Origin of the sequence: Streptomyces sp. DT224 (assembly GCF_049844595.1) — a bacterium.
Lineage (GTDB): Bacteria > Actinomycetota > Actinomycetes > Streptomycetales > Streptomycetaceae > Streptomyces.
Map to the genome: position 1 here is coordinate 163,607 of NZ_JBNCLI010000009.1, position 110,390 is coordinate 273,996.

Sequence of the window (110,390 nt, forward strand, 5' to 3'; positions counted from 1 at the left end):
CGTCGGTCAGGGGCGGATCGGGCTGCGGCGTCTGGTGCGGTGCATCGCAAGGCGCCGGGGCGTCCTCATCGCGGAGCGATTAGGGCGTTTCGGCAACGCGGCGAGGTGCCGTGCCAGGCGTCGCGGCCCCGGCCCTGACCGACGAGACACCCCCGAGAGCAGGGGTGGGCGTGAAGGTGACGGGCAGGTCGGTCAGGCCGCGCAGCCAGGGGGAGGGGCGCCGGGTCAGCTGCTCGGCGGGGACGGCGAGGTCGACGTCGGGCAGCCGGTCGAGGATGACCTCGATGGCCGTACGGGCGATGACCTCGGCGGTCTCCTGCGCCGGGAACGGGCAGCGGTGCTCGCCGTGGCTGAAGGAGAAGAACGCGTTGTTGCCGCCGGTGAGCGTGGAGCCGTCCGTACGGACCTGGGGGTCGGCGTTGGCCCCGGCGAGGGAGAGGACGAGCAGGTCGCCGGCCTTGATGTGGCGGCCGCCGAGGTGCGTGTCGCGGGCGGCCCAGCGGCCGGCGATGTTCTGGCTGGGGGTGTCCTCCCACAGCACCTCGTTCATGGCCTCGCCGACGCTGTGCCGGCCGCCGGAGAGCGAGGCGGCGAAGCGGTCGTCGGTGAGCATCAGCCGCAGCGAGTTGCCGATCCAGTCGGCGGTCGGCTGGTGCCCGGCCGCCATCATCACCATGAGGTCCCGGGCCACGTCCTCGTCCGTGAACCCGGCGGTGTTGGCGAGCATCCGGGACGCGACGTCGTCCCCGGGCTCGGCGCGCCGGTCGGCGAGCAGCGCGTACACGGAGCCGGCGATGTGCTTCTGGCCGGCGAGCGCGGTGGGCCCACCGTTGATCATGTCGTTCATCGCGGTGACGAGGGCGGGGCCCTCGTCGTCGGAGAAGCCGTACAGCTTCGCCAGTACGCGTACGGGGAGGAGCGTCGCGTACTCGGCGATGAGGTCCGCCGTGCCGGCCGCGCAGAACGCGTCGATCAGTTCGTCCGCGAACTCCTCGGTGCCCTTCTTGAGCTCGAAGGGGTTCGTGGCCTCCAGCGCCTCGCAGATCACGGCGGAGCGGCGGCTGTGGCGTTCGCCGACCGTGTAGAGGATCGACGGCTGGGTCCGGCTGATCATCGGCATCAGCGGCCAGTCCTCGGGGATCGCGTCCCACTGGTTCCACAGCTGCGAGTCGCGGGTGAAGAGGGCCGGGTCTCCGGTGACCTGGTGCAGCTCGCGGTAGCCGAGGACGAGCCAGGCAGGGACGTCGCCGGGCAGCACGATCGGGGCGACCGGGCCGTGGTCGCGCCGGATCTCCCGGTACAACCGCGCCGGATCGCCCTGGAAGCGGGGGCCGGACAGCGGCACGGCACCGGCCGTGTGGGGGCACTCGGTCACGGGGTGGGCTCCGGGGTCAGGGCGGGGGTGCCTCCGGCGGGCGCGGGGGTGTCCCCCGTACGGGCCGCCGAGAGCCGGTGCAGGTGCTCGACCAGGGTGATCAGCACGTACTTGCTGGAGGACCGGTCGCGCGCGTCGCACTCCACGAGCGGGACGTCCGGGGAGATGTCGAGCGCCTCCCGGATCTGCTGCTCGGTGTGGAGCGGGCCGCCGAAGTCGTTGCAGGCCACGATGAACGGCGTGCCGTGGTGCTCCAGCCGGTCGATCGCGTACCAGGAGTCGGCCAGGCGCCGGGTGTCGACCAGGACGACGGCGCCCAGGGTGCCGGAGAACAGCCGGTCCCACAGGAACCAGAAGCGCTCCTGGCCGGGCGCGCCGAACAGGTAGAGCACCGAGCGTTCGTCCAGGCTGATCCGGCCGAAGTCGAAGGCGACCGTGGTGGACGTCTTGGACCCGACGCCGTCGAGGTGGTCGACCGCCTCGCCCGCGCGGGTCATCGTCTCCTCCGTGTTGAGCGGACGGATCTCGCTGACGGATCGGACCATGGTGGTCTTGCCGACCCCGAAGCCGCCGACCACGACTATCTTCAGTCCGTTGTCGGCCGTCGCTCTCAGGGCGGCGCGGTCAGAGGTTGCGGAGTCCAACGAGCACCTGTTCCAGGATGTCGGGGGCGGGAAGCCGGTCCGATACGCGTGCGGTACGCGGGTGGCGGGCGCTGATCCGGCCGGTGTCGAGCAGATCGCAGAGCAGGATGCGCACGATGCTGACGGGTAGGTCGAGATCGGCGGCGATCTCCACGACCGCGGTGGGCCGTTCGCACATCCGCAGGATCGCCACGTGCTCCGACTGCATGCCGGGGGCCGGCTCGCACTCGGCGACCACCAGCGTGACCAGGTCGAAGGCGGCGGAGTCGGACCGGGTGCGGCCACCCGTGAGGGTGTACAGCCGGTCCGGCGCGTCGTCCCTGCCGGGCCGTGGGCGGGGTGTCATACGGCCGTGCCCCGGGCGGCGGCGACCGCGTCGGCGGGTTCGCGCGGCGGGGCGACCAGGTGCTCGCCCAGCTGCTCGACCAGCTCGCTCATGTTGTGGCCGACGAGGCCCACGTCCGCGCTCTCGGCGGCGACGACCGCGAGGTGGGCGCCGGCGCCCGCCTCCACGATGAACAGGATGCCGCCGTAGAACTCGGCCATGGCGGAGCGGACCCCGCCGCTGCCGTTGCCGAACTCCACGGACGCGCCGTGGGACAGGCTCTGGATGCCGGCCGAGATCGCGGCGAGCTGGTCGGCCTGGTCGACGGAGAGCTCGGGGGTACGGCACAGCTTGAGGCCGTCCCTCGACAGCACGAGGGCGTGCCGGGCGCCGGGGGTCCGTTCGAGGAGCCCCTCCAGCAGCCAGTTGAGCTTCTCGTCGGTGGTCGCGGTCATCGGGAGCTGTCCTCCGGGGGTGGGGAGTCGGGCCGTACGGCGTTGCGGAAGCTGCTGAAGCGGGCCGCCCGGGCTTTGGGGTCGGGGGTGGCGTCCGCCGTGCCGGCGTCCCGCGCGGGCTCGGCGGCGGCGGTGGCCCGGACCCTGGCCTCGGCGGCGGCCAGGGTGCGCCCGCGCGCACGCTTGGGCAGGCCGCTCTCGCCGAACTTCGGAAGATTGCCGGTGGTGTCCGAGGCGGAGTCGGAGCGCATGGGCTCCGGGGCGGTGGGCCTGGCGGCGGGGTCCGTCCCCAGGGTGTGGACGGGCTCGGGCTCGGCGGTCGCGGGTTCCGGGGCGGTCCGGGGCGTGGTGGCGCGGGTGACGATCTCCTGCGGGAGCATCATCAGCGCGCCCGTGCCGCCGCGCGCGGAGGGGCGGAACGAGACGGTCAGCCCGTGCTTGCGGGCCAGCCGGCCGACGACGGCGAGCCCGAGGCGGGTGCCGGTGAGGCCGGTGAGGCCGGTGTCGTCGGCGGCGACCGCGCGCTCCGCCCGGCGCAGCTGCACGTCGCTCATGACGAGGCCGCTGTCCTCCACGGTGACGACGATCCCGGCCGGGACCTCCTCCACGTACACGTGGACCTCGGCGGTGGGCGGCGAGAAGTTCGCCGCGTTGTCGAGGAGCTCGGCCAGGGCGTGCATGACGCCCTCGGCGGCGTGGCCGGTGACGGCGACGTCGCTGGTGGAGTGGAGCCGGACGCGCTGGTAGCCGCTGATCCGGCCCATCGCGCCGCGCAGCACGGACTCCATGACGATGGGCTTGGCCCAGCGCCGTCCGGAGCGGGCGCCGGTGAGCACGGCGATGGAGTCGGCGAGGCGGCCGGCCTGGGCGGTGCGGTGGTCCAGGTGGAGCAGGTCGGTGAGGACGTCCTCGGCGGTGTGCCGGTGCTCCATCTCGCGGAGGTCGGCGAGCATGCTCGTGGCCAGGGCCTGCATCCGGCCGGCCGCGTTGGCGCAGGCGGTGAGGGCCGCGGAGCGCTCGGTCTCGGCGCGGGAGGCGCGGGCCTTGAGCCGGGCGGTCTCGGCGGTGAGGCGGGCGGCGGCGGCCTCGGCCTCCTCCCTGGCCTTCGCCGTCTCGGCGGCGGCGGCCGCCGTGACGCGGGCGTTCTCCGCGGTGAACCTCTGGGCCTCGGCGGCGGAGGCCGAGACCAGACGGGAGACCTCCGCCGTGAACCGGCCGCTTTCGGCGGCGTGCGTCTCGCGGAGCCGGCGCACCGTGGCCCGGGCGTGGACGGCGGTGGTGACGGCGGCCACGAGCAGCACGGCGGCCCCGCCGGAGCCCCAGGCCACCGCGGTCCTGGCCGATTCGGGAGCGGCGAAGGTCGCCCACGCGCTCAGGGCTGCGGTGAGGGCCGCCGTGACCGTGAAGGCCAGTGCGGTCGGCCGGGTAGAGGGGCGCAAAGCGGAGTCCTTGGGGCGGACGGCGGCGGACGGGGCAGTTCGGACGAGCGTGGCACCGGAGACAAGCGGGACAACTGGAACAGCTGATTCATGAGTAAGTCCCCGTCACTATATGAGAATTGAGGAACCAGTTGGGAAGAACTTGTGGTGACCTCTGTTCTGTTTTTGTTTTCAACTTGTCAATTTCTGACCGTCTGCCGATAACCGCCCTTGCGGGGGACGTGCGCGGGGTTCGTACGGTGGGTGGGGGGCTGTGCCGGGAAAGTGCAGTACCGTACATGAGGCAGTGCAATGCAATGTACTGCCGATCTTCAGGACTCAGAAGGACAGGCCCCGAAAGTGAACGACCGGACCACCGCCGCAGAACCGGCCGCTGCCGCCGCCGTCGCCGTGCCGGAAGCGGTCGCCTCGCCGGGCCTCGGCGAGGGGAAGCCGGGCGGGGGGCGGCGGGCCGCGCTGGCCCCGGTCGCGCTGGTCGTCGCGGGCGGGCTGTCCGTGCAGTTCGGCGCCGCGGTCGCGGTGCTGCTGATGCCCCGGGCCGGGGCGCTCGGCGTCGTCACGCTGCGGCTGGCCGCCGCCGCGCTCGTCCTGCTCGTGGTCTGCCGGCCGAAGCTGCGCGGCCACTCACGGGCCGACTGGGGCACCGTGGTCGCCTTCGGCATCGCCATGGGCGCCATGAACGCGCTGTTCTACCAGGCCGTCGACCGCATCCCGCTCGGCGCCGCCGTCACCCTCGAAGTGCTCGGCCCGCTCGCCCTGTCCGTGATTGCCTCGCGCCGCCTGGTCAACGTCGTCTGGGCGGCCCTGGCCCTCGCCGGCGTCGCCCTGCTCAGCGGCGGCTTCGACCGGCTCGACCCGGCGGGCGCCGCCTACGCGCTGGGGGCCGGGGCGATGTGGGCGGCGTACATCGTCTTCAGCGCCCGCACCGGCCGCCGCTTCCCGCAGGCCGACGGCCTCGCCCTGGCCATGGTGGTCGCCGCCCTCCTCTCGCTCCCCCTCGGCATCATGGACGCGGGCTCCAAGCTCGTCGTCCCCACGACGCTCGGGCTCGGCGCGGCCGTCGCGGTGCTCAGCTCCGTACTCCCGTACACCCTGGAACTCATCGCCCTGCGCCGCCTGCCCGCGGCCACCTTCGCCATCCTGATGAGCCTGGAACCCGCGATCGCCGCCCTGGCCGGATTCCTCATCCTCCACCAGGCCCTGTCCGCCACGGACGCCCTCGCCATCGCGCTCGTCATCGGGGCGAGCATGGGGGCGGTACGGAGTCAGGTGCGGGGCGTCTCGAAGCGGTAGCGGTCGGGCCGGACCGGCCGGCCGCACGCGCGTGAAAAAATCATGCAAGCATGCTTGATTGTTTTGCGTCGCGCTGGCAGGCTCCCGGGCACGCCGTCACGCCCCGAGGGGAGCGCACCGTGTCCGATGCCTCAGCCGTGCTGGACGATCTGCGCAGCGAGAGCCAGGAGCTCGACCTGCTCGTCGCCGGGGCCACCGCGAGACAGTGGGCGGGGGCGACCCCGGCCGAGGGATGGACCCTCGCCCACCAGATCGCCCACCTGAGCTGGACCGACGACGTCGCGCTGATCTCCGTCACCGACCCCGGCCGCTTCGGGGACGAGGTGGCGAAGGCCATGGAGGACCCCGAGGGCTTCGTGGACCGGGCCGCCGACGAGGTCGTCGCCGCGTACCCGCCGGACGCGCTGCTCGTGCGCTGGAGGGAGGGCCGCGAGCGCTTGCAGGAGGCCCTGCGCGCGGCGCCCGCCGGAGCGAAGTTCCCCTGGTACGGGCCGCCGATGAGCGTCGCCTCCATGGCGACCGGGCGGCTCATGGAGACCTGGGCCCACGGCCAGGACGTCGCCGACGCCCTCGGGGCCACCCGCACCCCGACCGCCCGGCTGCGGCACGTGGCCCGCATCGGGGTCCGGGCCCGCGACTACGCCTTCTTCGTACGCGGGAAGCAGCCGCCCGCCGAGGAGTTCCGGGTGGAACTCGCCGCGCCCGGCGGTGAGCTGATCACGTACGGCCCCGAGGACGCCGGCCAGCGGGTCACCGGGCCGCTGCACGACTTCTGCCTGCTCGTCACGCAACGCGCCCACCGCGACGACCTGGCGGTGCGCGCGGACGGGGCGGACGCGGACGCCTGGCTGTCGATCGCGCAGGCGTTCGCGGGCCCCGCGGGGGCGGGGCGGGCGCCGAAGGGCGAGCGATGACCGAGCCCCGGCCCGCGCCCCTCGCACCCGCGCCCCTGCGCATCGGCAACGCCTCCGGGTTCTACGGCGACCGCTTCGACGCCCTGCGCGAAATGCTCACCGGCGGCCCGCTCGACGTCCTCACCGGGGACTACCTCGCCGAGCTGACCATGCTCATCCTCGGCCGCAGCCGCCTCAAGGACCCGGCGCGCGGCTACGCCTCCACGTTCCTGCGGCAGTTGGAGGACGGGCTCGGGCTCGCCCGCGAGCGCGGGGTGCGGATCGTCGCCAACGCGGGCGGCCTCAACCCGGCCGGGCTCGCCGACGCGGTCCGGGAGCTGGCCGGGAAGGTGGGCGTGCCGGTGCGGGTGGCGCATGTGGAGGGCGACGACCTTCCCGTACCGGACGGTTTCCTGACCGCCAACGCGTACCTTGGGGGAGCAGGCATCGCGGCGTGCCTGCGGGCCGGTGCCGAGGTCGTCGTCACCGGCCGGGTGACGGACGCCGCCCTCGTCACCGGCCCAGCCGCCGCCCACTTCGGCTGGGGGCCCGAGGACCACGACGCGCTCGCCGGGGCGGTCGTCGCCGGGCACGTCCTGGAGTGCGGGACGCAGGCCACGGGCGGCAACTACGCCTTCTTCCGCGACCACGACGTCCGCCGCCCCGGCTTCCCGGTCGCGGAGATCCACGCCGACGGCAGCTCCGTGATCACCAAGCACGACGGCACCGGGGGCGTCGTCGACCTCGGCACCGTCACCGCCCAGCTCCTGTACGAGACCGGCGGCGCCCGGTACGCCGGGCCCGACGTCACCGCCCGGCTCGACACCGTACGGCTGACGCAGGACGGGCCGGACCGGGTCAGGATCTCCGGCGTGCGCGGGGAGGCCCCGCCGCCCACGCTCAAGGCCGGGCTGACCCGGCTCGGCGGCTGGCGGGGCGAGGTCGTCTTCGTGCTCACCGGGCTCGACGTCGAGGCCAAGGCGGCGCTCGTCCGGGACCAGTTCGCGGACGCCTTCGCGCGCGCCGGGCGCCGGCCGCAGGAGGTCCGCTGGGAGCTGGCCCGCACGGACCGGGCCGACGCCGACACCGAGGAGACCGCGAGCGCCCTGCTCCGTCTGGTGGTCCGGGACCGCGAACAGGAGCCCGTGGGGCGCGCGTTGTCCGGTGCGGCGATCGAGCTGGCCCTCGGCAGCTATCCCGGTTTCCATGTCACCGCCCCGCCCGGGAAGGGCGCGCCGTACGGGGTGTTCGAGGCGCGGTACGTACCGGCCGGGGACGTGGAGCACATCGCCGTTCTGCCCGACGGGACGCGGCAGCCCGTCGCGCACCCGGCGCGGACGCAGGTGCTGCGGGACGTCGAACAGCCGCCCCTGCCCCCGCCGTTGGAGCCCGGGCCCACCCGCCGCGCCCCTCTCGGCCGCGTCGCCGGGGCCCGGAGCGGGGACAAGGGCGGGGACGCCAATGTCGGGGTGTGGGTCCGGGGCGAGGACGCGTGGCGGTGGCTGGTGCACGAGCTGACCGCCGACCGCTTCCGCGCGCTCCTCCCGGAGACCGCCGGGCTCACCGTCGTACGCCATGTCCTGCCCAACCTGCGGGCGTTGAACTTCACCGTGCACGGGCTGCTCGGCGAAGGCGTCGCCGCGCAGCACCGGTTCGACCCGCAGGCCAAGGCGCTGGGGGAGTGGCTGCGCGCCCGCCACCTGGAGATACCCGTGCCCCTTCTGGAGGTGCCCGCATGACCGTCCTGCCCACCGGGCTCGACACCGCGAGCCCCGACTACGCGGCCAACCGGGCCGCCATGCTCGCCAAGCTGGCCGAGCTGGAGGCCGCGCACGCCAAGGCGCTGGAGGGCGGTGGCGAGAAGTACGTCGAGCGGCACCGGGGGCGCGGCAAGCTGCTCGCCCGCGAGCGCGTCGAACTCCTCGTGGACCCGGACACGCCGTTCCTGGAGCTGTCTCCGCTGGCGGCCTGGGGCAGCGAGGCCACCGGGTACACAGTCGGCGCCTCGCTCGTCACCGGGATCGGGGTGGTGGCGGGCGTGGAGTGCCTGATCACCGCCAACGACCCGACCGTACGCGGTGGAGCGTCGAACCCGTGGACGCTGAAGAAGGCCCTGCGCGCGAACGAGATCGCGTTCGCCAACCGGCTCCCGGTCATCAGCCTGGTCGAGTCCGGCGGTGCGGACCTGCCGTCGCAGAAGGAGATATTCATCCCCGGAGGCGCGCTCTTCCGCGACCTCACGCGGCTCTCCGCCGCTGGAATCCCCACCGTGGCCGTCGTCTTCGGCAACTCGACCGCCGGAGGCGCGTACGTCCCCGGCATGTCCGACCACACGGTCATGATCCAGGAACGCTCGAAGGTCTTCCTCGGCGGACCGCCCCTCGTGAAGATGGCGACCGGCGAGGAGAGCGACGACGAATCGCTCGGCGGCGCCTCGATGCACGCCCGTACGTCGGGGCTGGCCGACCACTTCGCCGTGGACGAGCACGACGCCCTGCGCCGGGCCCGCCGCATCGTCGCCCGCCTCAACTGGCGCAAGGCACACGCCGATCCGGGCCCCGCAGAGCCGCCCGCGTACGACGAGGACGAGCTGATCGGCATCGTGCCCGGCGATCTGAAGGTGCCGTTCGACCCGCGCGAGGTGATCGCCCGGCTGGTCGACGGCTCGGACTTCGACGCGTTCAAACCGCTGTACGGGACGAGCCTGGTCACCGGCTGGGCCGCTCTGCACGGCTACCCGGTCGGCATCCTCGCCAACGCGCAGGGCGTGCTGTTCAGCGAGGAGTCGCAGAAGGCCGCGCAGTTCATCCAGCTCGCCAACCAGCGCGACATCCCGCTCCTCTTCCTCCACAACACCACCGGTTACATGGTCGGCAAGGAGTACGAGCAGGGCGGCATCATCAAGCACGGCGCGATGATGATCAACGCCGTCTCGAACTCGAAGGTCCCGCACCTGTCGGTCCTGATGGGCGCCTCGTACGGCGCCGGGCACTACGGGATGTGCGGCAGGGCGTACGACCCGCGCTTCCTCTTCGCCTGGCCGAGCAGCAAGTCCGCCGTCATGGGTCCGCAGCAGCTGGCCGGGGTGCTCTCCCTCGTCGCGCGCGCCTCGGCCGCCGCGAAGGGCCGCCCGTACGACGACGAGGCGGACGCCGCCCTGCGCGCGATGGTCGAGCAGCAGATCGAGTCCGAGTCGCTGCCGATGTTCCTGTCCGGGCGGCTGTACGACGACGGGGTCATCGACCCGCGCGACACCCGGACCGTGCTCGGCCTGTGCCTGTCCGCCATCCACACCGCACCGGTCGAGGGCGCCCGGGGCGGCTTCGGCGTCTTCCGGATGTGAGGGAGATCCCCATGATCACCAGCCTGCTCGTCGCCAACCGGGGCGAGATCGCGTGCCGGATCTTCCGCACCTGCCGGGCCCTCGGCATCGCCACCGTCGCCGTGTATGCGGACGCGGACGCCGGCGCCCTGCACGTCCGGGAGGCCGACACCGCCGTACGGCTGCCGGGTGCGGCCCCCGCCGATACGTATCTGCGCGGCGACCTCGTCGTGGCCGCCGCGCTCGCGGCCGGGGCGGACGCCGTGCACCCCGGCTACGGGTTCCTCTCCGAGAACGCCGGATTCGCCGCAGCCGTGCAGGAGGCCGGGCTGCGGTGGATCGGGCCGCCCGTCCAGGCGATCGAGCTGATGGCGTCGAAGACCCGGGCCAAGGAGCTGATGGCCGCCGCCGGGGTGCCGCTCCTCGCGCCGGTGGACCCGGCCGCCGCGACCGCCGAGGACCTGCCGCTGCTGCTGAAGGCGGCGGCCGGCGGCGGGGGGCGCGGGATGCGGGTCGTGCGGGAACTGGCGGACCTGCCTGGCGAGTTGACCGCCGCCGGGGCCGAGGCGCTGTCCGCGTTCGGGGACGGCGAGGTGTTCGCCGAGCCGTACGTGGAGCGCGGCCGGCACGTCGAGGTGCAGGTGATGGCCGACGAGCACGACGGGGTGTGGGCGCTGGGGACCCGCGACTGCTCGCTCCAGCGCCGGCACCAGAAGGTCATCGAGGAGGCGCCGGCGCCGGGCCTGCCGGACGGGCTGCGCGAGCGGCTGCACGAGGCGGCGGTGGCCGCCGCCCGGGCCGTGGGGTACCGGGGCGCGGGGACCGTGGAGTTCCTGGTCGCTCCCGGCGGGCGGCCGTACTTCCTGGAGATGAACACGCGCCTTCAGGTGGAGCACCCGGTGACCGAGGAGGTGTTCGGGCTCGACCTCGTCGCGCTCCAGCTCCGGATCGCGGAGGGCGAGCCGCTGCCCGCCTCCGGGCCGCCGTCGCCGGCCGGGCACGCCGTGGAGGCCCGGCTGTACGCGGAGGACCCGGCGCGGGACTGGCAGCCGCAGACCGGAGCACTGCTCTCGCTGGACGTGCCGGAGGAGCCGGGGGTGCGGCTGGACACGGGGTACACCGGCGGCGACACGATCGGCGTGCACTACGACCCGATGATCGCCAAGGTGATCGCCCGGGCTCCGACCAGGGCCGAGGCGGTGCGGCTCCTCGCCCGTGCGCTGGAGCGGGCGCGCGTCCACGGGCCGGTGACCAACCGGGACCTGCTCGTCCGGTCCTTGCGGCACCCGGATTTCGTGGGCGGGCGGCTGGACACGGGGTTCTACGACCGGCACCTTCCGGCGCTGACGGCCGCGCGGGACGAGGCTTCCGCCCGGCTCGCGGCCACCGCCGCCGCCGTGGCCGAGGCGGCGCGGAACGCCACCTCCACCACCAGGGGCGGCTTCACCCGCTTCGGCGCCTGGCGCAACCTCCCCTCGCAACCCCAGCTCCGGCGCTACCGCAGCGAACCGGACGGGGCCGACCACGACATCACGTACCGCCCGACCCGGGGCGGCGGCCTGACCGTCGGCGACATCGGCACCGACGGCGTCCGCGTCGTGTCGGCGGGCCGGGCCCGCGTCACGCTCGAACACGCCGGCGTGACCCGGCACTTCGACGTCCTCCCGGCTGACGGCAAGGTGTACGTGGACACCGCCTCCGGCGCGTACACCTTCACCGCCCTGCCCCGCTTCACCGACCCCGCCGACCGCACCGAGCCCGGCTCGCTGCTCGCCCCCATGCCCGGCACGGTGGTCCGCCTCGCGGACGGCCTCGCGGAGGGGGCCGCCGTCGAGGCCGGGCAGCCGCTGATCTGGCTGGAGGCGATGAAGATGGAGCACCGCATCCTCGCCCCCGCCTCCGGCACGCTCACCGCCCTGCACGCCGCGCCTGGCCTCCAGGTGGAGGTCGGCGCCCTGCTCGCCGTAGTCACCGACCCCGCTGAGGAGCAGCCCGCATGAGCACGAGCACCGTCCTCGAAACCGAAGAGCACCAGGCCCTGCGCGCCGCCGTCGCCGCCCTCGGGAAGCGCTACGGGCGCGCGTACACGCAGTCCCTCGTCAGCGAGGGCGGCCATCCCCGCGAGCTGTGGGCGGAGGCCGCGAAGGCGGGCTTCCTCGGCGTGAACCTCCCCGAGGAGTACGGGGGCGGCGGTGCCGGCATGGCGGAACTCTCCATCGTGCTGGAGGAGCTGGGCGCCTCCGGTTCCCCGCTCCTGATGATGATCGTGTCGCCCGCGATCTGCGGCACGGTGATATCCCGCTTCGGCACGGAGGAGCAGAAGCGGCAGTGGCTCCCGGGCCTCGCCGACGGCTCCCTCACCATGGCGTTCGGCATCACCGAGCCGGACGCCGGCTCCAACTCGCACCGCATCACGACCACGGCGCGCCGGGACGGCGGGGACTGGCTGCTCACCGGTCGCAAGGTCTTCGTCTCGGGCGTCGACATCGCGGACGCCACGCTGATCGTCGGCCGCACGGAGGACGCGAGGACCGGCAGGCTCAAGGCGTGCCTGTTCATCGTCCCGCGCGAGACGCCCGGCTTCCAGCGGAACCGGATCGACATGGAGGTCCACGCGCCGGAGAAGCAGTTCGAACTCGTCCTGGACGACGTGCGGCTGCCGGCGGAGGCGCTGGTCGGGGACGAGGACGCGGGGCTGCTCCAGCTCTTCGCCGGGCTCAACCCGGAGCGCATCATGACGGCGGCCTTCGGTATCGGGATGGGTCGTTACGCGCTCGGCCGGGCGGTCGAGTACGCGAAGACGCGCCAGGTGTGGAAGGAGCCCATCGGCGCCCACCAGGCCATCGCCCACCCGCTGGCCCAGGCCCACATCGAACTCGAACTGGCCCGCCTGATGATGCAGAAGGCCGCCCGGCTGTACGACGCGGGCGACGACGTCGGCGCGGGCGAGGCGGCGAACATGGCGAAGTACGCGGCGGGCGAGGCGTGCGTGAAGGCGGTGGACCAGGCGGTGCACACGCTGGGCGGCAACGGGCTGACGCGCGAGTACGGCCTGGCCTCGCTGATCACGGGGGCACGGGTGGCCCGGATCGCGCCGGTCAGCAGGGAAATGATCCTGAACTACATATCCCACCAGACCCTGGGTCTCCCCAAGTCGTACTGAGGGGCGCCACAGTCGTACGTACGCGAGAGGCCACCTCCCCGTATCGAAGGGACCGACCCACCATGGCGCACGTGTTCCGCAGCGATTACCCGGACGTCCAGCCGCTCGACACCGCCATCCACGACGCGGTGCTCGGGCACGCCACCGAGCGGTTCGGGGAGACCGTCGCCCTGATCGACGGGACGAACGAGAGCAGCCGCCTCACCTACGCGCAGCTCGACGCCTTCCACCGCAGGATCGCCGCCGGTCTCGCCGCCGCCGGCCTGGTCAAGGGCGACGTACTCGCCCTGCACAGCCCGAACACCATCGCGTACCCGGCCGTCTTCTACGCCGCGACCCGGGCGGGCGCCACGGTGACGACGGTGCACCCGCTGGCGACGGCGGAGGAGTTCGCGAAGCAGCTCCGCGACTCCTCCGCGCGCTGGATCGTCACGGTGTCCCCGCTGCTCGCGATCGCCCGCCGGGCCGCCGAACTCGTGGGCGGCATCCAGGAGGTGTTCGTCTGCGACCACGCGGAGGGCCACACCTCGCTCCTGGACATGCTCACCACGACCGCCCCGGAACCGATGGTGGCCGTGGACCCGGCGCAGGACGTCGCGGCGCTCCCGTACTCCTCGGGCACGACGGGCGCGCCCAAAGGCGTGATGCTGACGCACCGCTCGATGGCGACGAACCTGGAACAGCTGAGCCCCTTCGTCCCGCTGGGAGAGGGGCACCGGATTCTGGCGGTGCTGCCGTTCTTCCACATCTACGGCCTGACGGCGCTGATGAACGCCCCCCTGCGCCTGGGCGCCACGGTCGTCGTCCTCCCGCGCTTCGACCTGGCCCAGTTCCTGGCGGCGATCGAGACGCACCGCATCAACGGCCTGTACGTGGCTCCGCCGATCGTCCTGGCCCTCGCGAAGCACCCGGTGGTCGACCGCTACGACCTGTCCTCGCTGGAGTACATCGTCAGCGCCGCCGCCCCCCTCGACGCGGACCTGGCCGCCGCGTGCTCCCGCCGCCTGGGGCTGCCGCCGGTCCGCCAGGCGTACGGCATGACGGAACTCTCCCCCGGCACGCACGTCGTCCCGCTCGCCGCGGAGAACCCGCCGCCGGGGGCGGTCGGCACGCTGCTCCCGAGCACCGAGATGCGGATCGTGTCCTTGGACGACCCGTCCGCCGACGCCCCGCCCGGCGAACCCGGCGAGATCCTGATCAGGGGCCCCCAGGTCATGAAGGGCTACCTGGGCCGCCCCGACGCCACCGCCGCGATGATCGACCCCGACGGCTGGGTGCACACCGGCGACGTCGGCCGGGTGGACGAGGCGGGCTGGCTCTTCGTGGTCGACCGCGTGAAGGAGCTCATCAAGTACAAGGGCTACCAGGTCGCCCCCGCGGAGCTGGAAGCGCTGCTGCTCGGCCACGAGGGGGTGGCGGACGCGGCGGTGATCGGCGTCCGGGACCCCGACGGCAACGAGATCCCGAAGGCCTACGTGGTGCGGGGGCCCGGGGCGGTGGTGACGGCGGAGGCGCTGATGGAGTGGGTGGCGGAGCGGGTGGCCCCGTACAAGAAGGTGCGGGCGGTCGAATTCATCGGGACGGTGCCCCGGGCGGCCTCGGGGAAGATCCTGCGGCGGGAGCTGCGGGGGCGGGCGGTGACGGGGAGCCCTTGAGCGGGATACGTTCCCTGCGGTGAGCGCGCCGTCCGTGGTGCGACGAGGGCCGGGAGGGCGAGCATGCCGGATGTGACGGCGAGCGGCACGGGGACGCGCAGGCGCGCCCGCCTGCTGTGGGCGGTCGCGGCCCTCGCGTACGCCGTCGACCTGGGGACCAAGCTGGCGGTGGTCGCGAAGCTCGAAGGCCGTACGACCGTGTCGGTGCTCGGGGACTGGCTCGTGCTGCGGGTCCAGCGCAACCCGGGCGCCGCCTTCGGCATGGGCGAGGCGACGACGATCGTCTTCACCCTGATCGCCACGGCCGTCGCCGTCGTCGTCATCCGCTACTCGCGCCGCCTGGCGAGCGCCCCGTGGGCCGTCGCCCTGGGCCTGCTCCTCGGCGGCGCCCTCGGCAACCTGACCGACCGCGTCTTCCGCGCCCCGGGCGACTTCCAGGGCGCGGTGGTCGACTTCATCTCCGTCCGGGACTTCAGCGTGATGAACCTCGCCGACTGGGCGATCACCTGCGGCTGCGCGTTGGCCCTGGTGCTGTCGTTCCGGGGCTCCCCGACGGACGAGACCGCCGCCGCCGCTCCCGACGATTCGGTTGCGTCGGGGGCCCGGGGGGCGTAGGGCTGCCCGGTCCGGCCCGCGTCGGCCTCGTGGCCCGGGTCCGGCCGAGTCGCTACGGTTTCGCCATGACCGCACTGCCCGACTGGATGCGCCCGCCCCGCGCGGAAGGCTGGTACGCGGAAGATCTGGACCGCCTCCCGGAAGCGCCGCGTCACACCGAGCTGATCGACGGAGCCCTGGTCTTCTCCGGATCCCCGCAGCGGTGGTGGCACGGCCATCTCGTCACGATGCTCACCGTGGCTCTCATGGAGCAGGCACCAGCCGGTGTGCGGGTCGGACGGGAGATGACCATCAGACTCGATCAGCGCAATCGGCCCGAGCCGGATCTCCTGGTGACGACGGCCGACTTCGACGGTGACCGCACCTGGTTCGCACCGGATGAAGTGCGGCTCGCGGTGGAAGTGGTCTCCCCCGAGTCCGCACACCGGGACCGCACGGTGAAGCTGCGGAAGTACGCGGCGGCCGGCATCCCGCACTACTGGTGCATCGAGGACGAGGACGGGGCACCCGTCGTCCACGTCTACGAGCTGGACGGGCCGACCGCCACCTACGTACCCGTCGGCATCTTCAGGGGCTCCCTCACCCGTCCGGTGCCCTTCGAGATCGACCTCGACCTGGCGAAGCTCGCCCCGCCCCGCCGCGGCTGAGCCGATACGGCCGTCGGGCGGCGCTCCAGGACGCGTCCGACGGGAAGCCCGCGTCGTTCCGCCGGCGGTGAACCCGGGTCCGGCCGTGCTCGACGCGGACTACGGTCCGTTTCATGACGACGGTTATCACGCGCACGGTCACGTACCCGGCCGACGGTCTGACGATGGTCGGCCATCTCGCGCTCCCGGCCGGTGACGGCCGCAGGCCCGCCGTGCTGCTCGGCCCGGAAGGCATGGGGCTCAGCGACATCGAGCGGCGCCGGGCCGACGTCCTCGCCGAACTGGGGTACGTCACGCTGGCCTTCGACCTCCACGGTGGGCGGTATCTGGGCGAACCCGGGGAGATGCTGGCCCGTTGCCTGCCGCTGCTCGACGACTCCGAGCGGATGCGGGGCATCGGGCACGCGGCGCTCGACGTGCTGCGCGCCGAGCCGAGGACCGACCCCGACCGGATCGCCGCCATCGGCTACGGCACCGGCGGCATGATCGCGCTGGAACTCGGGCGCGACGGTGTCGACCTGCGCGCGATCGGGACCATCAACGGACTGAGCGCCGGCCGGCCGGGCGAGTCCGCGCGCATCCGCTGCCCGGTGTGGGCCGGGGTCGGGTCGGAGGACCCGATCATGGGCCCCGCGCAACGGGACGCGTTCACGGCCGATATGCGGTCCGCGGGCGTCGACTGGCGCTTCGTGGTCTACGGCGGCGCCCTGCACGCCTTCCACCACCCCCCGGTCGACCACACGACCCTCCCCGGCGTCGGCCACCACCCCCGGCACGCGGAGCGCGCCTGGCGCGACGTCCTCGACCTGCTGGCCGAGTGCCTGCCCGCGCCGGGTTCAGGGGGTGGGCGGGTGGTCCGGGAAGGGGACCGCGTACCGGGGATCGCGGTGTGACGTGATGCGGGCGTGGCGCAGGAGCTCGCGGATGATGCCGGCGTTGCCCATGGACCAGCCAGTGGTGGGAGCGAGGTCGCTCGGCGTCTCACGGTGCTCGAAGTTGGACCAGGAGATGCCGTTGTCATCGGTCCTTGCGCGGACCGCGAGGTCGGCGACGAGGACATCGGCGAAGTCGCCGCCGTCGCCTCGTTCGACTTCGCGGTCGCAGGCGAGGGCGAGGACACCGGCGGTGCCGCAGCAGCGGCCGTTGTTGTCCCAGAAGCCGGGACGGATGCGCCGGGGAACGCCGGAGTCGACCAGGGTGCGCCAGCAGCGGTCGACGAGGGCGGGCCAAGCGGAGTCGTCGGCCCGGATGTGGCTCAGCAGGCGGAACACCTGTGCGTCGCCGGCCGTGCCGTGGCACCAGCCGTAGCTGTGACGTTCGATCTTCTCGTGTTCCTGCTGCGGATCGGAGTGCGCGACGAGGAACCCGTCCGGGCCCGCCTCATCGCGCGCGACCACGTCGGCGGCGCCGGCCAGGGCGAGGTCGAGCAGATCGGGGCGGTCGGCGGCGCGTCCCACGGCGGCCAGCGCGTAGACGATGCCCAGGGTCCCGTGCGATATGTGGTGCAGACGCGGGACTGCGCCGGCCCGGATCTCCCACTGGACGCCGGCGGCGGTGGTTTCGGCGGTGCGCGCGTAGCGGGCGACGGCTCGTTCGGCCAGATCGAGATCACCGCACTCCAGCGCGGCGAGCGCGATACCGGCGTTGCCGACGATGAGTTCGTAGTAGTCGTTCCATCCTTCGCCGTCGAAGCGGGACCGGAGGACGTCCAGAGCACGGTCGGCGGCCGCCCCCGCCGCGGTGTCGCCGAGTGTCCGGTGCACGCCCCGCAACGCGACAGCCATCCCGGCGACCCCCGTGTACAGTCCGCTGTTCTCCCAGCCGCCGACCTCGGCAGCGACGCTGCGGGCACCACGCGAGGCCGCGTCCGCGTAGCGGTCGTCGGCGAAGTACCGCCATGCGTCGAGGAGGGCGGGCAGCACCCCCGAAGTCCCGCTGTACAGGGTCGGTGTGACCTGCTCGGCGGCGAGGTTGTAGGGCCAGGCCAGACCGTGGCCGACGTCTCGGGCGGCCTTCATCAGCCACTCAAGGGCCCCGACGGCAAGTGACTCGGCGTCATGTGGTGTACCAGTAGTCATCGTTCAACATTTCCAGAAACATCCTGGGGCCTGCCCGTCGGGTCCCAGAGGCCGTCCGCCTCTCCGCGGGCCAGGTGGTCCGCGTAGACGCCGACCTTCCAGGTGATGACCGAGCGGCACTCCTCCAGGGCCTCGATCCGGGCGTCGACGCGTTGGCGGTGGGTGTCCAGGAGGTGGAAGCGCTCGGCCTCGTTGCCCGGGCCCTGGCGTACGAGGTCGGCGAACCGTTTCAGGTCGGCCAGGGGCATTTCGGATTCGCGCAGCTTCACGCAGATCAGGAGCCAGTCGACGTCGAGCGCGCTGTAGCGGCGCCTGCCGCCGGAGGTGCGGTGCACCGGGCCCACGAGCAGGCCCTCGCGTTCGTAGTAGCGGAGGGCGTGGACGCTGAGGCCGGTGCGGTCGGACACCTCGCCGATGCTCAGCGTGCCGGTGGTGGTTGCCATGCGGTGGAGCGTAGGACTTGATCTAGAGCGCGGTCCAGGTCGTAGCTTCGCCGCATGGACACCATTGGACAGCAGCCTCTCGGCTCCCCCTTCTCCGCCGCCAGCACCGCCCAGGACGTCATCGCGGGCGCCGACCTCTCCGGCCGGAACGCCGTGGTGACCGGCGGCTACTCCGGGCTCGGGCTCGAAACCACCCGGGCCCTCGTCGCCGCCGGGGCGCGGGTGATCGTGCCCGCGCGCCGGCCCGACGTCGCCCGTGCCGCGCTCGACGGGGTGGGCGGTGACGTGGAGGTCGTCCCCATGGACCTGTCCGACCTCGGAACCGTACGGGCGGCTGCCGCGCACCTCCGCGAGACGCTGACCGGGCTCGACCTGCTCTTCGCCACGGCAGGGATCATGGCCACGCCGGAGCGACGCGTCGGGCCCGGATGGGAGAGCCAGCTCGCGGTCAACCACTTCGGGCACTTCACCCTCGCGTGCGAGCTGTACCCGCTCCTGGCCGCCGGTGACGGGGCGCGCGTCGTGGTCTACAGCTCCGGCGGCCACGGCATCACGGACTTCCGCTGGCACGATCCCCACTTCCGTTCCGGATACGACAAGTGGCACGCGTACGGCCAGGCCAAGACGGCCAACGTGCTCTTCGCCGTACACCTCGACGCCCTCGGGCGGGGCGACGGCGTGCGGGCCTTCGCGCTCCACCCGGGGTCGATCATCACCGGGCTGCAGCGGGAGATGACGCTCCGGGAGCAGATCGACAACGGGTGGGTGGACGAGCACGGCAACGTGATCGGCGAGGGCTTCAAGACCGCCTCGCAGGGCGCCGCCACCGGCCTGTGGGCGGCCACGTCGCCGCTGTTGGCGGACCGGGGCGGCGTGTATCTGGAGGACTGCGAGATCGCCTCCGTCACCGGGCCCACGGGCGAGGGCGGCGTCCGCGCCTACGCGGTGGACGCCGACGCGGCGGCCCGGCTGTGGGAGCTGTCCGTCGCGGCTACGGGGGTGGGGCCGGTCGGGGGCGGTGCGGGGGCGTCCTGACCGGCTCTACGTCACGGCGCTCCGGACGCCGAGGGCGATCAGGACCGCCGAAGTGGCCCGGGCGGCCCTTCGTTTGCAGCGGGGGGCCCGGAGGACGCGGGTCGCGTGGAGGATGAGGAAGGTCCATGCCGTCAGCCAGAGGGTGATCAGCAGGGCATGGGCCGTGGCCAGGGTGAGGATCTGGCCGGGCAGGGGGTGCTGGGGCGTGACGAACTGGGGGACCAGGGTCAGGTAGATCGCGGCCGCCTTCGGGTTGAGGACGTTGGCGAGGAGCGCCTGGGCGTAGACGGAGTCCGTACGCCTCGGGCGGGAGCGGCGCGGGGTCGGCGCGGCGGTCCGCCAGGTCCACAGGCCCAGGCCGATGAGGTAGACCGCGCCGATGAGCTTGACGACCGTGAAGGCCAGGCTGGAGTGCATGACCAGGGCCGACAGGCCCGCTGCGGCGAGCGCGGCGTGCACGTAGAGGCCGGTGACCGTGCCGAGGACGACGGGAAGCGCCCGGCGGCGGCCGCCCTCGGTGACGTACTGGACCAGCAGGGCCAGGCTGGCGCCGGGGGTGGCGATCAGGGGGAGGATCGCCACCAGGAACCCGGCGACGGCGACGGGGTGGACCACGGCGATCAGAGCACGGCCCGGTAGTGCGTGGTCAGGCGGCGGTCGTCGGACAGGACGTGGAACGCGAGACCGGGCGGCTGGTCGAGGTCCGCGAACTCGGTGCCCTCCCAGGGCAGGCGCAGGGTCCAGGTGACCGCCGGTCCGACGATCAACGGCCGCCCGGCGAAGGCGGACGCCGCCGCCGTGTGGGCGTGGCCCGTGAGGACGGCGACGACCTGGGGGTGCGCGGCGAGCAGACCGGCCAGGTCCTCCGGGTTTTCGAGCATGCAGGAGTCGGGCAGCGGGTGGTGGAGCTCGACGGGCGGCTGGTGGAAGGCGATCAGCGCGGGGGCGTCCTGCGGCAGCGCGGTCAGCGTGGCGTCGATCCAGGCCAGCGTCTCGGCGTCGAGGCGCCCCTCGTCGCGGCCGGGGATGGTGGCGTCGCACATCAGAACGGCGGTGCCGGCGACGTGGTGCGCCCGGTTGACGGGGCCGTGGCCGGGCGCCTCTTTGAGGAGGGCCTTGCGGTACGCCGGTCGCGCGTCGTGATTGCCGGGGCACATGAGTACGGGGAAGGGGGCGGCCAGGATCCGGGCCGCCTCCTCGTACTCCGCCTCCGTGCCGTGGTCGGCGATGTCCCCGGTGACCAGGAGCGCGTCGACGGGGCGGGGGAGGGCGCGCAGGTAATCCATGACGCGGGTGGTGCGCCGGGTCGCCCGCGTACTGCCGTCCAGGTGCAGGTCGCTGATCTGTGCGAGCAGGGTCATGCCGCGATCACCTCTAACGGTTGTGTTCAGTTTTTCCGTTAGGGACTTTAGGGTGTGCGCAGGCGTGTGTTCAAGTGGTCGGAACCGGAAGAGGAAGGGGCGCCCTGTGGAGCGTTGGCCGGCACTGGAACTGGCGAGCACGATCCGTCACGACGGGGACGGCGGTGTCGCGGACGACCTGGCCACGGTCGCCGGTACGACGCGCTGGATCCGGGAGCACGGGGAGCCGGCCGCCGGGGAGCTCGCGGCGGACGAACAGTTCCGCCTCGACCTCGTCGGGCTCCGGCAGGCGGTCCGCGCCCTGTTCGCCCGAGCGGTCAGCCCCGGTCCGCCCAGCCCGGCGGACGCGCACCGCCTGATGCCCGCCGACGAGGCGACGGCCCGCCTCAACGCGGCCGCCGCGCGGGAGCCGGTCGCCCCGCAACTCGCCTGGCCGCCCGACGGCACCCCCACCGCGAACCTGCTGACCGCCGAGAACGACGCGCACGTCCGCCTCGTCGCGGCCCTGGCCCGCGACGCGATCACCTTCCTGAGCGGCCCGCAGCGCGACCAGCTCCGCGCCTGCACCGCGCCGCGCTGCGTCCGCTACTTCATCAAGGCCCACGGCCGCCAGGAGTGGTGCAAACCGTCCTGCGGCAACCGCGCCCGGGCGGCTCGCCACTATCGGCGTCAGCGTGGGGCGGGGGAGGGCGGGGCCGTACCGTCCTGATGGATCGGAACGGCTGCAGGGCTCGCGCTGTCGCCGTCCGTCGAGGACCTGAGCGCAGGACCTGATGACGCCCCACCCGGCGTCGACCGTCACGAAAATCGGGGAGCTGGGCCGCTGTCAGGCGAGCGGGACTTCCGGGAAGTCCAGTTCGTCCATCAGCGACGTGAACAGGTCCTCCGCGAAGGTGGCCCGGGTCCGCAGCAGTTCCTCGATGTGGTGCTGCTCTGCCGTGGTGCGGACGCCGGCCGCTGTCGCCCAGGCGAGAGCGTGCCTGGCCGCAGCGGGGATCTCGGCGTCGAGCTCTGCTCGCTTGCGGGCCAAAGCCTCTTCGAACTCCGGGGTGTTGAACCACAGGCTTTCGTCGTCCACGTCCTCGGGCGTCCTGAGGAGTACGGCCGCGGCGTTGTCCAGGTTGAGCCACGCCTGCCAACGGTTGCCCTCGGTGTCCAGGCCCGTGACGAGGGCGACGTCGCTGTCGTGGACGTCGGCGAAGCAGGCCGGGGCGCCGGTCCATTCGACCAGGCCGGACAGCATCTCGTACGTCCAGTCGCCGTAGGGCAGTTGAAGTGTCTGCCAGCCGCCGGGTCGGGGCAGGCACTCGTGCGCGTCGTCCTCCCACCCCCGGAACGGGGGCGCCTCCAGGAGGGGGCGGTGGCTGCGTGCGAAGACCAGGTGACCTGAGAATCCCATGGGCGCACGGTAGGGGGTGCCACTGACACCCAAGGGCGCCCCGGCCGCTTCCGACGTTGTGGCTCCGAGTGGCTGACGGCGCGAACGCCTTGCGCGAGACTGGATCTCCTTGTCCGAGCAGGGAGGCGCGGCGGTGCGGGACCAAGTGCTGGCGGGGCGTTACCGGTTGGTGCGGCGGCTTGCCGAGGGCGGGATGGGGGAGGTGTGGGAGGCGTCCGACGAGACGCTGGGGCGGAGCGTTGCCGTCAAACTGGTCCATCAGCTCGCCGGGGGCGGCAGCCGCGGGGAACAGGAGCGGGCGAGGTTCCTGCGGGAGGCCAGGATCGCCGGCCAGCTGCAGCATCCCAACCTCGTGACCGTGCACGATCTCGGGGAGGCAGGAGAAGGGGCGGACCGGGTTCCGTTCCTGGTGATGGAGCTGGTCCGGGGGGAGGGCCTGGACGCCGTCGTGAGGCGGGGCCCGGTCGCGCTGTCGGACGCGGCCCGGTGGGTGGCGCAGATGTGCGACGCGCTGGACGAGGCGCACAAGGCCGGCATCATGCACCGGGACATCAAGCCGTCCAACCTCTTCGTCTCCCCGTCCGGCACCGCGAAGATCCTCGACTTCGGCATCGCCAAGGCGGCCGATCCGCTCGCGACCCGGGTCACCCGGACCGGGTTCATTGTCGGTACTCCCGCGTACATGGCCCCCGAGCAGGCGCGCGGCCACCCGGAGCCCAGCAGTGACCTGTACGCCCTGGGGTGTGTCCTCTTCGAGCTGATCACGGGCCGGACACCGTTCGAGGCCCCCGACGCCATGGGCCATCTGACCGCGCACGCCACCGAGGACCCGCCCGCGCCCAGCTCGGTCGCCGAGGGCGTCCCGTACGACTGGGACGAACTCGTGCTGACCCTGCTCGACAAGGACCCCGCCAAGCGGGCCCCCGACGCGGCCGCTCTCGCGCGGGCGCTGCGGCGGCTGGACCGGGCGCCGCTGGGGCCGTTCCACATCTGGACCTTCGCCGGGCGGTGCCTGGACGTGTGGGGAATCAGCGGCGACGACCACGCGCGGATCGTCCAGCACAGCTGCCACGGGGGGCCGAACCAGCAGTTCACCTTTCACCCGCACGACGACGGGCTCTACGAGATCCGGACGTTCGCCGGGAAGTGCCTCGACGTGCAGTGGGGCTCCCCCGACGACTTCGCCCACATCATCCAGCACACCCGGCACGGCGGGCCGAACCAGCGGTTCTCCCTCCACCCTGTCGGTCAGGGGCTTTTCGAGATCGGCACGTTCGCCGGGAAGCATCTGGACGTCCTGGAGAGCAACACGTGGGACCACACGCCGCTCGTGCAGTACACCCGCCACGGCGGGCCGAACCAGCAGTTCCGGTTGGTGCTGGTCGGCCCGGAGAACCTGCCCGCGTAGCGAGGTCCCGCGCGAGTACGTCTGTCAGGCCGGGGCTCAACGAGGGCTGCGGTGGACCAGGTCCGCCAGGACGAGGTCGCCGCGCTGGGCGGAAGCCGGGAGAGGCTCTCCGCCCTCGTTGTCGGTGCCGTGCGCTTCACTGGCCGTCATGGAGCTCACGCAGACGGCCCTCAACGACTTGCTCGCCACGCTGGAACCGGCAGGCGGCCACGTGTATCTGCCCGACGACCTGGATCCGCAGGAGCTCACCGGCCTGCTCGCCGGCAGGTACGGCGCACCGCGCACCCTCGTCCTCGACGGCTTCCGCGATCCGACGGCCGACGCGTCCTCGGGCGCCGCGCTCCTCGCCCCGTTCGCGGACCGGGTCGTGAAGATGCGGGCGTGGGCGTACGGGGACCAGTGGGTCGGAACGGGATCGGCGCGCGATCACGAGGGCGTCGAGCGGACCGTGCTGGTGGTCGCCCCGAGGCGCGTACCGGAGCCGCTGGCGGTCGGGCCGGAGGGCGGAGACATCGACTGGGTGGACCGGCTGATACGGATCACCGGCTGGGGCGGGCCGGCCCGGCGGCCGGACGTGGACTGGGCGGAGGTGGAGGCGCGCCTGGGCACCGCTCTTCCGGGCGACTACAAGCGCATGGTCGGCGTGTTCGGCGACGGCGCGTTCGACGCGTACCTGAGCCTGAACCAGGAGCCGTGGGACCTTCGCGGGGACGGGCTCCTCATGTGGGCCGGCACGGAGCACGAGGACCTGTACTGCTGGCGGCCCGACGGCGACGACCCCGACCGGTGGCCCGTGGTCGTCCGGTCCTTCGACAACGAGGACATGCTCTTCGACTGCGGGACCGCGCGGTTCGTGTGCCGCATCCTCGTCGACCCGCACCATCCGTACACGATGGCCCGCTACTTCGACACGCACTGGTTCATGACCTACGGCGAGGGGGAGTGAGGGGACGGGGTGTTCCGCGGCCCCGACCGGGGGCGCCCACCGACTCCAGGCGCAGCCGCACGCTGGGCCACGGCGGTGGCGCGGACGGGCCGAACCAGATGCGTACGTCCTCCCCGGTGCGGACGGGCAGGCGGGGGAAGTCGTTCTCGGCGTGCTCGGTGCGGTGGAGCGCGTGGGACGGGGTCAGGTGGCGGGCAGCGTAAGCGTCGAAGACCGCCGGGCCGGGCGGGTGGCAGACCGTCACCCGTACCTCGGTGGCGTCCGGGGGCGGTGTGCAGCCGGGGCCGCGCAGAAGGAGGACGTCGTCGCTGTCCGCCATCGTGGCGTTGGCGGCGTCGCGGTGCCGCCGCCAGACCGGGCCGTCGTAGAACGCCTCCAGCGCGCGGCGGCGGTGCGCCATGTCGGGGAAGGCGTGCAGCCAGACGAAGCGGTCCGGGTCGTCCAGATCGCGGAAGCGGCCGCCGACGGTGATGCCGGCCGCCTCCTGGCCGGTCACGAACTCGCCCTCGAACAGCTCGATCAGGGTGTCCCGGGCTCCCGGGTGGAGGGTGTACTGCCGGAGTTCCACGATGCTCATGCGGTGGCCGCCCGGCTCGTACGCGTGAAGTCCATGGTCCAGTTGAGCTCCCAGGAGGCACCGCCGTCGGCGGAGAATTCCTGCTCCCAGCGAGCGGCGTCCGGGCCGAGCAGGTGCCAAACGAAGTGCACGCGGACCGGCCGGCCCTCATGGACGTCGTCCCCGTAGAAGTCGCCCCGGTCGCCGGTGAAGCGGCCGGTCACCGGCGGGAGCAGCCGACCGGTGCGGCAGTCGGACCAGTGGAGCGACCACTGCCCGGTCTCCCGGTCGAAGAGCCGCAGGGTCGCGCCCCGGCGGCCGAGGGTGGGGAAGCTGATCTCGTCGAAGTTGCCGGCACCGTCGAAGAGCGAATGGCCCGTCGGGGTGGCGGGGAACACCTAGAGCTCGTAGTCCCCGGCCAGTTCCTGCCAGTTCAGGTCGCGCAGCCCGGGGTCTGCGGACTCGTCCGTGGGGACGGACAGGGGGGTCTGGAACCAGCCCACGGCGAGGGAGGAGCGGTGCAGGACCGGGTCGAGGTCCGGGGCGATCACCGTCGAGCGGAAGAGGCCGACGCAGGCCACGGGAGGCAGCTCCACGACGGGCCCGAACGCTGTGGGGGGCTCGTCCCGGCCCCCGTCCCGGTACGTGAGGCGGGGTGGCACGAGATGGGCGGGGGTGTCAGGAAACGCCTGCTCCGCCTGCCACGTGAGCCTTCGGATCACCATCTCGTTGGCCGCCCTGCACGGGTAGCCCTCCAGGAATCCGGCGTACGTCGAGGACATACGGATCTCGGTGAGCTCGACGGAACGGCCCGAGGACAGCACTATGCGGCTGAGCGACATGCGCACACCCTAGGCAGTGGGTTCCCGCCGGGCACTCGGGTTTCGGTCAGGAGCGCGGCGCCTCCGGGAAGTCCCGTTCGTCCAGGAGCGAGGCGAACAGGTCCTCCGCGGCGGTGTGGCTGTGGGACCTGTCCGTGGCCGCCACGGGGGCCGCGCCGATCATCCGGTGACACGGGCCGCCCGAGGGGTGACGGGCGGCCCCCGCGGCGAACGGCGGCGCGGCGGTCCGGGTGGCGGCCGGTGCGGTCAGGCGTCCGTCGGCGCCGCCTCGCCGAGCATGGCGAGGGTCAGCACGTTGCCGGAGATGCCCCAGCCGCCGTCGGCGACCTCTTCGACCAGGACCATCGTGTTGGCGCGGGCGCGCTCGCCGTAGATCTCGACGAACAGTTCGGTGGTGCGGGTGACGATCTCCTCCTTCTGCTTCGGGGTGAGGGTCTTCTTGGGGACCTTGAAGTTCGCGAAGGGCATGGTGGGTCGTTCCTTCTTCCAGTGGGTGATGCGGACGGTCAGGGGGTGGTTCAGGCGATTCCGCCGTTGGCGCGGACCACTTGTCCGTTGACCCAGTGGCCGGCGGGGGAGGCCAGGAACGCGACGACTTCGGCGATGTCGGCCGGGGTGGCGAGGCGTTCCAGCGGGGGCTGGGCGGCCAGGCGGGCGATGGTCTCCTCGTCCTTGCCGTCCAGGAACAGATCGGTGGCCGTGGGCCCGGGCGCGACGGTGTTGGCGGTGACGTCGCGGCCCCGCAGCTCGCGGGCCAGGATCAGCGTCAGCGCCTCGACCGCGCCCTTGCTGGCGGCGTAGGCGCCGTAGCGGGGGAAGGCCAGCCCCAGCACCGACGTGGAGAACGTCACGATCGCGCCGCCGGGGCGCACCCGGCGGGCGGCCTGCTGGACGACGACGAACGTGCCGCGGATGTTGGTGCGGTGCAGGTCGTCCAGGACGGCCAGGTCCATGTCGGCGATCGGCGCCAGGTGCATCCGCCCCGCCGCGTGCACGACGACGTCGACGCCGCCGAACTCGGCTTCCGCCGCGTCGAACAGGGCGGCGACCGCGTGTTCGTCGGCGACGTCCGCGCGGACCGCGAGGGCCCGGCCGCCGGCGGTGACGACCTCCTTCACGGCGGCCTCGGCCTCGTCCCGGCCGCCCGCGTAGCCGACCACGACGGCGTACCCGTCGGCGGCCAGCCGGCCGACGGCCCCGCGGCCGATGCCGCGCGAGCCACCGGTGACGATCGCGACCCGGGGTGAGGCGGAGGGCCGCTCCGGGGCAGCGGGCCCGTCGGGGGAAGTGGGGAGGGGCATGACTGACTCCTGTGGTGGATGAGGGCCGAGACCCGGCGGTGTCCTCAACGATCGGCCGGTTCCCCGTCCGCAGCCAGGGCTGCGTCGACCCAGGGGACGCCACCCCCTGGCTCCGCTCCGCCGTACGAGCGAGCATGGAGCGGTGAACCTTCCAGAGCTCGGTGCCTTCCTCAGGACCCGCCGTGACCGCATCCGCCCCGCCGAGGTCGGCCTCCCCCACGGTCCGCGCCGACGCGTCCCCGGGCTGCGGCGCGAGGAGGTCGCGCAGCTGGCGGGGCTGTCGGCCGACTACTACACCGAGCTGGAGCGCGGGAGCGCGAAGAACGGTGTCCAGCCCTCGGCGCAGACGCTGGCCGCCCTCGCCCGGGCCCTGCGCCTGAACGGCGACGAGCGCGACCACCTGTTCCACCTGGCCGAACGACCGGTCCCGCCGCCCGCGGGCGGCGCGTCGGCACATGTGCAGCCCGCGCTCATCGGGCTCCTGGACAGGCTCTCCAACACCCCTGCGCGCGTCATCACCGACCTGCACGAGACGCTGATGGAGAACAGCCTCGCCCTGGCCCTGCTCGGCAGGTCGCCGGCCCGCCGCGGTCCGGCGGCGAGCCTCGTGTACCGCTGGTTCACCGACCCGCGGGCCCGTGAGATGCACCCGCCCGAGGACCACCCCCACCACTCCCGGGTGTTCGTGGCCGACCTCCAGGCCGCGGCGGCCCGGCGCGGCCGGGACGCGGAGGTCGCGAGGATGGTCGCCGCGCTGCGCCGCCGCAGCCAGGAGTTCGCGGACCTCTGGGACACCCACGACGTCGCGGTGCGCCGCATGGACCACAAGAGGATCGTCCACCCCCTGCTCGGCGTCATCGAACTCGACTGCCACAACCTCCTCAGCGAGGACGGGCGGCAACGGCTGCTGTGGTTCACCGCCCCGCCCGGAAGCCCGGCGGCCGAGCAGCTGGAACTGCTGTCCGTCGTGGGGACCCAGGAGCTGACCGCCGCGGAGGACGGGGCACCGGAGAGGCTGTCCGCGGCGGACTCCTGAGCGCGACCGGCCGTACGCGGCCCGCCGCACCCCGTAAAATCATGCAAGCGCGCTTGATTGTTCCGGGCCCTGCTGCCACGCTCGACGCGACGGCCGGCAGAGAAGGAGTTACGCGGATGAGCCCGCTCGCACCGCCCGCCCACGTGCGCGGCGTCACCACCCTCACGCTCGACTCGCCCGCCAACCGCAACGCCCTCGGCGCCGGCCTCGTCGCCGAGCTGGCGGAGGCGCTGGACGGGTGCGCGGCCGACGACTCCGTGCGGGCCGTCGTGCTCACCCACACCGGGACCACCTTCTGCGCGGGCGCCGATCTGCGCGCCCCGGCCGATCCGCACGACTTCGTCGCCCTGATGCGGCGGATCGTCGCGCTGCCGAAGCCCGTGGTCGCCCGGGTCACCGGCCACGTCCGGGCCGGCGGGCTCGGGCTGCTCGCGGCGTGCGACATCTCCGTCGCCGGGTTCGGGGCGACCTTCGCGCTCACCGAGGCGCGGCTCGGGCTCGCGCCCGCCGTGATCTCGATGCCGCTGCTCCCGCGCCTCGACCCGCGCGCCGCCGCCCGCTACTACCTGACCGGCGAGAAGTTCTACGCGGACGAGGCCGAGCGCATCGGCCTCGTCACGATGGCCGCCGACGACGTGGACGGCTCGGTCGACGGCGTGCTCGACGATCTGCGCCGGGCCTCGCCGCAGGGGCTGGCGGCGTCCAAGGCGCTGGTCACGGCTACTGTGCTCCAGAGTTTCGACCAGCACGCCGAAGACCTCATCGCCCGCTCGGCCCGGCTCTTCGCCTCCGACGAGGCCCGGGAGGGGATGACGGCCTTCCTTGAACGACGGGACCCCGCATGGGCGTTGTGACACCGGGCGGCAGCAGCCCGGGCCCCAAACAGGACCGCAGCCGCGCCACCCGCCGCCGCCTCCTGGAGGCCGCCGTGGCCTCCCTCGCCGAGCACGGCTGGGCCGGGTCCACCGTCGCCGTCGTCGCGGAACGGGCCGGGGTCTCGCGGGGTGCGGCCCAGCACCACTTCCCCACCCGCGAGGACCTGTTCACCGCCGCCGTCGAATACGTCGCCGAGGAACGTTCCGCCGCCCTGCGCGCCGTCCCCGACCAGGACCGCGCCGCCGTCGTCGCCGCCCTGGTCGACCTCTACACCGGCCCCCTCTTCCGCGCCGCCCTCCAGCTCTGGGTCGCCGCGTCCAACGAGGAGCAACTGCGCCCCCGCGTGACGGAGCTGGAGGCCCGGGTGGGCCGCGAGACCCACCGCATCGCCGTCCACCTCCTGCGCGCCGACGAGACGAGGCCCGGGGTGCGGGAGACCGTGCAGGGACTGCTGGACATGGCCCGGGGGCTCGGCCTCGCCAACGTCCTCACCGACGACACCGCCCGCCGCCGCAAGGTGGTCGCCCAGTGGGCGGCGCTGCTGGACACGGCGCTGGGGTGAGCGGACCGGGGCGACACCAACGCCTTGGTGTCCGGGGAACGCCCGGATAGGGTCCGCACCATGACCAGCAGCGCCACGCCCCCGTTCCCCGAGCACGTCGAACTCACGGGTGAGGGGCTCGTCCTGCGCGACTGGTCCGAGGACGACCTCGACGCCATGCCGGACCTGTTCGACCACCCGGACATCGCGTACTGGACCCCGATCGTCTCGCCCTTCGACGCGGAGGCCGCCCGCGCGCGGCTGGCGAAGGCCCGGCAGCTGCGCGCGGACGGCACGGCGGTCCTGCTCGCCATCACGCTCGACGGCGGCGCCCCGCTCGGCGAGGTCATGCTGCGGCGCGCCCCCGAGGGCACGGAGCTGGGTTACGCGGTCGGCCCCGCCCACCGCGGGCAGGGGCTCGCCGGGCGGGCGGTGCGGGTGATGGCCGGGTACGCGTTCGAGGAGCTGGGCGTCGACCGGGTCATCCTGGAACTGGAGGCGGAGAACGCGGCCAGCGTCGCCGTCGCCGCCGCGAACGGCTTCCGGCTGCTCGGCGTACCGCTCATCGAGGGCGAGGAGAAGGGGCGGCCGTACGCCCTCCAGACCTGGGCGCTCGACCGGGACTGACGCCCGCCGCCCGGATCAGCGCGTGGCCAGCTCCGCGTACCCCGCGACCTCGCGCGGGCTTCGCGCGCCCGGGCCCACGTAACGCGCCGAGGGGCGCACCAGGCGGCCCGTGCGCTTCTGCTCCAGGATGTGCGCCGACCAGCCCGCCGTACGGGCGCAGGTGAACATCGACGTGAACATGGGCGCCGGGACCTCGGCGAAGTCCAGCATGATCGCCGCCCAGAACTCCACGTTCGTCGCGAGCACCCGGTCCGGGCGGCGCGCGTGCAGTTCCTCCAGGGCGGCCTTCTCCAGCGCCCGCGCCGCCTCGTAGCGGGGCGCGCCCAGCTCCTCGGCGGTGCGCCGCAGCACCCGGGCCCGCGGGTCCTCGGCCCGGTAGACGCGGTGGCCGAAGCCCATCAGCCGCTCGCCCTTGTCCAGCGCCTTCTTCACGTACGCCGTGGCGTCGCCGGTCCGCTCGACCTCCTCGATCATGCCGAGGACCCGGGACGGGGCGCCGCCGTGCAGCGGGCCCGACATGGCGCCCACCGCGCCGGACAGCGCGGCCGCCACGTCGGCCCCGGTGGAGGCGATGACCCGGGCGGTGAACGTCGAGGCGTTCATGCCGTGCTCGGCGGCCGACGTCCAGTACGCGTCGACGGCCTTCACATGCCGGGGGTCCGGCTCTCCGCGCCAGCGGATCATGAACCGCTCCACGACGGACTCCGCCTTGTCGATCTCCCGCTGGGGGACCATCGGCACACCCTGTCCGCGCGCCGACTGCGCCACGTACGACAGCGCCATCACGGCGGCCCGCGCCAGGTTCTCGCGGGCGGTCTCCGCGTCGATGTCCAGCAGCGGTTTCAGCCCCCAGACCGGGGCGAGCATCGCCAGCGCGGCCTGCACGTCGACCCGGATATCACCGGAGTGCACGGGGAGCGGAAACGGTTCGGCGGGCGGCAGACCGGGCTCGAACGCCCCGTCCACCAGCAGCCCCCACACATGTCCGAAGGAGACGTGACCGACCAGCTCCTCGATGTCGACGCCCCGGTACCGGAGCGAACCGCCCTCCTTGTCGGGTTCGGCGATTTCCGTCTCGAACGCGACGACTCCTTCGAGTCCGGGTACGAAGTCGGACATCAGGCGGCTCCCTCGGATCGACGGCTGCGCCGGGGGTCTCCTGCCCGTCCGGCCGCTGCGGCAGGATGGCACCGTGCCCACCCCAGACTCCTCCTTCGATTCCACCACCGATCCGGCCGCGATGCGCGAGCAATACCGATCCGAGACCTTCACCGAGGACTCGCTCGCGCCCGATCCGATGGACCAGTTCGCGCGCTGGTTCCGCCAAGTCGCCGCCGGCGGCATGCTCCACGAGCCGAACGCCATGGTGGTCGCCACGGCGACCCCCGAGGGCCGCCCCTCCTCCCGCACGGTGCTGCTGAAGATGTACGACGCGCGCGGCTTCGTCTTCTTCACCAACTACGGCTCGCGCAAGGGCCGCGAGCTGACGGCCAATCCGTACGTTTCGCTGCTCTTCCCCTGGCACCCGCTGGCCCGCCAGGTCATCGTCACCGGCACCGCGGCCCGCGTCGCCCGCGAGGAGACCGTCGCCTACTTCCGCACCCGCCCGCACGGTTCCCAGCTCGGCGCCTGGGCGAGCGACCAGTCGGCGGTGATCGGCAGCCGCGAGGAGCTGCTCACCCGCTACGAGGAGTTGTCGTCCCGTTACCCGGAGGGCGAGAAGGTCCCGGCGCCCCCGCACTGGGGCGGTTTCCGGGTCGTTCCCGAGACGATCGAGTTCTGGCAGGGCCACGAGAACCGGCTGCACGACCGGCTGCGTTACGTCCGCGAGGGCGGCGAGGACGGCACGTGGCGCGTCGAGCGGCTGTGCCCGTAAGGGGCGTATCCGCCCGGGAACGCGGAAACCCGCAGGCTCTGGTTCCCTCCTCGCGGAGGGAGCCGGCCGGATCTACCGGCGAGCCTGCGGGTCGGTGACTGCTTGGGTTTCGGCGGTCAGCCCGCCGAGGTGCACGAAGTGCGACGACGGGCTGTCAGCCCGCAGCCACCTCACGAATCCGATAAGACTGCACTTTTCGGATCACCTCCTTTCGCGTGTACAGCCACCTTAGGAACCGCCTCCGGGCCGGGCAAGCGAATTAGGGCCTGTCCGATTTCCGGGAAAGTCCCCGTGCCCCGGGTCACGTTCGAGTTCAATGGTCTGACGTGCGGTTATGGCGGACACCTCGCGCAGGGGGACCGGGATGAGTGCTTCCACGAGCAGGGGGACGGCCGGCGCGGAGCTGCTGGCGGCCCTCCTCGACGGCATGGACGCGGCGCTCTGCGCCTTCGACGCGGACGGCACCGTCACCCACTGGAACCGCGAGGCCGAGCGCGTCCTCGGCTGGTCCGCCGAGGAGGCCGTGGGGCGCCCGGGCTTCGCCGGATGGGCCGTGCGCCGGGCCGACGCGGACGAGGTGCAGCGGCGGCTGATGGCGGTCATGGACGCGCCGGGGCGCCGGGTCCACGAGTTCGCGCTGCTTCGGAAGGACGGCGGCCGGGTCCTCGTGCGCACCCAGTCCGCCGGGGTCCGGGGCACGGACGGGAAGCCGGCCGGGGTGTACTGCGCGTTCAGCGAGGTCCACGCCCAGATCGACCTGGAACGGGCCATCGCGCTCAGCGAGGCCCTGTTCGAGGACGCCTCCTGGGGTGTCGTCCTGGTCGACGTGGACCTGCGCCCCACCGTCGTCAACGCCCACGCGGCCCGCGCTCTGGGCGGCGGCCGTACGGCCCTGCTCGGGCGGCCCCTCGGCGAGGTGATCGCCCAGGGGGTCGAGGAGCTGGAGGGCGCCCTTCAGCACGTCCTGGCCGAGGGGGCGCCCGGCCCGCCCGCCGAGCTGTGGGTGACCCTGCGCGGCGGTGAGGGCACCCGCCGTCGCTGCTGGCGCAGCGGCTTCCTGCGGCTGGCCTCCCCGCTCACCGAGGAGCCCGTGCCGCTGGGCGCCGGCTGGGTCTTCCAGGACGTCACGGAGGCCCGGCTCGCCGCTCAGGAGGCGGACCGGCTGCGGTTCCGCTCCAACCAGCTGCACCGCGCGGCGCGGTCCGCCGCGGAGTGCGAGGACCCGATGGAGGCCGCGATGTCGTCGCTCGACTTCGCGCTGGCCGGGTTCGCCGACCACGCGCTGGTCGACCTGGTGGCGGGGGAGCGCCTGGTGCGGGCGGCGGCCACCCCGGCCGACGCGCCGGGCCCCTGCCTCCCGGTGGCCGGCGGCGGCGTCCCCCTGCGGTACGCGCCGGGCCACCCGGCGCTCCAGGCGGTGGACCGCACGGGCTCGGTGCGCACGTCGGCGGGGGCGGGGCGTACGGACGGCGAGTGGGCGCGCCGGCGGCAGTGGCCGCCGGACGCGGTCCACGCCCTCGCCACGGTCCTGCGCAGCCGCGGCCGCACCCTGGGCGTGGTGACGTTCCTCCGCTCCGCGCACCGCAGCGCGTTCGAACGCCCGGACGCGGCGTACGCGGAAACGGTGGCCGCCCGGGTGGCGGCATCGGTGGACCTGCACCGGACGGCGAGCGGGCGGCCGGACGCCGGTCGGCCCTGATCCGCCGATCCGCCGGGCAGGGTGTCCCGCGCGGCCGACGCCGCTCTCGGGGGGTGTCCGGCGGGGCTCGGTGCGAGGATGGGGTGCATGGATGTGCGCGCCAGGAACCATGTGACGGTGACCGGCCGGGCGGATGGACCGGTCCTGCTGCTCGCACACGGGTTCGGGTGCGATCAGAACCTCTGGCGGCTGGTGGTGCCGATCCTGGAGCGGGACTTCCGGCTGGTCCTCTTCGACCACGTGGGGGCGGGTCTCTCGGACCTGGATGCGTGGAGCGAGGACCGCTACGCCGGGCTCGACGGCTACGCCCAGGACGTGCTGGAGATCTGCCGCGAGCTGGATGCGGGCCCGGTGGTCTTCGTGGGCCACTCGGTGAGCGCCATGATGGGCGTGCTGGCCGTCGCACGGGAGCCGGAGCGGTTCGCCGGGCTCTTCCTGCTCACCCCTTCGCCGCGCTACATCGACGACGTGGCCACGGGGTACCGGGGCGGGTTCAGCTCGGAGGACATCGAGGAGCTGCTGCAATCCCTGGACTCCAACTACCTGGGCTGGTCGGCGGCCATGGCGCCGGTGATCATGGGCAACCCGGAGCGGCCGGAGCTGGGACAGGAACTGACCAACAGCTTCTGCCGCACCGACCCGGAGATCGCCCGCACCTTCGCCCGGGTGACCTTCCTGTCCGACAACCGCTCCGACCTCGAAGCGGTCCCGGTCCCCACCCTGATCGCCCAGTGCTCCAGCGACGCGATCGCTCCGCCGGAGGTGGGCGCCTTCGTCCACGCGCACATCAAGGGCAGCGAACTGGTCACCCTGGACGCGACCGGGCACTGCCCGCAGTTGAGCGCGCCCGAGGCCACGGCCGCGGCGATCGCCTCGTTCGCCACCCGACTCACCCAGTGATGTGCATGGCCGACGACGGTCACGACCGCGGGACGGGTGGCGCCGATGGTGAAGCGACGTTCTCCGCGCTGCCCGAGGACAGCATGGAGGACCTCTACGAGAACGCTCCCTGCGGATATCTGTCCACCCTGCTGGACGGGCAGATCGCCAAGGTCAACAAGACGTTGCTGGACTGGCTCGGTTACCGCCGGGAGGACCTGGTCGGGCGAAGGCGCTTCGCGGACCTGCTCACCGTCGGCGGCAGGCTCTACCACGAGACGCATTTCGCGCCGCTGCTGTCCATGCAGGGCGAGGTGCACGGCATCGCGCTGGAGCTGAAGACGGCCGACGGTTCCCGTCTGCCGGTCCTCGTCACCTCCACCGTCAAGCGCGATGACGACGGCCGGCCGCTGCTGATCCGTACGACCGTCGTCGACGCCCGCGACCGGCGCGCCTACGAGACGGAGCTGCTCCGCGCCCGGCAGGAGGCCGACCGGGAACGCGACCGCCTCCAGACCCTGGCCACCACGCTCCAGCGCACCCTGTTGCCCCCGGTCCTGGACGACGTGCCCGGTCTTGAGGTCGCGGCCCGGTATTACATCGCTTCCGTCGACGAGGTCGGCGGAGACTTCTACGACCTCTTCCCCCTCGACCGCGGCACCTGGGGCCTCTTTCTCGGCGACGTGCGCGGCAAGGGTGCGGACGCGGCGGCGATCACCTCACTGGCCCGGTACACCCTGCGCGCCGCCGCCGTGTACAACTCAGATCCGGCTTCCGTTCTCGACCACCTGAACACCGTCCTGACCCATGAGGACAACGAAGTCGAACCCCGGTTCTGCACCGTGATCTTCGGCCTGCTGGCACCCACCGACCACGGGGCGTTCCGGATCACCCTGGCCAGTGGCGGCCATCCGCCGGCCATCCGGATGCGCGCCGACGGAACCGCCCACTACGTGCCCACCCCGGGTGGCCAGCTCATCGGTGCCTTGCCGGACGCGGACATCGCCACCACCACGGTCCGCCTCGAACCGGGCGACACCCTGTTGTTCTACACCGACGGCCTCACCGAGGCCCACATCGACCAGTCCGGTGGCAGATACGGCGAGGAAGCACTGCTGGATTTCGCGCGTTCGCTGGCGCCCACCACCGCCGCGGCCACGGTCCGGGCCATCAGCGGCGTGCTCGATTGCCTGGGCGCCGGTGTGGACGACGACACCGCCGTCCTGGCCGTCAGTGCGCCCGGACCAGGTGAACGACGGCGGCGGGCGCCCGTGCCGGAGACGGGCGCCCCGTGACGTTCAGTGCCGGTAGAAGATCCGGTCCGCGTACTGGCTCATCACGCGCCCGTTCCACTCGTGCCCGCCGTCCACGTTCCCCGACCGCAGCAACGGCGGCTCGATGCCCCGCTCCAGCAGCCGTTCCGCCGCCGCGGCCATCATGCCCTGCATGATCGCGCTGGTGACCACCGTGGACGCCGGCGCGAACGGCGCCTCGATGCCGTCCACTTCCAGCTCCGCGTCGCCGACCGCGATCTTGCTGTCGAGGACGATGTCGCAGTGGTCGCGCAGGAATCCGCCCGAGCTGTGTCGGGACCGGGTCTCCTGCGCGTACGCGACCGAGGTGACGCCGATGACCTTCAGGCCCAGCGCGCGGGCGTTGAGCGCCATCTCGACGGGCAGGGCGTTGCGCCCGGAGAGCGAGATGATCACGAGCACGTCGCCGGACTTCGCGGGGCTGGAGTCGAGCACCGCGCCCGCGAGGCCGTCCACGCGTTCCAGGGCGGAGCCCAGGGTGGCGGGCATGACGTCCACGCCGAGCGCCCCGGGCACGGCCATGAGGTTCATCAGGGCGAGCCCGCCCGCCCGGTAGACGACGTCCTGCGCGGCGAGCGAGGAGTGCCCGGCGCCGAAGGCGAAGAGCCGGCCGCCCGCCTCGACGGTGTCGGCGATGGCGGCTCCGGCGGCCGCGATGTTCCCGGCCTCCTCGTCCCGCACCCTCCCCAGCAGGCCGATCGCCGCATCGAAGAACTGACCGGCCAGCTTGCTTTCGCTCATCGGGGGAGGACCTTTCCGGCGGGGTGAGGTGTCCATGGGGCGTCCGTAACGCCGATCACGTTGCGGTCTGGACCAGTGACCTGTCAATACCGCACGACCCCGGTGACGACGGCGCGGCACGGTTCCGTGCGCGATGCGTCAGAATTGATGCCAGGGCCAGCGCACGATTGCATCGAGGGGCACGAATGTCCGGACTGATCGACACCACGGAGATGTATCTCCGCACCATCCTCGAACTCGAAGAGGAAGGCGTGGTCCCCATGCGCGCCCGGATCGCTGAACGGCTGGACCAGAGCGGTCCGACCGTCAGCCAGACCGTGGCGCGGATGGAGCGCGACGGCCTGGTCCAGGTCGCAGGCGACCGGCATCTGGAGCTGACCGAGGAGGGCCGCCGCCTCGCGACGCGCGTCATGCGCAAGCACCGGCTGGCCGAGTGCCTGCTGGTCGACGTGATCGGCCTGGAGTGGGAGCAGGTCCACGCCGAGGCGTGCCGGTGGGAGCACGTGATGAGCGAGGCGGTCGAACGCCGGGTGCTGGAGCTGCTGCGCCACCCGACGGAGTCCCCGTACGGGAACCCGATCCCGGGCCTGGAGGAGCTGGGCGAGAAGGCCGAGGCCGACCCGTTCCTCGACGAGGGCATGGTCAGCCTCTCCGACCTCGACCCGGGCAGCGACGGCAAGACGGTGGTGGTCCGCCGGATCGGGGAGCCGATCCAGACGGACGCCCAGCTGATGTACACGCTGCGGCGGGCGGGCGTGCAGCCCGGTTCCGTGGTCAGCGTGACGCAGTCGCCCGGCGGGGTGCTGGTGGGCAGCAGCGGCGAGGCGGCGGAGCTGGACTCCGAGGTCGCCTCGCACGTCTTCGTCGCCAAGCGGTAGGAGCCGTTCCGGTAAGACCGTTCGGGACCGTTCCGGGAGACCGGGCACCGGCAGCCGCCGGTGCCCGGTTTCTCTTTTTTCCGTACGGAACCGCAGCGCTCCGGCGCGGACCGTGCCACGCTGTGGCGGAAGGGTGGCTGAGTGTGTCGGCCGCCGCCCGTGCCGCCGGGGAGGGGAGCCGCGATGCGCCCGTCGTACGCAGACATGCGGAGGGCCCCGGCGCCGCAAGGCGCCGGGGCCCGTCCCTCCCTGTGCCCGACCTGGAGCCCCGAGCTCTCGAGGTCGGTCCCGCGAGCCCTCATCCCCGAGCGGCCCGCCTCCTGCAGAACATCTCCCCGCGGCTGCCGTCGTCAATCCTGGGAAGCAGTCACTCGAACGAGCGGTCTTGGCTGGCAGATCCCAGTTTTCGAATAGAGGTTCGATACTCTGGCCGACACGACCACCCGGTGACGCGGGGAGAGAAGGGGGTGCCAGAAGCTATGGCGCGGCGCATCGAAGTGACCGGATCGGACGGCGTACGCCTCGCGGCATGGGAGTTCGCCGACCCGCCCGGGGCGGGCGCGGACGGCGCCCCGGCCCCCGCCGTCTTACTGCTGCACGGCCTGATGGGCCGGGCCTCGCACTGGGCGTCCACCGCCCGCTGGCTCGCCGAGCGGCACCGCCCGGTCGGTCTCGACCAGCGCGGCCACGGCGACAGCGGGAAGCCGGCCGACGGCCCCTACACCCGCGACGCCTACGTGGCGGACGCCGAGGCGGTGATCGAACAGCTGGGGCTCGCCCCCGTCACCCTCGTCGGCCACTCCATGGGAGCCCTCACCGCCTGGCAGCTCGCCGCCAAGCGCCCCGACCTGGTCCGCGCGCTCGTCGTCTGCGACATGCGCGCCTCCGCGCTCGGCGCGGCCTCCCAGCGCGAGTGGGAGGACTGGTTCGGGAGCTGGCCGCTCCCCTTCGCCTCGCCCGACGCCGTGCGCCGGTGGTTCGGCGAGGAGGACCCGTGGGTGGAGCGCCCCAGCCCGTCCCGGGGCGCGTTCTACGCCGAGGTGATGGCCGAGCGGGACGGCGGCTGGTGGCCCGTCTTCTCGCGCCGCCAGATGCTGGAATCCCGCGCCACCTGGGTGTTCGACGCGCACTGGGAGGAGCTGGCCCAGGTCAGATGCCCGACGCTGGTGCTGCGCGGCCTGGACGGTGAGCTCGGCCGGGCGGAGGCGCAGGAGATGGTCCGGGTCCTGCCGCGCGGTCAGTACGCGGAGGTGGCCGACGCCGGCCACCTCGTGCACTTCGACCAGCCGGAGGGCTGGCGGGCCGCGGTCGAACCCTTCCTCGAACAGCTGTCCGAGGATGTGCGGGACGACCGCGAGCCCGTGTCCCCGTGAGCCCGCGGGGTCTCAGCCCTTGCTGACCGCCGTCAGGATCTCCGGCAGCCGCAGCGCCATGCGCGGGGCCGCCAGCCGCATTCCGCCCCAGGCGATCAGTGCCCCGTACACCGCCCCGGCCGGCAGCAGCAGCCACAGCCGGTCCGTCCGGTCGGTGGCGTGCAGGGTGATCGTCAGCGCGATCACCGGGGCGCTCAGCACAGCCGCCGAGACCATGCCGCCGAGGATGGAGATCGAGGCGAGACCGGCCTGCCCCGGCGCCACGTTCTTGAACGCCCCCTCCTGCGGCACCGAGTACGGGAAGCTCACCGACGCCACCGCGCCGGTCGCCAGCATCGCGCCCAGCAGCGCGAACGACAGGCCGATCACCCCCGGCAGCAGCTTCCAGTCGCCGAGCAGCGCCGCCGTCACCACCGCCACGAGCACCGTGTACGGAAGCGTGACCAGCAGCAGCGCCAGGGCCCGGGCGCGCAGTTCGGCGTACGCGTCCCGCGCCGAGGAGATCGTCTGGGCGACGATCCAGAACGCGGAGGTGTCCTGCCCGAACTGGTTGTACATCTGCATGCCGAGCATCCCGGAGGCGAAGCAGGCGAAGTACACCGTGCCCTGGCCCTGGAGGGCGTTGATCAGCGGGACGATAAGCCCGATCGCCAGCGCGGTCACCCAGGCCGCCTTCGTCTTCGGGTCCCGTGCCACGTACCGCAGGGACCGCTGCATCACCGTGCCGGTGCGGCCCTCGGGGAGCAGCGCCCACAGACCCGCGCCGACCCGGCCGGACTTCTCGCGGTCCGGCCCGGCGGCGGCGGTCGTGGAACCGTCCGGCGCGGTCATCAGCTTCGTCAGACTGCGCCGCCACAGCCACAGCAGCACCACCAGCGCGGCCGCCGCGCTCAGCAACTGGACGACGGCCCGCCCGTACGCCCCCTCGGCGGCGGAGCCTACGGACCCGACGGCCGAGGCGGGCGGCAGCCAGCGCACCACGTCCGCCGCCGGGTCGAGCGAGGAGAGCCCGCCGGCCCGGCCGAGGCGCTGCGCGCCGAAGTTGACGACCTGGATGCCCACCGCGATCAGCAGGCCGCTGAGGACCGCCAGGTCCCGCCCCTTGCGGGAGGTGAGCAGCCGGGTGTTGGCGGCGGCGACCGCGCGGGCCAGGGCCACACAGACCAGCAGGGTCAGCGGCACGGCGAGCACCGCGAAGACCACCGAGCCCGCCCCCTCGGCCAGCGCGGCCACCGATCCGGCCGCCAGGCACAGCGTGAACAGCGGGCCCAGCCCGATCAGCGAGGAGACCAGCAGCGCGACGATCAGCGGCCGGGGCCGCAGCGGCAGCATCACCAGCCGGGTCGGGTCCAGGGTCTCGTCGCCGGCCGAGAAGAACAGCGGCATCACCGCCCAGCCGAGGGCCAGGACGGCGGTGAGCAGCACCACCAGGGAGTCCGCGTGGGCGTGGCCGCGCAGCAGGATCAACCCGACCAGCTGCCCGGCGGCGATGAGCAGAGCGCCGGCGACCGAGGCGATGTAGGCGGCCCGGCGCCCGGAGGACTGGCGCAGCCCGTTGCGGAGCAGGGCCAGCTTGAGCCGGGCGAAGACGGGGATCAGCGCCCTCGCACCGGTCGTGGCCCCGGGCCGGGGGGTGGTGCCGGCGGGGGCGTCGAGCACGCTCATCGGTCGCCGCCCAGCCAGTCCAGGGTCGCGCCGGTGTCGCGGTCGCCCGCACCGACCAGCTCCAGGAAGGCGTTCTGGAGCGAGGGAGCCTCGCCGCGCACCTCGGCCAGGGGGCCCTGGGCGCGGATGGCGCCGGCCGCCATGACGGCCACCCAGTCGCACAGCGACTCGACCAGCTCCATCACATGGCTGGAGAAGACGACGGTCGCCCCGGACCGCGTGTAACGCTCCAGGACCTTGCGGATGGTCTGCGCCGAGACCGGGTCGACTCCCTCGAACGGCTCGTCCAGGAAGAGGACTTCGGGGTTGTGCAGCAGGGCGGCGGCGAGCCCTATCTTCTTGCGCATCCCGGTCGAGTAGTCGATGACCAGCTTGTGCTGGGAGCCCGCCAGGTCCAGCACGTCGAGCAGCTGGGTCGCCCGGCTGTCCACCTCCTGGCCGGGCAGTCCGCGCAACCGGCCGGTGTACGCGAGGAGTTCGCGGCCGGACAGCCGCTCGAAGAGACGCAGCCCCTCGGGCAGGACCCCGATCCGGGACTTCACCCCGACCGGGTCGCCCCATACGTCGCGCCCACCGATCTCGATCCGCCCCTGGTCGGGCCGGAGCAGCCCGGTGACCATGGAGAGCGTGGTGGTCTTCCCCGCCCCGTTGGGCCCCACCAGGCCGATAAACTTGCCCGCGGGCAGGTCCAGATCGATGCCGGCGACCGCGGTCTGCTCGCCGAACCGTTTCCACAGCCCCTGGACGCGCACCGCGGGCGGTGCCGCCCGCGGTGCCTCGGTTCCGTCCGTTCCCTCGCGTTCTGTCCGGTCCGGCATGTGCACGCCTTTCGAAGTCCCCGTACGTACGTGTGTCGTACCCGGGGACCACCCTACGAAAGGCTCTTGCGGCGCGTGTCGGCCGCCACCCGCCCGCAGGCGTACGCGAGCGGGCCGATCAGCTCCTCGACCTCGGGCAGCCAGCGGTTGGCGGTCGTGGGGGAGCGGGCCCACTGCACCGCGCCGGCCCCGCCGACCCGGGTCGGGGGCGCGACGACGTAACCGCCCTCGCCGACGCCGCGCAGGCCGATTGACGCGGCGTTCCACCCGGCCCGGCGGGCCAGGTCCTCCGCCTTCGCGGCGGCGCCGGGCAGCACGAAGAACTGCATGCGGCGGTCGGGGGTGCGGGTGACCGGGCCGAGCGGCAGGCTCATCCGCTCCATCCGGGCGAGCGCCAGGAAGCCCGCCGACTCCGGCACGTCGACGGCGTCGAACGCGCGCCCGGTGGGCAGCAGCACCGCGGCGCCCGGCCGCCGGGTCCACATCCGGCGGGCCGCCGCGCCGCTGCCGGTGGCCCCGTCCGCCCAGCCGTCCCCGGCGGGGTGGGCGCCGGGCGCGGCGCACGCCTCCTCGCCGCACGAGCACCGGCCACCGCCGGACCGCTCCAGCCAGGTGCCCGGGCACACGTCCCAGTGCCTCTCCTCCGTGTACCGCACGGCGGCGTCGAGCAGCTGCTCCAGGCGCTGCCGGGGGACCTGCGCGGCTTCCATGACTCCGATGGGCTCTTCCACGTCCAGCTCAACTACAGGCTTCACGAAGAGTTACGGCCGCCCGGTGCGTGGTTCCGCATGCGGGGCGCACGGGTGCACGGGCGGGGGCGCGTGGGAGAGGCACGGGCCCTGGGCGGGTAGCTGGTTACGGGGCGTCCGGCAGGGGCGGTCCGGCGCGGCATTTTAGTGACTGGCCGTGACGAATGCGGTAAGTCGCGCGGAAAGTGACCAACACGATGAATCAGCGCATTTCTCAGTCATATGTCGGGCAGTGATCCCGCCACCTATCACTGCGGCCTCAGGGGGACACACACATGGCAGCCAGGCCACTCGTCGCACGCCAGCCGAACGAACGGCTCCAGGCGCTCATCCAGGAAGCCGGATGCTCCAACGCGGGCCTCGCCCGCCGGGTCAACATGGTCGGCGCCGAACGCGGCCTCGACCTCCGCTACGACAAGACGTCCGTGGCCCGCTGGCTGCGCGGCCAGCAGCCACGCGGCCGGGCGCCGGGCACCATCGCCGAGGCGCTGGGCCGCAAGCTCGGCCGTACGGTCACGATCGACGAGATCGGGATGGCCAACGGCAAGAACCTCGCCTCGGGCGTCGGCCTCCAGTTCGCGCCGACGGTGACCGGGGCGATCGAGCAGGTCTGCGAGCTGTGGCGCAGCGACGTCGGCCGCCGCGACTTCCTCACCGGCTCGGCGGTCGCCTCGTCCGCGCTCGTGGAGCCCAGCCGGGACTGGCTGATCACCGGCGCGGACCCGCAGGTCGCCCGGGCCGCCGGGTCCCGGGTCGGGATGCCGGACGTGGAGGCGGTGCGGGCGACGACGGCCGCGCTGGTCGACCTCGACCACCGCTTCGGCAGCGGCCATGTGCGCCCGGTCCTCGTGCACTACCTCAACAGCGTGGTCTCCGGGCTGCTTTCGGGGGCGTACCGCGAATCGACCGGCCGTCAGCTGTTCGCGGCGGTCTCCCGGCTCACCGAACTCGCCGGCTACATGGCCATCGACACGGGCCAGCCGGGCCTGGCCCAGCGCTACTACATCCAGGCCCTGCGCCTCGCGCAGGCGGCGGGCGACCGCGCGTACGGCGGCTATGTGCTGGCCGCCTCGATGAGCCACCTCGCCGCCCAGCTCGGCAACCCGCGCGAGATCGCCCAACTGGCGCGTGCCGCGCAGGAGGGCGCGCGCGGCCGGGTCACCCCGCGTGCGGAGGCGATGTTCCACGCGGCGGAGGCGCGCGGCCACGCGCTGCTCGGCGACGCCCGCACCTGCCTGGAGACCGCGGGCCGGGCCGAGGCCGCCCTGGAGCGGGCCGACCCGGACAGCGGGGACGACCCGGACTGGATCGCCCACTTCGACCACGCCTACCTCGCGGACGAACTCGCGCACTGCCACCGGGACCTGGGGCAGGCGGAGGCCGCCGCGCGCCGGGCGAAGGAGTCCCTGGACGGCCACCCGGAGTCCCGGGCCCGGCGCCGGGGCATCGGCCTCGCGCTGCTGGCCACGGCCCAGGTGCAGTTGCGGGAGGTCGAGCAGGCGTGCCACACGGGGACCCGGGCGATGGAGCTGCTCGGCACGGTGCGCTCGACCCGCGGCGCGGAGTATCTGGAGGACCTCCAGCAACGGCTGCTGCCGTACGGGGACGAGCCCGCGGTACGGGAGTTCGGGGCGCGCCTCGAACTGCAGGCGGCGTGAGGCGGGGGCGTTCCCTCAGCTGCGTCTCAAGGGGGCGCGGCGTTACACCCCGTGTCACAGGTCGGCTGCGGACGGCGGGCACTTGGCGCATCGCGGCTGCCACCCGATAGCGTGAGTCGACGATTACCTAGTTGACACGCACGTAGGAGTCCCGGTGACACAGAGCGGACAGGGCGACGAGCAGCAGCCCCCTGCTGTACGACCCGCGCACGAGGGTGTCGTGCTGCCCTCGGACGGCGGCGAGCCCTGGACGCCGGGAAGATCGGCGGACCAGGCGCCTCCGGCCGGCGGCCGGCCGTGGGGGCAGACGTGGGGCCCGCAGGACGGCGGGCAGGACGCGTACGGGCAGCAGCCGCAGCAGCCGTACCAGGCGGACCCGCAGCAGCAGGGGCCGTACGGACAGCAGCCCGGCGGGTACGGGCAGGACGCGTACGGCCGGAACCAGAGCGGCCCGTACGGCCCGGACCAGGGCACCGCGCCCCTTCCGCCCGCACAGCAGCCGCCCGCCCGGCCCCAGCCGTACGCGCAGCCGCTGCCGCCCGAGGCCGGGCCCGGGGCGGCTCCGGGCGGGGACGCCGACGCCACGCAGTACATCGCGCCGGTCCCTGGCGGCCCCGCGCCCGGCGGGCTGCCGCCGGAGAACCCCGCGGAGTCCACGCAGATCCTGGGCCGCGCCGCGCGGGCCCCGCAGGGCGGCGGGGACGCCGAGGCGACCCAGTACATCCCGCCGGTGCCCGGCGGCGCCCCGTACGGCATCCGGCCCGGGGCGCCCGGCGAGCGGCAGCCGCCCGCCGAGTTCGACAACCTCTTCCGCAGCGACGAGCCCGAGGGCGCGACGCAGCAGATGCCCCGGTTCGACCCGGCCCAGCAGCAGCCCCCGTACCGGCAGGGTCCGCCGCAGCAGCCGTACCAGGCGGGCCCGCCGCCGCAGCAGGGCTTCCAGCAGCCGCCTCCGTACAGCGGCCCCCAGGACGGGCCGGGGCAGGGCGAGGGCGACGGCGGGCGGCGCAAGAAGTCCGGCGCGGTGCCGCTGATCGCGGCCGTCGTCGTCGGCTGCGCGGTGATCGGTCTCGGCGCCGGCGCGCTGATGAGCGGCGGCGACGACGACAAGGACGCCAAGCAGCCTGTGGCGTCCGCGAGTTCACCGGCCGCCGGTGAGCCGTCCGGCGAGAAGGAGCAGCCCGCCGCCGACCCGGCGAAGCCGCAGGCCGAGGCGTTGGACAAGCTCCTCGCGGACAGCAACAACAGCCGCGCCGCGGTGATCGGGGCGGTCGAGAAGACCAAGACCTGCACCGACCTGGACACGGCCGTCTCCGACCTCAAGGGCGCCGCGAAGGAACGCCGCGACCTGGTCACGCGGCTCCAGGCGCTGTCCGTGGACAAGCTGCCGGACCACGACCGGCTGACGTCCGCGCTCACCACGGCGTGGCAGGCGTCCGCGTCCGCCGACGACCACTACGCCGCCTGGGCGGCGCAGGCCAAGAGCAAGAAGGTCTGCAAGCACGGGCACGCGAAGACGACCTCGCACACCAAGCAGGCCACCGTGAAGAGCGGCGAGGCCAGCAGGGCGAAGCAGGAGGCGTCCGGGCTGTGGAACAAGATCGCGGAGAAGTACGGCCTGACCAAGCGCCAGGCGACCGCGCTCTGACCTCCCGGGCCCGCTGGACCGGCCCGGCGCGCCCGCGCCGGTTCAGCGGGTCGCGCTGGCCTCGGCCATGGTCTCCGTGACGTCCACGAAGTCCTTCCGCGCCGCGACGAGCCGCCCGTCGCGCACCACCTGGAACGTCACCTTGCTGTTGACGACGCGCGGGTACGACCGCGAGCCGATCATGTCCTCGTAGCGCCAGCGCAGCGCGGGTGTGAGGCCCCCGGTGTCGGCGCGGACGCCCCGGCCGAGGGCCCTGGTGAGCTTCGACGCGGTGATCCCGGACTCGTGCATCGACGCGATGACCGACGCCAGCGCGGTGTACGCGATCCACGTGGTCTGCACGCCGGTGTCGTCCGGGTCGATCCGGTTGTCGCCGAAGGCGTACTCGCGGATCACCTTCCGCATCGGGTCCCACCGGGCGTCTCCGGGGGGCGGGTACCAGCCGGTGACGTACGCCCCTTCGAACGGGCTGTTCCGGCCGCCGGTGCGGTCGATGAGCGGCTGCCCCACACTGCCGAGCACGGAGGCCACGCGCACGGCGGCGCCCTCCGGTTCCAGCCGCCGGAACGAGTCGAAGAAGGTCTCCGTGCGGTCGCCCAGCACGGACGTCACACACCCGCCCGCCGCGCCCGCCCCGGAGAGCGCGCGTTTCGCCTCCGCGTCGTACGAGGTGGCGCCCTCGGCGGCCGGTATGTCGAGCGGCAGGGGCCGACCGGCGCCCTTGAGGCCGGTGCGCAGCAGCCACGCCTGGCTGTCGCCGGCCAGGGTGTCCGGGCGGACCAGCGAGACCCGGTCGCAGTCGCGCGACAGCTGCTGGGCGGTGCCGGCGAGCAGCGCGGACTGGCCCCCGGTCACCGGGTAGGACGCATAGCTGCGGAACTCCTCCTCGGAGGCGCCGTAACCGCCGATGTACGGGATGCCGGCGACCTCCAGCGGGGCCATGTAGGCCCGCCCGTGCCGGCTGTACGAGCCGACGACCGCGACCGCCTTCTCCTCGACGGCCTTGCGGGCGCAGTCCCCCGCTCCGGTCCAGGCGTCCTGTTCGTCGCAGGTGACGACGCGCAGCTCGTGCCCGTCGATCCCGCCCCGCGCGTTGATCCAGCGCCCGTACGCCTGCGCCATGGCGGTCATCCCCGCCATGTTCTCGGCGTCCGGTCCCGAGACGCCGCTCGGCGCCCAGGTCACGACGGTGACGGGCTCCCTGGAGTCCCCCGAACCCCCAGGGAGCGCGCCGCAGCCGGACAGCAACAGGGCCCCTGCCGTCACCGCACCGGTGAGCAGTCGCAAGGAGCGGGAGGGATGGGGGCGTCGCCGTCCGGTCATGGACCGAGACCTTTCCCCGCCCCGGGTAACGCCGTGGTGTGGAGGCGTCAACGGCCGGTGACGTCACCGTGAACGCCAGGGGCCGGTCATCGGCGCCGAAAAGGGAACGTACGATCGACAACCGTGCAGCAAGGTTCCGAGAACTCTTCCCGTCGCGGCCGTCGCTCCTCCACCATGGGCGGCATGCCGCTCAACGACCTTCCGTGGTGGCGCTGGCGCAGCAACGTGCGCTCGGCGCTGCACATGCTCTCCGACCCCGTCTTCCACCGCGACTGCTGGCTGGCCGGCCGGGAGGGGTACGGCGACGTCACCGACGCCGTCTACCGCCTGGTCGAGGACACCTGGCTCGACAACTGGTCCGCCGAGAAGTACGTCGGCACGATCTTCCGGGACGCCACCGAGGCCGCCCTCGTGGACGCCGCCGTACTCCGGGTCCTGCGCATCCTGCACCAGGTCGGAGCGGACGCCCACGTCTCCGTCTACCTGGAGCACCCGGGCTGGCCGGAGGCCGTCACGGCCGCCCGCGAGGCGCATGTGCTGCTCTCCGCCAACGACGGCGAGGACCCCGACGCCCCGCCGCGCTCCCTGGACGTCCTCCGCATTCTGACCAGGTCCGCCTGAAGCCGCGCCGTTGTGGCACGCTACGGGGATGACCGAGCCGCAGCCCGCACCCGATCAGTACGTCCTCACGCTGTCCTGCCCCGACAAACAGGGCATCGTGCACGCCGTGTCGAGCTACCTCTTCATGACCGGCTGCAACATCGAGGACAGCCAGCAGTTCGGGGACCACGACACCGGCCTGTTCTTCATGCGCGTCCACTTCTCGGCGGGCACCCCGGTCACCGTCGACAAGCTGCGGGCCAGTTTCGCCGCGATCGGTGACTCCTTCGCCATGGAGTGGCAGATCCACCGCGCCTCGGAGCGGATGCGGATCGTGCTCATGGTCAGCAAGTTCGGCCACTGCCTCAACGACCTGCTCTTCCGGTCCCGGACCGGCGCCCTGCCGGTCGAGATCGCCGCCGTCGTCTCCAACCACCCGGACTTCGCCGAGCTCGTCGCCTCGTACGACGTGCCCTTCCGGCACATCCCGGTGACCCGCGACAACAAGCCGCAGGCCGAGGCGGAGCTGCTGGACCTGGTCCGCGAGGAGGACGTGGAGCTGGTCGTCCTGGCCCGCTACATGCAGGTCCTCTCGGACGACCTGTGCAAGCGGCTCAGCGGCCGGATCATCAACATCCACCACTCCTTCCTGCCGAGCTTCAAGGGCGCCAAGCCCTACCACCAGGCGCACGCGCGCGGCGTGAAGCTCATCGGGGCCACCGCCCACTACGTCACCGCCGACCTGGACGAGGGCCCGATCATCGAGCAGGAGGTCGAGCGCGTCGGCCACGGCGTCACCCCCGACCAGCTCGTCGCCATCGGCCGGGACGTGGAGTGCCAGGCCTTGGCCCGCGCGGTGAAGTGGCACGCGGAACACCGCATCCTGCTCAACGGCCGCCGCACGGTCGTCTTCGACTGAGCGGGGCTTCTACAGCCGGCTGAGCGAGGCGGCGGCGGACAGTACGTCGCCGATCGCCTCGCGGTCCCCGCGCTGCCCGGCCGCCGCCTCCACGGGCGGCACGTGCCCCGCCACCAGCCGGCAGAACTCCACCCCGTCCAGCGCGACCTGCGCCACCGTGTGCTCGGCGGACCCGAGGGCGGCGGGGGAGTCCAGCGCGACGTACCAGTCGCCGCCGCCCGAGCCCTCGATCTCCAGGTGCAGCGAGCGCCCCGGGGCCCCGGCCGGCACCAGGCCCCTGGCCGGGCCGGCCAGCCCCGCCCGGCGCCGTGCGGCCAGCGCCCCCGGCAGCATCCGGACCGCGAGGTCGATCATCCGGTGCAGATGTCCGGCGGACGGCGGCTCGTACGGGTAGTCCACCGCCTTCGCGATGTCCCACGCGTGCACCCAGCACTCGAAGGCCCGGTCGAGCATCGCGTCCTGCAACGGCAGCGTGAAGTCCCCGTACGGCACGGACAGCTCCGAGGCCCCGGGCCGCGCGAACGACACGGTCCTGATCAGCGTGTGGCTCTGCTCGCGCCACGGCTCACGGACCGCGCGGGTGGGCGGGCGCCGGTCGGACGACCAGTACGCCTCGGTGCGCGCGGTCGGGGTGAGCGGGGCGCCGGGAAGCGGGTCGTCGAGCCCGAGGGAGGCGCCCACCAGGCCGTCCACGCTCATCAGGTGCCCGATCACCCCGGCGACGGTGGTGCGGCGGCCCGCCTGCCGCTCGTCCTCGAACCACTGCAGCCGCACCGGGGCGTGCCACTCGGCGGCGTCGATGTCCCGCAGCAGCGCGTCGAGCCGCGCCGTCTCGGCGTCGTACGGGGCGGCCCAGCCGGGCACCGGGATCTTCGCGGGCCGCCGGCTCAGGCAGCCCTCCAGCACCCGGGCCCGCAGCAGCGGATCGAGATCCAGGCTCCGGTCGGTGTGCAGCAGCCCGACCGCGTCCCGCAACCGCTGCGCCTCGCCGGCACAGGGCGCGCACGCGGTGAGGTGCGCCTCGACGGCCGCGGTCTCCTCGGCGGAGCACGCGGCCAGCGCCCAGGCGCCCAGGAGGGCCTGAAGCACGCGGTGGGGGAGGACCGGGGCGGGCACCGGCGGCGCCGCGGGCACCGGAGGCACCGGCGGCGCCGCGCGGCCCAGGTCGCCGAAGTCGTCCGCAGCGGCCCTGGGACCCGGTATGCGCCGGGCGCCGCGCACCTCGTCGCGGCCCTCCTCGTCCCGGTCGCCGCCCGCGCCGCCGCTCACAGCGCCCTCCCGTATCCGGGCGGCGGGGCGCCCTCCGCCGGCCGGGTCCGCGCGGTGGCCAGCAGCTGGAGCCCGAGGCGCAGCCGCCGCCGCGCCTCGTCCTCGGTGACGCCGAGGTCCGCCGCGGTCTGCCGGTAGTCGCGGCGCTGGACGTACGCCAGCTCCAGGGCGGCCCGCAGCGGTGCGGGCATGGAGGAGACGATGTAGTCGGCCCGGGCCGCCGCGGTGGCCCGGCGCACCCGCTCGTCCAGGGCGTCCGGACCGCCGGGATCCCCGTGGTCCTCGCCGTCCGCCGCGTCGCGCAGCCGCCGCACGGACTCGCGGTGCGTGAGGAAGGCCAGCCAGGCCCGCATGGAGCCCTGCTTCGGGTCGTACATGTCCGGGTTCTCCCAGACGTAGCCGAAGACCTCGCGCGTGACCGCGTCGGCGGCGTCCTCGTCGTCCAGCATCCGGTTGGCCTGGCTGTGGACGAGGGCGGCGAACCGGTCGTACATCTCGCCGAGGGCGGCGGCCTCGCCGCGCGACAGCCGCTGCTGCATCCTGCGGTCCCAGCGGGGTGGTGCGTTTTCGGCCATCTGCCCCCCAGCCCTCCGCCGTCGGACCTGTGCGTCCCTGTCCCACTCGTCCTGTCCGAATGTAGTCGGCCGTCCCGGGGGAGCACGCCCCTTTACAACAAGTACGTCCCCGGGGGTGTCCTGCCCATCATGACCGCGTCAGCGACGTCCGGTGCGGCCTGATCCGGCCCTGATCGGCAAGACACCCACAGAACACGCCGTCTTTGCGAGACGCGTGTTTCGCGAGGGACGTGCGGGGGCAGCCGCCAGGGGAGGAACCAAAACTTCCGGATCGCCGGGCTGCCCCGGAATCCCCGGAACGAGAGGCCCAGTCGCGTGACCCTGAAAGTCTCGGAGACCGAGCGGGGCGGATGGACCGTGCTGCACATAGGCGGCGAACTGGACCTGCTCACTTCGGCCACCGTCCGCCAGTCCGTCCACGAGGTGGTGGCCGTGGGCCGCCACGACGTGGTGCTGGACCTGTCCGGTGTCCAGTTCTGCGATTCCAGCGGCGTCGGGGTGCTCATCGCCCTGCGCCGCCTGATGCGGTCCTGCGGCGGCCGCCTGCGCCTGATCCTGCCCGCCCGGGGCGCGGTGGAGGGCTCCCACGTCAACCGCGTGCTCGCCGCCCTCGGCGTGCGCCGCTTGTTCGAGGTGTACCCGGACTGGGACGCGGCCGTGGACGAGGAGGCCGAGCCGCTGACGGCCTGAACGCGTCGCCGCCGCACCGGCTCGCGCGGAGCTGTCACACGGTTGAGCCGGGTACGTGACACGTGACGCCTGCGGGCGTCGTACGCTCCCCGCATGGACAGCGCAGAGTATGAGCGCAAGATCGCCTTCCGCTTCGCCGCCTTCGACCAGGACGGCAACGGATACATCGATCGCGCGGATTTCAACGCCGCCGCGGCCCGTCTGCTCACCGAGTTCGGTACGACGGCCCGCTGCGACAAGGGCCAGGCGCTCTACAACGGCGCCGAGGCGTTCTGGCAGGGCATGGCGGGCATCGCCGATGTGGACGGGGACCAGCGCGTCACCCGTGAGGAGTTCGTGGGCGGCGCGGTGAAGCGGCTGCGCGACAACCCGGAGCGGTTCGCGGAGATCGCCCGCCCGTTCCTGCGCGCGGCGCTCGCGGTGGCGGCGGGGCCGACCGGCGACGGCAGAGCGCCGGTACCGGCCGTGGAGCGGGCCCTGAAGGTCCTCGGCGCGAGCCCGGAAGCGGCGGCGTTCGCCGCGCAGAGCCTGGACACGGACCGGGACGGCGGCGTCGTCGAGGAGGACGCGGTGGCCGCGCTGGCGGTGTACGTCACGGTGATCGAACCCGACTAGCGCCTGTCCGGTGGCCCAGGGGCGCTCCGCCCCTGGGCGTGACGCAGCGCGACCTTCTGCCACCCGGGCCGGCTTGTGTCCTTTGCGTGATTCGTCACGGCGTGGAGTCGGCGCCCGGCTCGGGTACCCTCCGTGGGATGCGAGTGGTTCTGGAACCTGTCGGTCCGGACGCGGCCTGTGCGGCGCGTCGGGTCTGCACGAGGTGCTGTTCGACTCCCCGCAATGTGCGTCGCACAGTATGCACCACGGGTACTCCTTCGCGCTGGAATATGCCCGAAGCGCTTGTTGCGGTGACTGTACGTCAACCATGCTGTCGTGCAAGGGAATCACGTTCCGTGACCCTGTGGAGGCGCGAGGCGATGTGTCCGCCGGTTCGGATGGTGTGAGCGGTGCAGGTGCTTCAGGTTCAGTTGGAGGTCGGGCCCGACCCCGCGGAGGTCGGACGGGCCCGCAGATGGGCGCGCTCACGGCTCGCCGGTTCCGGCGTGAGAGACGACGAGCCGCTGGCCGAGACCCTCATCCTGCTCATCTCGGAGCTGGTCACCAACGCGGTCGTGCACACCGGCTGTCCGGCCGTGCTGCGCATGCTCTTCGGCCCGGCGGGCACCCCGGGCGGCGCCGGGACCGTGCGCGTCGAGGTGGCCGACGCCAGCTGTCGCCCCCCGCAGCAGCGCCACGCGCGGGGTGAGGACACCGGCGGCCGGGGCCTGGAGCTGGTCGACGGCCTCGCCGACCGCTGGGGCTGGCAGCCGGAGGGCGCGGGCAAGCGGATCTGGTGCGAGGTGGACCGCAGCGTCCCGCTGATCCAGGTCCAGCTCCAGCCCGGCGCGCACGGTGCCGTCCCGGGCGCCGAGCCCGCGGTCTCCTAGCCTCAGGCGCTCCTCCCCGCCGTCGAGCGGAACGTGCGGCGGTACGCCGTCGGCGAGACGCCCAGCGCCGCCTGGAGGTGCTGCCGCAGTGACGTGGAGGTGCCGAAGCCGGCGTCCCGGGCGACCTGGTCGATGGACAGGTCCGTGGACTCCAGGAGCCGGCGCGCCAGCTCCACGCGCTGCCGGGTGAGCCACTGCACGGGGCTGACACCGACCTCCTCGCGGAACCGCCGGGTGAACGTCCGTACGCTCATCGACTCCTGCCGGGCCATGTCCCGCAGCAGGATCGGCCGCTCCAGCCGGGCCAGCGCCCAGGCCCGCGCGGTCGTCGTCGTGGCGAACCGGTTGTCCGGCACGGGCCGCTGGATGTACTGCGCCTGACCGCCGTCCCGGTGCGGCGGCACGACCGTGCGCCGGGCGACGTCGTTGGCGACCGCGGTCCCGTGGTCGCGCCGCACCATGTGCAGGCAGAGGTCGATCCCGGCGGCGACCCCGGCGGAGGTCAGCACGTCCCCGTCGTCGATGAACAGGACGTCCGGGTCGACCCGGACGCCGGGGAAGAGCCGCTGGAAGTGGTCGGCGGAGGCCCAGTGCGTGGTGGCGGGGCGCCCGTCGAGATACCCGGCCGCGGCCAGGACGTAGCTTCCGGTGCAGATGGACACCATCCGGGTGCCCGGCCGGATGTGCGCGAACGCGGCGGCCAGCTCGTCGGTCAGCCGGCCCTCGGTGTAGACGGGGCCCAGCTCGTAACTGGCCGGGATGACGACCGTGTCCGCCGTGGCGAGGGCCTCGGGGCCGTGCTCCACGATGATCGTGAAGTCCGCGTCGGTGCGGACGGGGCCGGGCGGCCGGGCCGAGCAGGTCACGACGTCGTACAGTTTCCGGCCCCGGTTCAGCGGCTCGGAACCGAGCGAGCGCCCGAAGATCCTCTGGGGGATGCCCAGTTCGAAGGGGAGCAGCCCGTCGAGGGCGAGGACGACGACCCGGTGCGGCACAGCGGACTCCCTTCGGCCGGCCGGGGCCGGCGAAAAGCCCCTAGCTGGTATAGACCATAAGCTGATACTTGTCTCCGGTGTGAAGGAAAAGTCAGCAGACTCCGTGCGCATTCCCGCCGCGGACCCCCAGGCCGCCCCCGGCGGTCCGTCCCCCCTCCCGCCCCTCCCGCCCCTCCCGCCCCTGCCGTCCCTGTGCGAGGAGCCCGGCAGGCAGCTCTGGAACCGTCACTTCAGGCTGTTCTTCGTCGCCCGCACCGCGGCCGTCTTCGGTGACGGCATGATCCCCGTCGCCCTCACCGCGGGGCTGCTCGGCGCCGGCCGCCCCGCCTCCTCGGTCGGCTACGCGCTGGCCTGCTGGATGGGCCCGCTCGCCGTGTTCGTCCTCTTCGGCGGCGTCCTCGCGGACCGGTTCACGCCGCGCCGCATGATGATCATCGCCGACGCGCTGCGCCTGGCCGGTGCCTCCGTGCTCGCGGTGTCCTTCGCGACCGGCAACCCGCCGCTGTGGGCGGTGTACGCGCTCAGCTCGGTGGCCGGCGTCGGCGCGGCCCTGTTCCAGCCGGGCGTCGCCTCCACCGTGCCGCGCGTCGCCCCGGACGTGCAGCGGGCCAACGCCGTGCTGCGTGTCTCCGAGGCGCTGATGACCATGGCGGGCCCCGCCTTCGCGGGCGTCCTCGTCGGCCTGGCGAGCGCCGGCGCGGTCTACGCCGCCAACGCCTCCACCTTCCTGGTCTCCGGGGCGTGCCTCTTCCTGCTCCGGCTGGCCCCGGCCCCCTCGGACGAGGCGCCGCGCGGCTCGTTCCTCGCCGAACTGGTGGACGGCTGGCGTGAGTTCACGGCCCGCAGCTGGCTCTGGGGAGTGATCGCCGTCTGGACGGTGTACGGCTTCGCCGTGCTCGGCCCGATGCTCCCGCTCACCGCCGTCCGCGTCACCGAGGCGCACGGCTCGGGGACGTACGGCGCGCTGATGGCGGTGAACGGCGCGGGCAGTGTCGTCGGCGGCCTGCTCGCCCTGCGCCTGCGCCCCCGCCGCCCGCTCGCGGCGGGCGCCGTCGCACTGACCGGCGTCTGCGTGAACCTCGTCGTGCTGGGTCTCGGCCTCTCCGTGGCGGCCCTGGGCGCGGGGCAGTTCGTGGCGGGCGCGGCCTCCGCGTTCTGGCTGGTGATGTGGTCGACCACGGTCCAGACCCACGTACCGCCCGAGTCCCTGAACCGGCTGCACGCGTACGACGTCGCCGGCTCGCTCCTGATGGTGGCGGCGGGCCGCGCCCTGGCCGGCCCGCTTGCCGGTCGACTGGGCGCCCCGGAGGTGCTGTTCGCCGGGGCGGTGGTCAACATCCTGGCGGTGGCCGTGCTGCTGGCGGCCCGCCCGGTCCGCCGCCTGGAACGGATCGGCTGAACCGGCGGTGAGCGGGGGCTACTTGTTGCGCGCCCGTTCCTCGGACTGCTGCATCTCGATGACGCGGAGGACGTGTGCGCTGGTCTGCCGGCGCACGCTTCCGGCGACGAGCAGCCCCGTACCGGCCACCGAGAGCGGCGCAGAAATCCCGAGCAGGGTCAGCTGCTCGGGCATGGTGGTGTCCATCTCGCAGATCGACGAGGCGCGGAAGCAGTACAGCGTGTCCTCCGTGTCCCAGATCAGGAAGCCGACCCGGACCCACAGCGCGCAGGCGACGAGCAGCAGCAGGGCGCCCCACCCCTGCATCAGCGACGACCCGTGGTTGAAGCGCTGGCGTTCGGCCCACTGCATGAAGTTCCCCCGGGGACTTGGACGGAGCGGCGTGCGCCAGATCGTACGCGTGTGCGCAGGGTGCGTGCCGGGGTGGTGGCCCGATCCTTGCGAACCGTGTCCCCCGGGCCACTCGTGAGGGGCGGGCCCGCGACCGGATGCTGGGCGGGTGAATCCGACAACCGAGAGCGCCGCTCCCGTCGTCCCCGTGCCGAACGCCCCCGGGAGGCCCGGGCGGTGGCGTATCCACCGCGCCTGGATCGTCGCCGCCGTCACCTTCGTGACGATCATCGGCGGGGCCGCCTTCAACTCCCTGCCCGGTCTCCTCTTCGACCCCCTCCAGGACGACTTCGGCTGGTCGCGCGGGCAGATCGGGCTCGCCGTCTCGATCGACATGGCGCTGTACGGGCTGACCGCGCCGTTCGCCGCCGCGCTGATGGACCGGTTCGGCATCCGCCGGGTGGTGGCCGTGGCGCTGAGCATGGTCGCGGCCGGGGCGCTGGCGAGCGTGTGGATGACGGCCGCCTGGCAGCTGATGCTCTACTGGGGCCTCCTCGTGGGGCTCGGCACGGGCTCGATGGCGCTGGCGTTCTCCGCGACGGTCACCAACCGCTGGTTCGTGGCCCGGCGCGGCCTGGTGACCGGTGTCCTCACCGCCGCAGGCGCCTCCGGTCAGTTGGTCTTCCTGCCGCTCTGCGCGTGGATCGTGGACCGGCACGGCTGGCGCCCCGCGTCGGTCACCGTCGCGCTGGCCGCCCTGGTCGTCGTCCCGTTCGTGTGGCTCCTGATGCGCGACCACCCGGCCGACGTGGGGCTCGCCCCGTACGGCGGGGAGTACGCCGAGAAGCCGGCGCCCGCGCGGGGGGCGGCGGGCCGGGCGGTCAGGGTGCTGTTCGACGCGGCGCGCACGGGCCCGTTCTGGCTGCTGGCCGGGTCCTTCGCGATCTGCGGCGCCTCCACCAACGGCCTGATCCGGACGCACTTCGTGCCCTCGGCGCACGACCACCACATGCCGATCACCGCCGCCGCCTCGCTCCTCGCGGTCATCGGGATCTTCGACATCATCGGCACGGTCTTCTCCGGCTGGCTCACCGACCGCTTCGACGCGCGCCGGCTGCTGGCGGTGTACTACGCGCTGCGCGGCGTCTCGCTGCTGTTCCTGCCGCTCCTGATGCAGGCCACCGTGGAGCCGCCGATGGTCTTCTTCATCGTCTTCTACGGCCTGGACTGGGTCGCCACGGTCCCGCCGACCCTGGCCCTGTGCCGGGAGCAGTACGGGGAGGACAGCGCGATCGTCTTCGGCTGGGTCCTCGCCTCGCACCAGGTGGGCGCCGCGCTGGTGGCCTTCCTCGGCGGGGTGGCGCGCGACCACTTCGGCACGTACGACGTCGTCTGGTACGCGGCGGGGGCGCTGTGCGCGGTGGCGGCGCTGATGGTCCTGGTGATCCGGCGCGTGCGGGGCCCCGAGGGGGCGGCGCTGGTGGCGTAGGGCCAGAATGCGCGGGGGAGGGGGTTCTATGCCGGGGAACACCGCGTGGGACACGAGTAAGCCGTGGGGGACATGGCGGCCGGACCACGCGCCGGACGGGTCGCCGTCCGTGTGGACGGGGCGGTCCATCGTGGCGGGGGCGGCGGCGCTGTACGTGGGCTCGATGCTCGCCTTCGAGGTGTACGCCTTCGCGGAACTCACCGTTGAGGCGTACAGGCCGCCGGACGGGCCCGGAGGCGGCCTGCTCATGCTGCCGTTCTCCCTGTGCTTCGGGGTCCCGGCCGCCCTGTGGGGGAGCCTGGCGATCGTGCTGCCCCTGGTGTGGGCGGCTCGCCGGGCCGGTGCCCGGCTGACCGGAAGGGACGCCTGGTGGTGGGTGCCGACGGTGGCCGCGGTCCCGGCGGTCCTGATCACGGCCGTCGTCGCGGTCGCTCTGCACCCCCGGCCCGGACCTCTGGTCCTGACCTGCCTGTCCGGCGAAGTGCTGCTCGCCGGGCCCGCCCTTCTGGCGCGGTACGCCGTCCTGCACGGGCGCCGGCTGCTGCTGCCCGTGCTCGGCGGCGGGGCGCTGGCGGCGGCGGTCGTGTTCGGTATCGGCGCCACGGCGTTCGGGACAGGGCTGCTCACCGAGTATCGACCTCCGAAGGCCGACGCGGCCGGGCTGGCGGGCGCCTGGGACGACGGCCACGGGGGCACGCTGCGGCTGGACGCCGACGGCACGGCCCGCGCCGAGGGCCTGACCGACCATGAATCCGCATACGAGGACCACGCGGACGCCCGCCGCGCGCAGTACCGCTGCACGGGCACGGGCACCTGGGGTTACGAACCCGGCGCATCCACTACCTGGAACCAGCGTGTGAAGGTGAGCATCGAGCGCTGCGGCTTCGACGACTTCGACGAGTACGGCGACTCCGGCTGGCGGATCAGCGGTACGCCGGAGCGCCCGGAACTGGTCCGCGAGTACGGCGACCTCGACACCCCGGGCTTCTACGTCCTCACCCGCTGAACCGATCGCATCCGGCCCCTACCTTCGTCAGGGGTCCCGCCTGCCGTTGGCCCCGGGCGTCCGCCCGGCCCCGCTCGTAGGTTCGGCTCCCATGAGACGTAACGGACGAGACACCGCACGCGGCACCCCGAGCGCACGGCCCTGGCTCGCCTGCGCCGTCCTGACGGCCGGAGGGGCCGCCGTCGTGGGCCTCGCGCCCGGCGGGCTGGGGACGGAACGGGCCGTGGAGGTGACGGACGGGGCCTCGGCGGACGCCTACCGGTCCGTGGCCGACGCGCTGGACGGCGCGCCCTCCTGGGCCGGGTCGTTGCTGGAGGCGGTCTGCGACGGGACGCTCGTGGCGCTCGGGCTGCTGCTGGCCTGGGTCTGCTGGAGCGCCGTGCGCAAGGGGGACCACCGCACCGTCGCCGGAGCGGTGCTCACCGGCGCGGGCACCGTTCTCGCGTACGCGGCCAGCGAGGCCCTGAAACTCGTCGTGGACGAGGAGCGCCCCTGCCGGGTCCTGCTCCGCGGCGCGGCGGGGATCGCCGAGTGCCCGGCGCCCGGCGACTGGTCCTTCCCCAGCAACCACGCCACCCTCGCCGCCGGCCTCGCGGTGGGCGTGGCGCTGCTCCGGCCGCCCCTGGCCGCCCTCGCACTCCCCGTGGCCGCCACGGCGGCGGCGTCACGGGTGCTGGTCGGCGCGCACTACCCGCACGACGTGCTGGCCGGGGCGGTCCTCGGCGGCGCGTTCGTCGCGGCCCTGCTGCTCGCCCTCCTGCCCCTGGCCGGAGCGGCGGTCTCAGCGCCGGCGGCGCGGTTCCGGAGGCGGGACGACGCCGGCCTCGTGGGCGACCACCGCCGCCGCGGCCCGGTTCTCCACGCCGAGCCGGGCCAGGATCGAGCTGACGTGCGCCTTGACCGTGCCCTCGACCAGGTGGAGCCGGCGGGCGATCCGGGCGTTGGACAGCCCGGCGCCCAGGAGGACCAGCACATCGCGTTCCCGGGGGGTGAGCGCGCCGACCCGTTCCCGGGCGGCGGTGCGGCGGCCGGACAGCGCGCCGGCACCGGTCGCCGCGAGGTGGGCGACGACCCGGGCCGCGACCTTCGGTGAGAGGTAGGCGGCGCCGTCCGCGACCGCGCGGACCCCGGCGATCAGCTCCTCCGGTTCGCCGGACTTGATCAGGAAGCCGGCGGCGCCGCCCCCGAGCGCCCGCAGGATGTAGTCGTCCTCGCCGAACGTCGTCAGCATCACGACGCCCGTCCCCGGCACGGCGCGCCGGATCCCGGCGGCCGCCTCGATGCCGTCCGTCCCGGGCATCCGGATGTCGAGCACGGCCACGTCCGGGCGGTGGAGCCGCACCTGCTCCACCGCCTCGCGCCCGTCGGGCGCCTCCGCGACGACCTCGATGCCCGGGTCGGTGGTGAGGACGGCCCGCACACCCGCCCGGATCATCGGTTCGTCGTCGGCGACCAGGACGCGGATCATGGGTGGTCCCTCCGTCATGCTCATCCCGCGCCCGGGGTGAGCGCTTCCTTGGACATCAGCCTGCCGTCCCGGAAGCACAGCCGGTAGGCGTCCCCGGAGCGGTCGTCGAAGCGGTCCGCCGTCATCGCGTAGTACGCGCAGTCGACGCCCGGACCGCGCGGCTCACCGGCCACCGGCCGCTGGGTGGTCTCGCGGGCGGGCAGCACGCGCTCGACCGACGCCCGGTCCTGGCCCACCCGGAGCCGGGCGAAGTCACCGGGGTCCAGGACGGACTGCCGGGCCGAGTGGATGTCCCAGCCCAGGAGCGCCGCGCTCAGCCCGGCCCACGCCGCCAGCGGCAGGACGACGGCGAGGGCCAGGGCCCGCCGGGCGCGCCCGCGCGCGTGCCGGTGCTCCGGGGACAGCGCCCCGGGCGCGGTCCGGGGCACGGCGGCCGGCAGGCGGGCGGGCGAGGTGTGCGGGAGGTGCGCGGTCACCGCGAAGCCGTCCTCGTACGGGCCGTGGGTGAAGGTGCCGCCCGCCAGGCGCACCCGCTCGTCCAGGCCGGGCAGGCCCCGCCCGGTGCCGGGTCCGCCCTGCCGCCCGGCCGGGGCGGGGCCGTTCTCGACCCGGACCGTCGTCGTTCCGGCCGCGTGGGTCAGCCGGACGTCCACCCGGGCGCCCGGGGCGTGTTTGGCGGCGTTGGTCAGGGCCTCCTGGACGACGCGGTGGGTGGCCCGCGCGGTCTGCGGCGGCATCGCGGCCGGGTCGCCCTCGGTGTGCAGGGTGACCGGGAGGCCGGTGGCGGCGGCCTCCGCGACCAGCCGGCGGACGGCGGTGCCGGGCGGGCCCGGCGGCTCCTCGTCCGCCCGGCCGCCGCCGTCCTCGCGGAGCAGGCCGATGACCTCGCCGAGCCGTTCGACCGAGGCCGCCGCCCGGGCCCGGATCTCCCCGGCCGCCTCCCGGTGCGCCCCGTCCAGGCCGGGGGCCAGCTTGAGCGCGCCCGCCGACAGGGCGATGAGGCTCAGGTCGTGGCCGATGAGGTCGTGCATGTCCTGGGCGATCCGGGCCCGTTCACGCGCCCGGGCCTGTTCCGCGACGAGCAGCTGCTCCCGCTCCAGCCGCTGCGCCCGCTCCCAGCCCGCCCGTACGAGCTCCTGGTACTGCCACCAGAACCGCCCCGCACACCACGGCAGCATCCCGGCCACCGCGACGACCGCGACGAACCGCCCCGCCATCAGCACCCAGGACGGCACGAGGGCGACGGCCACGACCCCGCCCGCGACGACCGCGACGAGCAGGAGCAGGGTCGGCCCGGTCCTGCCCGGCACCCGCCCGGCGAGGAACGCCGTCACGGCGGCGGGCAGCGCCCACCACGGGCTGACCGCGCTCAGCGCGACGCAGGCCGCCGCCGCCACGGCCAGCAGGTTTCCCGGCGCGGCGGCCCGCCGGACCGTGCCGCTGACGATCGCTCTCTCCACCCCGCGACCGTACGCATGCCGGGGCGGCGGCGGCACTGCCGAAAGTCATGGTGCGGCGTGACGTGCGGGGCCGGTCAGCGCCGCCCCCTCCGGGCGACCCGCTTCGCGATCCTCTCCGCGTCGCGGGCCAGTTCGCGGAGCATGCCGCTGATGGGGTTGGTGAAGCCGGTGAAGTAGAGGCCGGGGGCCTGCTTGGGGGTGCGGGGGCCGTGGACCACCGGGCGGCCCCGGGCGTCCAGCACGCCGAGGTGGCCGACCAGCGGTTCGAGGGCGCGGCGGTAGCCGGTCGCGGCGATCACGGCCTCCGGGGTGACCCGGGTGCCGTCCGCGAGGACCACCGCGTCCTGGTCGAAGGACTCGACGGCCGCCACGGGTTCGACCCGGCCGCGCTTCACCGCGTCGATCAATCCGACGTCCTGGACCGGGATCGCGCCCTCCTTGACGCGGGAGTACAGGCCCGTGTCGGGGCGGGGCAGCCCGTGCTCAGACAGGTCCGGCACGGCCGCGCGCGCCATCAGGCGGCCGGCCCGGTCCACCAGGGCGACGGGCAGCCGGCGGACCAGGATGCCGGTCGCCTGCGCGGGCCAGCCCGCCGTGGAGCGGCGCACGAGGTGCGGGACGGTGCGCACCGCGAGCCGCACGCGTGAGGCGCCGCCCTCCACGAGGTCCACGGCGATCTCCGCGCCCGTGTTGCCGACGCCGACGACCAGGACGTCCTTGCCCGTGTACGGGGCCGGGGAGCGGTAGTCCGAGGCGTGCAGGAGGTCCCCGGTGAACGTCTCGCGGCCGGGCCAGTCCGGCAGGCGCGGGGTGTGGTTGAAGCCGGTGGCGACGACGACGGCGCGGCCGGTCAGCTCGCGGCCCCCGCTCGCGCTCAGCCGCCAGCCGGTGCCGTCCGCCGCCCGGTCGATCCGGGAGACCTCGACGCCGGTGATCACTTCCAGCCCGTGGTGCTCGGCGTACTTCTCCAGGTACCGCACCACGTCGTCCCGGGCGACCCAGCGGCCGAACCTCCTCGGTATCGGCAGCCCGGGCAGCGCGGACCAGCGCCGGGTGGTGTGCAGGTGCAGCCGGTCGTAGTGGCCGCGCCAGGACGCTCCGACGCTCCCGGACTTCTCCAGCACGACCGCCCGGACACCCCGCGCGCGCAGGGCGGCCGCCGCGGCCAGTCCGCCCGGGCCGCCGCCGATGACGTAGACGGGGCGGTCCTCGGTGAGGTCGGTGGGGGCCGGGGAGGTGCTACCGGTGGGAGGCGCGCTGTCGGACATGCTTCGGAGCGTAATCGCGCGACTCCTTGATGGGTCTCGGTCAAGACCGGAATCGATTGCGAATTGATCACGCTCGAACGCGGGTGCGGAGGTGCGGTACCCGCGCGCGGTCCGGAACGCCCCCGGTGGCAGGCTGTCGGTGCCCGATCCGTACGGCCCTGAGGGAAGCATCCGTTGAACACCGGCAGCTACTACGAGCGCATCGACGCCGACCGCTACAAGCCGACCGCGCACGCGAGCGGTGCGTGGAGCACGGACGAGGTGCACTTCAGCCCGTTCGGCGGGCTCCTCGTCCACGCCGTCGAGCGGCACCTCGCCAAGCGGCCCGGCGAGCGGCTGCTGCTGTCCCGGATCAGCTTCGACATCCTCGGCCGGCTCGCCCTGGACGAGTGCGAGATCCGGGTGGAGACGGTCCGCCCCGGCCGCACCATCGAGCTGGTGGAGGCCGTCGCCCTCATCGCGGGCCGCCCGGTCGTACGGGCCAGGGCCTGGTCGCTCGCCCCCGTCGACACCACCGCCGTCGCCGACGGCGAGGAGGACCGGCTCACCCCGCCCGAGGCGCTCGCCCCCTGGCCGATGGGCGACCTCTGGCCCGGCGGCTACGTCGCGTCCCTCGACGTCCGCCCGCTCGCCGCGCCGCTGCCGGGCCGCGCGGCCGCCTGGCTCTCCACGCCGCTCGACCTGGTCGCGGGCGAGACGGCGGGGCCGCTGGCCTCGTACGTGGCGCTCGTCGACACCGCCAACGGCATCGCCGTGCGCGAGAAGCCCACGGAGTGGATGTTCCCCAACGTGGACCTGACGATCCACCTGCACCGCCAGCCCGAGGGCCGCTGGACCGGCCTCGACACCACGGTCGTCTTCGGCCCCACCGGCCAGGGCCTCACCAGCACGGTCCTGCACGACGTCAACGGGCCGGTCGGCCGGGCGGAACAGATCCTCACCGTCCGTCCGCTCTGAGGGAGTTCAGCGCTGCTTGCGGCGTTCGCGCAGGCCCGGGCGGCGGATGCGGACGCCGCCCACGCCGCAGGAGCCGGTGATCCGCAACAGCGGCGCCCCCGGCGTCCGTTCGCCCGTGACCTTCGACTTCAGGCCCCCGAGCGCCGGCTCCAGCGCGTCCGTGTCCACGCCCCAGCCGTCCGGCACCACGATCCGGACCCCGCCCATCTGACCCTCCACCTCCACCTCGACCTCGCGCAGCCGGCACTCGGCCCCGCTGAAGTCGAGCAGGGCGCCCCCGATGCCCCCGTGCACGAGGACGCGCGGCGGGACCTGCCAGGAGCCCTTGCGCTGCACCCCGTGGATGCCGCCGCGCAGGACCAGCGGCTCGCCCGTGCCCCGCACGGCCGTGCCGCCCAAGTCATCGGTGATCGGGGCGAGTTCGCCGTAGGTCTTGGCGGTGAGGGCCAGGTGGAGCCGTTCGTCCAGCTCATCCATGTCGATCCGGCCCTCCGCCGCGGCCTCCCGCAACTGCTCCACCACCGCCTCGCGGTCGGCGTCGGATGCGCGCATACGGGCGGCGGAACGGGCGGGCTCGGCAGTCATGCACCTGATGATACGGAGGCGGGCAAGCGCTAACCGCGCCGCCTCGTACGCTCCAGCCACGGGCCGAACTCGCTCTCCAGGACCAGCCGTCCGAGCTTCCGGTACTCCGCGAGCACGGCCCCGGCCAACTGCTCCGTGTCCAGCGGGCGGCCCGACTCCGCCGCCTGGTACGCGGCGGTCACCGCACACGCCCGGATCGAGCCGCCCGTCAGCTCGAACCGCTCCGCGCACGTCGGCAGGTCCAGGTCCGGGGCGCGCGGGATCTCCGTACCCAGGCAGCGTTCCCACAGGGCGAGGCGTTGCTGCGCGTCGGGTACGGGGAAGTCGGCGACCACGTCCAGGCGGCGGGTGAACGCCTCGTCCAGGTTGGCCCGCAGATTGGTCGTGAGTACGGCGATGCCGTCGAAGGACTCGACGCGCTGGAGGAGGTACGCCGACTCCACGTTCGCGTGCCGGTCCTGGGCGTCCTTGACCTGCGAGCGCTTCCCGAAGACGGCGTCCGCCTCGTCGAACAGGAGCACCGCGTTGACCTCGGACGCTTCCACGAAGATCCGTTCCAGGTTCTTCTCGGTCTCACCGACGTACTTGTCGACCACGGACGACAGGTCGACCACGTACAGCTCCATGCCCAGGTCCGCCGCGACGACCTCGGCCGACATGGTCTTGCCCGTCCCGGACTCCCCGGCGAACAGCGCCACGATGCCCCGCCCCCGGCCCCCGCCCGGCCGCATCCGCCACCGCCCCAGCACCTGGTCGCGGTGGCGGGCGCGCAGGGCCAGGTCGGAGAGCTGGCGGCGGGTCGCCGGGGGGAGGACGAGGTCGTCCCAGCCGACGGCCGGCTCGATGCGCCGGGCCAGCCGGGCGAGCCCCGCGCCGTTCTGCGCCCGGACGGCGGTCCGCAGGTCGGCGGCCTCCACCGGGCGGTTCTGCTGCGCGGCCAGCCGGGCGGCCACATCGGCGGCCCGGCGGATCTGGCCGGAGTCCAGCCGGTACGCCCGGGTGGCGTCCGCGAGGAGGGCGTCGGCCTCCTCCGTTCCGGCGGCGAGCCCGGCGGCGGCACCGGCCCGGGTGAGCGCGCCCCGCCACCGGCGTACCGCGTCCGCCGGGTCCGGCGGCGCGATGGGGACCGTCACCGGGCTCTCCCCGGCCCACAACGGGTCCCAGTGCTTCCGCCCGTACACGAGCAGCGGTGAGCCGCCGCCGACCGCCGCGCACAGCGCACCGACGAGCGCGGCGCCCTTGGGCTGTTCCGGCGCCAGCGTCTCCAGCGGGCCGAGGACGAGACCGCCGCCGCTCAGCCGGGCCTCGGTGGCCAGCGTCCGGACGGCCCGCTCCGGTTCGGGCGCCGCCGCCAGGGCCGCCGCGTCCACGACGAGCGGGCGCAGCCCGGATGCGGCGAGCGCCCCGACGGCGAGCCGGGCCGGGTCGCCGCCCCGGTCCAGCAGATGCACGAACCCGCTCCCGGTGGAGGCCGCCGACGCGACGCGCCCGGTGACCGGGTCGCCGTCCGGCTCCCCGTCCGGGCCCGCCACCCGGACCAGGCCGTGCACCCGGGCGTCCACCTCGTCGTCGCCGAGCAGATGCGCGGTGATCCGGTCCGGGACGCGCAGCACCCGTGAGAGCAGGGGGCGTTCGGGTTCCAGCACCTCCACCAGGCCGGCCGCGACGAGCGGCGCGGATGGCGCGAACCGGAACCGGCCGGGGCCCGCGCCGGGCAGCCCGCACAGTTCGAGCGCCAGGCCGATCGTGGCGCGGCGCCGGGTCAGGTCGTCGTGGAGATACCCGTACAGCCGCTCGAACCGTGCGTCGACGTCCGGCGCCATGGCGACGAGCAGGAGGTCGACGTCCGGCCCGGTCAGCCCGAACCGCTCGGCCAGCTCCGCGATCCGCCCGCGCTCGGGGGGTGCGTCGGGCCCGAGGTCCGGCACGGGCAGGAACGCGTCGCGCGAGTCCAGGACGCGTTCGGCGGCGGCGGGCGTCAGGTACTGCCCCCGGAACGGGTCGTCCGGCGTGGGATCGCCCTCGTGCCGCAGCGCGACGGCGACCCGGACGCGCCGCTCGACGTGCCCGAGCCGTTCCCAGAGCTCGGCGAAAGCGGTGTCGGCGGCGGGGAGCCGCTGTGCGGTGGTCACCGGGCCGCCCCGCCCCCGCGCCTCCGCCGTCCGGGCGGCAACTGCCGTTCGCGCTCGGCCGCGAAGCCCTCGCCCGCCGGGTCCGTCGCGCCGCCCCCGTACCGCAGCCGGCGGCCCGGTTCCGTCGCCCCGCCGTCCACAGCGGCGGCCGTGCGGACGAGCAGCCCCTCCGTGACGGGCGGGCCGGCCGGCTCCACATCGCCGGACAGCGGGGCCCAGACGCGTACGTCGATCGCGGCCTTCAGCTCGCCGCCCAGCGCGGACCAGACGTCCACCGTGGACGGCCGGTCGCCCGAGCCGGCCGAGGCGGCCTCCATCTCGACCGTCAGACCCAGCTCGGCGAGGCTGCCCGTGAGCATCCGGGCGGGCAGCGCGCGGGTGCGGATCAGGCTGCGCAACACCTCGGAGAGCAGCCGGTGTTCGTCCTGGGGCCGGTTGGTCCACGCCGTCACCAGGTACGTCAGCTCGAACCAGCGCGCGGGTGTGCGGCGGCCGGTGACCACGCCCTCGGCGTCGTACTCCTCGGACGTGCCGCTGCTGCGGCGCGTCGCGTCCTCGCGGATGCCGTACAGGAAGACGCTCACCGTGGGCGCGTTGCGGCGGGCGGACCAGTCCTTCGTCGGGGCGTCGAAGACCAGGTCCACGCCGCTGTCCTCCAGGCCCGCGTCCACCAGCAGCAGCCGCAGCGCCTCGTCCACCTCGTGGATCACCGGCGCCCCATCTCGTCCGGCGGGACCAGGTTGCCCGTCACCACGAGGAAGTCCGTCTTCACCGGCGAGAAGCCGGGGCCGGACGCGGTGATCGTGCGCGGCCCGGTCCGGTCCTTGACCAGGATCAGCAGCTGGGCGGTGAACGTGCCGTCCCGGCCGGGCAGGGTGGGCGCGGCGGCGGCCGTGATCCCGGGCTTCCAGGCCAGCTTCACGGGCACGCCGGGCGGGAAGTCCTTGCCGCGCACCGAGGTGACGAACCCGGGCTTGCCGATCTCCGGCACCGAGACGATCCGGGGCTGGAGGATGCGCAGCGGGATGCGCGAGACGTTGTCGCCCCGGTCCGCGTCGGTGCCGGTGGTCGTCAGCGTGCCGGTGATCCGGGTCCGCAGGGCGTGGTCCGGGGCGAGCACCACCCGCAGGACCGAGGAGGCGCCCGGCGCCAGGTCGGGCAGGGCGCACACCCCGCCGGTGCAGCCCGCCGGGAGCGTGGCCACGGGGACGCGGGAGGGCAGCCCGAGCCGCAGCCGCAGACCGGTGGCCAGGGCGTTGTCGCCGTTGCGGACGGTGTACGTCACCACGACCCGGCCGCCGACGTAGCCGGGGCTGGGCTGCGCGCGGACGACGACGCCGGGACCGGCCTCCGGGGCGGGCGGCAGCGCCGGCGGCTGCGCGGGCGGCTGCGCGGCCGGGGTCGGCAGCTTGGGCGGTGTGGCCGGACCGGACGGCGGCGGGCCGGGCACGGCGGGCGTGGTGCGCACTCGTACGGCGGTGCCGGTGGCGTTGTCCGTGGTGTTCGGGTCCACGACCGCGCCGGAGACCGACCACCCCAGCTGCCAGGGCCCGTTCGTCACGCCGACGAGCCGCACGGTGACCAGCACCTCGGCGCCGGGCGCGAGCAGGCCGAGGGCACAGCTCGGCGAAGCGCCGGCGCACGGGCCCTTGGGGGTGGACATGCCTTCCAGGCGGACGCCCGGCGGGAGGTCGGCGACCAGCGTGGTGGCGGGGGAGGGGGCCGGGCCGTTGTTGGTGACGGTGACCTCGACGGACACCGGGGAGCCGGTCTCCATGGTGGGCGCGGTGGGCGGCGCGGTGACGGCCAGGTCCACCTTCTGCTGGAAGGCGGGCTCCTTCTGGCGGCCGGGCAGCTTCGCGGTGAGCGGGGTCAGGGTGCCGGTGGCCAGGTCGAGCTGGGACAGCTGCTCGGGGGAGTTGGGCGCCCGGCCGCGGCGGTGGCTGACCACCAGCCGGGAGGCGTCCGGCGACCAGGCCACGTCACGCGGCTGGTACGGGCCGGTCGCCTCGACGTCCGGGATCTTCGAGGTGCACGTGGGGGCGTCGGCGCGGCCGGACGGCAGGACGACGCGGCAGTCCTTCCCGTCCGGCGAGACGACGACGACGCTGGCGCGCTGGTTGATCTGGTCCGCGCGGTCCTTGCGGTTGAAGGCGAGGGACCTGCCGTCGGGCGAGAACGCGGGGCTGTCGTCGATGACCTTGCACTCGCCGGGGCAGCCGCCGGTGCGGCTGAGGTCCTGCTGCCGCTTCAGCGCCTTCACCGGAGCGGTCCAGACGTGCTTGATGCCCCCGAGGCCCCGGACGACCTCGGCGCGGGTGAACGCCAGCACGGTGCCGTCCGGCGACCAGGCGGGCTGCGCGTCGGCGCCGCTGACCTCGCCCTCGGGTGCGACGACCCTGCCGGTGATGCGCCCCGATTTCACGTCCGCGACGAGCACCTGACTCTTCCAGGTGCCGTTGTCGCCGGGCGTGGACCGGGTGAAGGCGAGCAGCTTGCCGTCCGGCGAGTACGAGGGATCGGTGTCCCGGTCCCGGGGGCCCCGCCCGGCCAGCTCGACCACCTCCGGGTGCTTCCCCTCGGTGTCGGTGCGCCAGATCCGCTGGACCCGCTGTCCGTCGATCGTCTGGAAGCGGGTCACGGTGATGTACCGGCCGTCGGGCGTGTACGTCTGCCGCTCGGTCCAGGGGTCGTAGCCGTCGGCCGGGTGGAACAGCGGGTCGACGGCCGGGTCGTCGCTGGTGTTGGTCCGGGCCGCGGGGTCCTCGCGCAGCACGTCGAGCCGGAGGTCGCGGGGGTCGGAGCCGTCCTGCCGCATGTCCTGGAGCGTGACGAGGGCGGGGTCCTCGGTGGTCCTGCGGGGGACCACCGGGGTCGGTGTGCCGGCGATCACGAGCGCCGCCGGGGGCCCGACCTCGCGGTCGTCGTCGAGCAGCTTCGTCGGGGTGGGGCCGTCGAGGGAGGTGATCCCGTAGACGTGGTCGTAGACGGAGCACCCGCAGTCCGTGTTCGGGCTGAGGAAGTACAGCCCTTCTCCGTCGGGGAGCCAGGCCGCCGACCGGGTGCCCCAGTCGGAGCCGAGGCCGGTGGCGAACACGGGGCGGCTCGTCCCCGGCCCGTCGGTGACCCGCAGCCGGTGCCCGGTGTCCTCCTTGGAGGCGGGCGTGACGTGGACGGTGTAGACGACGCGCGACCGGTGGGCCTCGTCGTCGCCGTCCGGGTTCCACTCGGGTTCGTCCGCGTCGCCCTCAGCGCTGTTGCTGAGGCACTTCACCGGGCCGCCGTCCAGGTCGCGTGCGTAGATCTGCGTGCCCCGCTCCGGGCCGCCGTCGCTCGCGTACGCGATGCGGGTGCCGTCGGGGGAGAGCGTCGGGGACGTCTCCTCGTCCGGGGTGTCCGTCAGCTGCCGCGTCTTCCCGGACCCGTCGGCGGGCACCGACCACAGATCCCGGCGGCCGCCGTTCCCGGGCGAGTCGAAGACGACGGTCTTCCCGTCGGGGGACAGCTCGGGGTGCGCGGCGTCCATGCCGCGGGTCAGCCGCAGTACGGAGCCGTCCGCGCGGCGCAGGTAGACCTGGGGGCGCGCCTCGTCCCGGAGGCTGGTGAAGACGAGCGCGTCACCGCGCCCGTAGGCGTCCTGGTCGTAGTGGGCCGGGTCGTCGCTCTCGAACAGGTCCTCGGTGGCGGTCTGCGACGTGACCCGGCCGAGGCTGCGGTGCCCCGTACCGGCGAAGACGATCCGCCCGGTGTCGGTCACCTTCTTCGACGCGGCTGCGGCCGGCTGGACGCCCTGCGGGGCGGACACGGAGCCCGCCACCAGCAACGGCGTCAGCAGCACCACCGCCGCGCCGAGCCGGTGCAGCCGGGTACCCCTCGGACCGCCCACAGTCCACCTCGCAGTCTGAATCGATGGTTCTCCACGACGAGCATCCCGTCCATGGGGCCGGCGGAACAGGGCCGGGAGTACCCGGGGCGGGGGAAGAGCGGGTGCCCTTTGCGGCTGGAGCGGTCCCGGCGGCCCGCTCCGGACCGGGTCCTCGCCGGGGTGCGCCGGACTTCGCGGAGTCCGGCCCGTTCGCCGGAGGGCGGGCGGGGGCACCGAGGGGGCAACGGCGGCTGCCCTCCCGGTGCCGGACGGGGCGTCAGATGAGCCCGTGCCGCATCGCGTACCCCACCGCGTGCGCCCGGTTGCGCAGGTTGAGCCGCGTCGCGACCTCGTGCAGCACGTTCTTGACGGTGCGTTCGGAGTACGAGGTCTTCTGCGCGATCTCCGCCGTTCCGTAGCCCTCCGACACCAGCCGGATCATCTCCGCCTCGCGTGTCGTGAGCGTGGACAGCGAGAGGCCCCTCGGGTCCAGGACCGAGCGGTGCAGGCTGCTGACGTGGTCGATGAGCTTGCCGAGGAGGTCCCCGGGAAGGACCCCCTCGCCCTTGGCGATGGCCGTCACGAGGTGGACCAGCCGGTCCTGGTCGGCCTCCCCGCGCCGCAGCACGGCGGCCACCCCGTACTCGATCAGGGTCTGGAGGGCACCCGCCTCGAAGTACCCGACGACCAGGCCGGTCCGGGTCGCGGTGTTGCGCTGGAGGCGGTGCAGGAGCCGGACGGCGGCCTCGTTCACCACGTCCACCACCACCAGGGACACCTGGGCCCGGTCCGCCTCCTCGTCCGGGATCAGCTCGATCTCCGGGCGCCGGCGCAGCTGTTGCACCACCCCGGTCCGGAGGATCAGGTCCTCCGCGTACACCGCCACCGAAACCCGGCCGGACGCCGGGGCGGGTATGCCGGGGGCGGGCTGCTCGGGCGGCGCGAGGCCGCGCGGGCCCGCCGCCCCCGTCGTCGTCATGTCTGTCGTGATCGTGGTCATGGTCTCGTCCTTCTGGGCCGCTTCCGCCGGTTTCCGGTACGTGGGATCGGGTACGCGTTCGTCCAAGGGGTGCAGGGGGACCTGGCGCGGGGATGCGGTGCCGGCGTCCGGCGCGGATGTGCCCCCGGGGCACCGCCCCTGCCCGCACATTGCCCTCGCGCCCCTGCTGCCGGGGGCACGGCGCGGCCTAGCGTCGCAGGGTGACCACATCTGCCGAACTCGCAATGCCCACGGTGACGGTGTCGCCCGGCGCCGAAGCGACGACCACGCTGACCGTGCGCAACGACGGGGACATCGTCGAGGCGTACACCCTCGACGTGGTCGGCGACTGCGCGGCGTGGACCACGGTGGAGCCGGCCCGGGTCTCCCTCTACCCCGGCACCTCCGAGACCGTCACGGTGCGGTTCGCGCCGCCCCGCTCCCACGAGGTCCGGGCCGGTGAGAAGCCCCTGGGCATACGCGTACTGCCCGCCGAGCACCCCGAGTCGGTGGCCGTTCCCGAGATGACGGTGGTGGTCGAGCCGTTCCACGAGCTGCGCGCCCGCCTGGAACCCGGGCGCCGCCGGGGCTGGCTGGGGGCCCGCTTCCGTACCGTCGTACAGAACCGTGGGAACGCTCCCACGGAGGTGTCCCTGGGCGCCCGGCAGCCCGGCGAGGAGCTGCGCCTCGCGTTCACGCCGGAGCGCAGGAAGCTGGAGCCCGGCGAGTCCGCCGAGGCGGGCCTCAAGGTCCGGGCCCGGAAGCTGATCTGGTTCGGCGCGCCGGCCGCCTGGCCGTTCGAGGTCGTGGCCGGAGAGCCGGAGGACGCCGGGGCCGAGGGCCCCCGGGAGGGGCGGCCGGAGCCGCTGCCCGGCGAGTTCGCCCAACTCCCGCTGTTCCCGAAGTGGTTGCTGATCCTGCTCGCCGCGGTGCTCGCGCTGCTGCTCGCCTGGTTCGCGCTGGTGCGCCCGGCCGTCCGCAGCACCGCCAAGGAGGCGGGCGCCAAGGCCGCGCAGGAGGAGAACCGGCAGCCCGCACAGGGCGGTTCGGCCTCCGGGGGCGGACAGCAGGAGCCCCAGGGCAAGGGGCAGGGCGCGGGAGGCGCCGAAGGGTCCGGCGGTGCCACGGGCGGCTCCGGCTCGGCCGGCTCCACCGGTTCCACGGGCGGCACCGGCTCGGCCGGCGGCCAGCAGAGCTCCCAGACCATCGACGTGCAGACGGGTGCCGGCGGCCGGAAGACCGGTACCTATGTGGTCCCGGAAGGGAAGACCTTCGGTGTCACGGACATCGTCGTGGCCAATTTCCAGGGCGACGAGGGGCTGCTGACCATCTCCTTCGGGCAGCGGAAGATCACCACCATTGCCTTGGAGACGTTCAGGAACCAGGACTACCACTGGGTCACCCCCATTCAGATACCGGAGAAGGCGGCGGTCACCGTTTCCGTGACCTGCGCCAAGCCTGGGACTCCGGCCACCGGTAAGCAGGCTTCCGGATGTCACCAAGTGCTCAATGTCAGCGGCGTGCTGAGCGATGTTTCGCGAGACGAACGATAGCGCCGGATTCCAGGCCTTCTGTTCCGGCTACGTGAACAGACGGGTTTCCCACCTGCGGGGATGCGCCACCGAGTGTTCATCCGGGTGTGTCCCTTCACACACCCGGACACACCCGTAACGACTGGACGCGCAAATGCCCGGAGTGCGGGCAGCGGGCCAATTCCGGCGTTTCCCGGGTGATTCCCGGTCATTTTCGTGTGCGGTGAAGGGACTGGACCACTGGGCCGTGCGCTCGACGGAGCGGATCGGGACTCATTCGGTTCCCCGGGGCGACCGGAGAAATCCAGCCGATCTCGCCGAACGGCTCGCTATTTTCTGGCTGAATCCAATCCCTCGCGCCCCGTGTGCGGACGCACCGCCCCGGAAAGGCAGCGACCCTGCCCCCCGGCCAGGACTTTGAGACCTACTGCCCCGCGCACGCCCTGGCAAGACTGGGCGTGCGAACGACTGACCAGCCGAAGGAGCGAGCATGCCGTCGTACCTCACCCCAGGTGTTTACGTGGAGGAGGTGCAGTCCGGAGCACGGCCCATCGAGGGTGTCGGCACCGCGGTCGCCGCCTTCGTCGGCTTCGCGGAGACCGGCCCCTTCCACCGGCCGACGCTGGTGACCAGCTGGGACCAGTACGTTTCGACGTTCGGCACCTTCACCCCGGACACGTATCTGACGCTCGCCGTCCACGGGTTCTTCAGCAACGGCGGCGGCGCCGCCTACATCGTCCGGATCGGCGGCCCCGCCGAGGACGCGCCGCAGGACGGCGCGCCCGCGACGGCCCCCTCCGTGGCCGTCGGAGGCTTCCTGGTCTCGGCCCGGCAGGGCGCGGGCGACGGGATCTCCATCGAGGTCGCCGACGCCGAGGGCGAGAACCCGCCGGAGGACCGCTTCCGCCTGCTGGTCCGTCAGGGCGGCAAGGTGGTGGAGACCTTCGACACCTCCGTACGCAAGAACGTCAAGGGCTACCTCGTCACCCAGGCCCGCCAGTCCAAGCTCATCGAGGTCACCGAGCAGCCCGGAGCGGCGCAGACCCGCCCCGAGAAGCAGAGCCTCACCCTCGCCCCCGCCGCCCCGGAGACGAGCACCACCGGCCGGACCGGCCCCACCGAGTACGTGGGCGACGCGTCCGCGCGTACCGGCATCGCGGCCCTCGAGGCGATCGACGAGATCACCATGGTCGCCGTCCCCGACCTGATGAGCGCCCACCAGCGCGGCGACATCGACGACGAGGGAGTCCGGGCCGTCCAGCTCGCCCTCATCGCGCACTGCGAGCAGATGGGCGACCGGGTCGCCGTCCTGGACACCCCGCCCGGCATGAACGCCCAGCGCGTCCGCACCTGGCGCAACGACGACGCCGGCTACGACTCGCGCTACGCGACCGTGTACTACCCCTGGCTCAAGGTCCTCGACCCGGCCACCGGCCGCCAGACCCTCATGCCGCCGAGCGGCCACGTCGCCGGCGTCTGGGCCCGCAGCGACGGCGAACGCGGCGTGCACAAGGCCCCGGCCAACGAGGTCATCCGGGGCGCGCTCGACCTCGAACTCCGCCTGAGCCGGGGCGAGCAGGACCTGCTGAACCCGATCGGCGTCAACTGCGTGCGCGCGTTCCCCGGCCGGGGCATCCGGATCTGGGGCGCCCGCACCCTCTCCTCCGACCCGGCCTGGCGCTACCTCAACGTCCGCCGGCTCTTCAACTACCTGGAGGAGTCGATCCTCCTGGGCACCCAGTGGGTCGTCTTCGAGCCGAACGACGACCGCCTCTGGTCGAGCATCCGGCGCAACGTCACCGCGTTCCTCTCCGAGGAGTGGCGCCGGGGAGCGCTCTTCGGCCGTACGGCAGAGGAGGCGTTCTACGTCAAGTGCGACCGGGACAACAACCCGCAGGAGTCCATCGACCTCGGCCAGGTCGTCTGCGAGATCGGCGTCGCGCCGGTGAAGCCGGCGGAGTTCGTCGTCTTCCGGCTCTCGCAGTTCTCGGACAGCACCAGCCTCGTGGACGAGTGACGGCCGTCCCCCTTACGCGGTGACCCAGCAGGCGACAGACAGCGGCAGCGAACGGAACAGGTGACACACAGTCATGGCAGAGGGCGACGCTCTTTCCACCCACGTCTTCGGCGTGCAGCTCGGCGGCTATCTCGTGGAGTCCATCCAGGAGATCAGCGGCCTGACCGTCGAGGAAGAGGTGGTGGAGGTCCGGCAGGTGACCTCCACCGGCAAGCAGATCATCCGCAAGCAGCCCGGCGCGCGGCAGGCCGGCGAGGTGACGATCACCCGGGGACTCGACAAGAGCAGCGAGTTCACCAAGTGGATCAAGGAGACGCTGAACAACGGCGCCGTCGACACCGCGCGGCAGAACCTCACCATCGAGATCAAGGACTCCAAGGGCGACACCGTCCGCCGCATCCAGCTGATGCAGGGCTGGGCCAGCCGCTGGGAGGGCCCCTCGCTGAAGGCCGGCGAGTCCAGCGCGGCGACCGAGACGGTCACCATCACCTTTGAGGAGATCGTGGTCGAATGAGGCGCAGGACCGTTTCCGGCGGCGGTCTGGAGGAGGTCCTGGACAGCCTCGCCGCCGCCGCGCCGGCGCAGCCCGAGGCCCCGGCCCCCGCCCCCGCGCCGCCCCCGGCCGCCCGTCGGCCCGACGAGTTCGACTTCGAGCTGCCGCGCGGTTACGTGGACGACGAGGGCCGGACCCACCGGACCGGGACCATGCGGCTCGCCACCGCCCGCGACGAGCTGCGTCCGCAGATCGACCTCCGGGTCAAGGAGAACCCCGCTTATCTGAGCGTGGTGCTCCTGAGCCAGGTCATCACCCGCCTCGGCACGATCACCGACGTGCACGCGGGGGTGGTCGAGCGGATGTACGCGACCGACGTGGCGTTCCTCCAGGACTTCTACCGCCGCATCAACAGCGAGGGCCACACCCACGCGGCGGTCACCTGCCCGCTGTGCCAGGGCTCGTTCGAGGTGGACCTGTCGGGTGAGCGCCTGGGGGAATCGTGACGTACGCGCCTTCCCGGCTGCGGGAGGAGATCGCGTACATCGCCTACCACTTCCACTGGCAGCGCGAGGAGATCCTCGACCTCACCCACGGTGAGCGGCAGGAATGGGTGAGGGAGATTGCGCGGATCAACACCCGCGTGAACGAGAGCGGGTGAAGGCGTGGAGTTGAGGGGCTGGTTCCGGAAGCGTCCGGTGGCGGGCGTCCCCGAGGCGGACCGGGCTCCGGTGCCCGGTGCCGGGGACGCCCAGGCGCCGGGCCCCGCCTCTCCGCGTCCCGGCGCGGACTGGGACGGCGGCTGGCGCCGCGTCGCGCCGCCGACGGTGACCGTCGCCCGGTCCTCGATCGGCGTCAGCGACGGCCTGCGCTTCCGGTCCCGCCTCGCCTCCTGGCAGAACGTCGCCTACAGCGACGGCGACCTGGGCCACGCCGTGCTCCCGTCCGCCCCGGTGGGGCGGATCCACGGGGTGACCCGGACGCCGGGCACGCCCCGTAGCGGCCCCTCGGGGACGCCGCTGGTGCTGCGCGCGGTGGACGCGCCCTCGGCACCGCCGGCGCCTCCGGCACCGGGTGAGGGGGAGGCCGCCCCGGCGGGCCGGAGCGCGCCCGCGCCCAGGCGCGTGGTCCCGGCCGTGGCCGGATCGGCGTCCCGCCCGCCCGGGGCCGGTGCGACGCCCGCGCCCCCGCGGGCGACTCCCGCCCCCGTACGCGCCCGCCGCACCGCGCCCCCGCTGACCGTCGCGCGCCGCCCGGCGACGACTCCGCGCACCCTGTCCGCCGTCCCCTCCACGGCGGTGCCCGCACCGCACGCGGGGACGCCTCCGGTACGCCGTGGGCTCGGCGCCCCCTTGGGCGCGCTGCAGCCCGGAGCGGGGCCGGCGGCGCGGCGGGCGGACGAGCCGCCTTCCGCCGGTGGGCCGCCTTCCGCCGGCGGGTCGGAGCTGCCGGTGGTCCAGCGCCAGGCGGACGCGTCCGCCGTCACTTCGGTACGCCCTCAGCCGGGCGAGCCCTCGGGCGAACGGCCCTCCGGGGCAGCCCGGCCGGCTCCGTCCGCACCGGAGGTGCCGGTGGTGCAGCGCCGGACGGACGCGCCCGCCACCCCGGAGCGCCTCGCGCCGGCCGCCCCGGGCGGGCCCGCCCTGCCGGTGGTGCAGCGGCAGGCGGACGCGCCCGCCGGACCTGCGGTCCGTCCGCCTCTGGGCGAGCCCCTGGGCGAACTGCCCTCCGTGGCCGTTCCCCCGGGTGCACCCGCCGACGCCGGTCCGAAGCCGCCCGGGCCCGCGCTGCCCGTGGTGCAGCGGCAATCCGACGCGCCCGCGTCCGCAGGTGCGGCGGCCGGTCCCTCCGTACGCCCGACCCTCGACGGGCAGCCGCCCGTGGCGGAACCGGGCAGCCACGCCCTGCCGGTGGTCCAGCGCCGGACGGATGCGCCCGTCACCCCGGAGCACCCCGGGCCGGCCCTGCCGGTGGTGCGGCGCGAGGCGGACGCGTCCGGGGGAGCGGCGGCCGGTCCGTCCGTGCGCCCGACGTTGGGTGGGCAGCCGTCCGTGGCGGCGTCAGCCGGAGAGGCGGGTGCCCCGGGCGGGCCCGCCCTGCCGGTGGTGCAGCGCGAGGTGGACGCGTCCGGCGGTGCGGCGGCCGGTCCGTCCGTGCGCCCGACGTTGGGTGGGCAGCCGTCCGTCACCGCTCCCGCTGGAGATGCGGGTGCGTCGGGCGGGCCCGCGCTGCCGGTGGTGCAGCGGCAATCGGACGCGTCCGCGTCCGCCGGTCCGTCCGTGCGCCCGACGTTGGGTGGGCAGCCGTCCGTGGCCGCTCCCGCCGGAGAGGCGGGTGCCCCGGGCGGGCCCGCCCTGCCCGTGCTGCAGCGCCAAGTGGACGCGTCCACCGGTCCGGCCCCCGGTCCCTCCGTGCGCCCGTCCCGGGACGGGCAGCCGCCCACGGTCCAGCGCCAGGCAGACGCGTCCGCCGTCCCGGAGCCCTCCGCGCCCGCCGCCCCGGCCGGGCCCGGTCTTCCCGTGGTCCAGCGGCAAGCGGAGGCTCCCGCCTCCGCGGCCCCCGGGCGCGGCACGCGCCCCACCCTGGGCAAGCCTCTGCGTGAACTCCCGGCGGGCGCCGCCCCCTTCGCCCCGCCCACCCGTGACGCGGGCGGCCCCGCGCTGCCCGTCGTCCAGCGGCAGACCCCCGACAGCGCCACCACCGCGCCCCCGGCCCCCGGCACTCCGTCCACCGGCCCCGGCTCCCAGGCCCGCACCCGGGGCGGTCTCGGCGCACCGCTCTCCGTCCTCCCGCCGACCGCCGGGACCGGGAGCGACGGCCCGCGCCGGGCGCAGCCGGCCGCCCCGCAGCCGGGCCCCGTCACGCCCCCCGCGATGCCCCTGAGCACCGCGCCCCCCGCGCCCCCCGCACACCGCACCCCCGACGCCACCGCACCCGTCCGCATCCAGCGCGTCCCCTCCCGCCACACGCCCCGGCCCGCCCCCGTCCAGCGCGCCCGCGCGCTCCTCGCGGGGCGCACCCTCACCGTGCATACGGGCGCCGCCGAGGGCTTCACCGCCCGTGAGTCCGCCGCACCGACCCGGCCCGTCGTGCCGGCCACCTGGCGCCGCGACACCCCGCGCCGGGAGGCGGAGGCACGGCCCGTCGTCCAGCGGGTCGCCGCCGACCCCGTCGCCCCGCCGCGCCCGCACGCGCCGCTCCCGGCCCGCACGGTCCCGCCCGCCGACCAGGGACCCCCGCTCCCCGGAAGGACGCCCCCCGGCGTCTTCGCCGCCCCCGCCGCCCCGGTGCAGCGCCTCGCGATGCCGGTGGTGGCGGAGACCGGCGCCCCCGCTCCGGGGCCCGGGCCGGAGGCGGGCGGCGCCCCCGCCGGCGTACCGCAGCCCCTGGCCGTACGGCCGTCCGCTCCCCGGACCGGCCAGTCACCGCCCGCGCAGGTGAACGCGCAGGCGACCACGCAGGCCAACGCGCAGGCGGTCCAGCGTGCCGTGGCCCGAGCCGGACTCGCCGGCGTGCCGGTGACCGTCGTCCAGCGGCAGCCCGCCCAGGGCCCCGCGCCCGCACGCCCCGCCGAGCCCGCCCCGGACGTGGACGTCGAAGACCTCGCCCGGCGCCTGATCGACCCCGTCGCCCGGCTCCTCAGGGCCGATCTGCGGCGCGGCCGGGAACGTTCCGGACGTCCGTACGACGGCCGCCGCTGACAGGGAAGCGCTGGAGAAGGAAAGCAACGGATGACGGACAACATCTTCGCGACGAGCGTGTTCTTCAAGCTCACCATCGGCGGGAGCGACCTCGGCGCGTTCCACACCTGCTCCGGCCTGGGCGCCGAGGTGGAGATCGAGCAGTACGCCGAGGGCGGCAACAACGGGTACACCTGGCAGCTGCCCGGGCGGATCACCTGGACCAACATCACGCTGACCCGCCCCGTCACCGCCGACACGCTCAAGATCGCGCGCTGGCTGAACGAGACGACGCAGCGCGTCGAACGCAAGGACGGCGAGATCGTCGCCCTGCGTCCCGACCTCAGCCGGATCGTCAGCTGGCAGATCCAGGGGATCGTGCCGGTCCGCTGGCAGGGGCCCTCCTTCGACCCGGCCAGTTCCCAGGCGGCGGTCGAGACGCTGGAGATCGCGCACGAGGGGCTGGTGACCTCCTGATGAACGGTCGGGAACACGTCGTGGAAGGAGGGACCCCGTGCCAGCCGCAGCCCGCACGAGCCGTACCCGCGCACAGCTGACCATCATGGAGCCGCCGTCGGACGTCGGCGCCAAGCCGGGCGGGACCCTCGCCCAGCTGACGCTCCAGTTCAACCCGGCGACGCTCTCGCTGCGCAAGTCCACCGAGTGGCGCCGCACCCCGTCCCGCACGGCGGGCGAGTCCGCGCTGCCCGAGTTCGTGGGCAGCGGACCCCGCTCGCTGTCGCTCGACGTGTTCCTGGACGCCACCGCCACGCACGACAACTCCGTGGAGAACGCGGTCGAGCAGCTGATGACGGCCTGCGTGCCGACGCCGAGCAGCCTGGGCCGGAAGAAGCCGTCGAGCCCGTGGGTGCGGTTCGACTGGGGGACCTCGCGGACGACGTCGTTCGACGGGGTGCTGTCGAGCCTTTCCGTGTCGTACACGCTGTTCGACGTGGACGGGAAGCCGCTGCGCGCCACCTGCTCGCTGTCCATCGAGGAGGCGAGCGTCGACCCGGCCGGGCAGAACCCGACGTCCGGCTCGCGGGAGGCGCGGCGCACGCACACGGTCGTCGCCGGGGACAGCCTGCCGCTGCTCGCCTGGCGGGAGTACGGCGACGCCACCGCCTGGCGCACGATCGCGGAGGCGAACGGCATCGACGACCCCATGCACCTGCCCCCGGGCAGCGAACTCCTGGTGCCCGCGCTGGAGGACAGCGCGGCCGAGGAAGGCGTACCGGAGGCGGCCCGATGACCGGTCCCGCCCGCTCCTTCGCCGCCGACCCCATCGTGGAGGCGCCCGCCGAGCTGCCCCAGGCGTGGGCCGCCCAGCTGGTGAGCTGCGCCGTGGACGAGAACATCGGCCTGCCGGCCGGCGCCGTGCTGACGTACCGCGACCCGTACCACACGCTGCTCACCGCCACCGGGATCACGATCGGCACCGAGCTGAAGATCTCCGTGGTCACCGTCCAGGAACGGGCGCGCGAGCGGCTGTTCACGGGCGAGGTGACCGCGCTGGAACTGGACAGCGACACCACGGGCTCGTTCACCGTCGTCCGCGCGTTCTCCAAGGCGCACCGGCTGAAGCGCGGCCGCAAGGTGGTCGCGTACCGGAACATGAAGGCCGCCGACATCGTCCGCAAGGTCGCCGCCGGGGCCGGGCTGCCGTGCGGGAAGGTCGAGGCGGCCCCGGTGATGTACAAGCAGCTGACCCAGCCGAACGTCTCGGACTGGGACTTCCTCCAGTACCTCGCGGGGGAGTGCGGGGCGCACGTCCTGGTGGACGAGAAGGGCGTGCTCCAGTTCGTGAAGCCGAAGCCCGCCGCCTCGGCGCCCGCCCCGTCCACCTCCGCCGCCAAGCACCCCATGGTCCTGGAGTACGGCCGCAACCTGCTGGCGCTCCGGGCCGTGCTGACCGGGGCGGACGGCGCGGACAGCGTGGAGGTGCGCGGCTGGGACGTGGAGAACAAGGTCCGGCTGGTCGCCCGGGAGCAGTCCGTCCGCTCCGACACCGTGACGCCGGGCGCCAACCCGTCCTCGGCCGCCGCCCTGTTCGGGAAGAACGCCCGGATGACCGTCGCCGACACCCCGTACCGGACCCAGGCCGAGGCCCGCGCGGTCGCCGGTGCCGTGGCCGGACGGGTCGCCTCCGGCTTCGGCGAGATCGAGGCGGTCGCCGAGGGCAACCCGAAGCTGCGGGCGGGCGAGCCGGTCGCCCTCGGCAACGTCGGCCCCGCGTTCGCCGGGCGCTACACCGCGACCGCCGCCCACCACACCCTGGACCCGCACGACGGCTACCGGACGACCGTGCTGGTCAGCACCGATCCGGACCGCTCGCTGGCCGGCCTCACCGGCGGCCAGGGCGCGCCCGTGCCGGGCCCCCGCATGCCGGGCCTCGCGATCGGCGTCGTCACCGACATCCGCGAGGGCCGGGGCAAGGAACGCGGCTCGGTGCGGCTGAAGTTCCCCTGGCTGGACGACACGTACGTCACGGACTGGGTCCGTACGGTGCAGTGGGGCGGGCAGGGCGGCGGCGGGGTCTTCAGCCCCGAGGTCAACGACGAGGTGCTGGTCGGCTTCGAACAGGGCCTGATCGACAGCCCGTACGTGCTCGGCGGCCTCTACAACGGCGTCGACAAACCGTCCCCGCACGACGTCCCGCTCGTGGACCCGACCAGCGGCAAGGTCAACCGCCGCTCCCTGGTGTCCCGTTCGGGCAACCGGATCGAACTGCTCGACACCCCGCGCGGACCGTCCGGCGTCCGGCTCGCCACCGGTGACGAGCAGCTGGAAATCGTGCTCGACGAGCGGCGCGGCGAGATCGCGCTGAAGGTGTACGCCCGGGGCACCTCCCGGGTCCTCAGCTCTCTGTCGCTCGGCCGCACCGGGATCACGCTCGACGCGGGCGTCGGGGACATCCATCTGAAGGGCAAGCAGGTGACCGTCAGCGGCAAGACCGGCGTCACCGTCGACGGCGGCCTGCTCGCCGTCCTGAAGGCCGCACTCGTCCGCATCAACTGACGCCCCGCCCCACCGAGGAGACCAACAGCCATGCCCCAGGCAGCCCGTACGGGCGACCCCACCGTCCACGGTGGCGTCATCGGCACCCCGCCCCCGGGCGCGGTGGCCGTCGCCACCGTGCTGATCGGAGGCAAGCCGGCCGCCGTCACCGGAAGCCTGCACGTGTGCGTCGTGCCCCCGCACGCCCTGCTCGGCCCGGGGAACGTCGTCATGCCGAACCCGGCGGCGGCCGTCGGCGGCGCGGTCCTGATCGGCGGGCTGCCCGCCGCCCGCATGGGCGACACCACGACCTGCGGTGCGAAGATCGTCATGGGCGCGCCCAACGTCCTGATCGGCGGCCCGATATGAGCGAGCACGGGTTCATCGGGCGCGGCTGGGGCTTCCCGCTGCGCGTCGGCGCCACGGGCGGCATCGGCATGGTCGAGCGCGAGCAGGAGATCGAGGAGTCGATCGGCCTGATCCTCGGCACCGCGCCCGGCGAACGCCCCATGCGCCCCGAATTCGGCTGCGGCATCCACGAGTACGTCTTCGCCCCCGGCGACGGCGCGACCGCCGGGCGGATCGCCCATGAGGTGCGCACGTCCCTGGAGCGCTGGGAGCCGCGCATCGAGGTCCGGGACGTGGTCGTCGCGTACGACACCGTCGAGGAAGGCACGCTCTACATCGACGTGCACTACACCGTCCGGTCCACCAACGACCTGCGCAACCTCGTCTTCCCCTTCTATACGATCCCCGAGGCGGGAGCCCGCTGATGTCCCTGACCCCGCCCAATCTGGACGACCGCCGCTTCCAGCAGCTCGTGGACGAGGCCAAGCGGTACGTCCAGCAGCGCTCGCCCGAGTGGACCGACCACAACGTGTCGGACCCCGGGGTCACGCTGATCGAGACGTTCGCCTACATGGTCGACCAGCTCCTGTACCGGCTGAACCGGGTGCCGGACCGCAACTACTTCGCCTTCCTGGACCTGCTCGGCGTGCGGCTGTTCCCGCCGACGGCCGCCCGCGCCGACGTCGACTTCTGGCTGTCCGCACCCCAGCCGGACACCGTGCGCCTGCCGGCCGGCACGGAGGTGGCGACCGCGCGCGGAGAGACGGAGGAGGCGGTCGTCTTCTCGACCGGCGAGGACCTGGCGATCGTGCCGAGCTCCCTCGTCCGCCTGGTCACGGTCCCGGCGTCCGGCGAGCAGACCGACCGCACCGCGCCGCTCGCCGAGGGCCGGGACATCCCCTGCTTCCAGGCCCGGCCCCAGCCCGGCGACGCCCTCCTGTTCGGACTGCCCACCGCCGTGCCCCGCTGCATCGTCGCCGTACGCCTGGACAGCCGGGTCGAGGGCGTCGGCGTCGACCCCCGGCAGCCGCCGCTGGCCTGGGAGGCGTGGGACGGCGCCCGCTGGGTGCCGTGCGCGACCGGCGTCGACTCCACCGGCGGGCTCAACAAGCCCGGCGAGATCACGGTGTTCGTGCCCGCCGGGCACACCGAGTCCGTCACCGCGGGCATCCGCGCGGGCTGGCTGCGCTGCCGGGTCACCGAGGCCTCCCCCGGCCAGCCCTTCTACTCCGAGTCCCCGACGATCCGCGAGGCCGAGGTCTTCACCGTCGGCGGCACGGCCGGCGTCGAGCACGCGGAGACCGTGCACGACGTGCCGCTCGGGACCTCCGAGGGCGTGGCCGGCCAGACGTTCGCCGCGCCCCGGACGCCCGTCCTGCTCGACGGGGAACCGCCGCTCGTGGAGGTGTCGTCGGCCGACGGCTGGCAGACCTGGACCCCGGTCGACCACTTCGGCGCCTCCGGGCCGGGCGACCGGCACGTGGTGATCGACGCCGTCGCGGGCCGGTTCGCCTTCCCGCCCGAGGTGCGCGAGGCGGACGGCACCATGCGGGCGTACGGGGCGGTGCCCCCGAAGGGCGCCCACATCCGCCTCGCCCGCTACCGCACGGGCGGCGGCGCCGCCGGGAACGTGGCGCGCGGCGCGATCCGCGTCCTGCGCAGCTCCGTCCCGTACGTCGCCGGGGTCGACAACCGCGAGGCGGCGCGCGGCGGCGTGGACGGCGAGACCGTCGAGAACGCGAAGCTGCGCGCGCCGCAGATCCTCCGCGTCCAGGAGCGGGCCGTCACCGCCGAGGACCACGAGGCGATCGCCCGCGAGGCCGCGCCCTCGCTGCGCCGGGTCCGCTGCCTGCCCGCCGCCCCGGGCGAGGGCGGCGCGGTCCGCGTCCTGGTCGTGCCCGACGCGGTCCCGGACGAGGGCGGCCGGCTCCGCTTCGAGCAGCTGGTCCCGCCGGACTCCGTGCTCGCGGCGGTGGCCGGACGCCTGGACGAACGGCGGCTCGTCGGCACCCGCCTGGTGGTCGAACCCCCCGCCTACCAGGGCGTCACCGTCGTCGCGGGCCTGGTCGCGGACGAGGGCGAAACGGACCGCGTCCGGGCCGCCGCGCTCGACGCGCTCTTCCGCCTCATCGACCCGCTGAGGGGCGGCGCGGACGGCACCGGCTGGCCGTTCGGCAGGCCCGTGCAGTACGGGGAGGTGTTCGCCGCCCTCCAGGCCGTGCCCGGCGTCCGCCTGGTCGACGAGGTCCGCCTGTTCCCCGCCGACCCGCTCACCGGGAGGCGCGGCGGGGCGGTGGACCGCATCGACATCGCCCCGAACGCCCTGGTCTTCTCCCACCAGCACCAGATCGCGGTCACCGCCGCCGGGCCCGGTGAGCGCCGATGACCCGGGCCGCCGTCCCCGGCCTCCCCAGCCGCTACCCGATCGGCGCGCTGCTGCCCGCCCTCTACGCGGACGACGACCTCGCCCAGCGCTTCACGGCGGGCCTGGACACCGTCCTCGCCCCGGTCCTGTCCACGCTCGACAACCTCCCGGCCTACTTCGACCCGGCCCTGACCCCGGACGACTTCCTGCCCTGGCTCTCCTCCTGGGTCGGCGCGGGCATCGACCCGTCCTGGCCGGAGGACCGCCGCCGCGCCGCCGTCGCCCGCGCCGTGGAGATCCACCGCCGCCGGGGCACCCGCCGGGGCCTGGCGGACCACCTGCGCCTCTGCTTCGGCGTGGAGGCGGACATCCAGGACGGCGGCGGCGTCTCGTGGTCGTCCGAGCCGGACTCCGCGCTGCCGCCCGCCCCGACGGGCGAACTGCTGGTCCGGATCCGGTCGGACCGCCCCCTGGACGAGGCCCGCGTCCTGGCGGTGGTCCGCGCCTCCTGCCCGGCGCACCTGACCTGCCGGGTCGAGATCACAGGGAGCCCCGCATGACCCGCCCATGCCCGACCTGCGGCGCCGCGAACGCGGACGACGAGGACTTCTGCGGAAGCTGCGGTACGTATCTGGGCTGGTCGACGCGGGTACGGCCCGGGGGGCCGCACCCGGACCCGGCGGAGCCGGACGCACCCCCGGCGCCGGACCCGGACCCGGTCGCGCCACCGGCACCGGAACCGGAGCGGCGTACGGCCCCGGGCCCCGCCGCGCCCGCGCCGGACCCGGCCCCCGAGCCGGAGCGACGCACGCCCCCGAGCCCCGCCGCGCCCCCCGCGCGCGACCCGGACCCGGCCCCCGTCCCGGAGCCGCGTGCGACGCGGCGCTCGGCGTGGAGGCGGTCCCCGGAGCCGGAGCCGGCCGCTACGCCGGACCCGGCCCCGCGCCCCGCCGCGCCCGCCGCGCCCCCCACGCCCGAGCCGGTCCCGGCCTTGGAGCCCCGGACGGCCCCCGCCCCGCCCCCGGCCGCCCCGCGGCCCCCCGCGCCCGCCCCCGTACAGCCCGCGCGGCCGAAGCCGCCGGAGCCGGTGCCGGGTCCGGCCGAGGAGCCCATCGGCGCGGTCCTGCCCGGCGTACCGATCGCCGCCCGCCCCACCGTCAGGACGGCGGCGGCGGACGACGAACCGGACGGCGAGCCGTGCCCCTCCTGCGGCACGAACAACCGCCCGGGCCGCACGTTCTGCCGGAACTGCGCCGAGCCCCTGAAGCCCCGTGCCCAGGCGGCACCGCTGCCCTGGTGGCGGACCCGGTGGCCGTTCAACCGCCGGGTGCGGGCGGGCTCGGGGAGGCTGCTGCGCGGCAGCCTCATCGCCCTGGTGATCGCGGGGCTCCTGGTCGCGGGCTTCCTGCTGATCCCGGCGGGCCGTTACGTCGTGGAGGACGTACGGGACAAGCTCGGCGGTACGGGCGAGGTGAGCCCGCTCAAGGTCACCGCGAACGAGGCCGCCCCCGGACACCCGGCGAAGGCGGCGGTGGACGGTGTCACGAACACGTACTGGGGCGCGCCGAAGACGGGCGACGCGCTGACGGCGGAGTTCGAGGACCCGTTCCGGCTGGTCGGCGTCACGGTCCACACGGGCGTCTCGACGAAGGCGGAGGTCTTCCAGAAGGGCGCCAGGCCGACCCGGGCGGACCTCCTCATCACGACGAAGGACGGGAAGCAGCACGAGAAGACGATGACCCTGGCCGACAAGCCGGGCGAGCAGACCCTGCGCATGGGCATCAGCGACGTCGTATCGGTCCGCTTCACGGTCCGCGAGGCCGCGGGCCAGGGCGGGGGACACCCGATCGCCCTGGGCGAGATCGAGTACTTCAAGCGGACGTAGCGGTATACGAGCCGGCACCCACCTATCTGACAGGTTCAAGCAGGTCAGCCGTGGTCAACCCGGTCTCACCATGGACGAGCTGGAGGGCGACTTCGGCGCGAGCGGCCAGGTCGAGGGGGTCGAGATCCTCGGTGTAGGAGGCATGGACGATGCGGTCGAGGCCGGCGCCGAGGAGCGGGGCGGCGGTACGAAGGGAGGCTTCGAGCGCGACACCGTGGGTGGCGCCGCCGTGGAGGATGATGTTGCGGGTCCGGTAAAGACGGCGCATAGCGACGCGGAACGCCTTGGCGACTTCATTCAGCTGGGACCGGGGACTGGCGAGCAGGCCGACCATCCGCTGGGCGGCGGCCTGATCGCTGTAGCCGGTGGCTCTGGTCAGAACGAGAGCCTCGGCCCCGGCGGCTACGAGAGCGTCGGCGACCAGGCGGGCGGCTTCCCTGTTCGTAGTGGAGGCGGCCACCGCTCGGTAGAGATCGTCCGGCTCGCTGGGGTTGTGGCGGTGAGCCAACGTGGTGAGCTCGGCACGGGGCCAGGAGCAGGCGATGATGGCGGCCATTCGGTCGGCGGCGATTGCCTTTCCGGAGCGCTCGCCATCGCCCTTCGGATCGTCGGCGTGGACAAGGAGAGACTCCACGGCGGCCCAGCCACCGGCGACCGCGGGCGCGAGCGCCCCGCGGTTGACCGCGGCGGCGAGCTCCAGGGCATCGTCGATGCGACCGCGTCGGCTGTCGACCTTGTACAGGTGTCCCTCATGGACAAGGGACAGGACGTCGGCGCCCCTGGCGGGAGGGGACAGCGGGACCGGATGGGGATGACCGGCAACCCAGATACGGGGAACCGGGACCACACCGCCGCGGTGGGCGCGAAGGTACTGGGACCGGGCGACCATCCGGTCCAGCAGTTGCCGGGCCTGCTCGGCCGCCCCGTACGGGTCGAGTGCGTCGAGCCGGTAGACGAAGCCGCCGCCGGTGCGAATACCAGAGGGGTCGTGCCCGTTCTCCCTGAGCCAGGTGACGACCCCACCCTTCGAGCGCCAGTGATCGAGCGGTTCGGCGAGTTCATGGCGGCCCGGCACCTTCTCCAGCGCCACCAGGACCTCGTGGGGGCGAGGGCGGGTGCGGGCGAGCTCGGCGGCGGATTCCGCGATTTCCACAGCTCCGACCCGCTCGCGGTTGAGCGTCCTCGCCCAGCCCTTCAGATAGCTGGCGCTGAAGCCGAGGTCGAGCAGGTGCGCGGCCGTGGTCCGGGAGAAGCGCTCTGGCTTGACTCGCTTGTCGTCCTCCACCTTGAGCGCGCGTGCCCAGCGGTCCAGGTAGCCGACGCGGACATGACCGATGATCTCCTTCAGCCGTCGTCGTTCAGGGCTGGGGTCCGTGAGCGGGTGTTGGAGCAGCAGGTTGATTTCCTTGCGGAGCTCCCGGTCACCCAGTCCTTGATCGGGGCCGATCAGTGCCCTCAGCTCGTTGCGCTGCCAGTCACACGCGGATGCCGTGAGCACATTGTGGGCCTGCCAGTGCCTCCCACAGTTCCTCCAGGGCCAGCACAGCCCCGATATCCCATAGCCGGCGCGGCCACGGCGTCCCCTCGTCGGTGAAGAAGTCTGTCATCCGGGCGAGGACGCGGCGCGCGTAGGCGTCGGGCTCCGGAGCTGCGGCAATGGCCATCCATGCACCCTATCGACGCGCTGCACGCGGGTAGCCGGCTCACGATCGCCGTGCTAAGTTGGGAGCAGACTTGAAGGGGTACTCGCTACGGCCACTATCCCTCTATCATTTGGCTCGCACATCACGTGGTGTGCGAGCCGTTTTTCTGCCCAGAACGGGAGCCCGATCAGCGGACGTGCCGCTGCTCGTAGCGCGTCGCCGCGTCCAGGAGCCAGGTGTCCGGCCACTCCGCCCTGTCGACGGGACCGATCAGCCGGGCCCCCTCCACACAGCGGGGGTCGTCGGCGAGGGCGAGGCCGCTGACGGCCTCGATACGGACCAACTGGTCTTCCTCGCCCCACAGGGTGTCCCGCACGCGGTGCGCACGCCCGGCCCGCACCTCATCGACCAGCTGGTACCCCGACATGGCCTCGCCCCCTGTGTCCACTTGCCCGACGGGCAGAGTAATCCGCTGGAGCAGCTACTCCTCGGACACGAGCTGCGCGGTCACCACGCCGTGCAGCAGCTCCGCGTCCACGAAGTCCCCGTCCTCCGGCGGCCCGCAACGCCAGCTCAGCGGATAGGTGTTGCCGTGGGCCGCCGGAATCCCCACGTACTGGTCCCGCACGGCGGGACCGAAGCACTTGGCGCCGGGCGGCCAGTCGAAGTCCTGGCTGGCCCCGGGCTCCAGCAGGAAGTACGTCCACCGCGCCCCCGCGAACTCCCGCACCACCGGCCCCGGATCACCGTCCGTGAGGGTCGCCAGATGGTGTACCACCGCCTCACCGCGTACGCCCCGGAGCCGGATGGCGTCGAAGTGGATTCCGCTCAGGTGGAGTTGGTGCCCCGAGGAGGGAACCCATTCGGGGAGATTCTTTTCCGTCATGGCCCTAAGCATTCCGTCGCGTGCGTAGCGTGACCAGGAGGGCGCGATCCACATCGGTGAGATGTGGGGTTGGATGGTGAGCTGTGGGGTCGAGTGGCGAAGTCTCGCACGGGCGAAAGCTCGTGGGGGAGCTGATCCGTATCCACCGGGTGCGGGCCGGGTACACGCAGAAGGGCGCGGGGGAGAAGCTGCGCGTCTCCGAGTCGCTGATGGGCGCGGTGGAACGGGCGGAACGGATTCCGACGACCGAACTGCTGCTGGACTCGGAGGAACTGTTCGAAGCGTGCGGCGCGTTGAAGGCGTGCATCGACTTCGTGGACGAGGAGAAGTACTCCCCGAAGTTCCTGGACTGGGCGAAGCTGGAGCGGACGGCCCGGGTGATCAGCGCGTACGAGACGATGCTGATTCCGGGGCTGCTTCAGTCGGAGGCGTACGCGACCGCGCTGCACCGCTCCCGCGTACCGGCATACTCGGAGGCCGAGATCATCCAGCATGTCGAGGCACGGCTGGAACGGCAGGCGGTGCTGGACCGCACGCCGCCGCCGCGTGTGGGGTACGTCATCGAGGAATCGGTCCTGGACAGGGCGTTGGGCGGTCCGGAGGTGCTCAGGGAGCAACTGCTGCATCTGCTCGACTGCATCGAGCGATACAACCACCTGACGGTTCAGGTGATGCCGACCACGCAGCACACCCACGCCGGGTTGATGGGCCCGATGCAGTTGATGACTACCTCGGAAGGGCGCAGTCTGCTGTACGTGGAGGGCCAGAGCGGCGATAGGTTGATCTCCAAGCCGGAGCAGGTGGGCGACATGTTCGACCTCTTCGGCATCTTGCGGGCCCAGGCGCACAATCCCTGGACGTCCGCAGAGGTCATCAAGACGAAGGTGAGTCAACTGTGAGCCACATGTCCGGGCTGACCTGGTTCAAGTCCAGCTACAGCGGCAACGAGGGCGGGGCCTGCATCGAGGTCGCCTACGACTGGCACAAGTCCAGCTACAGCAACAACGAGGGCGGGGCCTGCGTAGAGGTGGCCACCTGCCCCCACTCCATCCACGTCCGCGACAGCAAGCTCACCGACGGCCCGACCTTCGCCGTCGCCCCGACCGCCTGGACCGCGTTCCTGGGCCACGCGACCGCGCACTGAAGCGGCTTGCTCGCCCCGCGACGGAGGCACAGATCCCGGAGAGCGGTGCAGCCGCTCTCCGGGCCGGACCCGACGACCTCGACCGTTCAACTCCGGCCCCGTCCCGTCGCGTCGTCGACCACGCCTTACGCGTTCGGGTCCCAGGCGAAGAGCCGCTCGAAGATGACCGGGTCGCCGTCGATCTTCACCGAGTCCATCGGGGTGCGGCCGTAGAACCACAGGACCAGCTCACCGGCCGTGCCCTGGGCGGAGGCGTCGGCCGGGGCCTCACTCTCGCCGGCAGCCGGGAGGCGGACGGCGCGGGCGCCGTCCGCCTCGACCGTGAAGCGCCAAGAGCGGCCCTCGGTGGCGTGGTAGTCGACGACGGCCGGCTCGTGCGGCCAGGCGCCCGACCACGCGCAGCAGGTGAACAAGAATTCCTCGACGCCGTCCAGCGCCACCTCCGCCGGCAGCGGCTGCGCGGCGCCCACGGTGAGCTGGGCGTCATAGGTGTGCATCGCGATCTCCTGAAGCTGGTGCCGGGCGACGGCACCGCTGGTCCGCGGCGACTGCGAGGCGCCCCACCACGACCAGCACTCGGCGTCCGGGCCGGCCTCCCGCAGGCTGTCCAGCAGCTCCTGCGTCGCCGCGGCGAGCCAGGCCACCAACGCCCCTCGCTCCCGGGGTGCCTGCGCCCCGGCGCGTGCCGCCACGGCCTCGGCCGACGGGGCGTCGGCCGGACCCGCCTCGACGACAGCGGCCCAGAACGGGCGGCCCGAGCCCAGGTGCCGCGCCAGGTCGAACAGCGTCCATTCCGGACAGGTCGGCACCTGCGCGTCCAGGCTGGGAGCGGCGGCTATCGCGGCCCGGAAGGCCGTCGCCCGTTCGTCGATGAGTCGCAGCAAGGCAGGGAATTCCAGGGTGTTCTGCACGCAGGATGTCTATCACTGCTCCGCGTGCAACCACACGCGGATTCTCGCAGCCGACGCGGCGGGCGCGCGGCACGGTCCGCGCATCTTCGGGCGGAGGGGTGCCTTGCTCTCTGCGCGCGAGCACGGCCGCGCCGCACTGATCGCGGCGTCAGCGGCGGCGCCCCAGGGCGACCCTTTCTCGGCCGCCCCACGGCGCGACCCGGGCGGCCTTCCTGGGGGGCGCCCTCCGGGGCCAGCCAACTGTGCCCCGCCGGACCTGGATCCGATCCCGCGCTCCGGGATATGCAAGGTAGGACACGCTCCCCGCAGGAAGAGGTCCCCATGCGCAGCCAGGACGGTGCCGAGAAGGCAGACGCGCCGCGCGGGCCCGGCCGGGCCCGGAAGCCGGGGGCCGCGGCCGCCGCACCCGCCACCGAGTGGCTCGCTCTCCAGGGCAGCGTCGGGAACGCGGCCGTGGTCCAGATGCTGCGGGCCGCCGGCCACGCGCACTGCGGCCACGAGGAGGCGGAGCGGCCGGTGCAGCGCGCGGCCGTCACGGACGTGCTGCGTTCCGCCGGACGGCCGCTGGACGGCGCGGTCCGGTCCGAGATGGAGTCCCGGCTCGGGGCGGACTTCTCCGACGTGCGCATCCACACCGACGCCGCCGCCAGGGCCTCGGCCGCCGGGGTCGGGGCTCGCGCCTACACCTCCGGGCACCACGTCGTCATCGGCGACGGCGGGGCCGACAAGCACACGCTCGCCCATGAGCTGACCCACGTCATCCAGCAGCGCCGGGGGCCGGTCGCCGGTACGGACAACGGTGCCGGACTCCGGGTGAGCGATCCCGGCGACAGGTTCGAGCGCGAAGCCGAGGCGAACGCGACACGGGTGATGAGGGGGCCGGCACCCGGACGCGGCGAAGGCGCCGAACACCGGACGGACACGAGGACGGCCGCCCGGACCGGTGAGACCGTGCAGCGTTACACCGACGTCGAGGCGGACGGGCAGAACCTTCGCGCGTCCGAGAACGGTCTCTTCCTGACGCGCCCCGACACCCCCTACGTCTGGGTCCGGGAGGACGCGCCGGCGCACAGTGTCGCACCCGCCCTGAGGCGGGAGGACAACGAGACGATGCAGTGGAACGGGGGGACGTACTTCAGGCACTGGCTGGGCGGCGACGTCCAGCAGGACTGCCTGCACGCCGCCGAGGAGATCATCAACAACCGTGTCCGCGAACTCGGTTGGGGCGAGGGTGAGTACAGCACGATCGAGACCACCAGCAGCCGCTACGGTCCGACCGAGGTGTTCGGTCAGGCGGACGCGACCAATCGCCGCCAGGCCCGGCAGTTCGCCGGCCCGAAGAACGAGATGGCCGATCCCCGGGCGGGAGAGGCGTTCGTCATCGTGGTCACCAAGCCCGACCCGGACAAGGAGATGAGCCAGTTCCACGCCGGCGCGGTAGTGGCCCGGGACGGGAACGACTGCGTCGTCCTGGAAGCCTGGTCGGACGGGAACAGCCCGCCCAACCTGGCAGCGGCCGACTCGGCGATCTACACGGTGGGAGACCTCCAGCGGTCATTCCACTCGGCCTACGGCGGACCGGGCGCCTACTTCGAAAAGGTCGGAACGACGACGGTCGTCATCAGGTCGCACCCCGACGTGGTCAACGCACCCTGACCGCGGATGCCCTCACAGCCCCGGCGCCCCCCACACCGGAAACCACCGGGACAGGTCCTGCTCCACCCGGAGATCGTCGCCCAGCGCGGCCCGGACCTCCAGCTCCAGCCGGTTGTCGCGCTTCTCGGCGCCGCCCGGCACCGGGGCGAACGGATAGAAGGTGCCGCGCTTGTACAGGTACACCAGCGCCAGCGCACGCCCGTCCCCGTCCCGGAAGGCCACCAGCGAGCACAGCAGCTGCGGGCCGAAGCCGCCGTCCTGGAGCAGGGTGTTGACCGCGTGCAGGTCGTTGACCAGGGCGGCGGTGTCCTCCGGCGGCCGGCGGGCGAGCAGCCAGGTGTAGCCGTACGCGTCACGGCTGAACTCCACCGGGACGCCGCCGCGCCCCGCGTCCGCGTCGAGCAGTTCGCGTACGTCCTGCCGGACCCGGGCGAAGGCGGAGCCCTCCACGCCCGCGAAGCACACCGAGCCCAGGCCCGTCGGCGTGAGGCCCGTCGCGGCCCGGAGGGTCAGCGCGGCGGACGGGACGGCGAAGAGCTGGTCGAGGTCGGGGCGGACCGGCTTGCTGCGGCCCAGGATCGTGTCGAGCAGGCCCACGGGGACTCCTTGCGGACGGACGGCCCTCACGGACGGGACAGGTCGGCCGAGATGCGGGCCAGCTGGTCGAGGCGCTGTTCCAGCGTCGGGTGCGTGGAGAGCAGCCGGCCGATGCTCTCCTTCGAGGCGAAGGCCGGGACGAAGTAGAAGGCGTTGTACGGCTCCGCCTTCCGCAGGTCCTCCGTCGGAATCCGGGCCATCTGGCCGCTCACCTTGGTGAGGGCGGAGGCGAGGGCCGAGGGGCGGCCGGTGAGGAGGGCGGCCGTGCGGTCGGCGGTGAGTTCCCGGTAGCGGGAGAGCAGCCGGGTGAGCAGGAAGCTCAGCGCGTAGACGACCGCGCTGACCAGCGGGATGAGCAGGACCAGGACGCCGGCCGGGTCGTTGCCGCGGCTGTTGCGGGCGAAGCCGCCCCACAGCGCGACCCGGGTGATGATCCCGGCCAGGACGCCGAGGAACGAGGCGATCGTCATCACGGCCACGTCCCGGTGCGCGACATGCGACATCTCGTGCGCGAGGACGCCCTCCAGCTCCTCCGGCTCCAGTCTGCGCAGCAGCCCCGTCGTCGCGCAGACGAGCGAGGACCTCTGGCTGCGCCCGGTCGCGAAGGCGTTCGGCACATCGCTCTCCGCGATCGCCACACGCGGTTTCGGCATATCGGCAAGGGCGCATATCCGGTCGATCGCCCCGTGCAGCTCCGGCGCCTCGGAGGGGGAGACCTCCCGGGCGCCCATGCTGAACGCGGCGATCCGGTCGCTGAACCAGAACTGGGCGACGAACATCCCGCCGGTGATCACGAGGATGATCGGCCAGGCCCCGCGCAGCACCGCCAGGAGCACGCCGACCAGCACCACGTACAGCAGCCCGATCAGGAACATGGTGATGACCATGCGCGTGGTCAGGCCGCGGTCGGCGACGTACCGGCTACGGGTTCCGGCCATGGCGGACCTCCGCTCCTCGCCTCTCTCCATGGTGCTCCTCGGCGGCCGAAAGTGGATGCCGGTGCTCCGTTCGCCGGATATGGCCGAACATCACCTGGGCCAAGTAGATGCCTGAGGCATCTAGTGAGGGTGATCGGCAGGACCACCACACCCCCCTCGTTGCGAGGTCCGTCATGACAGAGACCCAGTCCGAGCCCCAGCCCGCGCCCGTCGACTTCCCGCAGAACCGTTCCTGTCCCTACCACCCGCCCACCGGCTATCCGAGCGCGAGCCGCGGGCAGCGCCCGGTGTCCCGGGTCCGCCTCTTCGACGGCCGTACGGTCTGGCTGGTGACCGGGCACGCCGAGGCGCGGGCACTCCTGACCGACTCCCGGCTGTCGTCCGACCGCTCGCACCCGGACTTCCCGCTCTTCGCGCCGAGGCTCGCCGCGGTCAGGCGGCGGCGCCTGGAGCTGCTGGGGGTGGACGACCCGGAGCACAAGGAGCAGCGCCGGATGCTGATCCCGAGCTTCACGGTCCGGCGGACGGCGGCGCTGCGGCCGCGCATCCAGGAGACCGTGGACCGGCTGCTCGACGCGATGGTGGCGCAGGGGCCGCCGGCCGAACTGGTGGAGGCGTTCGCGCTGCCGGTGCCGTCGACGGTCATCTGCGCGCTGCTCGGGGTGCCGTACGCGGACCACGAGTTCTTCGAGGACCGCTCGCGCAAACTGCTCCGGGGACCCGGGCCGGAGGACGTGGTCACGGCCCGGGAGGACCTGGACGCGTACTTCCGCGAGCTGATCGGGCGGAAGCGGCGCGAGCCGGGCGACGGGCTGCTGGACGAGCTGATCGCCAGGCAGCTGGAGACCGGGGCGGTGGAGCGGGACGCGCTGGTGCGCCTGGCGGAGATCCTGCTCGTGGCCGGCCACGAGACGACCGCGAACATGATCTCGCTCGGCACGTTCACGCTGCTCCGGCACCCGGACCAGCTCGCCCGGCTGACCGAGGGCGGCGCGGACGCGGTGCCGGCCGCCGTGGAGGAGCTGCTGAGGTTCCTGTCCATCGCCGACGGGCTGTCCCGGGTGGCGGTGGAGGACATCGAGATCGGCGGGGAGACGCTGCGGGCGGGGGAGGGCGTGCTCCTGTCCACCGCTGTGGTCAACCGGGACGCGGCCGTCTTCGAGTCGCCGGACGAGCTGGACCTCGGGCGCGGGGCGCGCAACCACGTCGCCTTCGGCTTCGGCATCCACCAGTGCCTGGGCCAGAACCTGGCCCGCGCCGAACTGGAGATCGCCCTGCCCGCGCTCTTCCGCCGGCTGCCGGGGCTCCGGCTCGCGGTGGACCCGGAGGACATCCCGTTCAAACCGGGCGACACGGTGCAGGGCCTGCTGGAACTGCCGGTGACCTGGTGACGGAGGAGAACCCCATGCGGATCGACATCGACAAGGACGTGTGCATCGGCGCGGGCCAGTGCGCCCTGGCGGCCCCGAAGGTGTTCACCCAGGACGAGGACGGCCTCAGCGAACTCCTGCCGGACCCCGAGCCGGGCCCGATGGTCGCGGAGGCGGTACGGGCGTGCCCGGTGGGGGCGATCAGGACGCGATGAAGGGTTCCGGCTCCGTAGCACTGCGTAGCTCATCGCGCTACGGTGGACGTATGAGGACGATTACGCAGCGGGAGTTCCGCAACAGCTCCGCCGACGTGATGGACGCCGTGGAGGCGGGTGAGGTCTTCCACATCACCCGCAACGGCATAGAGGTTGCGGAGCTCCGGCCGCTCACGCGGAAGCGGCGCCTGAGTGCCGAAGAGCTGGTGGCGAGGCACAGGCGTCTGCCACGCGTGGACAGCGCCCTCATGCGGCAGGAAGCGGACGAGTTCTTCGGCGACGAGGACCGTGCCGGGGACGACGACCCCTGGGAGCGGGCCCGTGGCTGAGCGTTACCGGGCTGGTGTACTCGACACCTGCACGTACATCGACCTCGACCTGCTGCGGGCGGAGGACCTTCCCGCCTTCCCCCTGCTCACCGCCGTGACCATGGCCGAGCTGCAGCAAGGTGTGGCGATGGCCGAGGACGCCGCCGGGCGGGCCGCGCGCATGGAGAAGCTCGGTGCCGCTGTGGCCGATTTCGAGCCGCTCCCCTTCGATGGAGAGGCGGCCGCGCGCTACGGGAGCCTGGTCTCCATGACCCTCGCCGCAGGTCGCGACCCCCGGCCCCGGCGCATGGACCTGATGATCGCCGCGATCGCCTCCGCCGGTGAGCTGCCGCTGTTCACGCGTAACGCGGGCGATTTCAAGGGGCTCGAAGGGGTGCTGACGGTCGTCCCCGTGTGACCCCGTCCGGATACGCCGACGGCGGACCACAGGCGTGGTCCGCCGTCGGTGAGACAGGACCTGGGGGCGCCGGGGTCACCGTGCGTCGCCCCAGCGAGGGCGCGTTACTTCGCGGGCTTCTTGCCGGTGATGCCGAGGTGCACCAACTGCGCCAGGTGCGGCTTGAGTTCGGCCTGCTTGACGCCCCAGGCCGTGAAGCCCTTCTGGTGCGAGGCGACGCCGGCCAGCATGACGACCAGGGAGCCCGCCATCGCGGCGGCGCTGATGTCCTTGTCGACCCTGCCCTTCGCCTGGAGCTCCTTCACGGACTCCGTCAGGGAGCCGGTCACGGAGTTCAGGACCTTCATGCGGATCTTGTTGAACCGCTTGTCGCCCTCCGCCGCGCCGAGGTCGATCACGCGCAGGATCGCGTCGTTGCGGCGCCAGAAGTCGAGGAAGCCCTCCACGAGTTGTTCGGAGGTCTGCCAGCCCGCCTTGCCGACCCAGGAGCGCCCGGCGACCAGTTCGGTCAGCCCGGCCCCCTCCTTGGCGACGTCCTCGGCGAGTTCGAGGACGGCACCCTCGACGTCGGGGAAGTACTGGTAGAAGGTCGCTGGTGAAGTCCCCGCCCTCCGGGCGACGTCGATGACTTTGACGTCCCGGTACGGCGAGGAGCTGAGCATCTCGCTGAGGCAGTCGAGCAGCTTCTGCCGCGTCGCCTGACCGCGTCGACCGGCCACGCGGCCGTCGACGGTGCGTACTTGTCCTGTCATGCCGTCAGCTTACCGACGGGTGATCGGAGCGCGATTCGGCCGAAGCAAATGGGGAACGAGGCCCATGCCGCCCCCGCGACGGCCTCCCGGCACCACAGTCCGAACAGTGTTATTAACAGCCTGTGGATAACTTCGGTGGATAACTTTCGAACCCACGTTCGTAAACGAAGCCTCCGGGGCGCGCCGCACGCACCGTAAAGCTACCGTGACTGTGACGGGCGTCACCCGCGACGGAAGGATCCGGACCCATGGCCGCGTTCGCGCAGTCCGCACCGTGCTGGGTGGATGTGCAGCTCCCCGACCTGGAGGCGGGCAAGCGCTTCTACGGCGAGCTGTTCGGCTGGACCTTCCGCCCGGCCGAAGGCCCCCGCGCCGACGCCCTCAGCGACGGGAAGCTCGTCGCCGCGCTGGCCGCGAAGAAGGACGGGCGGATGCCGACCGCCTGGGGCGTCTACTTCGCCACCGACGACATCGAGGCGTCGGTCACCCGGATCCGCGCGGCCGGCGGCCAGGTGATCACCGAGCCGGTCCCGGCCGGGCGCCACGGCGTCCTCGCCCAGGCGGCCGACCCGGGCGGCGCGGTCTTCGGCCTCTGGCAGGCCGGCGAGCGTGAGGGGTTCCAGAAGCGACACGAACCCGGCTCCTTCTGCTGGACCGAGGTCCACACCCGGTCCAAGGAGCGCGTCGACCCCTTCTACGAGGAGGTCTTCGGCTTCCGCTGCGCGGACGTGGACGACTCGCCCCTGGACGTCCCCGACACCGACGAGCACCGCGTGGACTTCCGTACGTGGTCCCCGCCCGGCACCGAACCGGGCCCCGAGACGGCGGTCGGCGGGCGGAGCGTCATCACGGCCGCCTTCCCGGCCGAGCTGCCCAGCCACTTCCTCAACTACTTCAACGTCGCGGACTGCGACGACACCGCCCGTACCGTCCAGCGGCTCGGCGGCCGGGTCACCGAACCCCCGCTGGACATCCCGTACGGGCGGATGGCGGTCCTCCAGGACGACCAGGGTGCCGAGTTCGCCGTACTTCAGGAGCCTGTGTCCTGATACGGGCGGAGAGGTACGGGACACCCCGATCCGCCCCCGAGTTCGCCACCGGGGCCCCGGCCAGGAACAATCGGGGTGCGCACCGCCGGGCCGCGCCCACGGATGAGACGCTGCACACGGCGGGATTTTCGCGGGCCTCTGTTCCCTGAGGTCCGTACGGGGAGGTGGCAAGTAGTGGAGCAGCTGACGCAGCACGACCCGAGGCGGATCGGCCCCTTCGAGGTGCTGGGACGGCTCGGGGCCGGCGGCATGGGGCTGGTCTATCTGGCCCGGTCGGCGTCGGGCCGCCGGGTGGCGATCAAGACCGTCCGTACGGAACTGGCCGAGGACCAGCTGTTCCGGGTGCGCTTCACGCGCGAGGTGGAGGCCGCGCGGGCCGTCAGCGGCTTCTACACGGCCGCCGTCGTGGACGCCGACCCGCGCGCCGCCGTGCCCTGGCTCGCCACCGCGTACGTGCCCGCCCCCTCGCTCGAGGAGATAGTGAACGAGTGCGGGCCCATGCCGACCCAGGCGGTGCGCTGGCTGGCGGCGGGGATCGCGGAGGCCCTGCAGTCCATCCACGGGGCGCAGCTCGTCCACCGCGACATGAAGCCGTCCAACGTGCTCGTCGTGGAGGACGGCCCCCGGGTCATCGACTTCGGCATCGCGTCCGGCGTCTCCAACACCCGGCTCACCATGACCAACGTGGCCGTCGGCACCCCGGCGTACATGTCTCCGGAGCAGGCCCGTGACTCGCGGAGCGTGACGGGGGCCAGCGACATCTTCTCGCTCGGCTCGACACTCGTCTTCGCCGCGACCGGGCACGCCCCGTACCGGGGGGCCAACCCGGTCGAGACGGTGTTCATGCTGCTGCGCGAGAGCCCCGACCTGTCCGGCCTGCCGGACGATCTGCGGCCGCTGATCGAGTCGTGCATGCAGAAGGACCCGGGCCTGCGGCCCACCCCGGCCGACCTCCAGGCCCAGCTCGCCCCGCACCTCTTCGCCTCCGGCGGCGGGGACGACGACGGCGGTACGGCTTCCGCGTGGCTGCCGGCCGCCGCGACCGCGCTCATCGAGCGGCGCCGGGGCGGTGGCCGGACGGCCCCGCCGGCCGCCCCGCCCGTACCGCCGCCGCCCGAGCCCGTCGCACCGCCGCGGTCCGTCGGGACCGCGCCCCACCGGCCGCCCGGCACGGACTGGGACGGCCCCTGGCACAGCGGCGCCCCCGCCCGCCCGCCGGCCCCGCCGGTGCCGGACGCCGGGGGGCCCGTGCGGCTGACCGGGGTCCAGGTGCCGATCGGGCCCGGCCCCCGCGTCCAGGACGTCCGCGCCTCGGCCTCCGGCGCCGACGCGGGCCCCGCGACCGGCTGGGTCCGCCCGCCCGCCGGGGTCAACGGCACGCCCCCGCCCGCCCCCGTACCGCCTCCGGCGCAGGCTCCCGACGCCGCGCAGTCCGGGCCCGCCCGGTGGCGGCCCTGGCGGTTCCGCATGTCCAACGACGTGTGGGGCACGCCGGTCGTGGTCGGCGACCTGCTGTACGTCACGTCCTTCGAGGTCCACGCGCTGGACACCGGCAACGGGCGGCGCCAGTTCAAGACCCGGGACGTCGCCTGGGCGATGGCCGTCGAGGGCGGCCGCATCCACGCGTCGGACGGCCCCTCCCTCTACGCCCTGGACGCCACCAGCGGCGCCGAGCGGTGGCGGGTGGGCACCGACGCCTGGGTGTACGCGCTGAAGGCCGACCGGGGCACGGTCGTCACGGCCACCCGGGGCGGCGGCGTCCAGGCGTGGGAGGCGGCGACCGGCGAGAAGCTGTGGGACCTGACCGGCGCGCAGACGGACTTCGAGACGCCGGAGGGCGGGCCGGTCATCCACGACGGCACGGTGTACGTCTGGCAGGACGCCCGCCTGAAGGCCCTCGACGCCCGGACCGGCGTCGAGCGCTGGTCGTACCCCATCGGCGACGCGGCCTCCTGCGGCGGCGTCCCGGTCCGGGTGACGCCCGCGCCGGACGGTTACGTGTACGTCGCCGCCGGGACCCGGGTGCTCGCGGTGGACATCGCGGCCGGGCGCGTGCGCTGGCACTTCGAGTGCCCCGCGGTCTTCCTGTCCCCGCCCGCCTTCGCCCCCGGCCCGGCCGTCACCGGCGGCGGGGTCTACCTCGCGGACTACCTCGGCACGGTGTACGCCCTGGACGCCGCGACGGGCAAGGACCGCTGGCGCATCGCCACGGAGGCCCGCCAGTCGGCCGAGCCGGTGCTCGTCGTCGCGGGCAACGTCCATGTGGGCAGCGGCAGCGCGCTGTACACCCTCGACGCGGTCACCGGCACCCCGAAGTGGCGGTTCGCGGCGGGCGGCGAGGTGGTGGGCGCCCCGGTCGTCGCGGACGGCCGTGTCCACTTCGGCTCCGCGGACCACGTCCTGTACACCCTCGACGCGGCGGGCGGCCAGCTCCGCTGGAAGCTCGCCACGGGCGGCGAGATCACGGGCTCGCCCGTGGCCCGGGGCGGCGTGGTGTACGCGTGCAGCAAGGACCGCTGCGTGTACGCGCTGGACGCGCTGAAGGGCACGGGCACGGGCGCCCGGGCGCGTACCTGAGACCCGGGTGCACCGCCCCCCCCGGGGCAACGGTTCCGTCCTCAATCGCCGGACGGGCTGGGAGGTCCGCCGGGCGGGCTTGATGGGTCAGGCCCCACGTAGGGGTCATCCCCCTCGGGCTCGGGGTAAGGGCTCGTCTGGACCGAAGGCCCGGGCTCCCACGTCGGGGGCCACGTGTCGGGGGGCGCGGGGTCCGGTGCGCCGTCCTTCGGCGCGCGACGGCGACGGCGCCCGAGGCGGCCGTCGTACCAGTCACGGAAGGGGCTCGGCACGGCGACCGCCGCTCCGGCGAGAGCGAGGACCGCACCGAGGACGTTGCGGGTCATCTCCGTACCTCCAGAGCGCTCTCGCTCCGACGCTACGCCGCCCGTGTGACCGCCGCCACCAGACGGAGACGAGACCGTGACAGGGCCATGACCGGCCCGCCGGTCATCCGCGCCATGCTGTGCGTTACGGTTCCGTGGCGCCCGGCCACCCGGGCCGGCGGCGCGCAACAGCACACAAACGGGGGCGGATTCGATGAGACGGCAGCACGTCAAACTGACGGTGGTCCTGGTCGCGGTGGTACTCGCGCTCACCGGCTTCTCCAGCGGCAGCCACGGCGGGAAGAGCAAGAGCGGCAAGAGCCGGTCCGGCAGCCACAGCAGCGGCGGCGGTGGCGGGTGCTCCAGCTCCAAGAAGAGCAACGGCACCTACCACGACACGGACTCCGACAACGACTACGACGACGACTACGGCTCGTCGAGCGGCTCCTCGGGCTCCACGTACACCGACCCGACCCCCACCGCCACCGCGTCGGACGCGCCGCAGGTGTACGTCTTCCGCTGCGCCCAGCCCGCGAAGGGCAAGCGCAAGGCGGTCACCACGTCCACCGTCCGCCTGACCCCGGTCGCCTCCGGCACGCACACCTACGAGGTGGACGTGACCTTCCTGGACGCGAGGGGCGGCGTGGTCGACACGGGCGAGGCGACCGTGGAGGCGGACTACGGCGACACGAAGACCGTGTCCGTGCGGATGGACAGCCCGCGCAAGTTGTCCCGCGTGAAGAAGTGCAAGGTCACGGCCGAGCTCAGCTACTGACCGCGCCGCGCACAGACGCAACGGCCGCGGCGGCATCCCCTCCGCGCCGCCGCGGCCGTTCCCCCCGTACCCCCGTGCCCCGTCGAATGACGGCTTCAGCTGGCCGGCTCGCTCGTCGCGTGGGTGTTGTCCGTCTTGTCCTCGGTGTCACCCTCGGGCGCCGACGTGGCGTGCGTGTTGAGCGGCTTGATCGTGTCGTTCGTGCCCAGGATGTCCACCGGGGCGCTGGTGGCGTGGGTGTTGAGCGGCTTGATGATCGGCTCGTTGTTCTCGTCGGCCATGATCGTCTACTCCCGTTAGTGGTTCGCTGTGCTGGGTCGGCAAGGCCCGTCCGGCTGTTCCCCCGTGGACTGCCGGACGGGCCTGTCGGGGCCGCTCACCTTAGTGCCACGGCCGTACGTCGCCCCGCCTGCCCCCCGACGCGGCGGATCGACTGACTCAGAGACTGGCCCGTCGTGATAAACGAACGATGAACGGGCAGGCAGGAAAGGTCAGGAGACCGTTTCGGAGGTGAGCAGCCGCCGGACGTCGGCTGCCTCCGGTGAACCGAGGGATTCGAATATCTCCAGCGCCTCGCGCCAGCAGACCTGGGCACGGCCGGTCTGCCCGACGCCGGACAGCGACCTGCCCAGGACCGTGAGCACGTTTCCACGGCGCCATTCCCCGCCGATGCCCCGCAGGACGGTGAGCGCCGTCTCGGAGTTGGCCGCGGCCTGTGCCGACCGGCCGGCCGCGAGGTCGAGCTCCGCCAGGCGGAACAGCGACATGCCCTCCCAGAGCCGCTGACGGCTGTCCTTGAAGACCTGGTACGCCTCCTTGAGGCTGTCGGCAGCCTCCTCGAAGCGGCCGCTCTGCGTCAGCGCGAGCCCCAGCGCGTAGCGGCCGTTCGCGCCCTTGAGCGCGTGGTCCATCTCGTCGTACATGGCCGTGCCGCGCTGGGCGAGGGTGATCGCGGTCGTGGTGCGGCCCGTGGCCAGGTGGACGCGCGAGAGGTTGCAGAGGGCGGACGCCTCGCCCGGCCGGTCGCCCAGTTCCCGGAAGTCCTCGATGGCGCGGGTCAGATGCTTCTCGCCGTCCGCGTGCCGGTTCTCGTACAGCGCGACGATGCCCAGGAGATTCGACGCCCAGCAGGCGGGCAGCGGATCCTGCGCCGTCGCCGACAGCCGCAGGACCCGCGCACACTCCCGCTGGGCCAGGTCGAAGCGGCCCGACACGTGGTGCACATTGGCGAGGGTGATGAGGGCCCGGGCCCCCGACTTGGTGTCACCGGCCTCTTCGGCCGCCCGGCAGGCGGCGGTGACGGTCGCCTCGTACTCCTTGGAGTTCGCACCCGACTCCGCCAGTTCGATGGCCGCCCACAGGAGATCGACGGCATGCGGCAGCGCACGACCGTACGCGGCCTGACGGGCGCACGCCAGCAGCGTCCCGGCCTCGCTGTAGAGCCAGTCCTGCGCCGCACGGCGGGTGGCGAACGTCAGACCGCCGTACGAGGTGGGCGCGAGGTGGTCGACCAACGTGTCGCCCGGCTTCTCCATGGCGCTGACACACGCGACCGTCGCCAGGTAGAAGTCCAGCAGCCGCGACAACGCCTCCTCCCGCTCCCCGGGCTCCTCCTCGTCCCGCTCCGCGCAGGAGCGCGCGTACAGGCGGACCAGGTCGTGGTAGCGGTAGCGGCCCGGGGCGGCCGACTCGACCAGGGACGTGTCGACCAGGGCCTCCAGGAGGTCCTCCGCGGTGTGCGGGTCCAGGTCGAGGAGGGCGGCCGCGGCGGCCAGGGAGATGTCCGGGCCGTCCGCGAGGCCGAGGAGGCGGAAGGCGCGGGCCTGGGCCGGTTCCAGCTGGCCGTAGCCGAGTTCGAACGTGGCCTTCACCGCGAGGTCGCCCGCCTGGAGCTCGTCCAGGCGCCGGCGCTCGTCGGCCAGCTTGGCGGCGAGGACCGAGACGGTCCAGGTGCGGCGGGAGGCCAGCCGGGAGGCGGCGATCCGGATCGCGAGGGGAAGGAAGCCGCACGCGGCGACCACGTCGAGCGCGGCCTCCCGCTCCGAGTTGATCCGCTCCTCGCCGACGATCCGGGTGAAGAGCTGAAGCGCCTCCTCCGGCGACATCACGTCCAGGTCGACCAGGTGCGCCCCCGCCAGGTCGACCATCCGCACCCGGCTCGTCACCAGCGCCGCGCAGCCCTCCGTGCCGGGGAGCAGGGGGCGGATCTGGGCCGCGTCGTGGGCGTTGTCCAGGAGCACCAGGACCCGGCGGCCGTCGAGCGTGGAGCGGTACAGCGCGGCCCGCTCGTCCAGCGACTCCGGTATGGCCGAGTCGGCGGTCCCGAGCGCCCGCAGGAACGCGCCGAGCACCGTCTCCGGCTCGGCGGCCCGGGCCCCCGCGCCCTGGAGGTCGACGTAGAGCTGCCCGTCCGGGAAGTGCCGGCGGGCCTGGTGGGCCACGTGGACGGCGAGCGTCGTCTTGCCGACGCCCCCGATGCCGGCCAGCGCGGAGACGGCCATCACGGACCCCTCCGCCGTGGAGAGCCGGTCGCCCAGCTCGCGTACGAACGCGCCCCGCCCCGTGAAGTCCGGGACGGTCGCGGGCAGCTGGGCCGGGCGGACCGGCGCCGCGGCCGGGGCCGGGGCGTCCGCCGGGCGGGCCAGTTCCTCGTCGGCGCGCAGGATGCGCTGCTGGAGCTGGGCCAGCTCCGCGCGCGGATCGACCCCCAGCTCCTCCGCGAGCAGCCGCCGGGTGTCCGCGTAGACGGCCAGCGCCTCCGCCTGCCGGCCGCTGCGGTACAGGGCCACCATCAGCAGCTCCCGCAGCCGCTCCCGCAACGGGTGCGCGGCGGTGAGCGCGGTCAGTTCGGAGACCGCCTCCGCGTGGCAGCCGGCCTCCAGGTCCAGATCGAGGCGGGTCTCGGTGAGCTGGAGCCGCCACTCCTCCAGGCGGGTGCGCTGGTACTCCGCGTACGGCCCCGGTACGGAGGCCAGCGCCTCGCCGTCCCACAGGCCCAGCGCCTTGTTCAGCAGGGCCCGCGCCGTGTTCCGGTCGCCCGCCGCCCGCGCCTTCTCCGCACGGGCCGCCAGCTGCTGAGCCACGGTCAGGTCCAGCGCGTCGGCGCCGGTGCGCATCGCGTACCCGCCGGAGTCGCTGACCAGGGTGTCGGTGCCGAGGACCTTGCGGAGCCGGGAGGCGTAGGTGCGTACGGCGGCCAGCGCCTGCGAGGGCGGCTCGTCGCCCCAGATGCCGTCGATGAGTTCGGCGGCCGTCGCCGTGTGCCCGCCGCGCAGCAGCAACGCCGTCAGCAGCGCGCGCTGCTGGGGCGACCCGGACGGCAGTGCCTCGCCGCCGCGCCGGACCCGTACGGGACCGAGTACGGAGAAGTGCAGCGCGGCCTCGTCCTCCGGGCCCCGCTCGGGCGTCCGCTGCTGCGGTACGCGTACCCGTGGCCCGTCGTCACGGCCCATTGCTGCCTCCTGTCCTGCCTGCGCACAGCCCGGCACGGCCACTGTGTCCGGATCGGTCATAGGCCGTCCGGATTGCTCCATACCGTTGATATCGCCGTCAACAGTCTGCCTTGTGAAGGGTCGGCCCGTCAGTAACGGATGACTCTCTGCACAAGCCCTCGACAACGATTCAGAACGGGGCAGTTGGGACAGGAGTGCACGAAGCGGGGCGCCCGTCCGGCGACGGGCGCCCCCGGTCTCAGGCCGTCGCCCGGACCACCGGCTCCTGGAGCTCGGTCACCCACCCGTCCCGGTCCTCCGGGCACTCCAGGCTGACCTCGCGGGCGTACCCCGACGACCGGTAGCCGTTGGCGTCGATCCAGCGGGCCAGGGCCTGGGCGGTGGGCAGTACGGAGTCCATGGAGCCCCGGTGCACGACGGTCGCCGCCTCGAACGGCGGCAGCTCGACCACCGTGATCCCGGTGTCGCCGACCGGCCCGACGGGCGCGGAGACCGTCACCCCGGCGTGCACGACGACACCGCCGCCGTCCGGGGCGTCCTCGTACCGGGCGATGCCCGGGCCCGAGGGGGTCAGGCCCGCCTCCCCGAGGAGGGGGAGGAGCCGGTCGTACAGCGGGCCGATCACCGGGGAGATGTCCTGCGGCTCGTAGCTCCCGGCCACCCCGGTCAGCTCGGCGACCCGCACCGCGGGCACCTTCTTCATCACGACGTCGTTCGTGGACATGTGTCCCTCGCTCTCGATGGACCGGAGCCTCGCCTCGACCTGCGCCAGCCGTGCGGCCGCCGCGGCCATCGCCGCCTCCAGCTCCGTACGCCGCAGCCGCAGCATTCCCCGCAGCTCCGCCGGGCCCACCGCGTCGTCCAGGACCGCCCCCACCTGCTGGAGCGTGAAGCCGAGGTCCTTGAGCGCGATGATCCGGTTGAGCCGGGCGAGCTGGGCGGCGCCGTAGTAGCGGTAGCCGGTCGAGGGGTCGGTGCGGTCCGGGCGCAGCAGCCCGATCTCGTCGTAATGACGCAGCATGCGGGCCGACACCCGCCCGTACCGGGCGAAGTCTCCGATCGTGAACATGACGTCTCCCACTGCACGGCTTCACACGGTGTGAAGGTCAAGAAGCCTCTTGGGCACGGCCGGGACGGCCCCCGCACGGGCAGGAGCCCCGCTCCTCCGCCGGTGCGGAGGAGCGGGGCTCCTTGGTACTGCTCTTACCGGCCGCGATCGGCCGACCCGGGCAACTAGGCCGGGGTGACGTTCTCAGCCTGCGGGCCCTTCGGGCCCTGAGTGACGTCGAAGTTCACGACCTGGTTCTCCTCGAGGGAGCGGAACCCGGACGCGTTGATCGCGGAGTAGTGGACGAAGACATCCGGGCCGCCGCCGTCCTGGGCGATGAAGCCGAAGCCCTTTTCAGCGTTGAACCACTTGACGGTTCCGGTAGCCATAAGCCCTCCTTGGGCCAAAGGGTTGCCCTGCTCCAGAACCTGCAATGAAGTCTGAAAACTACAAAAGCCTGCGGGGTTACATGCTCCGCAGGCTCTGTACTGCAAGGGAAACCAAACTGCAACTTGCCTTCGAGCCTAGCACGCAGCCTGTCCCCAGGGGTAGAGGGAAAGATCACTTCACCCGGACGTTTGACAGCCGCCCGGATGAGCCATCAGAGAGGGCCTTCCCGTGCGCCGCCGCCCCCGGTGGGGCGGCCCGCGCGGGACGGGTCTAGCCTCGCGATGTGGACAATTCAACCGTTTCAAACGTCGCGGGCGACGACCGTCGCCCCCGGCCGCGCGTCGGCCACATCCAGTTCCTCAACTGCCTTCCCCTCTACTGGGGGCTGGCACGGACCGGAACCCTGCTCGACCTGGAGCTGTCGAAGGACACCCCGGAGAAGCTCAGCGAGCAACTGGTCAGGGGCGATCTGGACATCGCCCCCGTCACCCTGGTCGAGTTCCTGCGCAACGCGGACGACCTGGTCGCCTTCCCCGACATCGCGGTCGGCTGCGACGGCCCCGTCATGTCGTGCGTGATCGTCTCGCAGCGGCCCCTGGAGGACCTGGACCGCGCCCGCGTCGCGCTCGGCTCGACCTCCCGGACGTCCGTTCGGCTGGCGCGGCTGCTGCTCGCCGAGCGCTACGGCGTCACCCCCGACTACTACACCTGCCCGCCGGACCTGGGCCTGATGATGCAGGAGGCGGACGCCGCCGTCCTCATCGGCGACGCGGCCCTCCGCGCCAACCTGCACGACGCGCCCCGCCTCGGGCTCCAGGTCCACGACCTGGGCGCGATGTGGAAGGAGTGGACGGGCCTGCCGTTCGTCTTCGCCGTCTGGGCCGCCCGCAAGGACTACCTGGCCGCCGAGCCGGCCGCGGTCAAGCAGGTGCACGAGGCGTTCCTGGCCTCCCGTGACCTGTCCCTGGAGGAGGTCACCAAGGTCGCCGAGCAGGCGGCGCGCTGGGAGGCGTTCGACGCGGAGGTCCTGGAGCGCTACTTCACGACGCTCGACTTCCGCTTCGGCCCGGACCAGCTGGCGGGCGTCGAGGAGTTCGCCCGCCGCACCGGCGACGTCGCGGGCTTCCCGGCGGACGTGAAGGTGGAGCTCCTCGGCGGATGAGAACATCCCGCCGCCGGGGAATGGCATTTTCGATTTCGTTGAACATGCGATGAATGGCGGATTGCGCAATCGGTCATCGGCGGAGACCGGCGCATTCACGCCTTTTATCGCGGTGAATGACGTCGTTCGTTCCCTTGGGGGCGAAATCGGCGGATGGTTTCTCCCGTGACCGGACGAGACTTCGCGGCCACGAACTAGGCTTCGGTCGGAGGTCCGGCCGGTCCACAGGGGGAGTCCTTAATATGCAGCCGCTGGAAGCCGGGGAACCGCGCAGTATCGGCTCCTACCGGCTGCTCGGCAGACTGGGCGCCGGCGGCATGGGCCGCGTGTACCTCGGGCGCAGCGCCGGCGGCCGCACCGTCGCCGTCAAGGTCGTCCACCCCCACTTCGCGCTCGACGAGCAGTTCCGCGCCCGGTTCCGGCGCGAGGTGGAGGCGGCCCGGCGGATCGGCGCCGAGTGGACCGCGCCCGTCCTGGACGCCGACCCGGACGCCCCGGTCCCCTGGATCGCCACCGGTTACGTGGCCGGGCCCCCGCTCTCCGCGGCCGTCACCGAGCACGGCCCGCTGCCCGAGCACGCGGTCCGGGTGCTGGGCGCCGGGCTCGGCGAGGCGCTGGCCGCGGTGCACGAGCGGGGCCTGATCCACCGGGACGTGAAGCCGTCCAACGTCCTGCTCGCCCTGGACGGCCCCCGCCTGATCGACTTCGGCATCGCCCGGGCCATCGACGCGACCACCTCCCTCACCTCCACCGGGGTCTCGGTCGGCTCGCCCGGCTACATGGCGCCGGAGCAGATCCGGGGTGGCGGGATGTCGGGCGCGGCCGACGTCTTCTCGCTGGGGGCGGTCCTGGCGTACGCGGCGACCGGCACCGCGCCCTTCCTCGGCGACTCCTCGGCCGTCCTGCTCTACAAGGTCGTCCACGAGGAACCGGAGCTGGGCGAGCTGGAGGGCGAGTTCCGCGAGACCATCGCCGCCTGCCTGGCCAAGGACCCGGAGCGGCGGCCGACCCCGGACGAGCTGGCCCGCCGGCTGCTGCCGGGCGGCGCGGCGGCGGCGGTCGCGGCGGGCTGGCTGCCCGGGCGGCTGGTCCGCGAGGTCAGCCGGTCGGTGGTGGCGCTGCTGGACCTGGAACCGCAGGAGGCCCCGGTGCAGTCGGGGCCGGTGCCGTTCAGCAACCCGTCGTTCGGGGCGGTGGCGGGCGAACCCGCGCCCGGAGGTGCGGCTTCGGGCGGTCCGGGCGCCGCGCTGGGTGTCTTCGGCCCGCCGGTCGACCCGCCGCACGCCCCGACCGCCGGGGCGGACGGCGTGCCCGGGCAGCGGACCGGCGGGCGGGGCCCGGCCCTCGGCGCGTCGGCGGGCAGGGACGGGGCGGGGCGCCGACGGGTGAGCTGCACGCTCGCGCTCGCGGTGGCCGGGGCGCTGGCCGCGGTGACGGTGGGCAGCGCCTTCCTCCTGGACCTGCTGCCGGCCGGGGGCGGTGACAGCGGCAGCGTCGGGCAAGGCGACGTGAGCGGCAGCCCGTCCGCCCCGTCCGCCACCTCCGGCGGGACCGCCGAGGTGCCCGAGGCGTTCGTCGGGACCTGGAAGGGCACGCTCACCGAGAAGAACTCCGGCCTGCCGCACGGCACGCTCACCGCGGTCTTCACCAAGGGCCGCGAAGGCACGGACGTGGTCCGGCTGACCACGACGGTCTCCTCGCTCGGCGTCGACTTCACGTGCCACAGCATCGGCACGCTCACCTCGGCCACCGCGGAGGAGCTGAAGCTGCGCGAACACGCCGACCGCGACCGCCCCAGCACGGCCGGTGTCTGCACCACCGCGCCCGCCGGCCTCCACTTCACCCGCACCTCCCAGGGCACCCTCCGCTTCCGCTCCGACGAGGAGGGCGCGGGACAGCCGTACGGCACGCTCACCCGGTCCGACGGCTGACGCCCGACCCCCCTGGCGTACGCTGAACCGGTCCGTAGATCCGTTGAAAAACCGCCGAAAGGTGACAGCCCGGTGACCGAGAAGGCCGACCTCCAGCCCATCCTCGACCGAGCCGCCGAAGGCGGCCGGATCACTCCGGAGGAGGCGCTCGACCTCTACCGGTCGGCCCCGCTGCACGCCCTGGGCGCCGCGGCCGACGCCGTGCGCCGCCGCCGGTACGCCGGTACGGAGCACATCGCGACGTACATCATCGAGCGCAACATCAACTACACCAACGTGTGCGTGACGGCGTGCAAGTTCTGCGCCTTCTACGCCGCGCCGAAGGACACCGCCAAGGGCTGGTCCCGGGACCTGGACGACATCCTGCGCCGCTGCGCGGAGACCGTCGAGCTGGGCGGCACGCAGATCATGTTCCAGGGCGGACACCACCCGGACTACGGCGTGGAGTACTACGAGGAGCACTTCTCGGCCATCAAGAAGGCGTTCCCGCAGCTGGTGATCCACTCGCTCGGCGCCTCCGAGATCGAGCACATGGCGCGGATCTCGAAGGTCTCCGCCGAGGAGGCCATCAGCCGGATCCACGCCGCCGGTCTCGACTCCTTCGCCGGCGCCGGCGCCGAGCTGCTGCCGGCCCGGCCGCGCACCGCCATCGCCCCGCTCAAGGAGTCCGGCGAGCGCTGGCTGGAGATCATGGAGATCGCGCACGGCCTCGGTGTCGAGTCCACCTCGACCATGCTGATGGGCACGGGCGAGACGAACGCCGAGCGCATCGAGCACCTGCGCATGATCCGTGACGTGCAGGACCGCACCGGCGGCTTCCGGGCGTTCATCCCGTACACATACCAGCCGGAGAACAACAAGCTGAAGGGGCAGACGCAGGCCACGCTCTTCGAGTACCTGCGGATGATCGCCATCGCCCGGCTCTTCCTGGACAACGTCGCGCACATCCAGGGTTCCTGGCTGACCACCGGCAAGGAGGTCGGCCAGCTGTCGCTGCACTACGGCGCGGACGACCTGGGCTCGATCATGCTGGAGGAGAACGTCGTCTCGTCGGCCGGTGCCAAGCACCGCTCCAACCGGATGGAGATCATCGACCTCATCCGCAAGGCCGACCGGGTCCCGGCCCAGCGCTCCACGACGTACGAACACCTCGTCGTGCACGAGGACCCGGCGAAGGACCC

107 protein-coding genes and 1 pseudogene (1 of these 108 cut by a window edge) are annotated in these 110,390 nt (G+C 73.5%); 63 read left to right on the forward strand and 45 right to left on the reverse strand.

Annotated features, from left to right (window positions below; genetic code table 11):
• Positions 1-79: 79 nt before the first annotated feature.
• From ACLQ2N_RS23325 to ACLQ2N_RS23345, 5 genes are read right to left on the reverse strand one after another with little or no spacing between them, the layout of a single operon-like run.
• Positions 80-1,375 (reverse strand): cytochrome P450, encoded by a 1,296-nt coding sequence (locus ACLQ2N_RS23325; RefSeq protein ID WP_425816058.1) that lies wholly within the window; start codon positions 1,373-1,375, stop codon positions 80-82.
• Positions 1,372-2,019 (reverse strand): GTP-binding protein, encoded by a 648-nt coding sequence (locus ACLQ2N_RS23330; RefSeq protein WP_425816060.1) that lies wholly within the window; start codon positions 2,017-2,019, stop codon positions 1,372-1,374. The genes ACLQ2N_RS23325 and ACLQ2N_RS23330 overlap by 4 nt, the downstream gene beginning before the upstream one ends.
• A complete protein-coding gene (locus ACLQ2N_RS23335) occupies positions 2,000-2,365 on the reverse strand; it encodes a DUF742 domain-containing protein (RefSeq protein ID WP_161211670.1) in 366 nt (121 codons plus the stop codon). Before ACLQ2N_RS23335 ends, ACLQ2N_RS23330 begins: the two co-directional genes overlap by 20 nt.
• The gene (locus ACLQ2N_RS23340; RefSeq protein WP_425816062.1) at positions 2,362-2,799 is read right to left on the reverse strand and encodes a roadblock/LC7 domain-containing protein; all 438 of its coding nucleotides are present in this window, start codon (positions 2,797-2,799) and stop codon (positions 2,362-2,364) included. The genes ACLQ2N_RS23335 and ACLQ2N_RS23340 overlap by 4 nt, the downstream gene beginning before the upstream one ends.
• Entirely contained in the window at positions 2,796-4,238 is a 1,443-nt protein-coding gene (locus tag ACLQ2N_RS23345; RefSeq protein ID WP_425816064.1) for an ATP-binding protein, read from the reverse strand. The genes ACLQ2N_RS23340 and ACLQ2N_RS23345 overlap by 4 nt, the downstream gene beginning before the upstream one ends.
• A 339-nt stretch (positions 4,239-4,577) precedes the next feature.
• Between ACLQ2N_RS23345 and ACLQ2N_RS23350 the strand changes: the two genes are divergently transcribed.
• The 10 genes from ACLQ2N_RS23350 (at position 4,578) to ACLQ2N_RS23395 (ending at position 16,719) form a co-directional block, all read left to right on the forward strand.
• Positions 4,578-5,531, forward strand: coding sequence for an EamA family transporter (locus ACLQ2N_RS23350; protein ID WP_425816066.1), 954 nt, complete (start codon positions 4,578-4,580; stop codon positions 5,529-5,531).
• Between the two features lie 119 nt (positions 5,532-5,650).
• A complete protein-coding gene (locus ACLQ2N_RS23355) occupies positions 5,651-6,445 on the forward strand; it encodes a TIGR03084 family metal-binding protein (RefSeq protein WP_425816068.1) in 795 nt (264 codons plus the stop codon).
• Positions 6,442-8,163 (forward strand): acyclic terpene utilization AtuA family protein, encoded by a 1,722-nt coding sequence (locus tag ACLQ2N_RS23360; RefSeq protein ID WP_425816070.1) that lies wholly within the window; start codon positions 6,442-6,444, stop codon positions 8,161-8,163. The genes ACLQ2N_RS23355 and ACLQ2N_RS23360 overlap by 4 nt, the downstream gene beginning before the upstream one ends.
• The gene (locus ACLQ2N_RS23365; RefSeq protein WP_425816072.1) at positions 8,160-9,767 is read left to right on the forward strand and encodes an acyl-CoA carboxylase subunit beta; all 1,608 of its coding nucleotides are present in this window, start codon (positions 8,160-8,162) and stop codon (positions 9,765-9,767) included. Before ACLQ2N_RS23360 ends, ACLQ2N_RS23365 begins: the two co-directional genes overlap by 4 nt.
• A gap of 11 nt (positions 9,768-9,778) precedes the next feature.
• Complete coding sequence (locus ACLQ2N_RS23370; RefSeq protein WP_425816074.1) at positions 9,779-11,746, forward strand: acetyl/propionyl/methylcrotonyl-CoA carboxylase subunit alpha; 1,968 nt, start codon at positions 9,779-9,781, stop codon at positions 11,744-11,746.
• Positions 11,743-12,909: an acyl-CoA dehydrogenase family protein gene (locus tag ACLQ2N_RS23375; protein ID WP_425816076.1), complete on the forward strand. Its 1,167-nt coding sequence runs from the start codon at positions 11,743-11,745 to the stop codon at positions 12,907-12,909. Before ACLQ2N_RS23370 ends, ACLQ2N_RS23375 begins: the two co-directional genes overlap by 4 nt.
• Before the next feature lie 62 nt (positions 12,910-12,971).
• On the forward strand, positions 12,972-14,564 hold the full coding sequence (locus tag ACLQ2N_RS23380) for an AMP-binding protein (protein WP_425816078.1): 1,593 nt from the start codon (positions 12,972-12,974) through the stop codon (positions 14,562-14,564).
• Between the two features lie 63 nt (positions 14,565-14,627).
• On the forward strand, positions 14,628-15,179 hold the full coding sequence (gene lspA / locus ACLQ2N_RS23385) for a signal peptidase II (protein ID WP_425816080.1): 552 nt from the start codon (positions 14,628-14,630) through the stop codon (positions 15,177-15,179).
• Positions 15,180-15,244: 65 nt separating this feature from the next.
• Complete coding sequence (locus tag ACLQ2N_RS23390) at positions 15,245-15,826, forward strand: Uma2 family endonuclease (protein ID WP_425816082.1); 582 nt, start codon at positions 15,245-15,247, stop codon at positions 15,824-15,826.
• A gap of 113 nt (positions 15,827-15,939) precedes the next feature.
• Positions 15,940-16,719, forward strand: coding sequence for a dienelactone hydrolase family protein (locus tag ACLQ2N_RS23395; protein WP_425816084.1), 780 nt, complete (start codon positions 15,940-15,942; stop codon positions 16,717-16,719).
• Here the strand turns inward: ACLQ2N_RS23395 and ACLQ2N_RS23400 are convergent.
• Both ACLQ2N_RS23400 and ACLQ2N_RS23405 read right to left on the reverse strand, forming a co-directional pair.
• Positions 16,663-17,844 (reverse strand): lanthionine synthetase LanC family protein, encoded by a 1,182-nt coding sequence (locus tag ACLQ2N_RS23400; RefSeq protein ID WP_425816086.1) that lies wholly within the window; start codon positions 17,842-17,844, stop codon positions 16,663-16,665. The genes ACLQ2N_RS23395 and ACLQ2N_RS23400 overlap by 57 nt on opposite strands.
• 56 nt (positions 17,845-17,900) lie before the next feature.
• Entirely contained in the window at positions 17,901-18,347 is a 447-nt protein-coding gene (locus ACLQ2N_RS23405; protein WP_425816088.1) for a MerR family transcriptional regulator, read from the reverse strand.
• A 54-nt stretch (positions 18,348-18,401) separates the two neighbouring features.
• On the opposite strand from ACLQ2N_RS23405, the gene ACLQ2N_RS23410 reads away from it, so the two are divergent.
• On the forward strand, positions 18,402-19,382 hold the full coding sequence (locus ACLQ2N_RS23410; RefSeq protein WP_425816090.1) for an oxidoreductase: 981 nt from the start codon (positions 18,402-18,404) through the stop codon (positions 19,380-19,382).
• A 6-nt stretch (positions 19,383-19,388) separates the two neighbouring features.
• On the opposite strand, the gene ACLQ2N_RS23415 is transcribed toward ACLQ2N_RS23410, so the two are convergent.
• Positions 19,389-19,997 carry a LysE family translocator gene (locus ACLQ2N_RS23415; RefSeq protein ID WP_425816092.1) on the reverse strand — a complete coding sequence of 203 codons (609 nt, stop codon included), beginning with the start codon at positions 19,995-19,997 and terminating at the stop codon, positions 19,389-19,391.
• 5 nt (positions 19,998-20,002) lie between these two features.
• Positions 20,003-20,743, reverse strand: coding sequence for a metallophosphoesterase (locus ACLQ2N_RS23420; RefSeq protein WP_425816094.1), 741 nt, complete (start codon positions 20,741-20,743; stop codon positions 20,003-20,005).
• Between the two features lie 106 nt (positions 20,744-20,849).
• On the opposite strand from ACLQ2N_RS23420, the gene ACLQ2N_RS23425 reads away from it, so the two are divergent.
• Entirely contained in the window at positions 20,850-21,452 is a 603-nt protein-coding gene (locus ACLQ2N_RS23425; protein ID WP_425816096.1) for a CGNR zinc finger domain-containing protein, read from the forward strand.
• Between the two features lie 117 nt (positions 21,453-21,569).
• On the opposite strand, the gene ACLQ2N_RS23430 is transcribed toward ACLQ2N_RS23425, so the two are convergent.
• Complete coding sequence (locus ACLQ2N_RS23430; RefSeq protein ID WP_425816098.1) at positions 21,570-22,142, reverse strand: hypothetical protein; 573 nt, start codon at positions 22,140-22,142, stop codon at positions 21,570-21,572.
• A 109-nt stretch (positions 22,143-22,251) separates the two neighbouring features.
• Here ACLQ2N_RS23430 and ACLQ2N_RS23435 point away from each other — a divergent pair, with 109 nt between their 5' ends.
• Both ACLQ2N_RS23435 and ACLQ2N_RS23440 read left to right on the forward strand, forming a co-directional pair.
• A complete protein-coding gene (locus ACLQ2N_RS23435; RefSeq protein WP_425816100.1) occupies positions 22,252-23,550 on the forward strand; it encodes a serine/threonine protein kinase in 1,299 nt (432 codons plus the stop codon).
• Positions 23,551-23,698: 148 nt separating this feature from the next.
• Positions 23,699-24,496 carry a hypothetical protein gene (locus ACLQ2N_RS23440; RefSeq protein ID WP_425816101.1) on the forward strand — a complete coding sequence of 266 codons (798 nt, stop codon included), beginning with the start codon at positions 23,699-23,701 and terminating at the stop codon, positions 24,494-24,496.
• On the opposite strand, the gene ACLQ2N_RS23445 is transcribed toward ACLQ2N_RS23440, so the two are convergent.
• From ACLQ2N_RS23445 to ACLQ2N_RS23465, 5 genes are all read right to left on the reverse strand, one after another.
• Complete coding sequence (locus ACLQ2N_RS23445; RefSeq protein WP_425816102.1) at positions 24,471-25,073, reverse strand: NIPSNAP family protein; 603 nt, start codon at positions 25,071-25,073, stop codon at positions 24,471-24,473. The genes ACLQ2N_RS23440 and ACLQ2N_RS23445 overlap by 26 nt on opposite strands.
• Positions 25,070-25,450 (reverse strand): hypothetical protein, encoded by a 381-nt coding sequence (locus ACLQ2N_RS23450; protein WP_425816104.1) that lies wholly within the window; start codon positions 25,448-25,450, stop codon positions 25,070-25,072. Before ACLQ2N_RS23450 ends, ACLQ2N_RS23445 begins: the two co-directional genes overlap by 4 nt.
• Positions 25,451-25,894 carry a hypothetical protein gene (locus tag ACLQ2N_RS23455; RefSeq protein ID WP_425816106.1) on the reverse strand — a complete coding sequence of 148 codons (444 nt, stop codon included), beginning with the start codon at positions 25,892-25,894 and terminating at the stop codon, positions 25,451-25,453.
• Positions 25,895-26,140: 246 nt separating this feature from the next.
• Positions 26,141-26,362 carry a tautomerase family protein gene (locus tag ACLQ2N_RS23460; protein ID WP_425816108.1) on the reverse strand — a complete coding sequence of 74 codons (222 nt, stop codon included), beginning with the start codon at positions 26,360-26,362 and terminating at the stop codon, positions 26,141-26,143.
• A gap of 50 nt (positions 26,363-26,412) precedes the next feature.
• Positions 26,413-27,195, reverse strand: a complete 783-nt coding sequence (locus tag ACLQ2N_RS23465; RefSeq protein ID WP_425816110.1) for an SDR family oxidoreductase — start codon at positions 27,193-27,195, stop codon at positions 26,413-26,415.
• A gap of 142 nt (positions 27,196-27,337) precedes the next feature.
• On the opposite strand from ACLQ2N_RS23465, the gene ACLQ2N_RS23470 reads away from it, so the two are divergent.
• The 4 genes from ACLQ2N_RS23470 (at position 27,338) to ACLQ2N_RS23485 (ending at position 30,275) form a co-directional block, all read left to right on the forward strand.
• Entirely contained in the window at positions 27,338-28,231 is an 894-nt protein-coding gene (locus ACLQ2N_RS23470; protein ID WP_425816111.1) for a helix-turn-helix domain-containing protein, read from the forward strand.
• A 116-nt stretch (positions 28,232-28,347) separates the two neighbouring features.
• Positions 28,348-29,085, forward strand: a complete 738-nt coding sequence (locus ACLQ2N_RS23475; protein WP_425816112.1) for an enoyl-CoA hydratase family protein — start codon at positions 28,348-28,350, stop codon at positions 29,083-29,085.
• Positions 29,073-29,669, forward strand: coding sequence for a TetR/AcrR family transcriptional regulator (locus tag ACLQ2N_RS23480; RefSeq protein WP_425816113.1), 597 nt, complete (start codon positions 29,073-29,075; stop codon positions 29,667-29,669). The genes ACLQ2N_RS23475 and ACLQ2N_RS23480 overlap by 13 nt, the downstream gene beginning before the upstream one ends.
• A gap of 60 nt (positions 29,670-29,729) precedes the next feature.
• Complete coding sequence (locus ACLQ2N_RS23485; RefSeq protein WP_425816114.1) at positions 29,730-30,275, forward strand: GNAT family N-acetyltransferase; 546 nt, start codon at positions 29,730-29,732, stop codon at positions 30,273-30,275.
• Positions 30,276-30,290: 15 nt separating this feature from the next.
• Here ACLQ2N_RS23485 and ACLQ2N_RS23490 read toward each other — a convergent pair whose 3' ends face one another.
• Positions 30,291-31,394 carry a citrate synthase 2 gene (locus tag ACLQ2N_RS23490; RefSeq protein WP_425816115.1) on the reverse strand — a complete coding sequence of 368 codons (1,104 nt, stop codon included), beginning with the start codon at positions 31,392-31,394 and terminating at the stop codon, positions 30,291-30,293.
• Positions 31,395-31,515: 121 nt separating this feature from the next.
• Between ACLQ2N_RS23490 and pdxH the strand changes: the two genes are divergently transcribed.
• From pdxH to ACLQ2N_RS23510, 4 genes are all read left to right on the forward strand, one after another.
• Positions 31,516-32,151 carry a pyridoxamine 5'-phosphate oxidase gene (gene pdxH / locus ACLQ2N_RS23495; RefSeq protein WP_425816276.1) on the forward strand — a complete coding sequence of 212 codons (636 nt, stop codon included), beginning with the start codon at positions 31,516-31,518 and terminating at the stop codon, positions 32,149-32,151.
• 364 nt (positions 32,152-32,515) lie between these two features.
• A complete protein-coding gene (locus tag ACLQ2N_RS23500; RefSeq protein ID WP_425816116.1) occupies positions 32,516-33,850 on the forward strand; it encodes a PAS domain-containing protein in 1,335 nt (444 codons plus the stop codon).
• Between the two features lie 87 nt (positions 33,851-33,937).
• Complete coding sequence (locus tag ACLQ2N_RS23505) at positions 33,938-34,750, forward strand: alpha/beta fold hydrolase (RefSeq protein ID WP_425816117.1); 813 nt, start codon at positions 33,938-33,940, stop codon at positions 34,748-34,750.
• On the forward strand, positions 34,750-36,024 hold the full coding sequence (locus ACLQ2N_RS23510; protein WP_425816118.1) for a PP2C family protein-serine/threonine phosphatase: 1,275 nt from the start codon (positions 34,750-34,752) through the stop codon (positions 36,022-36,024). The genes ACLQ2N_RS23505 and ACLQ2N_RS23510 overlap by 1 nt, the downstream gene beginning before the upstream one ends.
• A gap of 3 nt (positions 36,025-36,027) precedes the next feature.
• Here the strand turns inward: ACLQ2N_RS23510 and ACLQ2N_RS23515 are convergent, their stop codons facing one another.
• The gene (locus ACLQ2N_RS23515) at positions 36,028-36,783 is read right to left on the reverse strand and encodes an SIS domain-containing protein (protein ID WP_425816119.1); all 756 of its coding nucleotides are present in this window, start codon (positions 36,781-36,783) and stop codon (positions 36,028-36,030) included.
• 185 nt (positions 36,784-36,968) lie between these two features.
• Between ACLQ2N_RS23515 and ACLQ2N_RS23520 the strand changes: the two genes are divergently transcribed.
• Both ACLQ2N_RS23520 and ACLQ2N_RS23525 read left to right on the forward strand, forming a co-directional pair.
• Positions 36,969-37,661 carry a metal-dependent transcriptional regulator gene (locus ACLQ2N_RS23520; protein ID WP_164401747.1) on the forward strand — a complete coding sequence of 231 codons (693 nt, stop codon included), beginning with the start codon at positions 36,969-36,971 and terminating at the stop codon, positions 37,659-37,661.
• A gap of 479 nt (positions 37,662-38,140) precedes the next feature.
• The gene (locus ACLQ2N_RS23525; protein WP_425816277.1) at positions 38,141-39,034 is read left to right on the forward strand and encodes an alpha/beta fold hydrolase; all 894 of its coding nucleotides are present in this window, start codon (positions 38,141-38,143) and stop codon (positions 39,032-39,034) included.
• 12 nt (positions 39,035-39,046) lie between these two features.
• Here the strand turns inward: ACLQ2N_RS23525 and ACLQ2N_RS23530 are convergent, their stop codons facing one another.
• Genes ACLQ2N_RS23530 through ACLQ2N_RS23540 form a run of 3 tightly spaced genes read right to left on the reverse strand, consistent with a single transcriptional unit; the run spans position 39,047 to position 42,227 of the window.
• Positions 39,047-40,699: a transporter gene (locus tag ACLQ2N_RS23530; RefSeq protein WP_425816120.1), complete on the reverse strand. Its 1,653-nt coding sequence runs from the start codon at positions 40,697-40,699 to the stop codon at positions 39,047-39,049.
• A complete protein-coding gene (locus ACLQ2N_RS23535; RefSeq protein ID WP_425816121.1) occupies positions 40,696-41,517 on the reverse strand; it encodes an ABC transporter ATP-binding protein in 822 nt (273 codons plus the stop codon). Before ACLQ2N_RS23535 ends, ACLQ2N_RS23530 begins: the two co-directional genes overlap by 4 nt.
• Positions 41,518-41,570: 53 nt before the next feature.
• Entirely contained in the window at positions 41,571-42,227 is a 657-nt protein-coding gene (locus tag ACLQ2N_RS23540) for a bifunctional DNA primase/polymerase (RefSeq protein WP_425816278.1), read from the reverse strand.
• Between the two features lie 314 nt (positions 42,228-42,541).
• Between ACLQ2N_RS23540 and ACLQ2N_RS23545 the strand changes: the two genes are divergently transcribed.
• Together ACLQ2N_RS23545 and ACLQ2N_RS23550 are read left to right on the forward strand one after the other, a co-directional pair.
• Positions 42,542-43,924 carry a transcriptional regulator gene (locus ACLQ2N_RS23545; protein ID WP_425816122.1) on the forward strand — a complete coding sequence of 461 codons (1,383 nt, stop codon included), beginning with the start codon at positions 42,542-42,544 and terminating at the stop codon, positions 43,922-43,924.
• Positions 43,925-44,144: 220 nt separating this feature from the next.
• The gene (locus ACLQ2N_RS23550) at positions 44,145-45,572 is read left to right on the forward strand and encodes a hypothetical protein (protein WP_425816279.1); all 1,428 of its coding nucleotides are present in this window, start codon (positions 44,145-44,147) and stop codon (positions 45,570-45,572) included.
• Positions 45,573-45,614: 42 nt separating this feature from the next.
• Here ACLQ2N_RS23550 and ACLQ2N_RS23555 read toward each other — a convergent pair whose 3' ends face one another.
• A complete protein-coding gene (locus ACLQ2N_RS23555; protein ID WP_425816123.1) occupies positions 45,615-46,895 on the reverse strand; it encodes an ABC transporter substrate-binding protein in 1,281 nt (426 codons plus the stop codon).
• Between the two features lie 174 nt (positions 46,896-47,069).
• Between ACLQ2N_RS23555 and ACLQ2N_RS23560 the strand changes: the two genes are divergently transcribed.
• Complete coding sequence (locus ACLQ2N_RS23560; protein WP_425816280.1) at positions 47,070-47,516, forward strand: SCO4402 family protein; 447 nt, start codon at positions 47,070-47,072, stop codon at positions 47,514-47,516.
• Positions 47,517-47,544: 28 nt separating this feature from the next.
• A complete protein-coding gene (purU, locus tag ACLQ2N_RS23565; protein WP_425816124.1) occupies positions 47,545-48,414 on the forward strand; it encodes a formyltetrahydrofolate deformylase in 870 nt (289 codons plus the stop codon).
• A 9-nt stretch (positions 48,415-48,423) separates the two neighbouring features.
• Here purU and ACLQ2N_RS23570 read toward each other — a convergent pair whose 3' ends face one another.
• Together ACLQ2N_RS23570 and ACLQ2N_RS23575 are read right to left on the reverse strand one after the other, a co-directional pair.
• The gene (locus tag ACLQ2N_RS23570; protein WP_425816125.1) at positions 48,424-49,683 is read right to left on the reverse strand and encodes a maleylpyruvate isomerase N-terminal domain-containing protein; all 1,260 of its coding nucleotides are present in this window, start codon (positions 49,681-49,683) and stop codon (positions 48,424-48,426) included.
• Entirely contained in the window at positions 49,680-50,258 is a 579-nt protein-coding gene (locus tag ACLQ2N_RS23575) for an RNA polymerase sigma factor (protein WP_425816126.1), read from the reverse strand. Before ACLQ2N_RS23575 ends, ACLQ2N_RS23570 begins: the two co-directional genes overlap by 4 nt.
• Before the next feature lie 315 nt (positions 50,259-50,573).
• Between ACLQ2N_RS23575 and ACLQ2N_RS23580 the strand changes: the two genes are divergently transcribed.
• The 3 genes from ACLQ2N_RS23580 (at position 50,574) to ACLQ2N_RS23590 (ending at position 52,432) form a co-directional block, all read left to right on the forward strand.
• A complete protein-coding gene (locus ACLQ2N_RS23580; RefSeq protein ID WP_425816127.1) occupies positions 50,574-50,948 on the forward strand; it encodes an STAS domain-containing protein in 375 nt (124 codons plus the stop codon).
• A 93-nt stretch (positions 50,949-51,041) separates the two neighbouring features.
• Complete coding sequence (locus ACLQ2N_RS23585) at positions 51,042-51,563, forward strand: EF-hand domain-containing protein (protein ID WP_425816128.1); 522 nt, start codon at positions 51,042-51,044, stop codon at positions 51,561-51,563.
• Positions 51,564-51,952: 389 nt separating this feature from the next.
• Positions 51,953-52,432, forward strand: coding sequence for an ATP-binding protein (locus ACLQ2N_RS23590; protein ID WP_425816129.1), 480 nt, complete (start codon positions 51,953-51,955; stop codon positions 52,430-52,432).
• 2 nt (positions 52,433-52,434) lie between these two features.
• Here ACLQ2N_RS23590 and ACLQ2N_RS23595 read toward each other — a convergent pair whose 3' ends face one another.
• Complete coding sequence (locus ACLQ2N_RS23595; protein WP_425816130.1) at positions 52,435-53,427, reverse strand: GlxA family transcriptional regulator; 993 nt, start codon at positions 53,425-53,427, stop codon at positions 52,435-52,437.
• Positions 53,428-53,530: 103 nt separating this feature from the next.
• On the opposite strand from ACLQ2N_RS23595, the gene ACLQ2N_RS23600 reads away from it, so the two are divergent.
• Positions 53,531-54,826 (forward strand): MFS transporter, encoded by a 1,296-nt coding sequence (locus ACLQ2N_RS23600; protein WP_425816131.1) that lies wholly within the window; start codon positions 53,531-53,533, stop codon positions 54,824-54,826.
• A gap of 18 nt (positions 54,827-54,844) precedes the next feature.
• Here ACLQ2N_RS23600 and ACLQ2N_RS23605 read toward each other — a convergent pair whose 3' ends face one another.
• Complete coding sequence (locus ACLQ2N_RS23605) at positions 54,845-55,177, reverse strand: hypothetical protein (RefSeq protein ID WP_425816132.1); 333 nt, start codon at positions 55,175-55,177, stop codon at positions 54,845-54,847.
• Positions 55,178-55,325: 148 nt separating this feature from the next.
• On the opposite strand from ACLQ2N_RS23605, the gene ACLQ2N_RS23610 reads away from it, so the two are divergent.
• The 3 genes and pseudogenes from ACLQ2N_RS23610 to ACLQ2N_RS23620 form a co-directional block, all read left to right on the forward strand.
• The gene (locus ACLQ2N_RS23610; RefSeq protein ID WP_425816133.1) at positions 55,326-56,645 is read left to right on the forward strand and encodes an MFS transporter; all 1,320 of its coding nucleotides are present in this window, start codon (positions 55,326-55,328) and stop codon (positions 56,643-56,645) included.
• A 28-nt stretch (positions 56,646-56,673) separates the two neighbouring features.
• Entirely contained in the window at positions 56,674-57,651 is a 978-nt protein-coding gene (locus tag ACLQ2N_RS23615) for a hypothetical protein (RefSeq protein WP_425816134.1), read from the forward strand.
• 91 nt (positions 57,652-57,742) lie between these two features.
• Positions 57,743-58,462 (forward strand): annotated as a pseudogene (locus tag ACLQ2N_RS23620) (phosphatase PAP2 family protein); the annotation flags it as partial.
• Here the strand turns inward: ACLQ2N_RS23620 and ACLQ2N_RS23625 are convergent.
• From ACLQ2N_RS23625 to ACLQ2N_RS23635, 3 genes are all read right to left on the reverse strand, one after another.
• Positions 58,433-59,119, reverse strand: coding sequence for a response regulator (locus ACLQ2N_RS23625; protein ID WP_425816281.1), 687 nt, complete (start codon positions 59,117-59,119; stop codon positions 58,433-58,435). The pseudogene ACLQ2N_RS23620 and the gene ACLQ2N_RS23625 overlap by 30 nt on opposite strands.
• 20 nt (positions 59,120-59,139) lie before the next feature.
• Complete coding sequence (locus ACLQ2N_RS23630; RefSeq protein ID WP_425816135.1) at positions 59,140-60,579, reverse strand: sensor histidine kinase; 1,440 nt, start codon at positions 60,577-60,579, stop codon at positions 59,140-59,142.
• Positions 60,580-60,653: 74 nt separating this feature from the next.
• Positions 60,654-61,847 carry a flavin-containing monooxygenase gene (locus ACLQ2N_RS23635; protein ID WP_425816136.1) on the reverse strand — a complete coding sequence of 398 codons (1,194 nt, stop codon included), beginning with the start codon at positions 61,845-61,847 and terminating at the stop codon, positions 60,654-60,656.
• 174 nt (positions 61,848-62,021) lie between these two features.
• On the opposite strand from ACLQ2N_RS23635, the gene ACLQ2N_RS23640 reads away from it, so the two are divergent.
• Entirely contained in the window at positions 62,022-62,804 is a 783-nt protein-coding gene (locus tag ACLQ2N_RS23640) for a thioesterase family protein (RefSeq protein WP_425816137.1), read from the forward strand.
• A 6-nt stretch (positions 62,805-62,810) separates the two neighbouring features.
• On the opposite strand, the gene ACLQ2N_RS23645 is transcribed toward ACLQ2N_RS23640, so the two are convergent.
• The 5 genes from ACLQ2N_RS23645 to ACLQ2N_RS23665 form a co-directional block, all read right to left on the reverse strand.
• A complete protein-coding gene (locus ACLQ2N_RS23645; RefSeq protein WP_425816138.1) occupies positions 62,811-63,389 on the reverse strand; it encodes a DUF1707 SHOCT-like domain-containing protein in 579 nt (192 codons plus the stop codon).
• Positions 63,390-63,418: 29 nt separating this feature from the next.
• Positions 63,419-65,521, reverse strand: a complete 2,103-nt coding sequence (locus tag ACLQ2N_RS23650) for an AAA family ATPase (protein ID WP_425816139.1) — start codon at positions 65,519-65,521, stop codon at positions 63,419-63,421.
• Positions 65,518-66,231, reverse strand: coding sequence for a DUF4255 domain-containing protein (locus ACLQ2N_RS23655; RefSeq protein ID WP_425816140.1), 714 nt, complete (start codon positions 66,229-66,231; stop codon positions 65,518-65,520). The genes ACLQ2N_RS23650 and ACLQ2N_RS23655 overlap by 4 nt, the downstream gene beginning before the upstream one ends.
• A complete protein-coding gene (locus ACLQ2N_RS23660; protein ID WP_425816141.1) occupies positions 66,228-69,407 on the reverse strand; it encodes a hypothetical protein in 3,180 nt (1,059 codons plus the stop codon). Before ACLQ2N_RS23660 ends, ACLQ2N_RS23655 begins: the two co-directional genes overlap by 4 nt.
• Before the next feature lie 256 nt (positions 69,408-69,663).
• Positions 69,664-70,386: a response regulator transcription factor gene (locus tag ACLQ2N_RS23665; RefSeq protein WP_425816142.1), complete on the reverse strand. Its 723-nt coding sequence runs from the start codon at positions 70,384-70,386 to the stop codon at positions 69,664-69,666.
• A 224-nt stretch (positions 70,387-70,610) separates the two neighbouring features.
• Here ACLQ2N_RS23665 and ACLQ2N_RS23670 point away from each other — a divergent pair, with 224 nt between their 5' ends.
• From ACLQ2N_RS23670 to ACLQ2N_RS23735, 14 genes are all read left to right on the forward strand, one after another.
• Entirely contained in the window at positions 70,611-71,918 is a 1,308-nt protein-coding gene (locus tag ACLQ2N_RS23670; RefSeq protein ID WP_425816282.1) for a hydrolytic protein, read from the forward strand.
• A gap of 469 nt (positions 71,919-72,387) precedes the next feature.
• Complete coding sequence (locus ACLQ2N_RS23675; protein WP_425816143.1) at positions 72,388-73,914, forward strand: phage tail sheath family protein; 1,527 nt, start codon at positions 72,388-72,390, stop codon at positions 73,912-73,914.
• A gap of 73 nt (positions 73,915-73,987) precedes the next feature.
• On the forward strand, positions 73,988-74,428 hold the full coding sequence (locus ACLQ2N_RS23680; RefSeq protein ID WP_018101393.1) for a phage tail protein: 441 nt from the start codon (positions 73,988-73,990) through the stop codon (positions 74,426-74,428).
• On the forward strand, positions 74,425-74,913 hold the full coding sequence (locus ACLQ2N_RS23685; protein WP_425816144.1) for a hypothetical protein: 489 nt from the start codon (positions 74,425-74,427) through the stop codon (positions 74,911-74,913). The genes ACLQ2N_RS23680 and ACLQ2N_RS23685 overlap by 4 nt, the downstream gene beginning before the upstream one ends.
• Entirely contained in the window at positions 74,910-75,068 is a 159-nt protein-coding gene (locus tag ACLQ2N_RS23690; RefSeq protein WP_018101391.1) for a DUF6760 family protein, read from the forward strand. The genes ACLQ2N_RS23685 and ACLQ2N_RS23690 overlap by 4 nt, the downstream gene beginning before the upstream one ends.
• Positions 75,069-75,072: 4 nt before the next feature.
• The gene (locus ACLQ2N_RS23695; protein ID WP_425816145.1) at positions 75,073-78,108 is read left to right on the forward strand and encodes a hypothetical protein; all 3,036 of its coding nucleotides are present in this window, start codon (positions 75,073-75,075) and stop codon (positions 78,106-78,108) included.
• 30 nt (positions 78,109-78,138) lie between these two features.
• A complete protein-coding gene (locus tag ACLQ2N_RS23700) occupies positions 78,139-78,564 on the forward strand; it encodes a phage tail protein (protein WP_425816146.1) in 426 nt (141 codons plus the stop codon).
• An 85-nt stretch (positions 78,565-78,649) separates the two neighbouring features.
• Complete coding sequence (locus ACLQ2N_RS23705) at positions 78,650-79,339, forward strand: LysM peptidoglycan-binding domain-containing protein (protein ID WP_425816283.1); 690 nt, start codon at positions 78,650-78,652, stop codon at positions 79,337-79,339.
• Positions 79,336-81,105 carry a VgrG-related protein gene (locus ACLQ2N_RS23710; protein WP_425816147.1) on the forward strand — a complete coding sequence of 590 codons (1,770 nt, stop codon included), beginning with the start codon at positions 79,336-79,338 and terminating at the stop codon, positions 81,103-81,105. The genes ACLQ2N_RS23705 and ACLQ2N_RS23710 overlap by 4 nt, the downstream gene beginning before the upstream one ends.
• A gap of 30 nt (positions 81,106-81,135) precedes the next feature.
• Positions 81,136-81,453, forward strand: coding sequence for a PAAR domain-containing protein (locus tag ACLQ2N_RS23715; RefSeq protein WP_164640835.1), 318 nt, complete (start codon positions 81,136-81,138; stop codon positions 81,451-81,453).
• Positions 81,450-81,857, forward strand: coding sequence for a GPW/gp25 family protein (locus ACLQ2N_RS23720; RefSeq protein ID WP_383297800.1), 408 nt, complete (start codon positions 81,450-81,452; stop codon positions 81,855-81,857). Before ACLQ2N_RS23715 ends, ACLQ2N_RS23720 begins: the two co-directional genes overlap by 4 nt.
• Positions 81,857-83,818, forward strand: a complete 1,962-nt coding sequence (locus tag ACLQ2N_RS23725; RefSeq protein WP_425816148.1) for a putative baseplate assembly protein — start codon at positions 81,857-81,859, stop codon at positions 83,816-83,818. The genes ACLQ2N_RS23720 and ACLQ2N_RS23725 overlap by 1 nt, the downstream gene beginning before the upstream one ends.
• Positions 83,815-84,357, forward strand: coding sequence for a phage tail protein (locus tag ACLQ2N_RS23730; protein ID WP_425816149.1), 543 nt, complete (start codon positions 83,815-83,817; stop codon positions 84,355-84,357). The genes ACLQ2N_RS23725 and ACLQ2N_RS23730 overlap by 4 nt, the downstream gene beginning before the upstream one ends.
• Positions 84,354-85,682, forward strand: a complete 1,329-nt coding sequence (locus ACLQ2N_RS23735; protein WP_425816150.1) for an NADase-type glycan-binding domain-containing protein — start codon at positions 84,354-84,356, stop codon at positions 85,680-85,682. Before ACLQ2N_RS23730 ends, ACLQ2N_RS23735 begins: the two co-directional genes overlap by 4 nt.
• 22 nt (positions 85,683-85,704) lie before the next feature.
• Here the strand turns inward: ACLQ2N_RS23735 and ACLQ2N_RS23740 are convergent, their stop codons facing one another.
• From ACLQ2N_RS23740 to ACLQ2N_RS23755, 4 genes are all read right to left on the reverse strand, one after another.
• The gene (locus ACLQ2N_RS23740; protein WP_425816151.1) at positions 85,705-87,180 is read right to left on the reverse strand and encodes a hypothetical protein; all 1,476 of its coding nucleotides are present in this window, start codon (positions 87,178-87,180) and stop codon (positions 85,705-85,707) included.
• Positions 87,158-87,346: a hypothetical protein gene (locus ACLQ2N_RS23745; RefSeq protein WP_425816152.1), complete on the reverse strand. Its 189-nt coding sequence runs from the start codon at positions 87,344-87,346 to the stop codon at positions 87,158-87,160. Before ACLQ2N_RS23745 ends, ACLQ2N_RS23740 begins: the two co-directional genes overlap by 23 nt.
• A 166-nt stretch (positions 87,347-87,512) precedes the next feature.
• Complete coding sequence (locus tag ACLQ2N_RS23750; RefSeq protein ID WP_425816153.1) at positions 87,513-87,752, reverse strand: hypothetical protein; 240 nt, start codon at positions 87,750-87,752, stop codon at positions 87,513-87,515.
• Positions 87,753-87,806: 54 nt separating this feature from the next.
• The gene (locus tag ACLQ2N_RS23755; RefSeq protein WP_425816154.1) at positions 87,807-88,211 is read right to left on the reverse strand and encodes a hypothetical protein; all 405 of its coding nucleotides are present in this window, start codon (positions 88,209-88,211) and stop codon (positions 87,807-87,809) included.
• Positions 88,212-88,333: 122 nt separating this feature from the next.
• Between ACLQ2N_RS23755 and ACLQ2N_RS23760 the strand changes: the two genes are divergently transcribed.
• Positions 88,334-89,110 (forward strand): helix-turn-helix domain-containing protein, encoded by a 777-nt coding sequence (locus tag ACLQ2N_RS23760; protein ID WP_425816155.1) that lies wholly within the window; start codon positions 88,334-88,336, stop codon positions 89,108-89,110.
• A 5-nt stretch (positions 89,111-89,115) separates the two neighbouring features.
• Positions 89,116-89,355 carry a DUF397 domain-containing protein gene (locus ACLQ2N_RS23765; RefSeq protein WP_425816284.1) on the forward strand — a complete coding sequence of 80 codons (240 nt, stop codon included), beginning with the start codon at positions 89,116-89,118 and terminating at the stop codon, positions 89,353-89,355.
• A gap of 125 nt (positions 89,356-89,480) precedes the next feature.
• On the opposite strand, the gene ACLQ2N_RS23770 is transcribed toward ACLQ2N_RS23765, so the two are convergent.
• Positions 89,481-90,266, reverse strand: a complete 786-nt coding sequence (locus ACLQ2N_RS23770; RefSeq protein WP_425816156.1) for a maleylpyruvate isomerase family mycothiol-dependent enzyme — start codon at positions 90,264-90,266, stop codon at positions 89,481-89,483.
• Positions 90,267-90,587: 321 nt separating this feature from the next.
• Between ACLQ2N_RS23770 and ACLQ2N_RS23775 the strand changes: the two genes are divergently transcribed.
• Entirely contained in the window at positions 90,588-91,922 is a 1,335-nt protein-coding gene (locus ACLQ2N_RS23775) for a DUF4157 domain-containing protein (protein ID WP_425816157.1), read from the forward strand.
• A gap of 12 nt (positions 91,923-91,934) precedes the next feature.
• On the opposite strand, the gene pspAB is transcribed toward ACLQ2N_RS23775, so the two are convergent.
• Together pspAB and htpX are read right to left on the reverse strand one after the other, a co-directional pair.
• Positions 91,935-92,519 carry a PspA-associated protein PspAB gene (gene pspAB, locus ACLQ2N_RS23780; protein WP_425816158.1) on the reverse strand — a complete coding sequence of 195 codons (585 nt, stop codon included), beginning with the start codon at positions 92,517-92,519 and terminating at the stop codon, positions 91,935-91,937.
• Between the two features lie 26 nt (positions 92,520-92,545).
• Entirely contained in the window at positions 92,546-93,457 is a 912-nt protein-coding gene (htpX, locus tag ACLQ2N_RS23785; RefSeq protein ID WP_425816159.1) for a zinc metalloprotease HtpX, read from the reverse strand.
• A 173-nt stretch (positions 93,458-93,630) separates the two neighbouring features.
• Between htpX and ACLQ2N_RS23790 the strand changes: the two genes are divergently transcribed.
• Genes ACLQ2N_RS23790 through ACLQ2N_RS23805 form a run of 4 tightly spaced genes read left to right on the forward strand, consistent with a single transcriptional unit; the run spans position 93,631 to position 95,768 of the window.
• Entirely contained in the window at positions 93,631-94,848 is a 1,218-nt protein-coding gene (locus ACLQ2N_RS23790; RefSeq protein ID WP_425816160.1) for a cytochrome P450, read from the forward strand.
• Positions 94,849-94,862: 14 nt separating this feature from the next.
• Entirely contained in the window at positions 94,863-95,042 is a 180-nt protein-coding gene (locus ACLQ2N_RS23795) for a ferredoxin (RefSeq protein WP_425816161.1), read from the forward strand.
• A 50-nt stretch (positions 95,043-95,092) separates the two neighbouring features.
• Positions 95,093-95,371, forward strand: coding sequence for a type II toxin-antitoxin system Phd/YefM family antitoxin (locus ACLQ2N_RS23800; RefSeq protein WP_425816162.1), 279 nt, complete (start codon positions 95,093-95,095; stop codon positions 95,369-95,371).
• Entirely contained in the window at positions 95,364-95,768 is a 405-nt protein-coding gene (locus ACLQ2N_RS23805) for a type II toxin-antitoxin system VapC family toxin (RefSeq protein WP_425816163.1), read from the forward strand. The genes ACLQ2N_RS23800 and ACLQ2N_RS23805 overlap by 8 nt, the downstream gene beginning before the upstream one ends.
• A 104-nt stretch (positions 95,769-95,872) precedes the next feature.
• Here the strand turns inward: ACLQ2N_RS23805 and ACLQ2N_RS23810 are convergent, their stop codons facing one another.
• Positions 95,873-96,520, reverse strand: a complete 648-nt coding sequence (locus ACLQ2N_RS23810; RefSeq protein ID WP_425816164.1) for a TetR family transcriptional regulator — start codon at positions 96,518-96,520, stop codon at positions 95,873-95,875.
• Between the two features lie 248 nt (positions 96,521-96,768).
• On the opposite strand from ACLQ2N_RS23810, the gene ACLQ2N_RS23815 reads away from it, so the two are divergent.
• From ACLQ2N_RS23815 to ACLQ2N_RS23825, 3 genes are all read left to right on the forward strand, one after another.
• Positions 96,769-97,569, forward strand: coding sequence for a VOC family protein (locus tag ACLQ2N_RS23815; protein WP_425816165.1), 801 nt, complete (start codon positions 96,769-96,771; stop codon positions 97,567-97,569).
• Positions 97,570-97,743: 174 nt separating this feature from the next.
• Positions 97,744-100,146 carry a PQQ-binding-like beta-propeller repeat protein gene (locus ACLQ2N_RS23820; RefSeq protein WP_425816166.1) on the forward strand — a complete coding sequence of 801 codons (2,403 nt, stop codon included), beginning with the start codon at positions 97,744-97,746 and terminating at the stop codon, positions 100,144-100,146.
• 519 nt (positions 100,147-100,665) lie between these two features.
• Positions 100,666-101,226 carry a hypothetical protein gene (locus ACLQ2N_RS23825; protein WP_425816167.1) on the forward strand — a complete coding sequence of 187 codons (561 nt, stop codon included), beginning with the start codon at positions 100,666-100,668 and terminating at the stop codon, positions 101,224-101,226.
• A gap of 95 nt (positions 101,227-101,321) precedes the next feature.
• On the opposite strand, the gene ACLQ2N_RS23830 is transcribed toward ACLQ2N_RS23825, so the two are convergent.
• The 4 genes from ACLQ2N_RS23830 to ACLQ2N_RS23845 form a co-directional block, all read right to left on the reverse strand.
• Complete coding sequence (locus ACLQ2N_RS23830) at positions 101,322-101,507, reverse strand: hypothetical protein (RefSeq protein WP_425816168.1); 186 nt, start codon at positions 101,505-101,507, stop codon at positions 101,322-101,324.
• A 210-nt stretch (positions 101,508-101,717) separates the two neighbouring features.
• Positions 101,718-104,678 (reverse strand): BTAD domain-containing putative transcriptional regulator, encoded by a 2,961-nt coding sequence (locus ACLQ2N_RS23835; protein ID WP_425816169.1) that lies wholly within the window; start codon positions 104,676-104,678, stop codon positions 101,718-101,720.
• A 238-nt stretch (positions 104,679-104,916) separates the two neighbouring features.
• A complete protein-coding gene (locus ACLQ2N_RS23840; RefSeq protein ID WP_425816170.1) occupies positions 104,917-105,747 on the reverse strand; it encodes a MerR family transcriptional regulator in 831 nt (276 codons plus the stop codon).
• Between the two features lie 164 nt (positions 105,748-105,911).
• Complete coding sequence (locus ACLQ2N_RS23845) at positions 105,912-106,115, reverse strand: cold-shock protein (protein ID WP_003967102.1); 204 nt, start codon at positions 106,113-106,115, stop codon at positions 105,912-105,914.
• Positions 106,116-106,399: 284 nt separating this feature from the next.
• Between ACLQ2N_RS23845 and ACLQ2N_RS23850 the strand changes: the two genes are divergently transcribed.
• The 3 genes from ACLQ2N_RS23850 to mqnC all read left to right on the forward strand — a co-directional run.
• The gene (locus ACLQ2N_RS23850; RefSeq protein WP_425816171.1) at positions 106,400-107,278 is read left to right on the forward strand and encodes a menaquinone biosynthetic enzyme MqnA/MqnD family protein; all 879 of its coding nucleotides are present in this window, start codon (positions 106,400-106,402) and stop codon (positions 107,276-107,278) included.
• Between the two features lie 242 nt (positions 107,279-107,520).
• On the forward strand, positions 107,521-109,209 hold the full coding sequence (locus ACLQ2N_RS23855) for a serine/threonine-protein kinase (protein WP_425816172.1): 1,689 nt from the start codon (positions 107,521-107,523) through the stop codon (positions 109,207-109,209).
• A gap of 72 nt (positions 109,210-109,281) precedes the next feature.
• Positions 109,282-110,390 carry the 5' portion of a cyclic dehypoxanthinyl futalosine synthase gene (mqnC, locus tag ACLQ2N_RS23860; RefSeq protein ID WP_425816173.1) on the forward strand. Its footprint extends 91 nt past the window's final position, so 1,109 of the gene's 1,200 nt are visible here — the first part of the coding sequence; the start codon lies at positions 109,282-109,284; its stop codon lies beyond the right edge, outside the window.

Coding starts and splice junctions, on each gene's coding strand:
- ACLQ2N_RS23430 (WP_425816098.1), bottom strand. CDS start 22,142: ATGGGATTCTCAGGTCACCTGGTCTTCGCACGCAGCCACCGCCCCCTC.
- ACLQ2N_RS23490 (WP_425816115.1), bottom strand. CDS start 31,394: ATGTCCGACTTCGTACCCGGACTCGAAGGAGTCGTCGCGTTCGAGACG.
- ACLQ2N_RS23795 (WP_425816161.1), top strand. CDS start 94,863: ATGCGGATCGACATCGACAAGGACGTGTGCATCGGCGCGGGCCAGTGC.
- ACLQ2N_RS23500 (WP_425816116.1), top strand. CDS start 32,516: ATGAGTGCTTCCACGAGCAGGGGGACGGCCGGCGCGGAGCTGCTGGCG.
- ACLQ2N_RS23735 (WP_425816150.1), top strand. CDS start 84,354: ATGACCCGCCCATGCCCGACCTGCGGCGCCGCGAACGCGGACGACGAG.
- ACLQ2N_RS23700 (WP_425816146.1), top strand. CDS start 78,139: ATGACGGACAACATCTTCGCGACGAGCGTGTTCTTCAAGCTCACCATC.
- ACLQ2N_RS23830 (WP_425816168.1), bottom strand. CDS start 101,507: ATGGCCGACGAGAACAACGAGCCGATCATCAAGCCGCTCAACACCCAC.
- ACLQ2N_RS23675 (WP_425816143.1), top strand. CDS start 72,388: ATGCCGTCGTACCTCACCCCAGGTGTTTACGTGGAGGAGGTGCAGTCC.
- htpX (WP_425816159.1), bottom strand. CDS start 93,457: ATGGCCGGAACCCGTAGCCGGTACGTCGCCGACCGCGGCCTGACCACG.
- ACLQ2N_RS23855 (WP_425816172.1), top strand. CDS start 107,521: ATGCAGCCGCTGGAAGCCGGGGAACCGCGCAGTATCGGCTCCTACCGG.
- ACLQ2N_RS23670 (WP_425816282.1), top strand. CDS start 70,611: ATGCCCACGGTGACGGTGTCGCCCGGCGCCGAAGCGACGACCACGCTG.
- ACLQ2N_RS23840 (WP_425816170.1), bottom strand. CDS start 105,747: ATGTTCACGATCGGAGACTTCGCCCGGTACGGGCGGGTGTCGGCCCGC.
- ACLQ2N_RS23810 (WP_425816164.1), bottom strand. CDS start 96,520: ATGACAGGACAAGTACGCACCGTCGACGGCCGCGTGGCCGGTCGACGC.
- ACLQ2N_RS23845 (WP_003967102.1), bottom strand. CDS start 106,115: ATGGCTACCGGAACCGTCAAGTGGTTCAACGCTGAAAAGGGCTTCGGC.
- ACLQ2N_RS23750 (WP_425816153.1), bottom strand. CDS start 87,752: ATGTCGGGGTACCAGCTGGTCGATGAGGTGCGGGCCGGGCGTGCGCAC.
- ACLQ2N_RS23605 (WP_425816132.1), bottom strand. CDS start 55,177: ATGCAGTGGGCCGAACGCCAGCGCTTCAACCACGGGTCGTCGCTGATG.
- ACLQ2N_RS23665 (WP_425816142.1), bottom strand. CDS start 70,386: ATGACCACGATCACGACAGACATGACGACGACGGGGGCGGCGGGCCCG.
- ACLQ2N_RS23370 (WP_425816074.1), top strand. CDS start 9,779: ATGATCACCAGCCTGCTCGTCGCCAACCGGGGCGAGATCGCGTGCCGG.
- ACLQ2N_RS23560 (WP_425816280.1), top strand. CDS start 47,070: ATGGGCGGCATGCCGCTCAACGACCTTCCGTGGTGGCGCTGGCGCAGC.
- ACLQ2N_RS23475 (WP_425816112.1), top strand. CDS start 28,348: ATGAGCCCGCTCGCACCGCCCGCCCACGTGCGCGGCGTCACCACCCTC.
- ACLQ2N_RS23775 (WP_425816157.1), top strand. CDS start 90,588: ATGCGCAGCCAGGACGGTGCCGAGAAGGCAGACGCGCCGCGCGGGCCC.
- ACLQ2N_RS23545 (WP_425816122.1), top strand. CDS start 42,542: ATGGCAGCCAGGCCACTCGTCGCACGCCAGCCGAACGAACGGCTCCAG.
- ACLQ2N_RS23755 (WP_425816154.1), bottom strand. CDS start 88,211: ATGACGGAAAAGAATCTCCCCGAATGGGTTCCCTCCTCGGGGCACCAA.
- ACLQ2N_RS23645 (WP_425816138.1), bottom strand. CDS start 63,389: ATGACTGCCGAGCCCGCCCGTTCCGCCGCCCGTATGCGCGCATCCGAC.
- ACLQ2N_RS23465 (WP_425816110.1), bottom strand. CDS start 27,195: ATGCCCCTCCCCACTTCCCCCGACGGGCCCGCTGCCCCGGAGCGGCCC.
- ACLQ2N_RS23815 (WP_425816165.1), top strand. CDS start 96,769: ATGGCCGCGTTCGCGCAGTCCGCACCGTGCTGGGTGGATGTGCAGCTC.
- ACLQ2N_RS23705 (WP_425816283.1), top strand. CDS start 78,650: ATGGAGCCGCCGTCGGACGTCGGCGCCAAGCCGGGCGGGACCCTCGCC.
- ACLQ2N_RS23420 (WP_425816094.1), bottom strand. CDS start 20,743: ATGACCCTGCTCGCACAGATCAGCGACCTGCACCTGGACGGCAGTACG.
- pdxH (WP_425816276.1), top strand. CDS start 31,516: ATGCGCGAGCAATACCGATCCGAGACCTTCACCGAGGACTCGCTCGCG.
- ACLQ2N_RS23380 (WP_425816078.1), top strand. CDS start 12,972: ATGGCGCACGTGTTCCGCAGCGATTACCCGGACGTCCAGCCGCTCGAC.
- ACLQ2N_RS23440 (WP_425816101.1), top strand. CDS start 23,699: ATGGAGCTCACGCAGACGGCCCTCAACGACTTGCTCGCCACGCTGGAA.
- ACLQ2N_RS23575 (WP_425816126.1), bottom strand. CDS start 50,258: ATGGCCGAAAACGCACCACCCCGCTGGGACCGCAGGATGCAGCAGCGG.
- ACLQ2N_RS23360 (WP_425816070.1), top strand. CDS start 6,442: ATGACCGAGCCCCGGCCCGCGCCCCTCGCACCCGCGCCCCTGCGCATC.
- ACLQ2N_RS23725 (WP_425816148.1), top strand. CDS start 81,857: ATGTCCCTGACCCCGCCCAATCTGGACGACCGCCGCTTCCAGCAGCTC.
- purU (WP_425816124.1), top strand. CDS start 47,545: ATGACCGAGCCGCAGCCCGCACCCGATCAGTACGTCCTCACGCTGTCC.
- ACLQ2N_RS23685 (WP_425816144.1), top strand. CDS start 74,425: ATGAGGCGCAGGACCGTTTCCGGCGGCGGTCTGGAGGAGGTCCTGGAC.
- ACLQ2N_RS23745 (WP_425816152.1), bottom strand. CDS start 87,346: ATGGCCATTGCCGCAGCTCCGGAGCCCGACGCCTACGCGCGCCGCGTC.
- ACLQ2N_RS23445 (WP_425816102.1), bottom strand. CDS start 25,073: ATGAGCATCGTGGAACTCCGGCAGTACACCCTCCACCCGGGAGCCCGG.
- ACLQ2N_RS23395 (WP_425816084.1), top strand. CDS start 15,940: ATGACGACGGTTATCACGCGCACGGTCACGTACCCGGCCGACGGTCTG.
- ACLQ2N_RS23505 (WP_425816117.1), top strand. CDS start 33,938: ATGGATGTGCGCGCCAGGAACCATGTGACGGTGACCGGCCGGGCGGAT.
- ACLQ2N_RS23720 (WP_383297800.1), top strand. CDS start 81,450: ATGAGCGAGCACGGGTTCATCGGGCGCGGCTGGGGCTTCCCGCTGCGC.
- ACLQ2N_RS23625 (WP_425816281.1), bottom strand. CDS start 59,119: ATGATCCGCGTCCTGGTCGCCGACGACGAACCGATGATCCGGGCGGGT.
- ACLQ2N_RS23535 (WP_425816121.1), bottom strand. CDS start 41,517: ATGCCGGACCGGACAGAACGCGAGGGAACGGACGGAACCGAGGCACCG.
- ACLQ2N_RS23715 (WP_164640835.1), top strand. CDS start 81,136: ATGCCCCAGGCAGCCCGTACGGGCGACCCCACCGTCCACGGTGGCGTC.
- lspA (WP_425816080.1), top strand. CDS start 14,628: ATGCCGGATGTGACGGCGAGCGGCACGGGGACGCGCAGGCGCGCCCGC.
- ACLQ2N_RS23555 (WP_425816123.1), bottom strand. CDS start 46,895: ATGACCGGACGGCGACGCCCCCATCCCTCCCGCTCCTTGCGACTGCTC.
- ACLQ2N_RS23480 (WP_425816113.1), top strand. CDS start 29,073: ATGGGCGTTGTGACACCGGGCGGCAGCAGCCCGGGCCCCAAACAGGAC.
- ACLQ2N_RS23410 (WP_425816090.1), top strand. CDS start 18,402: ATGGACACCATTGGACAGCAGCCTCTCGGCTCCCCCTTCTCCGCCGCC.
- ACLQ2N_RS23680 (WP_018101393.1), top strand. CDS start 73,988: ATGGCAGAGGGCGACGCTCTTTCCACCCACGTCTTCGGCGTGCAGCTC.
- ACLQ2N_RS23800 (WP_425816162.1), top strand. CDS start 95,093: ATGAGGACGATTACGCAGCGGGAGTTCCGCAACAGCTCCGCCGACGTG.
- ACLQ2N_RS23375 (WP_425816076.1), top strand. CDS start 11,743: ATGAGCACGAGCACCGTCCTCGAAACCGAAGAGCACCAGGCCCTGCGC.
- ACLQ2N_RS23530 (WP_425816120.1), bottom strand. CDS start 40,699: ATGAGCGTGCTCGACGCCCCCGCCGGCACCACCCCCCGGCCCGGGGCC.
- ACLQ2N_RS23340 (WP_425816062.1), bottom strand. CDS start 2,799: ATGACCGCGACCACCGACGAGAAGCTCAACTGGCTGCTGGAGGGGCTC.
- ACLQ2N_RS23485 (WP_425816114.1), top strand. CDS start 29,730: ATGACCAGCAGCGCCACGCCCCCGTTCCCCGAGCACGTCGAACTCACG.
- ACLQ2N_RS23635 (WP_425816136.1), bottom strand. CDS start 61,847: ATGTCCGACAGCGCGCCTCCCACCGGTAGCACCTCCCCGGCCCCCACC.
- ACLQ2N_RS23335 (WP_161211670.1), bottom strand. CDS start 2,365: ATGACACCCCGCCCACGGCCCGGCAGGGACGACGCGCCGGACCGGCTG.
- ACLQ2N_RS23835 (WP_425816169.1), bottom strand. CDS start 104,678: ATGGGCCGTGACGACGGGCCACGGGTACGCGTACCGCAGCAGCGGACG.
- ACLQ2N_RS23515 (WP_425816119.1), bottom strand. CDS start 36,783: ATGAGCGAAAGCAAGCTGGCCGGTCAGTTCTTCGATGCGGCGATCGGC.
- ACLQ2N_RS23455 (WP_425816106.1), bottom strand. CDS start 25,894: ATGTCGCTCAGCCGCATAGTGCTGTCCTCGGGCCGTTCCGTCGAGCTC.
- ACLQ2N_RS23510 (WP_425816118.1), top strand. CDS start 34,750: ATGTGCATGGCCGACGACGGTCACGACCGCGGGACGGGTGGCGCCGAT.
- ACLQ2N_RS23540 (WP_425816278.1), bottom strand. CDS start 42,227: ATGGAAGCCGCGCAGGTCCCCCGGCAGCGCCTGGAGCAGCTGCTCGAC.
- ACLQ2N_RS23615 (WP_425816134.1), top strand. CDS start 56,674: ATGCCGGGGAACACCGCGTGGGACACGAGTAAGCCGTGGGGGACATGG.
- ACLQ2N_RS23585 (WP_425816128.1), top strand. CDS start 51,042: ATGGACAGCGCAGAGTATGAGCGCAAGATCGCCTTCCGCTTCGCCGCC.
- ACLQ2N_RS23520 (WP_164401747.1), top strand. CDS start 36,969: ATGTCCGGACTGATCGACACCACGGAGATGTATCTCCGCACCATCCTC.
- ACLQ2N_RS23790 (WP_425816160.1), top strand. CDS start 93,631: ATGACAGAGACCCAGTCCGAGCCCCAGCCCGCGCCCGTCGACTTCCCG.
- ACLQ2N_RS23460 (WP_425816108.1), bottom strand. CDS start 26,362: ATGCCCTTCGCGAACTTCAAGGTCCCCAAGAAGACCCTCACCCCGAAG.
- ACLQ2N_RS23365 (WP_425816072.1), top strand. CDS start 8,160: ATGACCGTCCTGCCCACCGGGCTCGACACCGCGAGCCCCGACTACGCG.
- ACLQ2N_RS23825 (WP_425816167.1), top strand. CDS start 100,666: ATGAGACGGCAGCACGTCAAACTGACGGTGGTCCTGGTCGCGGTGGTA.
- ACLQ2N_RS23390 (WP_425816082.1), top strand. CDS start 15,245: ATGACCGCACTGCCCGACTGGATGCGCCCGCCCCGCGCGGAAGGCTGG.
- ACLQ2N_RS23730 (WP_425816149.1), top strand. CDS start 83,815: ATGACCCGGGCCGCCGTCCCCGGCCTCCCCAGCCGCTACCCGATCGGC.
- ACLQ2N_RS23400 (WP_425816086.1), bottom strand. CDS start 17,844: ATGAAGGCCGCCCGAGACGTCGGCCACGGTCTGGCCTGGCCCTACAAC.
- ACLQ2N_RS23710 (WP_425816147.1), top strand. CDS start 79,336: ATGACCGGTCCCGCCCGCTCCTTCGCCGCCGACCCCATCGTGGAGGCG.
- ACLQ2N_RS23525 (WP_425816277.1), top strand. CDS start 38,141: ATGGCGCGGCGCATCGAAGTGACCGGATCGGACGGCGTACGCCTCGCG.
- ACLQ2N_RS23405 (WP_425816088.1), bottom strand. CDS start 18,347: ATGGCAACCACCACCGGCACGCTGAGCATCGGCGAGGTGTCCGACCGC.
- ACLQ2N_RS23765 (WP_425816284.1), top strand. CDS start 89,116: ATGTCCGGGCTGACCTGGTTCAAGTCCAGCTACAGCGGCAACGAGGGC.